At 42.0% G+C, this 115,343-nt stretch carries 119 protein-coding genes and 1 tRNA gene (1 of these 120 only partly in view); 73 read left to right on the plus strand and 47 right to left on the minus strand.

The features are described 5' to 3' along the window. Positions 1-241 precede the first annotated feature (241 nt). Positions 242-1,498, minus strand: coding sequence for a threonine ammonia-lyase IlvA (gene ilvA, locus N5852_RS09215; protein ID WP_262097508.1), 1,257 nt, complete (start codon positions 1,496-1,498; stop codon positions 242-244). Positions 1,499-1,876: 378 nt separating this feature from the next. Between ilvA and N5852_RS09220 the strand changes: the two genes are divergently transcribed. Next, a tRNA-Leu gene (locus tag N5852_RS09220) sits at positions 1,877-1,963 on the plus strand. A gap of 99 nt (positions 1,964-2,062) precedes the next feature. Next, positions 2,063-3,445, plus strand: a complete 1,383-nt coding sequence (locus tag N5852_RS09225; protein ID WP_262097509.1) for a tyrosine-type recombinase/integrase — start codon at positions 2,063-2,065, stop codon at positions 3,443-3,445. Here N5852_RS09225 and N5852_RS09230 read toward each other — a convergent pair. The 8 genes from N5852_RS09230 to N5852_RS09265 all read right to left on the minus strand — a co-directional run bounded on the left by N5852_RS09230 (position 3,405) and on the right by N5852_RS09265 (position 8,657). After that, on the minus strand, positions 3,405-3,659 hold the full coding sequence (locus tag N5852_RS09230) for a hypothetical protein (RefSeq protein ID WP_262097510.1): 255 nt from the start codon (positions 3,657-3,659) through the stop codon (positions 3,405-3,407). The two genes, N5852_RS09225 and N5852_RS09230, sit on opposite strands and share 41 nt — an antisense overlap. A 10-nt stretch (positions 3,660-3,669) precedes the next feature. Beyond that, positions 3,670-4,809 carry a DNA polymerase III subunit beta gene (gene dnaN, locus N5852_RS09235; RefSeq protein WP_262097511.1) on the minus strand — a complete coding sequence of 380 codons (1,140 nt, stop codon included), beginning with the start codon at positions 4,807-4,809 and terminating at the stop codon, positions 3,670-3,672. Beyond that, a complete protein-coding gene (locus N5852_RS09240) occupies positions 4,809-5,246 on the minus strand; it encodes a hypothetical protein (RefSeq protein WP_262097512.1) in 438 nt (145 codons plus the stop codon). The genes dnaN and N5852_RS09240 overlap by 1 nt, the downstream gene beginning before the upstream one ends. A gap of 35 nt (positions 5,247-5,281) precedes the next feature. After that, a complete protein-coding gene (locus N5852_RS09245) occupies positions 5,282-5,503 on the minus strand; it encodes a hypothetical protein (protein ID WP_262097513.1) in 222 nt (73 codons plus the stop codon). A gap of 4 nt (positions 5,504-5,507) precedes the next feature. Next, a complete protein-coding gene (locus N5852_RS09250) occupies positions 5,508-6,044 on the minus strand; it encodes a hypothetical protein (protein ID WP_262097514.1) in 537 nt (178 codons plus the stop codon). 165 nt (positions 6,045-6,209) lie between these two features. Next, entirely contained in the window at positions 6,210-7,274 is a 1,065-nt protein-coding gene (locus tag N5852_RS09255; protein WP_262097515.1) for an XRE family transcriptional regulator, read from the minus strand. Next, entirely contained in the window at positions 7,267-7,923 is a 657-nt protein-coding gene (locus N5852_RS09260; protein WP_262097516.1) for a hypothetical protein, read from the minus strand. The genes N5852_RS09255 and N5852_RS09260 overlap by 8 nt, the downstream gene beginning before the upstream one ends. A 98-nt stretch (positions 7,924-8,021) precedes the next feature. Continuing rightward, a complete protein-coding gene (locus N5852_RS09265; protein WP_262097517.1) occupies positions 8,022-8,657 on the minus strand; it encodes a S24 family peptidase in 636 nt (211 codons plus the stop codon). A gap of 96 nt (positions 8,658-8,753) precedes the next feature. Between N5852_RS09265 and N5852_RS09270 the strand changes: the two genes are divergently transcribed. The 9 genes from N5852_RS09270 (at position 8,754) to N5852_RS09310 (ending at position 13,206) form a co-directional block, all read left to right on the plus strand. Continuing rightward, on the plus strand, positions 8,754-9,020 hold the full coding sequence (locus N5852_RS09270; RefSeq protein WP_262097518.1) for a hypothetical protein: 267 nt from the start codon (positions 8,754-8,756) through the stop codon (positions 9,018-9,020). Positions 9,021-9,290: 270 nt separating this feature from the next. Next, positions 9,291-9,779 carry a phage regulatory CII family protein gene (locus tag N5852_RS09275; RefSeq protein ID WP_262097519.1) on the plus strand — a complete coding sequence of 163 codons (489 nt, stop codon included), beginning with the start codon at positions 9,291-9,293 and terminating at the stop codon, positions 9,777-9,779. Next, complete coding sequence (locus N5852_RS09280; protein WP_262097520.1) at positions 9,779-10,264, plus strand: hypothetical protein; 486 nt, start codon at positions 9,779-9,781, stop codon at positions 10,262-10,264. The genes N5852_RS09275 and N5852_RS09280 overlap by 1 nt, the downstream gene beginning before the upstream one ends. After that, the gene (locus tag N5852_RS09285; protein ID WP_262097521.1) at positions 10,257-10,922 is read left to right on the plus strand and encodes a hypothetical protein; all 666 of its coding nucleotides are present in this window, start codon (positions 10,257-10,259) and stop codon (positions 10,920-10,922) included. Before N5852_RS09280 ends, N5852_RS09285 begins: the two co-directional genes overlap by 8 nt. Further along, positions 10,912-11,547: a hypothetical protein gene (locus N5852_RS09290; RefSeq protein ID WP_262097522.1), complete on the plus strand. Its 636-nt coding sequence runs from the start codon at positions 10,912-10,914 to the stop codon at positions 11,545-11,547. Before N5852_RS09285 ends, N5852_RS09290 begins: the two co-directional genes overlap by 11 nt. Then, positions 11,544-11,834: a hypothetical protein gene (locus N5852_RS09295; RefSeq protein ID WP_262097523.1), complete on the plus strand. Its 291-nt coding sequence runs from the start codon at positions 11,544-11,546 to the stop codon at positions 11,832-11,834. The genes N5852_RS09290 and N5852_RS09295 overlap by 4 nt, the downstream gene beginning before the upstream one ends. Continuing rightward, positions 11,831-12,037, plus strand: a complete 207-nt coding sequence (locus N5852_RS09300; protein WP_262097524.1) for a hypothetical protein — start codon at positions 11,831-11,833, stop codon at positions 12,035-12,037. Before N5852_RS09295 ends, N5852_RS09300 begins: the two co-directional genes overlap by 4 nt. Before the next feature lies 1 nt (position 12,038). Further along, positions 12,039-12,899: a DNA cytosine methyltransferase gene (locus tag N5852_RS09305; protein ID WP_262097525.1), complete on the plus strand. Its 861-nt coding sequence runs from the start codon at positions 12,039-12,041 to the stop codon at positions 12,897-12,899. Next, positions 12,877-13,206, plus strand: coding sequence for a dATP/dGTP diphosphohydrolase domain-containing protein (locus N5852_RS09310; RefSeq protein ID WP_262097526.1), 330 nt, complete (start codon positions 12,877-12,879; stop codon positions 13,204-13,206). Before N5852_RS09305 ends, N5852_RS09310 begins: the two co-directional genes overlap by 23 nt. A gap of 8 nt (positions 13,207-13,214) precedes the next feature. On the opposite strand, the gene N5852_RS09315 is transcribed toward N5852_RS09310, so the two are convergent. Next, positions 13,215-14,411: a hypothetical protein gene (locus N5852_RS09315; RefSeq protein WP_262097527.1), complete on the minus strand. Its 1,197-nt coding sequence runs from the start codon at positions 14,409-14,411 to the stop codon at positions 13,215-13,217. A gap of 38 nt (positions 14,412-14,449) precedes the next feature. Here N5852_RS09315 and N5852_RS09320 point away from each other — a divergent pair, with 38 nt between their 5' ends. The 30 genes from N5852_RS09320 (at position 14,450) to N5852_RS09465 (ending at position 42,566) form a co-directional block, all read left to right on the plus strand. Continuing rightward, positions 14,450-15,700: a DUF7146 domain-containing protein gene (locus N5852_RS09320; RefSeq protein WP_262097528.1), complete on the plus strand. Its 1,251-nt coding sequence runs from the start codon at positions 14,450-14,452 to the stop codon at positions 15,698-15,700. Beyond that, a complete protein-coding gene (locus N5852_RS09325; protein ID WP_262097529.1) occupies positions 15,690-17,489 on the plus strand; it encodes a DNA primase family protein in 1,800 nt (599 codons plus the stop codon). The genes N5852_RS09320 and N5852_RS09325 overlap by 11 nt, the downstream gene beginning before the upstream one ends. A 413-nt stretch (positions 17,490-17,902) precedes the next feature. Further along, positions 17,903-18,694, plus strand: a complete 792-nt coding sequence (locus N5852_RS09330; RefSeq protein WP_262097530.1) for a hypothetical protein — start codon at positions 17,903-17,905, stop codon at positions 18,692-18,694. A 111-nt stretch (positions 18,695-18,805) separates the two neighbouring features. Next, positions 18,806-19,375 (plus strand): phage tail protein, encoded by a 570-nt coding sequence (locus N5852_RS09335; RefSeq protein ID WP_262097531.1) that lies wholly within the window; start codon positions 18,806-18,808, stop codon positions 19,373-19,375. 177 nt (positions 19,376-19,552) lie between these two features. Further along, a complete protein-coding gene (locus N5852_RS09340; protein WP_262097532.1) occupies positions 19,553-20,116 on the plus strand; it encodes a hypothetical protein in 564 nt (187 codons plus the stop codon). Next, the gene (locus N5852_RS09345; RefSeq protein WP_262097533.1) at positions 20,088-22,202 is read left to right on the plus strand and encodes a terminase gpA endonuclease subunit; all 2,115 of its coding nucleotides are present in this window, start codon (positions 20,088-20,090) and stop codon (positions 22,200-22,202) included. The genes N5852_RS09340 and N5852_RS09345 overlap by 29 nt, the downstream gene beginning before the upstream one ends. 12 nt (positions 22,203-22,214) lie before the next feature. After that, complete coding sequence (locus tag N5852_RS09350) at positions 22,215-23,795, plus strand: phage portal protein (protein ID WP_262097534.1); 1,581 nt, start codon at positions 22,215-22,217, stop codon at positions 23,793-23,795. Between the two features lie 3 nt (positions 23,796-23,798). Beyond that, positions 23,799-24,053 carry a gpW family head-tail joining protein gene (locus N5852_RS09355; RefSeq protein ID WP_262097535.1) on the plus strand — a complete coding sequence of 85 codons (255 nt, stop codon included), beginning with the start codon at positions 23,799-23,801 and terminating at the stop codon, positions 24,051-24,053. Positions 24,054-24,062: 9 nt separating this feature from the next. Further along, positions 24,063-25,382, plus strand: coding sequence for a S49 family peptidase (locus N5852_RS09360; protein WP_262097536.1), 1,320 nt, complete (start codon positions 24,063-24,065; stop codon positions 25,380-25,382). Further along, complete coding sequence (locus tag N5852_RS09365; protein ID WP_262097537.1) at positions 25,375-25,725, plus strand: hypothetical protein; 351 nt, start codon at positions 25,375-25,377, stop codon at positions 25,723-25,725. The genes N5852_RS09360 and N5852_RS09365 overlap by 8 nt, the downstream gene beginning before the upstream one ends. 11 nt (positions 25,726-25,736) lie before the next feature. Further along, the gene (locus N5852_RS09370) at positions 25,737-26,789 is read left to right on the plus strand and encodes a major capsid protein (protein WP_262097538.1); all 1,053 of its coding nucleotides are present in this window, start codon (positions 25,737-25,739) and stop codon (positions 26,787-26,789) included. A 27-nt stretch (positions 26,790-26,816) separates the two neighbouring features. After that, a complete protein-coding gene (locus N5852_RS09375) occupies positions 26,817-27,032 on the plus strand; it encodes a hypothetical protein (protein WP_262097539.1) in 216 nt (71 codons plus the stop codon). Between the two features lie 23 nt (positions 27,033-27,055). Next, entirely contained in the window at positions 27,056-27,424 is a 369-nt protein-coding gene (locus N5852_RS09380; RefSeq protein WP_262097540.1) for a hypothetical protein, read from the plus strand. Further along, positions 27,421-28,131 (plus strand): hypothetical protein, encoded by a 711-nt coding sequence (locus N5852_RS09385; protein ID WP_262097541.1) that lies wholly within the window; start codon positions 27,421-27,423, stop codon positions 28,129-28,131. Before N5852_RS09380 ends, N5852_RS09385 begins: the two co-directional genes overlap by 4 nt. A gap of 10 nt (positions 28,132-28,141) precedes the next feature. Next, the gene (locus N5852_RS09390) at positions 28,142-28,771 is read left to right on the plus strand and encodes a phage baseplate assembly protein V (protein ID WP_262097542.1); all 630 of its coding nucleotides are present in this window, start codon (positions 28,142-28,144) and stop codon (positions 28,769-28,771) included. A 24-nt stretch (positions 28,772-28,795) separates the two neighbouring features. Continuing rightward, the gene (locus N5852_RS09395) at positions 28,796-28,978 is read left to right on the plus strand and encodes a hypothetical protein (protein WP_262097543.1); all 183 of its coding nucleotides are present in this window, start codon (positions 28,796-28,798) and stop codon (positions 28,976-28,978) included. Between the two features lie 3 nt (positions 28,979-28,981). Further along, entirely contained in the window at positions 28,982-29,362 is a 381-nt protein-coding gene (locus tag N5852_RS09400; RefSeq protein WP_262097544.1) for a GPW/gp25 family protein, read from the plus strand. Then, positions 29,359-30,417, plus strand: coding sequence for a baseplate assembly protein (locus tag N5852_RS09405; RefSeq protein ID WP_262097545.1), 1,059 nt, complete (start codon positions 29,359-29,361; stop codon positions 30,415-30,417). The genes N5852_RS09400 and N5852_RS09405 overlap by 4 nt, the downstream gene beginning before the upstream one ends. Then, entirely contained in the window at positions 30,407-31,066 is a 660-nt protein-coding gene (locus tag N5852_RS09410; RefSeq protein WP_262097546.1) for a phage tail protein I, read from the plus strand. Before N5852_RS09405 ends, N5852_RS09410 begins: the two co-directional genes overlap by 11 nt. Positions 31,067-31,082: 16 nt before the next feature. Beyond that, entirely contained in the window at positions 31,083-32,966 is a 1,884-nt protein-coding gene (locus N5852_RS09415; protein ID WP_262097547.1) for a phage tail-collar fiber domain-containing protein, read from the plus strand. A gap of 12 nt (positions 32,967-32,978) precedes the next feature. Then, the gene (locus N5852_RS09420; RefSeq protein ID WP_262097548.1) at positions 32,979-33,557 is read left to right on the plus strand and encodes a hypothetical protein; all 579 of its coding nucleotides are present in this window, start codon (positions 32,979-32,981) and stop codon (positions 33,555-33,557) included. 78 nt (positions 33,558-33,635) lie between these two features. Continuing rightward, positions 33,636-35,069, plus strand: coding sequence for a phage tail sheath subtilisin-like domain-containing protein (locus tag N5852_RS09425; protein ID WP_262097549.1), 1,434 nt, complete (start codon positions 33,636-33,638; stop codon positions 35,067-35,069). Positions 35,070-35,112: 43 nt separating this feature from the next. Next, positions 35,113-35,619 carry a phage major tail tube protein gene (locus N5852_RS09430; RefSeq protein WP_262097550.1) on the plus strand — a complete coding sequence of 169 codons (507 nt, stop codon included), beginning with the start codon at positions 35,113-35,115 and terminating at the stop codon, positions 35,617-35,619. 52 nt (positions 35,620-35,671) lie between these two features. Next, a complete protein-coding gene (locus tag N5852_RS09435) occupies positions 35,672-36,010 on the plus strand; it encodes a phage tail assembly protein (RefSeq protein ID WP_262097551.1) in 339 nt (112 codons plus the stop codon). A gap of 120 nt (positions 36,011-36,130) precedes the next feature. After that, positions 36,131-39,034 carry a phage tail tape measure protein gene (locus N5852_RS09440; RefSeq protein WP_262097552.1) on the plus strand — a complete coding sequence of 968 codons (2,904 nt, stop codon included), beginning with the start codon at positions 36,131-36,133 and terminating at the stop codon, positions 39,032-39,034. Continuing rightward, positions 39,035-39,460 carry a phage tail protein gene (locus N5852_RS09445; protein ID WP_262097553.1) on the plus strand — a complete coding sequence of 142 codons (426 nt, stop codon included), beginning with the start codon at positions 39,035-39,037 and terminating at the stop codon, positions 39,458-39,460. 18 nt (positions 39,461-39,478) lie between these two features. Then, entirely contained in the window at positions 39,479-39,685 is a 207-nt protein-coding gene (locus N5852_RS09450; RefSeq protein ID WP_182417158.1) for a tail protein X, read from the plus strand. Positions 39,686-39,688: 3 nt separating this feature from the next. Further along, positions 39,689-40,801 carry a phage late control D family protein gene (locus tag N5852_RS09455; RefSeq protein WP_262097554.1) on the plus strand — a complete coding sequence of 371 codons (1,113 nt, stop codon included), beginning with the start codon at positions 39,689-39,691 and terminating at the stop codon, positions 40,799-40,801. Positions 40,802-40,840: 39 nt separating this feature from the next. Next, positions 40,841-41,545 carry a hypothetical protein gene (locus N5852_RS09460; protein WP_262097555.1) on the plus strand — a complete coding sequence of 235 codons (705 nt, stop codon included), beginning with the start codon at positions 40,841-40,843 and terminating at the stop codon, positions 41,543-41,545. 79 nt (positions 41,546-41,624) lie between these two features. Beyond that, the gene (locus N5852_RS09465; protein WP_262097556.1) at positions 41,625-42,566 is read left to right on the plus strand and encodes a glycoside hydrolase family 19 protein; all 942 of its coding nucleotides are present in this window, start codon (positions 41,625-41,627) and stop codon (positions 42,564-42,566) included. 38 nt (positions 42,567-42,604) lie between these two features. Here N5852_RS09465 and N5852_RS09470 read toward each other — a convergent pair whose 3' ends face one another. Then, positions 42,605-42,766, minus strand: coding sequence for a hypothetical protein (locus N5852_RS09470; RefSeq protein WP_262097557.1), 162 nt, complete (start codon positions 42,764-42,766; stop codon positions 42,605-42,607). A 512-nt stretch (positions 42,767-43,278) separates the two neighbouring features. On the opposite strand from N5852_RS09470, the gene N5852_RS09475 reads away from it, so the two are divergent. From N5852_RS09475 to N5852_RS09490, 4 genes are read left to right on the plus strand one after another with little or no spacing between them, the layout of a single operon-like run. Further along, positions 43,279-43,533: a hypothetical protein gene (locus N5852_RS09475; protein ID WP_262097558.1), complete on the plus strand. Its 255-nt coding sequence runs from the start codon at positions 43,279-43,281 to the stop codon at positions 43,531-43,533. Then, positions 43,530-43,679: a hypothetical protein gene (locus tag N5852_RS09480; protein ID WP_262097559.1), complete on the plus strand. Its 150-nt coding sequence runs from the start codon at positions 43,530-43,532 to the stop codon at positions 43,677-43,679. Before N5852_RS09475 ends, N5852_RS09480 begins: the two co-directional genes overlap by 4 nt. Continuing rightward, the gene (locus N5852_RS09485) at positions 43,672-43,974 is read left to right on the plus strand and encodes a hypothetical protein (protein WP_182417163.1); all 303 of its coding nucleotides are present in this window, start codon (positions 43,672-43,674) and stop codon (positions 43,972-43,974) included. The genes N5852_RS09480 and N5852_RS09485 overlap by 8 nt, the downstream gene beginning before the upstream one ends. Positions 43,975-43,976: 2 nt before the next feature. Next, positions 43,977-44,447, plus strand: a complete 471-nt coding sequence (locus tag N5852_RS09490; RefSeq protein WP_262097560.1) for a hypothetical protein — start codon at positions 43,977-43,979, stop codon at positions 44,445-44,447. On the opposite strand, the gene N5852_RS09495 is transcribed toward N5852_RS09490, so the two are convergent. Then, entirely contained in the window at positions 44,441-45,016 is a 576-nt protein-coding gene (locus tag N5852_RS09495; protein ID WP_262097561.1) for a WYL domain-containing protein, read from the minus strand. The genes N5852_RS09490 and N5852_RS09495 overlap by 7 nt on opposite strands. Positions 45,017-45,348: 332 nt before the next feature. On the opposite strand from N5852_RS09495, the gene N5852_RS09500 reads away from it, so the two are divergent. The 3 genes from N5852_RS09500 (at position 45,349) to N5852_RS09510 (ending at position 46,838) form a co-directional block, all read left to right on the plus strand. Next, positions 45,349-45,699, plus strand: coding sequence for a hypothetical protein (locus N5852_RS09500; RefSeq protein ID WP_262097562.1), 351 nt, complete (start codon positions 45,349-45,351; stop codon positions 45,697-45,699). Then, complete coding sequence (locus N5852_RS09505) at positions 45,696-46,424, plus strand: BRO-N domain-containing protein (RefSeq protein WP_262097563.1); 729 nt, start codon at positions 45,696-45,698, stop codon at positions 46,422-46,424. Before N5852_RS09500 ends, N5852_RS09505 begins: the two co-directional genes overlap by 4 nt. A 90-nt stretch (positions 46,425-46,514) precedes the next feature. After that, positions 46,515-46,838 carry a hypothetical protein gene (locus N5852_RS09510; protein ID WP_262097564.1) on the plus strand — a complete coding sequence of 108 codons (324 nt, stop codon included), beginning with the start codon at positions 46,515-46,517 and terminating at the stop codon, positions 46,836-46,838. A gap of 30 nt (positions 46,839-46,868) precedes the next feature. Here the strand turns inward: N5852_RS09510 and N5852_RS09515 are convergent, their stop codons facing one another. Continuing rightward, positions 46,869-47,111 (minus strand): hypothetical protein, encoded by a 243-nt coding sequence (locus N5852_RS09515; protein WP_262097565.1) that lies wholly within the window; start codon positions 47,109-47,111, stop codon positions 46,869-46,871. Continuing rightward, positions 47,112-47,297 (minus strand): hypothetical protein, encoded by a 186-nt coding sequence (locus N5852_RS09520; protein ID WP_262097566.1) that lies wholly within the window; start codon positions 47,295-47,297, stop codon positions 47,112-47,114. Between the two features lie 492 nt (positions 47,298-47,789). On the opposite strand from N5852_RS09520, the gene bla reads away from it, so the two are divergent. After that, positions 47,790-48,662 carry a class A beta-lactamase gene (gene bla / locus N5852_RS09525; RefSeq protein WP_262097567.1) on the plus strand — a complete coding sequence of 291 codons (873 nt, stop codon included), beginning with the start codon at positions 47,790-47,792 and terminating at the stop codon, positions 48,660-48,662. Positions 48,663-48,724: 62 nt separating this feature from the next. Here the strand turns inward: bla and N5852_RS09530 are convergent, their stop codons facing one another. From N5852_RS09530 to N5852_RS09545, 4 genes are all read right to left on the minus strand, one after another. Next, complete coding sequence (locus N5852_RS09530; protein WP_262097568.1) at positions 48,725-49,747, minus strand: hypothetical protein; 1,023 nt, start codon at positions 49,745-49,747, stop codon at positions 48,725-48,727. A 436-nt stretch (positions 49,748-50,183) separates the two neighbouring features. Continuing rightward, the gene (locus tag N5852_RS09535) at positions 50,184-50,687 is read right to left on the minus strand and encodes a hypothetical protein (RefSeq protein ID WP_262097569.1); all 504 of its coding nucleotides are present in this window, start codon (positions 50,685-50,687) and stop codon (positions 50,184-50,186) included. Positions 50,688-50,904: 217 nt separating this feature from the next. Next, on the minus strand, positions 50,905-51,216 hold the full coding sequence (locus N5852_RS09540) for a hypothetical protein (protein WP_262097570.1): 312 nt from the start codon (positions 51,214-51,216) through the stop codon (positions 50,905-50,907). Continuing rightward, on the minus strand, positions 51,213-53,756 hold the full coding sequence (locus N5852_RS09545; protein ID WP_262097571.1) for a mechanosensitive ion channel family protein: 2,544 nt from the start codon (positions 53,754-53,756) through the stop codon (positions 51,213-51,215). The genes N5852_RS09540 and N5852_RS09545 overlap by 4 nt, the downstream gene beginning before the upstream one ends. A 423-nt stretch (positions 53,757-54,179) precedes the next feature. Between N5852_RS09545 and N5852_RS09550 the strand changes: the two genes are divergently transcribed. From N5852_RS09550 to N5852_RS09570, 5 genes are all read left to right on the plus strand, one after another. Beyond that, positions 54,180-54,713 (plus strand): hypothetical protein, encoded by a 534-nt coding sequence (locus N5852_RS09550; protein ID WP_262097572.1) that lies wholly within the window; start codon positions 54,180-54,182, stop codon positions 54,711-54,713. Between the two features lie 138 nt (positions 54,714-54,851). Beyond that, positions 54,852-55,190: a SecDF P1 head subdomain-containing protein gene (locus N5852_RS09555; RefSeq protein ID WP_262097573.1), complete on the plus strand. Its 339-nt coding sequence runs from the start codon at positions 54,852-54,854 to the stop codon at positions 55,188-55,190. A 1,015-nt stretch (positions 55,191-56,205) separates the two neighbouring features. Then, positions 56,206-58,737 (plus strand): protein translocase subunit SecD, encoded by a 2,532-nt coding sequence (gene secD, locus N5852_RS09560; protein ID WP_262097574.1) that lies wholly within the window; start codon positions 56,206-56,208, stop codon positions 58,735-58,737. Between the two features lie 261 nt (positions 58,738-58,998). Then, a complete protein-coding gene (gene ybaL / locus N5852_RS09565) occupies positions 58,999-60,777 on the plus strand; it encodes a cation:proton antiporter domain-containing protein (RefSeq protein ID WP_262097575.1) in 1,779 nt (592 codons plus the stop codon). 2 nt (positions 60,778-60,779) lie between these two features. Further along, positions 60,780-61,766 carry a lysylphosphatidylglycerol synthase transmembrane domain-containing protein gene (locus tag N5852_RS09570; RefSeq protein WP_410004208.1) on the plus strand — a complete coding sequence of 329 codons (987 nt, stop codon included), beginning with the start codon at positions 60,780-60,782 and terminating at the stop codon, positions 61,764-61,766. 164 nt (positions 61,767-61,930) lie between these two features. Here the strand turns inward: N5852_RS09570 and N5852_RS09575 are convergent, their stop codons facing one another. The 7 genes from N5852_RS09575 to N5852_RS09605 form a co-directional block, all read right to left on the minus strand. Further along, a complete protein-coding gene (locus tag N5852_RS09575) occupies positions 61,931-62,962 on the minus strand; it encodes a dihydroneopterin aldolase (protein WP_262097577.1) in 1,032 nt (343 codons plus the stop codon). A gap of 112 nt (positions 62,963-63,074) precedes the next feature. Beyond that, positions 63,075-64,493 carry an MFS transporter gene (locus N5852_RS09580; RefSeq protein WP_262097578.1) on the minus strand — a complete coding sequence of 473 codons (1,419 nt, stop codon included), beginning with the start codon at positions 64,491-64,493 and terminating at the stop codon, positions 63,075-63,077. Between the two features lie 312 nt (positions 64,494-64,805). Then, a complete protein-coding gene (locus N5852_RS09585) occupies positions 64,806-65,318 on the minus strand; it encodes a MerR family transcriptional regulator (RefSeq protein WP_262097579.1) in 513 nt (170 codons plus the stop codon). Positions 65,319-65,590: 272 nt separating this feature from the next. Beyond that, positions 65,591-65,899, minus strand: a complete 309-nt coding sequence (locus tag N5852_RS09590; protein WP_262097580.1) for an integration host factor subunit alpha — start codon at positions 65,897-65,899, stop codon at positions 65,591-65,593. A gap of 104 nt (positions 65,900-66,003) precedes the next feature. Further along, complete coding sequence (locus N5852_RS09595; protein WP_262097581.1) at positions 66,004-66,975, minus strand: beta-ketoacyl-ACP synthase III; 972 nt, start codon at positions 66,973-66,975, stop codon at positions 66,004-66,006. 57 nt (positions 66,976-67,032) lie between these two features. After that, complete coding sequence (plsX, locus tag N5852_RS09600; RefSeq protein WP_262097582.1) at positions 67,033-68,088, minus strand: phosphate acyltransferase PlsX; 1,056 nt, start codon at positions 68,086-68,088, stop codon at positions 67,033-67,035. A gap of 124 nt (positions 68,089-68,212) precedes the next feature. Beyond that, the gene (locus N5852_RS09605) at positions 68,213-68,782 is read right to left on the minus strand and encodes a DUF177 domain-containing protein (RefSeq protein ID WP_262097583.1); all 570 of its coding nucleotides are present in this window, start codon (positions 68,780-68,782) and stop codon (positions 68,213-68,215) included. A gap of 445 nt (positions 68,783-69,227) precedes the next feature. Between N5852_RS09605 and N5852_RS09610 the strand changes: the two genes are divergently transcribed. Further along, on the plus strand, positions 69,228-69,737 hold the full coding sequence (locus N5852_RS09610; protein ID WP_410004209.1) for an outer membrane protein assembly factor BamE: 510 nt from the start codon (positions 69,228-69,230) through the stop codon (positions 69,735-69,737). A 196-nt stretch (positions 69,738-69,933) separates the two neighbouring features. On the opposite strand, the gene N5852_RS09615 is transcribed toward N5852_RS09610, so the two are convergent. Beyond that, positions 69,934-70,248, minus strand: a complete 315-nt coding sequence (locus N5852_RS09615; protein WP_262097584.1) for a branched-chain amino acid transport AzlD family protein — start codon at positions 70,246-70,248, stop codon at positions 69,934-69,936. Beyond that, positions 70,238-71,002 carry an AzlC family ABC transporter permease gene (locus tag N5852_RS09620; protein ID WP_262097585.1) on the minus strand — a complete coding sequence of 255 codons (765 nt, stop codon included), beginning with the start codon at positions 71,000-71,002 and terminating at the stop codon, positions 70,238-70,240. Before N5852_RS09620 ends, N5852_RS09615 begins: the two co-directional genes overlap by 11 nt. A gap of 299 nt (positions 71,003-71,301) precedes the next feature. On the opposite strand from N5852_RS09620, the gene N5852_RS09625 reads away from it, so the two are divergent. Together N5852_RS09625 and mfd are read left to right on the plus strand one after the other, a co-directional pair. Beyond that, complete coding sequence (locus N5852_RS09625) at positions 71,302-71,595, plus strand: FAD assembly factor SdhE (protein WP_262097586.1); 294 nt, start codon at positions 71,302-71,304, stop codon at positions 71,593-71,595. Positions 71,596-71,851: 256 nt separating this feature from the next. Continuing rightward, complete coding sequence (gene mfd, locus N5852_RS09630; protein WP_262097587.1) at positions 71,852-75,346, plus strand: transcription-repair coupling factor; 3,495 nt, start codon at positions 71,852-71,854, stop codon at positions 75,344-75,346. A 69-nt stretch (positions 75,347-75,415) separates the two neighbouring features. Here the strand turns inward: mfd and N5852_RS09635 are convergent, their stop codons facing one another. Continuing rightward, positions 75,416-76,696 (minus strand): MFS transporter, encoded by a 1,281-nt coding sequence (locus N5852_RS09635; protein ID WP_262097588.1) that lies wholly within the window; start codon positions 76,694-76,696, stop codon positions 75,416-75,418. A 182-nt stretch (positions 76,697-76,878) separates the two neighbouring features. Continuing rightward, positions 76,879-77,475 carry an invasion associated locus B family protein gene (locus N5852_RS09640; protein WP_262097589.1) on the minus strand — a complete coding sequence of 199 codons (597 nt, stop codon included), beginning with the start codon at positions 77,473-77,475 and terminating at the stop codon, positions 76,879-76,881. A 759-nt stretch (positions 77,476-78,234) separates the two neighbouring features. Between N5852_RS09640 and mgtE the strand changes: the two genes are divergently transcribed. Further along, positions 78,235-79,647 carry a magnesium transporter gene (mgtE, locus tag N5852_RS09645; RefSeq protein ID WP_262097590.1) on the plus strand — a complete coding sequence of 471 codons (1,413 nt, stop codon included), beginning with the start codon at positions 78,235-78,237 and terminating at the stop codon, positions 79,645-79,647. A gap of 49 nt (positions 79,648-79,696) precedes the next feature. Continuing rightward, complete coding sequence (locus N5852_RS09650) at positions 79,697-80,086, plus strand: MerR family transcriptional regulator (RefSeq protein ID WP_262097591.1); 390 nt, start codon at positions 79,697-79,699, stop codon at positions 80,084-80,086. 31 nt (positions 80,087-80,117) lie between these two features. Here the strand turns inward: N5852_RS09650 and N5852_RS09655 are convergent, their stop codons facing one another. Beyond that, positions 80,118-81,116 (minus strand): heparan-alpha-glucosaminide N-acetyltransferase, encoded by a 999-nt coding sequence (locus tag N5852_RS09655; RefSeq protein ID WP_262097592.1) that lies wholly within the window; start codon positions 81,114-81,116, stop codon positions 80,118-80,120. 576 nt (positions 81,117-81,692) lie between these two features. On the opposite strand from N5852_RS09655, the gene N5852_RS09660 reads away from it, so the two are divergent. Next, positions 81,693-82,289, plus strand: coding sequence for a superoxide dismutase (locus N5852_RS09660; protein WP_262097593.1), 597 nt, complete (start codon positions 81,693-81,695; stop codon positions 82,287-82,289). 162 nt (positions 82,290-82,451) lie between these two features. Here N5852_RS09660 and N5852_RS09665 read toward each other — a convergent pair whose 3' ends face one another. The 6 genes from N5852_RS09665 to N5852_RS09690 all read right to left on the minus strand — a co-directional run bounded on the left by N5852_RS09665 (position 82,452) and on the right by N5852_RS09690 (position 90,945). Next, the gene (locus tag N5852_RS09665; protein ID WP_262097594.1) at positions 82,452-83,135 is read right to left on the minus strand and encodes an alpha/beta hydrolase; all 684 of its coding nucleotides are present in this window, start codon (positions 83,133-83,135) and stop codon (positions 82,452-82,454) included. A 312-nt stretch (positions 83,136-83,447) separates the two neighbouring features. Continuing rightward, complete coding sequence (locus tag N5852_RS09670) at positions 83,448-86,171, minus strand: valine--tRNA ligase (protein WP_262097595.1); 2,724 nt, start codon at positions 86,169-86,171, stop codon at positions 83,448-83,450. Positions 86,172-86,262: 91 nt separating this feature from the next. Further along, on the minus strand, positions 86,263-87,102 hold the full coding sequence (gene pssA / locus N5852_RS09675) for a CDP-diacylglycerol--serine O-phosphatidyltransferase (RefSeq protein ID WP_262097596.1): 840 nt from the start codon (positions 87,100-87,102) through the stop codon (positions 86,263-86,265). A gap of 4 nt (positions 87,103-87,106) precedes the next feature. Next, positions 87,107-87,805 (minus strand): phosphatidylserine decarboxylase, encoded by a 699-nt coding sequence (locus N5852_RS09680; protein ID WP_262097597.1) that lies wholly within the window; start codon positions 87,803-87,805, stop codon positions 87,107-87,109. 294 nt (positions 87,806-88,099) lie between these two features. After that, positions 88,100-90,007: an ABCB family ABC transporter ATP-binding protein/permease gene (locus N5852_RS09685; protein ID WP_262097598.1), complete on the minus strand. Its 1,908-nt coding sequence runs from the start codon at positions 90,005-90,007 to the stop codon at positions 88,100-88,102. Between the two features lie 38 nt (positions 90,008-90,045). Then, a complete protein-coding gene (locus N5852_RS09690) occupies positions 90,046-90,945 on the minus strand; it encodes a LysM peptidoglycan-binding domain-containing protein (protein WP_262097599.1) in 900 nt (299 codons plus the stop codon). Positions 90,946-91,373: 428 nt separating this feature from the next. On the opposite strand from N5852_RS09690, the gene N5852_RS09695 reads away from it, so the two are divergent. Both N5852_RS09695 and N5852_RS09700 read left to right on the plus strand, forming a co-directional pair. Continuing rightward, complete coding sequence (locus tag N5852_RS09695) at positions 91,374-91,934, plus strand: LOG family protein (protein ID WP_262097600.1); 561 nt, start codon at positions 91,374-91,376, stop codon at positions 91,932-91,934. A 73-nt stretch (positions 91,935-92,007) separates the two neighbouring features. Continuing rightward, positions 92,008-92,685: a DUF421 domain-containing protein gene (locus N5852_RS09700; protein WP_262097601.1), complete on the plus strand. Its 678-nt coding sequence runs from the start codon at positions 92,008-92,010 to the stop codon at positions 92,683-92,685. Between the two features lie 178 nt (positions 92,686-92,863). Here the strand turns inward: N5852_RS09700 and fabF are convergent, their stop codons facing one another. The 6 genes from fabF to N5852_RS09730 all read right to left on the minus strand — a co-directional run bounded on the left by fabF (position 92,864) and on the right by N5852_RS09730 (position 101,223). Next, entirely contained in the window at positions 92,864-94,126 is a 1,263-nt protein-coding gene (fabF, locus tag N5852_RS09705; protein ID WP_262099738.1) for a beta-ketoacyl-ACP synthase II, read from the minus strand. A 204-nt stretch (positions 94,127-94,330) separates the two neighbouring features. Next, positions 94,331-94,567 carry an acyl carrier protein gene (locus N5852_RS09710; RefSeq protein ID WP_182417206.1) on the minus strand — a complete coding sequence of 79 codons (237 nt, stop codon included), beginning with the start codon at positions 94,565-94,567 and terminating at the stop codon, positions 94,331-94,333. 480 nt (positions 94,568-95,047) lie between these two features. After that, positions 95,048-95,785, minus strand: coding sequence for a 3-oxoacyl-[acyl-carrier-protein] reductase (gene fabG, locus N5852_RS09715; protein ID WP_262097602.1), 738 nt, complete (start codon positions 95,783-95,785; stop codon positions 95,048-95,050). A gap of 115 nt (positions 95,786-95,900) precedes the next feature. Next, the gene (gene fabD, locus N5852_RS09720; RefSeq protein WP_262097603.1) at positions 95,901-96,845 is read right to left on the minus strand and encodes an ACP S-malonyltransferase; all 945 of its coding nucleotides are present in this window, start codon (positions 96,843-96,845) and stop codon (positions 95,901-95,903) included. Between the two features lie 98 nt (positions 96,846-96,943). Then, entirely contained in the window at positions 96,944-99,616 is a 2,673-nt protein-coding gene (gene alaS / locus N5852_RS09725; RefSeq protein ID WP_262097604.1) for an alanine--tRNA ligase, read from the minus strand. A 272-nt stretch (positions 99,617-99,888) separates the two neighbouring features. Then, positions 99,889-101,223, minus strand: a complete 1,335-nt coding sequence (locus N5852_RS09730) for a dihydroorotase (protein ID WP_262097605.1) — start codon at positions 101,221-101,223, stop codon at positions 99,889-99,891. 65 nt (positions 101,224-101,288) lie between these two features. Here N5852_RS09730 and N5852_RS09735 point away from each other — a divergent pair, with 65 nt between their 5' ends. From N5852_RS09735 to N5852_RS09745, 3 genes are all read left to right on the plus strand, one after another. After that, positions 101,289-102,185 carry a CAF17-like 4Fe-4S cluster assembly/insertion protein YgfZ gene (locus N5852_RS09735; protein ID WP_262097606.1) on the plus strand — a complete coding sequence of 299 codons (897 nt, stop codon included), beginning with the start codon at positions 101,289-101,291 and terminating at the stop codon, positions 102,183-102,185. A 180-nt stretch (positions 102,186-102,365) separates the two neighbouring features. After that, on the plus strand, positions 102,366-102,995 hold the full coding sequence (locus N5852_RS09740; protein WP_262097607.1) for an HD domain-containing protein: 630 nt from the start codon (positions 102,366-102,368) through the stop codon (positions 102,993-102,995). A gap of 146 nt (positions 102,996-103,141) precedes the next feature. Further along, positions 103,142-103,642 carry a tyrosine phosphatase family protein gene (locus N5852_RS09745; RefSeq protein WP_410004260.1) on the plus strand — a complete coding sequence of 167 codons (501 nt, stop codon included), beginning with the start codon at positions 103,142-103,144 and terminating at the stop codon, positions 103,640-103,642. A gap of 116 nt (positions 103,643-103,758) precedes the next feature. On the opposite strand, the gene N5852_RS09750 is transcribed toward N5852_RS09745, so the two are convergent. Next, positions 103,759-104,064 carry a MafI2 family immunity protein gene (locus N5852_RS09750; protein WP_262097609.1) on the minus strand — a complete coding sequence of 102 codons (306 nt, stop codon included), beginning with the start codon at positions 104,062-104,064 and terminating at the stop codon, positions 103,759-103,761. A 33-nt stretch (positions 104,065-104,097) separates the two neighbouring features. Next, positions 104,098-104,352, minus strand: coding sequence for a polymorphic toxin type 50 domain-containing protein (locus tag N5852_RS09755; RefSeq protein ID WP_262097610.1), 255 nt, complete (start codon positions 104,350-104,352; stop codon positions 104,098-104,100). Positions 104,353-104,477: 125 nt separating this feature from the next. Between N5852_RS09755 and N5852_RS09760 the strand changes: the two genes are divergently transcribed. Then, a complete protein-coding gene (locus N5852_RS09760; protein ID WP_262097611.1) occupies positions 104,478-104,972 on the plus strand; it encodes an SMI1/KNR4 family protein in 495 nt (164 codons plus the stop codon). Positions 104,973-105,247: 275 nt separating this feature from the next. Here the strand turns inward: N5852_RS09760 and N5852_RS09765 are convergent, their stop codons facing one another. After that, on the minus strand, positions 105,248-106,189 hold the full coding sequence (locus N5852_RS09765) for a bifunctional helix-turn-helix transcriptional regulator/GNAT family N-acetyltransferase (protein WP_262097612.1): 942 nt from the start codon (positions 106,187-106,189) through the stop codon (positions 105,248-105,250). Positions 106,190-106,539: 350 nt separating this feature from the next. Here N5852_RS09765 and N5852_RS09770 point away from each other — a divergent pair, with 350 nt between their 5' ends. Both N5852_RS09770 and N5852_RS09775 read left to right on the plus strand, forming a co-directional pair. Beyond that, entirely contained in the window at positions 106,540-106,986 is a 447-nt protein-coding gene (locus N5852_RS09770) for a MarR family winged helix-turn-helix transcriptional regulator (RefSeq protein ID WP_262097613.1), read from the plus strand. Between the two features lie 191 nt (positions 106,987-107,177). After that, positions 107,178-107,618 carry a hypothetical protein gene (locus N5852_RS09775; RefSeq protein WP_262097614.1) on the plus strand — a complete coding sequence of 147 codons (441 nt, stop codon included), beginning with the start codon at positions 107,178-107,180 and terminating at the stop codon, positions 107,616-107,618. Positions 107,619-107,653: 35 nt separating this feature from the next. Here the strand turns inward: N5852_RS09775 and thrC are convergent, their stop codons facing one another. Then, a complete protein-coding gene (gene thrC, locus N5852_RS09780; protein WP_262097615.1) occupies positions 107,654-109,051 on the minus strand; it encodes a threonine synthase in 1,398 nt (465 codons plus the stop codon). A 361-nt stretch (positions 109,052-109,412) separates the two neighbouring features. Between thrC and N5852_RS09785 the strand changes: the two genes are divergently transcribed. After that, on the plus strand, positions 109,413-109,985 hold the full coding sequence (locus tag N5852_RS09785) for a hypothetical protein (RefSeq protein ID WP_262097616.1): 573 nt from the start codon (positions 109,413-109,415) through the stop codon (positions 109,983-109,985). A gap of 291 nt (positions 109,986-110,276) precedes the next feature. Then, on the plus strand, positions 110,277-110,882 hold the full coding sequence (locus N5852_RS09790; protein ID WP_315973216.1) for a L,D-transpeptidase family protein: 606 nt from the start codon (positions 110,277-110,279) through the stop codon (positions 110,880-110,882). Here N5852_RS09790 and N5852_RS09795 read toward each other — a convergent pair. After that, positions 110,869-111,216 (minus strand): hypothetical protein, encoded by a 348-nt coding sequence (locus N5852_RS09795; RefSeq protein WP_262097617.1) that lies wholly within the window; start codon positions 111,214-111,216, stop codon positions 110,869-110,871. The two genes, N5852_RS09790 and N5852_RS09795, sit on opposite strands and share 14 nt — an antisense overlap. A 128-nt stretch (positions 111,217-111,344) precedes the next feature. On the opposite strand from N5852_RS09795, the gene N5852_RS09800 reads away from it, so the two are divergent. The 3 genes from N5852_RS09800 to eno form a co-directional block, all read left to right on the plus strand. Further along, complete coding sequence (locus tag N5852_RS09800) at positions 111,345-112,973, plus strand: CTP synthase (RefSeq protein WP_262097618.1); 1,629 nt, start codon at positions 111,345-111,347, stop codon at positions 112,971-112,973. A 270-nt stretch (positions 112,974-113,243) separates the two neighbouring features. After that, positions 113,244-114,086: a 3-deoxy-8-phosphooctulonate synthase gene (kdsA, locus tag N5852_RS09805; protein ID WP_182417222.1), complete on the plus strand. Its 843-nt coding sequence runs from the start codon at positions 113,244-113,246 to the stop codon at positions 114,084-114,086. Positions 114,087-114,156: 70 nt separating this feature from the next. After that, positions 114,157-115,343, plus strand: the 5' portion of a protein-coding gene (gene eno / locus N5852_RS09810; RefSeq protein WP_262097619.1) for a phosphopyruvate hydratase. 88 nt of this gene lie beyond the right edge of the window; 1,187 of the gene's 1,275 nt are visible here — the first part of the coding sequence; the start codon lies at positions 114,157-114,159; its stop codon lies off the right edge, out of view.

Consider the following 115,343-nt stretch of genomic DNA (forward strand, 5'->3'; position numbering starts at 1 on the left):
TATATTGAACTAAAATTTTGCAGCCAATTGCTATATTTGCAAATTAGCCATTCATCTTATTTCAACGACATTTCATCCAAAACAATCAAATACTCACAAAATTTCCTATAACCACGATAATCGATTAAGGGAAACACACAACCAGATTCTCATGATAGCTTCACAATAAAATTGTGATAATTTATTATAGTGCGAGTTGATACTAATTCATTTAATCTTGGATAACCAAAGGCTGTCTAAATCAAATAACAAAATCAAATAAAACCGGATCAAGCGTTACATCATTATAGGCCCAACCAGATTCATCAAATTTTTTATTAAGCAAAACAAAATTTTCTTTATGCTTAGTTTCGATAGCAATCAAAACCGAACCAAAATTACGCGCCGATTTCTTCAAATACTCAAAACGCGCCACATCATCTTCAGGTCCCAATAAATCAAGAAAGGCACGCAATGCACCAGGGCGTTGCGGAAAGCGGAAAATATAGTATTTCTTTAGGCCTTCAAACCGCAATGCGCGCTCTTTAACGTCTGGCAAACGCTCAAAGTCAAAATTCCCCCCTGATACAACCACAACAATACGCTTACCGCGAATTTCATTGGCTCCCATATCCTTTAGTGCGTCAATAGCCAAAGCACCTGCTGGTTCAACCACAATACCTTCTATATTAAGCATTTCAATCATAGTAGCGCATAGGCGATTCTCTGGAATACGGATAACATCGCGCGGCGCAAAGCGCTTTAAAATATCAAAATTCATACCACCGATAAGCGCAACAGCGGCACCGTCAACAAATGTATCCATTTTATCAAGCTTAACACGCTCGCCGGCCTGCAAAGTCTTAAACAAGCTCGAAGCACCTTCAGGTTCAGCAAAACGCATAGCCGTGCTCCACCCAATATCTTTTACAAAGGTTGAAACACCGCTAGCCAGCCCACCACCACCAACGGGAACTATAATCAAATCAGGCGCTGTCTCATGGGGCCACTGCTGGGAAAGTTCATAACCAACTGTCGCCTGCCCAGCTATAATGCGCATATCGTCGAAAGGTGGCGCCATCACACCACCGCCATTGGCCACAAAATCTTGCGCGGCAGCATAGCACTGATCAAAAGTATCACCTATGAGCCGAATCTCAACAAATTCACGACCAAAGACGCGTGTTTTATCTATTTTTTGCTGTGGTGTTGTCACTGGCATAAAAATAACAGCTTTGCGGCTAAAATACTGGCAAACAAACGCCAGCCCTTGCGCATGATTACCAGCAGATGCGCAAACAAACGCCTGATCAGGCGCAACTTTATCCAGCATAGAAGAAACAAAATTAAAAGCACCGCGAATCTTATAGGAACGCACTGGCGTCAAATCTTCACGCTTTAAATAAATCTCTGCGCCATAACGCTCCGACAAAAATTCATTTTTTTGCAATGGAGTTTCGGGAAACAATCCACGTAATGATTGAGCTGCGCGCTTAACATCTTCCAAAAAAGCGGTCATATTATTGTCCTTATTATTTTAACAGCAAGAAAACCTGACTATTACCCCCTACTATAACAAAAGCCAGTTGGAAACCTTTTGTCGTAATTGTGATGAGATATGCACCGGCGAATATAGATTTACAATCAAAATTGACTAAAACCATATTTATCTTGACCAAAAATCGCATTTCATCACGATATCAAACAATATTCTAGATTTTTTAAAAAAATCCATGCTCATTCAATTTTAACAAAAAGAAACAGACACAAATCAACCAATTGTTTTTAATGTGTTTTTTTTACCATTTTAATAAGTTATCCCAGATTTGAAAAAAAAATTGTAAAATTTGAAATTTTTGCTTCACATTGTCGAATTGTTTGCATATAAGAACCTTGCGCGGACGTGGCGGAATTGGTAGACGCAAGGGACTTAAAATCCCTCGATCCAACGATCGTGCGGGTTCGATTCCCGCCGTCCGCACCACACAAAAATCATAACATTTTGATTTTATTGTTGTTTTAATTTTTTAAATTTTCCTATCTTGATATTTACTCTAATTTGCCACACATTATGACATACTAAATGTCACACAATATGTTTGAAAAGAGTATGACCGTGGGGGCAAAGGCTACAAATCAAGATCGTTATCTCATGCTGCGCAATGGCAATTATGTCTATAAAAGACGGGTGCCAAAAACTATTATTGATCTAGATAAACGCAGCCCAATAATCCAAACGGCGCTCCATACCAGCGACCTTATTATTGCCCGCGCTAAGCGAGACATTCATGAAAAAGCTGACAATGCTTTATGGGCAGCCTTAATGCTTGGCACCGATAACCTGCAAGCAATGGAACAATATAACGTGGCCGTAAGGCAGGCTGAAGCTTTTGGCTTCGCCTATAAAACTGCAGGTGATCTTGCCAAGGCATCATTGGAAGAAATTATTAGTCGTTTTTCAGCTTTAACTGAAAAGCCCATGCCTACACAAATAGCGCAAAGTTTGCTTGGCAAATACGCCGCGCCGCAAAATTCGCTGCAAGCAGCTGAAAATTTATATTTTTCAGATATCGTCCCCCATACATTAACTGGCAAAAGCCAAGGGCAGCGCGAGCGTTGGCTGAATGAGCGCCGCGCCACCCTGCGCTTATTTCGCGATACAATTGGTGATAAAGAAATCAGCCAGGTCACACGCGACGATGCTTTATTATTTTATAGAAAGCTTTCAGAATCAGTCGTGCCTAAAGATGGCAAACCATCGCACTCTGCATCATGGGGCAACCGGCAAATTGGCAATGCCCGCGTTTTTCTAAGCTCATATTTTTCTCATCTTGGCCAACAAGACTATAATAACCCCTTGGCTAACCTATCCTTTAAAGAAGTAAAAAAATCACGCCCACCTTTTTCTATCAATTGGATCAAAAGCAAGATTTACCAACCAAGTGCTTTGGCAAAGCTAAATGACGAAGCGCGTCACGTGGTTTTTATTTTAGCAGATACTGGTGCGCGCCTTGGCGAGATTTGCAATCTTGGCTCGCAAAATATCCACCTTGATGGTGAAGTACCCTTTATTGAAATAGCACCGCGAATAGACCCCGCAGATCCACGCGAGATAAAAACAAGCTCCAGCGTTAGGCGCGTTCCGCTTATTGGCGTGGCATTAGAGGCTATAAAGCTACATCGTAACGGCTTTACCCGCTATCGCGACAAGGAAACAACCTTATCCAACACTCTTAATAAGTTTTTTAGAGAAAATTGCCTATTTGAAAATGAGAATCAAGTGATCTACTCATTTAGGCATGCGTTTGAAGATAGAATGAAAGAGGCCGATGTCGATCATGAATTGCGTATGGCATTGATGGGGCATGCTAATAGCCGCCCGCGCTATGGCTCTGGCGGTGGTTTATCGTGGCAGTGGGAACAGCTCAATCGGATTGCCTTGCCGTTTGATCCTTCGATTCTTTAATCTTGGGTTGTTTTGTCTTTAACTTTTTAGCCCGCGCATAAACAGCTGCAAGACGCTTTTCACGATTTTTTAAAATTTCAATTTCGGCCTCTAAGCGTTCATAAATCGGCAAGCACTCATCAAAATCTGGCGCATGCTCCACCATAAGGTTGGCAAGATAATCCAAATAGGATTCGAGCAAGGCAACAGTAATAGGTGGAATGCGCGCGGCCATAACTTACCCCCTATATCCGCATTGGCATAAGCACAAATTTTGCTTTGCTACCTGCTGTTTCATTCATGGGTGTGATTAAGGCCGGCCCGCTATTCGATGTTAAACCAAAAGTAAGCGCATCGCAGCCGCAAGCCGCCAATTGATCAAGCGCATAACGCGCATTAAAGCCAATTGCTATTTCTTCAGCTGAGCTGTTTTCCAGCAAATCCACGCTGTCAGTTGCATCGCCCATTTCACTATCACTGGCGCCTAGCTTCAATTCGCCATTACCAAAAATAAACGTAACGCCGCGCCCGCGTGTACTTAAAACCGCCATAACGCGCTCCAATGCCTTAGAAAGACTTGCCACCGGCACATGGTAAAAATGGGTAGAGGCTTGTGGAATTACCCTTTGATAATCAGGAAAAGTTCCGTCAATAAGCTTTGAAACCACGCAAATATCGCCTTGGCTCATAGCAATGCGCACATCGGATAATTGCAACTTGATATCCTCATCAAGTACAAACAAGCCTTTGACGATTGACCAAAATGTGCGCGGCACAATGACACTTGTCGCGCTCAACGAAGCAGGGAAATTATCCCGCCCATCAAACACAGCAAGCTTTAATTGTGCAAGCCGATGGCCGTCCGTTGCGGCAGCCACTAACTTGTCACCATCCATATGCAGGTTAATGCCATTTAAATAATAGCGGGTTTCCTCAGTTGAAACGGCAAACGCAACCTTATTTAAAATGCTATCCAACACTTGCGGTGAAATATTAAAATCTGTTGCGCCATCATCAATGCCCATAATCGGCATGTCGGCTTTATTCAAGCTTTGCAGCTTAAACTTTGCCCGCCCTGCTCTAACCTCTGCGCTCCCTTCCAAAAAGGCAAATTCAATTTGGGCAGAAACGTCAAGCTTGCGCACCGCATCATGCAATAAAATACCGGGCAAAGCAGAACCATGCTGCCCAAAATTTTGACATTGCGTGGTGACTGTTATTTGCAAATCTAAATTAGTGGCGGTGAGCTTGGGGCGGCTTTCATCCACCTCAAGCACTATATGCCCTAAAATTGGCAATGTGTTGCGCCGCTCCACCGCTTTAACAACGGCATTAAGGGCAGGCAATAATGCGCTGCGGCTAATGCTAAAACCACTATCAGTCATTACTTGTAACCTTTAATTTCTGGAATTACAGCAAAATACGGATAGGCTTCACAGCCAAGGTGATCATCACCCACTACCCAATAGCCCTCCCAGTTTTCCCATCGCGCAATTTGAAAATTAAATTGCCCCAACTTGCCGCAAACAAGAAATGGTTTGACATAATCTCGATTGAAATCAAATTCACTGATAGGCTGCCAAACTATCGCGCCCTGCCCTTGCTTTGGCGCTTCTTTTATAAAGCCGCATTGCTCGGTAAAAATATCAAGGGCAAGGTTAAGCGCTTTTAGCCATTCGTCATGGTCAAAAACATTGGCAAAACCTGCCTTTAGGCTTTCAACACCTGCTTTAATAGCTTTTTGTCGTGCTTCATCTTGGGTCATTGTAAAAACCTTGTTAAAAGACAATAGAACTCCACTGCAAACGCCGGCGCGTTGCATGATGGTCTCTTAAAAAATGTAGGTTGGGTTATGGCTTAGTTGGCCAAAGGTGCTTTGGCTTTTCTACCTTCTTCTTCCGCTTCAATAATGCGGATAAAAGTAGCAATTGTCTCGTCTTTGCTCATATTAAGGGTATTGCAAACCGCCTTGAAGGTCATTGCTAAGACTTGTTGTGCCAATTCGTCATTATCTATTGGTAAAATATCAACAATCTTGGCAATAGTTTCAATGGCTTGCGGTGCGATGGGTTTTTGCATGAGCCTACACCTTTTGACAAAGAGGAATGGCCCGCAAATGCGCTTCCACTTGGCGGATAATGGCGGCGCGGCTTGCTTGGCCAATATTAACCGCCGCTAAATATTGCGCTAACATAGCAATGCAGCGCTCACGCAAGGGGTACCATGGGTGCAGCTTAAACGCCGCAACACAAGCGCAATAATTGCGCCAAAGATTGCCTATCTTGTCATTATTGATAATATTATCAAATTGTGGTGGGGTGGCTTCACTTGCCGCAATGATAAGCGGCACTTGCGGCAAGTTTTGCTTGGGTTTACACACTGCTTTAACTGCAAAGCTTTGGGCAAGGCTTGCGGCTTTTTCACCATAGGTAGCAATTTCATCATCAGCAAAGCCAGCATTTTTTAAATCAGCAACATCAACATTGCCCTTTGCCGCCGCAATATCTTGCATAGCAAGCATCATAGCATGGCAACGTGTGGGAATTGGGTGAATAGCAGCCCCCTGCTGCCATATTGTATTTGGGGGAGAAATAAATGGATTAGTATTGACATCGGTCATTGTATTTACTCCATAAAACCAGATCAGCTAAAGCTTCTTCGTGGTAACTATGAGATATAATACCGGTAGTAATACCGAATGTCAATAAAATACGGTATTACTACCGAAAATATAAAGAGAATCAAAAAAACAAATAAAAAACCCCGCACTTGGCGGGGTAACTAATTATTTTACAACAACAAGGTTCGCTGCGTGTTTCGGTGGTGGAGCATGGGTTTCAGTTAAACCAAAAACCAAGTTTTCAAACTCTTCTAAAGGAATATGAAGTTCTTTTGCAATTTTCCCTTTATCAATGCCCGATTTCCACAGATCTTGGAAAATCATATTCCAGACCGAAGACTGCTCTTTAGCTATGCTATTCGGCTCACTAAACTTAAACCGTTGGTTAATCTGAATACAATAAGTCCGATACTGCCAGTCGGTAATTAGATCAAGCTTATGCATTCGATAGCACAATGCAGCCAGTGAGACACCCCATCTTAATTTTTCTGATATTAATCTATCAATACTTTTAATATGAGATAAATGCGCGCGAACATCTGCCTCAGGCATAAGAAACTCGCTAGCAAAATCATTAGCTTCTTTTTCCGCATTACTTTGATGAGGTCCTCCATGGCGATGTAATACAAGATGCCCCAACTCATGAGCCGCGTCAAATCTACTGCGCTCTGCTGTTTTAAACGTATTTAAAAAAATATACGGCTGTGCGCTACGCCAAACAGAAAACGCGTCAATATTCTTTGTGCTCTCATTTAAAGAAAATATCTTCGTACCTTTTGCCTCCAAAAGATTCAATAAATGCTTAATCGGGCGTTCGCCAATACCCCAATATTGCCGCAACGATCGCGCCGCCGCTTTCGGTGAATTTAATTCACTTAAGTCAGGAATATCAACTTTTGGCAAATCATATCGTTCATCCATCCAATCGGCTAACTCATATGCAAGCTCACCTGCAGTTAGCGCTGCATCACGTTCCTTTGCAGTCATTGAAGAAAGACTTCTAAAACTAACCGCATCAACAGTAATTGCATCTGCTATATCTTGTTCAAAAAAAGAACGCGGAAACCCTAAAGCATTAACAATTTTTATTATTGTTGTCTCGTCAGGCTCGTGCTTACCGTTACATATTCTTGAAATTGTTATGGATGATAAATCAGATTTTTCAGCTAACTCCTTAGCAGTCATACGCAAGCGTTTACGCGCTTGCTCAAGTCTTTTAATGTTAAACATTTTCTACTTTACGCAAAATGGTTGGCTCGATCTCAAATGGATCAACAGTTACTTCCGGCGTATTAATTGATAAATCTTCATTTTGCATTAAAAAAATCCGAAAAATAAATTTGCCAAATGTACCGTTTTCAATTGAACGAGGTAAAGACAGCTCTGCCCGCACTAAACCATCACCGTGATAGGACACACAAAGGTACCATATCGATTTATTCAATTTTTTAGAATTGACTTTAGGTATATTAACACCGTCGTCCCAAAAAGGAAAAAGTGAACCTTGAGCATCATCAATTAAAGCTGCACTACCATTACCCTTACTCGAAATAGGTTTTGGATCTTTTGCCAAACTCGCAGCAATATCTACAGTTTGATAAATAATACGTGTACGACTTTCTGGATGCTCAATAGATGGAATATTTTTATAATCGCTTAAACGCCAACCTTTTTTTAAAAATAAAAAACGAAGATATCTAGTCCCCATAATGTAGGAAATTTGCCCTTTTGCATTATTCGGATCGACACCATCAAAACAGCTTAATCTTTCTGCAAGGGTATTTCTAATAACTTCCCTAAATTCATCAACCGTTACGCCAAAGTCTTTAAGACCATTTAATACTTCAACTTCATCTTTATAAATAATTGCTTTGTTCATACTGTTCACCCGTGTTAATTTTTTCGACCTCATTTGTGGCATAAAAAATTAACACGGTCAATATATACGCTCTAGATTTTGTCTAGAAACACATATATTCACATATCAATCACAGATCTTCGAACACGACCGATCACTCGAATAGCACCTTCAAGCTTTGGAGCTGGAATATCTTTATAAGATGCTGGTTGAAAGCTAGGGCTTTCATTAGGCCTATAACGCTTATAGGTAGCTTTACCAGTCTCATCAGCTATTACATAGCATGCATTTGCCACCAATGCGCGATCACGCATATTTACAAAGATGATTGAGTCGGGCGGGCTTATCTTATTCATGGATGCACCATCAACACGCAGCGCTATCCATTCACCCGCAGGTAAATTATAAGTGGTAACTGTTGGATATTCACCCAGCTGCTCCACTGTTGGCTGATCGCCCAACTCCCCAGCACTTACCCAAGAAATTAATGGAACATCAGAGCGCACTACTTCAGCCGCATCGCCTTCTTCAGGGCCAACACCTTCCGCTAACCAAGCAACATTTGTTTTTAACACTGGCGCGAGAGCAGCAAGTGTTTTTAAAGTAACATCGCCATTTTTATCACCTGATCTAAGTTTTCGGCGGATATTACGAATAGCGGAATCCGATAGTCCTGCTTCAACTGAAGCACGGCTTTCTTTCATTCCAACAGCTTCAAGCCGTTTATCGATGCGGTTTAATACTTGCTCTATCATAGTGTTTTTTATACCGAATTTTAAAAACAAAAAATATCGGTTCTTAATCCGAAAGTTTGTCTTGACTTTTCCGGTTTTACTACCGATAATTATTGAATGACTGATATTGATGATCTTTTAAAAATCATAGACGCGTATCAACTAGCTACTGGCTTAACAGACAGCAGTGTAAGTACCTATGTTTTCAATGATGGAAAAAAGATCACACGGTTAAGGGGCGGCAAAGACATTAACGTCAGCCGTTTTAATGCAGCATTTAATTGGTTTTCACAAAACTGGCCAGACGGGGTTGTTTGGCCGACGGGTATTTTGCGCCCTACTGCAAATAGCGGGTTGCAAAATGCCAATATTGAAAAGGTTTAAGGATTTGGAGCACCACGAAGATTTTGCGCTTTTAATACCCCCAACTTTTCCGAAAAGCGCGAAATTTGAAGCCTGCAAATTGCGTAACAGCATTTTTGTAAACAGTGGTTTTAAAATTTGTTTCATCAAATGTGCCTTTCGCCTTTGGTGCGGTTTTAAGTGTCTTTGGCAGAGCTATTAAAACCATAAAAAATCTATTCCCACTATGGGAAAATTTTGCGGAATTTCCCGCCACGGGAAAGCTTTGCTTAAATTAAGGGGTTGTTTAAAATGGCAATGATTAACGAGGCTTGGTTTCACCGCTTAAAGGCGGCGCAGCGCGATTTAATCAAGACATGCGGCGGCATTGAGCGCTGCGTTGAGATTACCTCGCTTTCTAAAAGTCAGGTTGGCCGTTGGAATAATGCCACCGATCCCGATTTAATGCCCACCAATGCAATTTATATGCTGGAAAATGAGTGTGGCTTGCCGCTTGTTACCACTGCCCTTGCTGCGCTTAATGGCTACCGCCTTATTGCCCCTGATGAAGAGGGTAAAAGCATGGGTTCAGTCTTAGCCAAGTTTTCAGACCTTGTGGCAGCATCGGGCGATGTGATGGCAACAGGTAGCCGCGCCTTTGCTGATGGCAAGCTAACCCCTGCCGAGGCTGCCGACATTGACCGCGCATGCAGCGCCATGGAAATTAAAATGCTGGAGCTGCGCCAACAATTATCGCGCGCTAAGGTTTCCACCCTGCATGTGGTTGGAGGAGATTACTAATGAGCAGCACCGCCCCTTTAAAAGCCTTTTGGACAAAAAAGCGCTTGGCAGAAGCCGCTTTTATGTGGAAGCGCGGCAAAAGCGGCGGCGAAATTGCACATGCCTTGGGCTGTAAGCCACAGCGCGTCCATGAAGCGATTTATAACCATTATCCGCAGCATTTCCCGCGCCGTGTCAAATCGCAAATATTGCTTAATTTGCAAAAGCAGCGTGAAGGCACATGGGAGCAGCCCAATAAACCCAATTTAGGCGTCAACTTTAAGCAATTACAGCAAATACCCTTTATTGTGGTGCCAATGAGTTATGAGCGCGCTTTGCTTGAAGACCGTTGTTTGTTTTTTGCAGCAAGCCCGATGAGTGAAGCAGGGCCATTAATGCCTGTTTGTGGTTGTAAACGCGCTAGCAAACGTGGCCGCCCCTACTGCGCCCACCATTTACGCGCGAGCATCAGAGATTTGGATGATGAAGGAATAGAAAATGCATAAGAATATGCCGGTAAAAAAATTCCTCACCCCTGCTTTGGAGCGTCAGCAAGCTATTACTAACGAGCGCCGTGCCTTTTACACGCAGCAGGACTATTACCCAGCTCCGCCAGAAGCAATATTTGCTTTGCTTAATGCAGAATGTGAAACATTGCGCCCATTGGCAAGCATTTGGGACCCGTCCGCCGGTGATGGATCCATGGCTGCAATTTTGCGACGACATGGATATGACGTTTATGCATCGGATTTGGTTGACCGTGGTTGTGGCGCAAAAATAGCCGATTTTTATTCATTCCAAGCACCTCTATCCTCTCGCATAATAACAAAACCACCCGTCAGGGAATGCACCCGTGATTTAGGTTTTGTTCGCCATGCCTTAAAGGGTTTACAAGTAGATTATATGGCTTTGTTGTTACCCTTTAACTTGCCATACACATTGGAATGCGGTGACTGGGGAGGCTTCCCGCCTTACAAGATTTACATGATGCGGTGGAACATCAGCTTTAGAGGTAAAGATTGCCCAACCAGTTATTATGCTTGGTTTATTTGGCGTTCTGGATTTAACCGAGGCACATGGCTAAGCGATTTACGCAAACCACGTATCCTAAATGGCATAACTTTCCAGCATTTAAGCCGGAACCGGAAGCAAAATGATGAATAGTAAATCAGCAAAAGGCTTATTCCGCGCCACTGGTAAAATTCCAAAAACAGAACTTACCCGCGAGCGCAATGATTTTTACCCAACGCCGCCAGAGCCAATTTTAGCTTTGCTAAAGGCTGAGCACACAACATTGATAAAATATAATAAAATTTGGGAACCTGCCGCAGGTGATGGTGCAATGGCTAAAATCATCCGTGAGCATGGTTTTAACGTACGCATATCAGACCTAATTGACCGTGGCTGCGGTGCAAAAATTGCCAATTTTTACTCGTTCAAGCAACCTATGGCTCCTGCAATCATTACTAACCCACCTTTTAGTGAATGCAACAAAGACCCCGGCTTTGTGCGCCACGCATTAGAGGTTTTAAAGGTGGATTATATGGCTTTGCTTTTGCCGTTTATTTGGCCAGGGTCTGCTCGCGAACGTGGCAAATTATGGGCGGATTATCCGCCATACAAAATCTACATGATGCGGTGGCGCATTGATTTTACCGGCCAAGGCAACTCCCCCGTTTATAATGCTTGGTTTGTTTGGCAAGCAGGCTTTAAAGACGCGCCGATGTTCCATGTTTTAGATAGGCCGCACAATGGAAAACAAGCCGTTTTAAATTTGGAGGCAAGATGATTAATAAGCCAAGCAATATAATTGCATCCAAAAGACAATTGATTGATTGGGGTGTGTTTGGCCTAATGATGGAGCGGCGGCGCGTTTTTGTAAACCTTAGCCAACAACAGCTTGCGCAAAAAATTGGCTTGCCAGTGCCGAGTATTATTGCAGCGGAAAAAGGCACGCCCTTATGCACCAACAGCTTTTTAAAACTATGCGCTTGGTATGGCATAGAGCCAAAGATGTTTCATGCTGCGGCCGTGCAAACAAAACGCGCGAAATTGATGCAGAGCGAGGCCGTATGATGCCGCCTTTTGGATTTGAAAATTGTGTTGATGTAAAGCGGCTGCGTTTTATGCCACTGGTGGAGCAAAAGCAGGGCATTTTGCTGCTGCAACAAATGGGCTTTAACAAGCGCAAAATCATGCAAATGACATGGCTATATAGCGAAGAATATGATGCCGCGCTAAAAACCCCGCCTTTTGCCCTTAGCTATAGGGATTTTTAAGATGATAGCCAACACCGTAGTTAAGCAAAAAACAAAGCTCAAAATTCTAGACTTGTTTTCCGGAATTGGCGGCTTTTCATTGGGGCTAGAGCGAACAGGTGGTTTTGAGACTGTTGCTTTTTGTGAGATCGAAAAGCACGCCCAAAAAGTTCTTAAACGCCATTGGCCACATATTCCAATTTATGACGATGTAACAACGCTTAATTACAACAGGTTGCAAAATGACGGCATTCGACAAATCGATGTTATTACTGGCGGATTCCCATGCCAAGACATCAGCATCGCAGGAAAGCAAGCCGGCCTTGAAACCGAACGTTCAGGACTGTGGAGCCATATCCCCCGATTGGCTAACGAGATACGACCACAATACATCATCGTGGAGAACGTTGCAGATTTGCTTAGAGGCCCTACTCGCCAACCAGGGCGATGGTTTGGCCGAGTTCTCGGAGACTTGGCCGAGATCGGGTACAATGCGGAATGGCATTGCATACCGGCTTCAGCCGTTGGAGCGCCACATAAAAGAGATCGTGTGTGGATCATTGCATATCAACAAGGACAGACTAATCCTGCCAACTTTAGGGAAAAACGAGTACAAGGGAGCAAGCAGGAAACGCTATCGGGGTTCGCAGCATTTCAAAGGTTCCAAAATGTCCGAAGGATTGAGGACTTGCGAGAGCGACCCGATTTACCTCCACCCTTGTTTCGCGGAAGCTGTGATGGGTTACCCTATTGGATGGACAGAATTGCCGAATGCGGAAATGCCGTAGTTCCGCAAATACCAGAACTTATTGGGGCAGTAATTATCAACCACCACCAAAGCAATTTATCAGGTATGCAAAATGATCAAAGCAACAAAGCATGATAGTGGTAAACCACGCCTTGACCTATTGCCAGTAGAGCCTTTGCTGCAAATAGCTAAGGTTTTAGCCTTTGGTGCGCAAAAATACGGCGACCATAATTGGCGCAGCCAAACAGATGGCGGTATGGTTTGGGGGCGGCTTTACGCTGCCACCCTGCGGCATCTATTTGCCTTTTGGAATGGTGAGGATTTGGACGCGGAGTCCGGCTTGCCCCACCTTGCCCACGCCGCCTGCAATATCATCTTTTTGCTAGAATTTATGAACAATGGCGGCGGCATTGATGACCGTGTGAAAAAGGGGGCCGTTTGATGGAAGAGTTAGATATTTTTTTTGGTTCTTTTAACATATTCACTAAACGATTCCACCCCCTTGTCTTTAAAAAAAGCAACGGTTTCTGTGGAAGTAAACCATTTATCACTATAAATGCAGTTATCAAAGGTGTGCCAACGATATTCAGGCTTATCTATGCCACGAAATGCATCATTAGATTTTTCACCACCATCAAACTTACAGCTTACAAAATGCGAAGAATGCTTCTCACATGGCCTTATTTCGGTATATCCCAAACCCGTCTTAGCGTCATAAACGTAAACCAATTCAGGAATCATATTAAGTCTTTGCAGCGAGTCAATTATGCACTCGTCAAATATACATTGTTGTGTTTCAAACATGGACTCTTTTCCATTAAAATCAATGGAACAAAACTCCACGCCTACATAATTAATGTGCAAAAAATTAGACCAACAACTGTAAAGTGGAGCAGCACTCCATATAGTCAGCCCATCAAAATTAATAAGTTCGTTGTGATGAAAAGCATAGCTGTTTATTGCATCCAAAGCATTAACAATAGCAGTATCATTATCAATATTTATTCCTTTTGGATTGGCTGCACTTGTCATTTGAATAAACATTTGAAGTACATTTTTTGCTTCAAGTGCAAAACTATTATCCAAAGCAACGATATACGACAAGCAAGAAACACCCGCATTTTTCTCAGCTGCGGTAGCATCTCTACCCAAAAGCTTCGTGCCGTCGACAAACAGCTTTGCAAGATTGTTTTTTTGCATTTCTACAAAATTATTACTTGCCAAACCAAATTGTTTATTAGCAAGCATAATTTGGTCGGCTGCTATATTAGCTTGTTCGCTTTGTGTTTTTTCTTGCATAGAATGCAAAATTCCACGCCAAACAACCACACCCAAAGTAAACAAAGCTGTAACACCAAAAGATATTCGACTAAAACGATCGAAACTCAGCGTGGTAGAAAAAAGAAAAGAGTAAGCAACAGAACAAATGATAATCATAACGACACATGCAATTATTGCACTGGCAGCTATCAAAACCGGACTTTGGGAGGCAAAGCCGTAAACCCGATTAGCAATTTTTTTAATTGGTTTGTAAAGTTCTATAACTACATCGCATATTATTGCCCACGCAGTTTTAAGTTTGGGCTTTATGTACGCCCATTTAGCTTTAACCGCGCCCCACACGCTATTCCATTTATCACTGCTCATGCTTTTCCCTCGCGTTTCACACAAGGGAGATTGTTAGCATGAGTGGTTCAATAATCAATCTTTTTATTGATGAAGCAGGTGGAATAAAAATTGCCGATTGTGTGGCGGATCTTGGCTTGCCAACAATTTCCCGCAATGGCGAATATGCTGGCCCATGCCCGCAATGTGGTGGCAAGGATCGCTTTTCTTACAATATCCGCAAAGATGTTTGGAATTGCCGTGGCTGTGCTAAAGGTGGGCATGGTGCTTTATCACTTGCGGCCCATGTTTTGGGGTTGGATTTGCATATACGCGCAGATTTAATCAAAGCGTCTGAAACGGTGCTTGGCCGCACTGCACCGCAAAATGAAGTTAGCGATGAAGAGCATTTAAAAGCCAAATGGCTTTTTGAGCAAAGGCAAAAAAAGGCATCGGCGTCACGGGCGAAAGCTGATGCGGCAGCCAAATTTTACCGCGAAAAAGAGCAAAGGCTTGCGCGAGAAAAGTGGCAAGCGGGGCGATTGCTGCAAGACAGCCCATTTAATGCCTATTTAGCAAAGCGCTGCGGTGGGGCGATTTCTAGCTTTCCACTACGCTTACTATCAAACGAGCCTTATTATTTTAACGATGGTGGCAGCTCTAAGATCATTTATGAAGGGCCAGCCATGGTTGCGCCTTTTATCAATAGTGATAGGCTAATTATTGGCTGCCATTTAACTTGGCTTGATTTGAATAATCCGCCCAAATATCGCCCAATAATCACCGCGCCGCAATCAGGTGAAGTTTTGCCTACAAAAAAAATGCGCGGCAGCAAAAAAGGCGGGCTCATTCCACTAAGTGGTTTTGTGTTTAACCGTGATGGCTATTTCAAGCCGCGTTTTGAATGCAAGCGCATGGTGGTGGGTGAAGGCATTGAGACTGTGCTTGCTTTACGCCTTGCGGAAGGCTTGCGCAATGACACAATCTATGCGGCTGCAGGCGACCTTGGCAATTTATGCGGCCCTGCCGATCCTGCAAGCCGCTTTGCCCACCCAAGCCAAACCATGACCGACAGTAAAGGGCGTGTGCGGCGTGTTTTTGTAGCAGGTGACAAGCCACTAATGAGTGATGCGGCAAGTTGCATTTTTGTGCCTGATTGGATTAACGAACTAGTTTTAATTGCCGATGGCGATAGCGAGCGGGTAATGACTGCCGCTGCGATTGTTCGCGCCAAGCTGCGCTTTAGCAAGCCTAACCGCCGCATCATTGTGGTGTGGCCGCCACGGGGGTGCGATGTGGCAGATATGATGGCGGTTGAAGATGAGCGATAAGATAAACAAAAACAATAATATACCAGAATCTGTCAAAGCTATGCTTGATGCGGCCAATGCGCAAGAGGCGGCTGCCCTTGGGCAAAGCACGCAAAACCCGCACCCTTTAGGCAGGGATAATGCCGCAAGCCTTGAGAGCAACCCACAAGAATTATTATCCGATTGCATGGGTGAGCCTGAGACGGATATTGGCAATGGGCGGCGTTTTTTGCACCGCTATGGCGATACGGTTTTGCATGTTGCGCGTATTGGTTGGCATGGTTTTGACGGCAAACGCTGGAAAGAAGATGATGATGGCTCGGTTGTTCGGCCATTAGCGCAAAACACAGCGGAACTTATCGACAATGAAGCGCATCTATTAACCGCAACGGAAGATGAGCAAAAGATATTAGACGAAGGCCGCGCCGCCAAGATTGAGCAAAAGAAAATGGGCTATCCCAAAAAAGACTGGGATAGTGACAAGCTTGGCCGCTATATGGAATTGGACGATATTTTAGAAAAGGCGGAAGACACCAAAAAGCTAGTTAATGGCCGCAAATCATCACGCCACCGCCATGCCAAAAGCTCGGCTGGTACCAGTAAATTAAACAATATGCTGACAGAAGCCCTGCCCCATGTGGCTAAGGTCGTCACCGACATGAATGCCGACCTTTATGCCTTTAACACGAGTAGCGGCACGTTGCGTTTTTATCGTGAAGACATTGGCACTGACAATGAGCCAAAGCATTATTGGAATTATCGCCTTGATCCGCACCGCCCTGAAGATCTTATTTCAAAACTTGCGCCAACCAAGTTTGAGAAAGACTGTGAAGCGCCTAATTTTCATAAGTTTTTAACTACGGTTTTGCCTGATGCTGACATTCGGCTCTTTTTACAGCGCTTTATGGGCTATTGTCTGCTTGGGTCAACGGCAGAGCAATGTTTGTTGTTTTTCTATGGTGTTGGGCGCAATGGTAAATCCACCTTTTTAGATGCTTTATCGCATGTGATTGGTGATTATGCGGTGACGTTGTCTATCGACTCCTTTGCTGGCGACACAAGACGCGGCGGCGCGGAAGCAACGCCTGATCTTGCACGGTTACCCGGTGCGCGTTTGGTTGCGGCAAGTGAGCCTGAAATGGGCGTTAAACTAAAAGACGCTTTGATCAAGACCTTAACCGGCGGCGAAGTTATCCCTGTGCGGCGCTTGCATGAAGATTTTTTTGAAGTGCATCCGCAATTTAAGATTATCCTTTCAGGTAACCATAAGCCACGCATTGACGACACATCTGACGGTATTTGGCGGCGTGTATTTTTGGTGCCGTGGGAGGTTCAAATCCCCAAAGAAGATGTTGACCGCGCTTTGCCTGATAAATTGCGCCATGAAGCATCGGGCATTTTTGCATGGATGGTAAGTGGGGCCTTGGACTATTTAAACTATGGCCTTAACCCGCCTGAAAAGGTGCTGCTTGCCACCAATGAATATCGCGAGGAAAGCGACCCGATTGGGGCATTTATCCGCGCGGCCTGCATTGTCACTGGCAAGGAAGAGGACACATCATCCCCCGGTGACCTTTATATTGGCTATTGCAATTTTGCTAGTAAAGAAGGTGCTGCGGAATTTAAGCAAAACACCTTTTCGCGCCGCTTTCCTGATTATACACGCCTTAGCTTTGCCGCGCCCGATGGTCAAATGCGGCAATTTTGGAAAGCAAAAAGCGGCACCACGGTTTACAAGGGCATCCGCGTTAAAGACAGTTTTGTAACGCCTGATAATGGGCGCGAGAGTTTTGCAGAGGTAAGAGGTTAGATGATGTGTATTTATTCAAAACCCTGTCCCCTTTTTTACGTTTCGCCATTTGCCGCTGTCTTGCCCTTTATCGGCATTTTGGCTTGGCATAGCCGTTCGATTTTTAAAGTTCGGGTGGCTAGGGGCGCAAATTGCCATAATGCAAGGCTTGCACCCCCAAAAAGGGTTTGGGAAATCAAAGGCTTATGACGCTAGGGGCGCAAGGGGCGATAAATTCCGCGTCACACATGAATAAAGATCATTGTTTTAAAAGTTTTATTTTTTTTCATGTAGTGGCGGTGATTTTGCTGCCCTTGCGCCCCTTTCTACCCTGTTCTTATGTTTTTTCATTTAAAAACAATCGAATAGACAAATATAAAATTGGCAGCAAAATTTAAATCTGGGTAGCAACAGCAATTTAAGGGACGATAGACATGAAAACGCTTAATTTACAAAAATTATTGCATTGGGCATTTGTTGATGAATTGGTAAAAGGCGGTGGTGAAGATGGCTTAAATAGCCCTCTATCAGCTTGGGGCGCGTTTGATGCTATTGCGCAGCTTGGCGTTAGGATTGATCGTGACCGCGCTGCTTGCGATTTACCCATGCAGTTAGAGCAAGGTGAGCCACACCCCGATGCAGTGTTGGTGGCAGAGGCCGTGCGCGGCGTTGCTGGCATTGCCTATAAGATTGCACCTTTGGACGAGTTGTTAAGCGATTGGCCAGAGGCTGAGCGTTGGCTTGCAACACCGTTTCATGAGGAAGTGGTTAAACGCTTGCAAAGCCGCACGCAAAAGCAAATTGCCCAATCGGTTATTGCGCACATTGTAACCCATGCGGTCTTATGCAAAACGCCATGCTTTAACGCTCCCGTGCCAAAGGTTGATTTTGTCAAACAAAACGGCAAGCCCTTATGGTTTATGAAGCAAATAGTGCTTAACGAGCTTGGCCGCGAGGTTGAATTGGAAATGGACGGTTATAATAAAAAATCTGGCCGCCCATTTGCCAGTGCATACCGCAAATATGTTTTATGCGATAATCCGCAAGGTGATATCATGGCACGCATTGAATATCAGTTTTGGGTAACGGCTTTAAACCACATTTTTTTAACATTAAACGGCACTATGCAAGATCACCGTTTAAGCCCGTTTTCGGTTAAATTAACGCCTTGGCTGCAAAAAAATTTAACTTATAAAAACAAAATGATAGATGCTATTTCAGCATGATTTTAAAAATAAATTTTGACATGCGGCAGTCACTTGACGTATAAAAGAAGAGTTAAAAAAGGTTTATTACCCCGTGCAGCAATGTAGCGGGGTTTTTTATTGGGTATTAGTATGGCTGGTGTCTTATCCATTGGGTGGTCTAATGAAGATGCCATAAAGAAATTTGCTGGTGCAGTTCATGCGGTTGGTGACAAATTGCCAATAGCTGCAATGCGTGCCGTAAATCATACTGGGCAAAAAGCCAAGACAAAAGTTGTAAGGGCATTATCCCTGCAAACGGGGCTAAAACGCAAAATAATTGTTAAAGCAGTTAAGCCCTATAAGGCTAACCCCACCCACATGATGTATGAAATGCACGCCAAGGGTGGCGATATTGCTTTAAAATATTTTGCGCCAAGAGAGACAAGAGCAGGTGTATCAGCCAATCCCTTTGGCAAACGACAAGTCTTTGCAGGTAAGTTTATTAAAGGTGGGCGTTTCCCTAATCGATCAAACCCTATTGCTGGCGGTCATGTCTTTGCTCGCCGAGGTAGCGAGCGATTGCCAATTGATAAGATCAAATCGGGCGTCATCATCCCAGATGAAATGATTAAGGGTGAAACGAAAGAAGCTTTTGAGAGTAGTGTGCGCCAAGAGCTCGCACCACGTCTCTACCATGAGCTCAAGCGCTTGATGCCATAGGACTACTGGTCGCACAAGCATTGCATAAACACATGCCTGCTAAAATAAATTTTAGGTACCTTACGGAAAATATCTTTTTGGCTACGGGCGCGATGCTCCTGAAATTTCACTAGTAGATGGGTTTGAAAGCGGTGCACGGATGCACGAATAAAAACGTGCATTGCACGGATGGGTAAAATGGAAGAATGGCTTTCAATTTCAGATGCCGCACGGCGCTTAACCGATGCTGGCGATAGTGTAACGCGCTCTAGCCTTTCTCGCTATTTAGACCAACATGCTGAGGCGTTAGCCACAAAAATTGACGGCAAGAAACGTTTAGTTGAATATGGCGAGCTTTTAAATCATCGCCGTGAGAATATTCGCATTATCGCGCAGCCTGCTGCAAAACAAGCCAAGCAATTAATGGGAACTCAAGCTGATGGCGCAGCGCGCAAAGTACAAGCAGAGGCCACTATTCGTGAATTGGACTTGGCAGAGCGGTTAAAACTTATAACGCGTACAACGGAGGTTGATCGTGCTGGCCGCGATGCCGTTGCCCTTATGCGATCAAGCTTTGAGCGCTTGCTAGAACCGCAGGCTGCTGATCTATCATTAAAATATGGCTGGGATGAACGCTCCGTGCGGCTTGCGCTTAAATCCTTTGCAAATGCTGGCATTGATATTTTTAACACAATTATGCTTGAGCATTTAGATGCATTACGGGGTGAAAGGAATGGAGATAGCCCAACAATTAAGCCCTAGCTTGTTTTTAAATGATTTGTATTTGCGTAATGGCAGGGAAGTTTTATTTTCTGCCCTTGAAGCTGCAAGCCGAAAGGTTGAAGACCTATCCATATCGGAATATTCTGACCGCTATCGCATGGTGAGTGCTGAATCTGGCTCGCCGTGGCCGGGTAAATTTAAAACAGCACGTGTGCCTTATTTGCGCGAGCCACAAGATTGCTTGCATCCAGACCACCCTGCACGGCGCGTAACCGCTCGAATGGCTGCGCAGCTTGGCAAATCAACGGTGATTGAAAACTGGTTTTGCTATATTGTTGACAGAGCCCCCGGCTCAATGATGATTGTTTTGCCAACATTGGATGAAAGCACCAAGTTTAACCGTGTTAAATTGGGGCCGACCATTGATGCAACACCGCAAATTGCCCATAAGGTGTTGCCAGTTAATAGCCGCGATGAGCAAGGCTCAACAACAGCGTTTAAACGCTATGCTGGTGGCTTTTGCCAAATCGTCAATGCGGGTTCTTCCAAGGGCTTGCAGATGGTGTCTATTAAATATTTAGCGATGGACGAGGTTACCGGCTATCCTTTAGATGTTGATGGACGTGGTAGCCCACGCGATCAAGCAAGAGCGCGCCAAAAGATGTACGGCGATATGGCAAAGGAATGGGAAGGTTCAACACCCGGCATTGTTGGCGAGTGTGCCATTTCTGATGATTTTGAAAAAGGCGACCAACGCTTTTACTATGTGCCTTGTCCGCATTGCCAATGCTATCAAGCCTTAGAATTTGACCAATTGCAAGCGCCAGATGATAAAACACCGGCGCATTTTCTATGCAGCAACTGCAATGAGAAGATATTGGATGGACATAAGGGTGACCTCTTGGCCAATGGCCGTTGGATAGCAAGTCGCGTTACTGAAGGGCAAAAGCCAATACCACGCCTTATCACAGCGAAAGATATTGAAAAATATAGCTGCCCACCGTGTGAAGGGCGCTGCAGACGCTGGCAACCAAGCTATCACCTTTGGGCAGCCTATGCACCGCGTGAAAAATTTAACGATATTTGGGCAAGATGGGAAGCAGCTCAAGAAAACACGCAAAAAATGCGGGTGTTTTACCAACAGGACTTAGCCCTGCCTTATGATCCTGGTGGTGCGGCTGTTGAGTGGGAAAAGATTGTTGAAGCTGCACAGCGCAGTGATATTCCCTCTCGCGTCATACCTTTAAATGCAGGACTGCTTGTGTCAGCTGCCGATATTCAAGGCTATGGCATTAAATGGGCAGTTTATGCGATTGGCCCGCGTGGGCAAAGATGGCTGATTGATCGCGAGGTATTTGAAGGGTCACCGGAGCAATCCGATGATCCGTGGATAGAATTAAGTGACGCACAAGCTCGTCAATACCCTACGGCGGGCGGTTTGATGAAAGGCATAGATTTATCGGGCATTGACTCAGGCTTTGCGACTGACCGCGTTTATCGTTATTGCGCAAGCCGTGCCAATGTTTATGCCCTAGATGGACGCGCTCCCAAAGGTCTGCCTTGGCTTGGCACACCAGTGAAACGTGATGTGAGAGATCATAATCGGCGGCTCATTGCTAAAGTTCAGCTTTATCCCGTTGGCAATTATGATGTTAAAACGGAAGTTGTCGCATCGCTTGCCAATTTTATGCAAGGGCAGGATAGCAAGGGTTCATGGCCACGCAATGTGCTGCATTTGCCGCCAGACCTATGTGATGAAGGCTTTGCGCAGGAAATTACCGCCGAGCGTTTGGTGGATCCTGATGAAGAAGCCCGCGCATCGGTCAATCGCCGCTCACGTAAATTGATAAGTTCACGAGCGCCGAGAGAATGGAAAAAGGTCGTCGGGCGCAAAAATGACTGGTTTGACACGACTGTTTACGGCTTTGCCCTTGGTTGGCATTTGGAACATAAATTGCGCCTTACGCAAGAACGCTGGGCAGATTTGCTATTGCAAGTGCATGGCCAGCCTGCAGAGCCTGATTTATTCAATAAACCGATTGATGGGCCATTTGCCAAACAAGGTATGAAGAAAAAGAAACAACGCAGTTCTTGGGCTGAAAAATCTGCAGCTTTAAACAAATAGTTAGTGGGTAAAATGCAACAAGAAAAGCCAAGAATCCGCGTTAAAGCAGGCTCACAAAAGCTTGACTTAGAAAAAAGAAACACGCCAAAAGCTGGCTATTTGCGCGGTGAACCCGGCTTTGCCCAGTCAATTGGTTTATTTAAAGGCACACCCGCCTTGCGTGATCGCGCTGATGATATTTCAGTTGCTTGGTATGCAGCCAATGCACGCGCTAATGATGCGACAATGAATAGCGGCTGGATTGCTGGTGTTGTTGAACAAATCGTTACATCAATGATTGGTTCTGGCTTGCGCTTAAATGCTAAGCCAGACCTTACATTTTTAAAATGGAACGAAAAAGAAGCGTCCGACTGGGCAAGACTTGTTGAAACCAGATGGGAAATATGGGCTTCGCAACCCTATGAATGTGACCTTGCTGGCCGCTATACCATGGCGCAGTTGGAAGCTGCCGCTATCAGGCAGTGGATCGCCACGGGTGAAATATTAGCGCAGGTCAAGGAAGTAAACCGTGAAGGCGCGCAAAGCCTCACCAAAGTACGACTTATGCCAAGCCATTGGCTATCGCAAAAAAATAATGCCAGTCAAGACTTACAAGATGGTGTTTACACTGACAAAGACGGCCTGCCCATTGCCTATGCATTTAAGATAAAAGATGGTTATGGCAATGAGCGTGAGGAACGTCGTGAAGCGCGTGATCAATATGGCCGCCCGCGCATTATCCATATTTTTGATGGTTCTGCAGGGCAGTTACGCGGTATTACACCATTGGCGCCAGCCTTAAAGATTGTCCGCCAATATGACCAATTGGCTGATGCTACCTTAACAGCTGCCATGATCCATGCAATTTTTGCCGCAACAATTGAAAGTGATTATCCCACCAATGAAGTCATGCAGGCACTGCAAGGCGAAAGTGAAATTATAGAGGGCGGCGAAGATGCTTTAGACGTGTTGCTTGATAAAAAAATGGCGTGGTATCAAAATGTTAATATTGACCTAGGCCGCCACGGCAAGATTGCTCATCTTTTAACTGGTGAAAAATTAAAGCTGCATGCAAGTGAACATCCGAACTCAACCTATGAAGCTTTTTCAAATTTTTTATTGCGTGAAGTTGCAGCTTGCCTTGGTGTTATGCCGTCCGATTTAACCGGTGACTTTCGTGGTGACACCTATTCATCGGTGCGCATGGGTATCGCCAAAAAATGGCCGTTAATGGAATATCGCCGCCGCCATTTACCAGGGCGTTTTGCACAAACGGTTTATAGCGCATGGCTAGAGGAAGAAATTGACGCAGGGCGCATACCATTGCCGGGCGGCATTGATACATTTGTTAAAAACCGCACCGCTTTAACACGCAGCGATTGGCGCGGCCCACCAAAGCCGCAAGCAGATGATTATAAGGCCGCCCGTGCCCATGAGACTTGGTACAAAATGGGCGTTATCAGCCAAGAAATGATTTGTAATGATCTTGGGGTGGACCATGAAGATGTGCATGAGCAACTGGCACGCGAAAAAGCAAGCCGTATCAATAAGGGCTTAAGTGAGCCTTTAGCAGAAAACACAGCGCCAAGCTTAGCTGACGAAATAGAGGATTAAAATATGGCATCACTTTTTGATGGCATTGATATGTCTGACCCCTGCGCAGTTTGGCCAAAAATGCAAAATGCGCTTGACCGCTTACTGGTTGGTGAAAAAGTCGTACGCAGCCGCTTTGGTGAAGATGAAGTTCAATTTACAGCGATTAATATCGCTTCCCTCAAAGCACGGATCGCTGAGCTAAAAGCAGAGTGCATGGCAAAGCAAACACGCCGCCCACGTCGTCATGCCATTAGCACCGGTTGGCGCTCTTATTAGGATTGTTTGATGACACAATTTTTGCATATTGCTGAGCGCATTTTAAATCGACCGCTCTTACTTACACCAGATAAAGCGCAAGTTATTTTATCAGTAATAACAAATCGATCAGGCCTACCTGTAGCAAGCAGATTTGAAGGAGAGCCAATTGCGCGTGACGAGGAAGGGCGCGTCATTGGTAAACCCTATAGCATTACGCAAAACAATATAGCTATTATTTCCATTTTAGGCTCACTGGTTAATCGCGGTGCATGGATTGGTGCTCAATCTGGACTTATTTCTTATGAAGGATTAGCGCACCAAATTAAAACCGCTATGAATGATGACAAGGTGCAATCTGTTGTGCTTGATATTCAATCGCCCGGTGGTGAAGCAGTCGGCTGTTTTGAGCTTGCCGCGCAAATAAGATTATTGGCGGCAAAAAAGAAAGTTATTGCTGTGGTGAACGCAATGGCGTGTTCTGCCGCATACGCACTTGCCTCGGCAGCAACTGAAATTGTTACAACTGAAACGGGTATCTGTGGCTCAATTGGTGTTGTGTTACTCCATACCGATTTTAGCCGCCAGCTTGATTTAAACGGCATAACGCCAACAATTATTCATGCTGGTGCTCATAAGGCAGATGGTAATTCGCTAGAGCCGTTAACTGATACGGTAAAAACTGATCTGCAAGCTGAAGTTAATATGCTTTATGGGCTGTTTTTGAAATGTGTAGCCAAAGGCCGTGGCAGTCGCCTTACCATTGCGGCAGCTAAAAGAACTGAAGCGCGCACCTTTATTGGCGAAGCCGCTGTTGAAGCTGGCCTTGCTGATCGCCTTGGCACGTTTGATAGCGTTATCGATGAATTGTCACGCGCAAAAGCATTAGTCCCAGCCAAAACCAAACAAATCCGAACAGGGAGTAAATTAATGGACGACCAAAACAACGCTGCGCTGAGCGGCGAGGTGCCGCAAGCTGATAATCAAATGTCGCTTGAGGCGCATAATCAAGCGCTCGCAAAAGCTCGTCAAGAAGGCGAAGCAATGGGCGAGAAAAAAGCCATGAGCCGCATTGAAGCAATTACCTCAGCCGATGGCATTAAAGGCAATGCAAAGCGTCTTGTTGCGGCCCTTGAGCTTGCTTGCCAATCACCAACCATGGAAGCAAGCTCGGTCGTCAATTTTGTCGCAAGCAATATTGGCTCGGAACCATCATCTGCATCACTGGCTAATCGCCTTGCGGCTGATAGCAGCGCGAATGATAAAATATTCAATGCTGTAGCGTCACCTGACACTTCTGCGCCACTCACTGCGATTGCACAGCAAATAAATGGAGGCAAACATGCCTGATGCAAATATTAAAGTTGCAAGTTTTAAGCCTGATAATTTGATTGAAGGCAATGAGCAAACCCAGCCTATTACCTTAGCTGTGGGTGAATATAAACGCGGTGAAGTTTTGGGCCGCGTTGGCAATATTTATGGCAAGCTATCAACTGCAAATAGTGTTGCCGCAGCGATCATGCCCTTCACGGTCAATGTCACCGCGCAGACTACCATGGCGGTCTATGTTGGCGGCTCATTTAATCAAGCCGCCCTCTTTTTGGACGGCAAAGAACTTGAAGATGTCAAGACGGCTTTGCGCGATTGCGGCATTTTCATTCGTCAATGGGGCGCTGCCCCTGATATTGCTTAAGGAGCACATATATGGATCCGCTTTTTAATACGGCTGACCTTTGCGGTGTGGTAGCAACTGTGCGGGTAGCACCGAGTTTCTTCCTTGACCGTTATTTTCGCAGCGCGCCTAAATTCTCAACCCAAGAAAACATCATCTTTGATGAAATATTGGAAGGCTTGCCAGTGATGGCGCCATTTGTGTCGCCACTCGTTGCCGCTAAGCCGCAACAGCGCACCGGCTATGGGGTAAAGTCTTTTCGCCCTGCTTATGTGAAGCCAAAACATCAAATCAAGCCAGGCGATTTTGTGAGCCGCCTACCCGGTGAAGCTTTGACCGGCGAATTATCGATGGAGGAGCGCCGCAACCGTGAAATTGTCCGCCTTATCGCTGAGCAAAAACGCCAGATCTTTGCGCGTTGGGAATGGATGGCAGCACAAGCAATTATCAATGGCAAGGTTGAAGTATCTGGCGAAGACTATCCAGCTCAAATTGTTGACTTTGGCCGTGACCAAAATAATGAAATTATCATTTCAGCAGACGCCCAAAAATGGGCAAATGAAAATGCTGACATTGATGGCTTGTTAGAAGATTGGTCGCTGCAGCTTTTGACCAAAAGTGGATATGCGGGCACCGATCTCATCATGTCTCCAGAAGTGTGGAAATCCTTCCGCAAAAATAAGGGCGTTTTGCGCAATGCTGATTTGCGCCGTGGCATTACCTCCATGCCTGATTTGCAACCAAAGATTGCACAAGATAGCATTCGCTATGTAGGGCAATATGGCGAATTTAGTCTTTATGTCTATGCTGGTCGGTTCCGCGACCAAGATGGCAAGGAGACCCGTGCTTTGCAAGCTGGCGAAGTGGTTTTAACTGCTGCTCCAAATGACGACGGCCAAGGCGGCGCGCACGGCGTTAAAGTCTTTGGTGCAATCCAAGATGTTCAAGCTGGGCTTGTCGCGACTGATATTTTCCCAAAATCGTGGATACAGCCTGATCCATCGGCTGAATATATCATGTCGCAGTCGGCTCCCTTGATGGTACCGGGCCGTCCCAATGCAACGCTGAAAGCAACGGTGTTGTGATTTTCGCTTTAACAAAGGTAATTTAATATGGATTATAAAGCTAAAGTGCAAATACTGTCTTCCAAAGGCACGATTGCGGTAGGTGATATCTTGCCGACACTGCCTGCTAAAGAGCTTGCAATGCTTAAAGCATCTAAACTGGTTGTAGCAACTGTTGTCGATAAAGATGAAGCAGGACAGCAAACATCACAGGACCAAACAACGCAGCAAGGTGGCAGCGGTGATACGAATAGCCTCGTCTAAAACAATATTATAAGGCTACATGAATGCTGCAAGACATCAAAAACCAGACATTGACAATCAATGATGCTTTGTGGGGCGAGCAGCTATTGCTATGCTGCATGAAGCAAGGTGTTGTTGATAGTGAGCGTCAAGAAGCAACCATCAAAGGAATTTTGCGGGTGAGCGATGAAAACTCGCAAAAAGCAGACGGTGGCAAATCAAATAGTTGGCATGTTGGTTTTAACGGCACATCAACAACCCTTTTTATTAATCGCGCCGCATGGCCAGACATAATCATCAAAAAGGGTGACAAGATCAGAGCCTTTGAACGCCATGGCAGCCCTTGGTTTATTGTTATCAGTGTTAATGATCGCGATCATCGCCGTTTAAAGGTTGAATTGGGTGAAGTATGAGCCTTGCAAGACTTGCACTTCGCCTTAGCGCGATTGAAGCATTAAAAGACAAAACATCTGTTAAACAAAATGTCGTTGATAGCCAAATCGGTGCGATTGATATTGCAGCGGATGGAAGCCTACGTACCGACCAAGATGCTCCCTTTATTGCAGTTTATACTGAAGGCAGCAAGGTGCGTGATGATGATGGTCGTCAACTGCGGCAAAATGGCGATACCGATATTGTTTTTGAATTTGGTATTTCCAGCGCCATGAGCGAAACCAACGATAAGGGTGAAAGTCAAATCGTTGGTTTCGGCATTCCTGTCACCGATGGGGCAATGGAATTTGTCCTTGATTGTATTGGTCATGATATCGCAATGGCCTTGCATGATGAGCGCAATCCATGGGCTGAAATTTGGCGTTCATTCTGCACTGGTATAGTCGAAATTGAACGCAAACGGGTGGGCAGTGAAAATAACAGCCTAACCCTAGCCGCCCATCAATTGCGAGTGCGTGTTTCATTATTGCCGGACCAGCCTTTTGGCACGGTATTAAGTGAAGCAACGCCTTGGCGAAAAATGCTAAAATTAATGAAAGAGCAAAACCATCCTGCTTTTGCCTTTTTTAATAGCCAGTTAAATCCTAATATTGTCGATGGTGACAATCCGCAACGCCGTTATGGTTTGACCTTTGAAGAGACAAAGGCGCTTTTTAATTTAAAATAAAGAGGGTTAAATGGCATCTGGAATAGCGGCAAAGCTTCAGCAGATGGAAAACCGCATTGCTGAAATGGAAAGACGTGCCCGCAATCGTAAGCGCACAGGTACCATAAGCGAAGTTGATACAAAAAAAGGCTTAGCACGGGTGGAGTTGACTGGCGGTGATAAACCATTCTTAACCGACTGGGTACCGTGGAAAGAAATTGCAGCCGGCACCACATCAACCCATATTCCTCCGGTTAAAGGCCAGCAAGTCGATGTTTTATCGGAAAGCGGTGATTTGACCGATGGCGTTATAGAATTTGCCATCCACTCCAATAAAAATCCACGCCCGCATGATGGCCCTCAAGCGGTTATTCAGCATGGGGAAAGCCGTATCACCCTTGATGAAGGCACTATCAATATAGAAACAACGTCAAATGTCACGGTGAAATGCGGCTCTGAAATAACCTTAGACACTGATCTTGTGCATATAACCAATGATTTAAAAGTTGACGGCAGCTTTAATGTTGCAGGCAATACCACAGCTTCAGGTGAAGTTCATTTCAAAGGTCCATCTGTGCGCCATAATGATAAAAACATTGGCGACACACACAAGCACCTTGGTGTGCAAAAAGGTGGATCAACAACTGATGCTCCCGAATAATTCAAATTAAAAAATGAGATTGATATGAAAGTAATTGTAAAACAATCTGGCTTTTATGGTGGTGATTGGTTTGATGCAAGTGAGCAAGCCATTGATATGCAAGATGGCATTGCAAAGCAATATTTGCCGCCATTTGGTGATACATTACAACACCCAAAGAATGAAAAAGTAACGCCACAAGCAACTAAAACACAACCCAAAGAGTAAATTATGGTTGGGCTTGGCTTTGGCCGCAATAGCGTTGAAACCTTGGATGGTTTTGACCACGTTCGGCAATCACTAGCAATTTTATTTTCAACCCCATTAAATAACCGTGTGATGCGCCGTGACTTTGGTTGTGAACTGCAAGATTTAATTGATCGCCCACTTTCAGATCAAATCATATTGGCCGCCTATAGTGCGATCGTCACAGCATGTGCTCTTTGGGAGCCGCGCTATCAAATAAGCAATTGTTCCATCACAACTAGCAATGAGGCTGGGCAAGTCGCAATTCTACTTAAAGGTGATTATTACCCACGTGGTCATTTGGGTGATTTTAGCATTGTACATAAAAATATGCCCATTGATATCCCGTTTGGAATTATAAGATGAGCCGATTTATAGCCCCTAACCTTGCCGATCTTGGTGATGTGCCGCAAACCGTGCCAATCGACTTTGAAGAGATTAAGCAAAGCCGCGATGACTATCTTAAAGCTGCGTTAAAAGCATCTGGCATTGACTATGATGTCACCAATCTTGAAACTGACCCATTAGTTATTGCCTATAGTGAAGGCGGTGGCTATCAGGAAATGAAGTTTCGCCAAAGGGTGAATGAAGCAATCCGTGGGCTTTCACTTGCAACAGCGCTTGGTGGCGATCTTGATCACATTGGCGCAACCTATGCAGGTGGTATTAGCCGTCTTGAATATAGCAACACAAAAGACAATCCGCCACTTGATGCCATTTGGAATGAAGACAAACAAAAATGGGTTGAAAGTGATGGGTCGTTTCGCGCTCGCATCATGCTGGCTTATGAAGCATTTTCAACTGCAGGACCTGAAGGGGCATATATTTTCCATGCGCTTGAGCTTGATGGCGTGCGCGACATTGCAGATGCTGCAGTTTATTCTGAGGAAGATGGTGCCACGTATTCAGTCGGGTTATTTGCCGACGCTTATAGCGCAAATTGGCGGAATACGCCTTTCAAAAACCGTGAAGAAAATGCACCAGTACTTGCCCCCGAAGCTTTAATTGTGATTATGCCAACGCTTGAATATGGCGAGGTTAACCAAGCCTTACTGGATCGCGCATTTCAAGCGGTTACATCAAAAGATGTGCGACCAATTGGCGATAATGTACGGATTGAGCCTGCAAAGAAGATAAGTTACGACATTGAAGTTGTTTTATCTTATGCGCCCGGTGCCGATGTCGAAACCTTGCGAGAAGCAGCATTACACCGTTTGGCGGACTACGCCAAAGCGCGTCGCCGCATAGGCCTTGCTATCCAACGTGAAGTTATTGGTGGGCGTGCGGCTATTGATAATGGTGTAACCGTTGAAGTCATCAGCCCACCGCACGATATTTTGCCCGGATCCAAGGGTTATGGTGAAGTCAATAACATCGTTGTGCGAACACTACAAACACGAGGTTCTTGGCGTGACGATTGATGAAAAAATCAGGGCTATGCAGCCTATTGCAAGTGCCATATTGCCGCCGAACGCAAAAGCGATAGAGCGTGCAATATTAACGGCAGAACTTGCCCGTATTGCAAGCGTCTCGCCTGAAATTATTCTTACCATTTGGAATCCTTGGTCTTGTCCAGTAGAACTACTACCGTTTTTAGCGCAGGCCGTGTCGGTTGATGTTTGGTCCAATAAATGGTCAGAAAACCAAAAACGGCGAGTAATAGCAGCCTCCCCCAAAATACACCGCTTAAAAGGCACGCGGGGTGCTGTTGAAACAGCCCTATCAGCTTTCGATTTAGATGCAAGACTTATTGAGTGGTGGGAAGAAGATGGACGCTATGGCACGTTTAGAGTGGAAATTGGCTATTACAATGGCAGCCCTATTTTTGACGCCGATTTGCAAAAGGCGGCAATTGAGTCAGTGATTGCCGCCAAGCCTAAAACGCGCGTTTTTACATCGCGAGCAGTTATCAAGGCCAAGGCTGAGCTTTATCTTAGTGCGGTTAGTAAAGGCAGTTTTTTAGCCATTGCCCACCCATTTCAATTTTCAGGCGCAACTGTACTAAGTGACATTTTTATCGGCGCTACATCTGCTTTGCTGTTTACGGCAACAGCTCACCCTAAAATATAGGTTCAAGGGATAGATTATGGCACAACAAACATTTGCTTTAATGACAACTAAAGGACGCGCTAAAGAAGCTGCGGCCTTGGCAAGTGGCACAAGCATCAATATTAGCCACATTGCAATTGGCTCTGGTGAAACCGTGCCATCAGGCGGTGAAACCAAGCTTTACCGAGAAGTGTTACGCAAAGCAATTAGTGGTAATGGATTGGTAGCAGGCAGTGAAAATACTGCCTATTTTGATATATTTTTAAACGCAAGCGAGGGACCGTTTACCATTCGTGAAGCAGGTCTTTTAGATGATGAAGGCGATTTAATCGCCATTGCTTATTATGACCCGCCGATCAACAAGCCAGTACCTACTTCAGGCCAAACCGTTGAAGGCATTATTCGTATTGAAGTCGCATTTTCCAACATTGCCAACATCACTATTAAAGTTGACCCTTCCTTAAATGTCCCTTTGCAACGCTTAACAACCACGCCTTGGGTCCCAGTTAAAGCGATCGATCTTGCTACGCCCCCAACCAAAACGAATATTGGTGACAGCTATATTATTGGCAATAATTCAACTGGAGTTTGGGCAGCGCAAGAGGGAAATTTAACCGAATTTACTCAAGGCGGGTGGGCTATCATTGCAACGCCTGATGGCCATGGCGTTGGCCTACCTGACGGGCGTGTTTTTACGAAAGTAAATGGCCAATATGTTGAGGTTTTAGCAAGCCAAAATTATGTTGCTAACTATCGTATACCATCAAAACAGTTGCTAAATCCACCATTTGTGGCGGTGATAGCGATTGATATCTCAGCCCCACCCGCTCGGCTTGCTATTGGTGACACTTATCTTGTCCCAGCAAATTCAACCGGTTTATGGGCTGGTAAGGTCGGGCAATTGGCTGAATGGGATGGCAAAAGCTGGTCGTTCACTGTTACACCCAATGGTCATAGCATTGGCCTACCTGATGGGCGCGTTTTCAACAAGGTTGATGGCACCTATATTGAAAAAATCGCACTTGATAGCCAAAGCGGTAAATGGAACTTTGCAGAGGCTGGCGGTACCGCAAACGAATTAACCGCAACGCTTAATCCGGTACCAGCAACTTTACCAGCGGGTACGAGCATAAACCTTTTAATCAAGACTAACAACACGGAGGCACCCACTTTAAACCTAAATGGCTTGGGTGCAAAAAACATTATCCGTGCAGACAATACCCCTTGCGAAGCTAATGATTTGATCGCCGGCTCCATTGTTGAGTTATTATTTGACGGCAATAGTTTCCAAATATCTGGTTTATACAAAAGCCGGTTAAGCGCGCATAAAACGGTCGTTTTTTCAAATGTGGGGGTTACCAATTTTGTCGTTCCCGAAGGCGTCTATCTTGTAACCGTTGAAATTTGGGGCGGTGGCGGTGGTGGAGGTGCATCCATTGGTTCTGGTTCTGCAGGTTCTGGTGGCGGCGGCGGTGGTTATGTTCGCTCTGCAGTGCCGGTTCTACCTAACCAAGTTATTCCCGTTACCGTTGGAGTGGGCGGCACGGGTGGAATTACAGACCCCGCTGCAAATCTTTATAATGGCAAAAGCGGCAGCGCTTCCAGTTTTGGACTTTTTGCGACTGCGAATGGCGGTGGCGGCGGGTTCTTAGGCAATAACGAAATTGTAGGGCGAGCAGGAGCTGGCGGTTCTGGTTTTGGAAACGGCATGAAAGCCAATGGAGGCGGTGGCGGTTTTGGTTGGGTTGGAGCCGCGTTAGCTGGCGGAACGGGTGCAGCAGCCTACGGAGTAAGCATTACCAGCCCAACAATGCGCGCACCGGGATCAAATGGGAGTTATCCCGGCGGTGGTGGTGGCGGCGGCTCTGAGGGACATATAGGCGGCGCAGGGGCAAATGGGTTGGTTGTAATCCAATTTTAAGAGGTGGTTTTAATGAAATTTTACGCGGAAATTGATGAGACAACTGTAAAAGCAGTTCTATCTACGGATAAGAATATTTTTGAATACTACCATCCCGATTTTGCAAAAAATCTTGTTTTATGCAATGCAGAAGTCCAAGCCGGTTGGAGTTATGACGGTAAGAGTTTTAAAGCCCCGATTATACAAACACCAGAGCTTGAGGTTGTTCAAAAAACGCTGAAACAATTGGTTGATGAAAACGCTGAAAAAGCCCGGCTAAAATATATTACGCCAGGCGTTGGTCAATCTATGACCTATCAAGAAAAGGTCAACCAAGCTGCAAATTATGCCAAGGCTTATGCGGCGCATTTAAAAGATCCAGATAGCATCAAAGCCCCCAATGAAAATGAATATTTGCTGTTAAAATCTAGCCTTGGCATTGATGGTGACACCTTGGCGGAAGTCGCTGAAAACATCACTTGGGCTTATGCGCTTTGGGAACAAGTTGGTGCGGCTATTGAAACTATACGCCTACAAACAAAGGCCAGTATTGATACCGCAACAACGGTAGAACAAGCGCAAGCAATCTTTGATGCTGTGAAGTGGCCTTAAGCCAAAACCATCTAAACAAATTATTGCAATCCACACCGCCATTTGGCGGTTTTTTTGTTTTATCTAAGGAGAACTGAAGTGGCAGCTGTATCTTTTCACCACGGCACCCGCGTTTTTGAATCGGCTGAAACACCCTTGCTGGTGCGCCTTGCGCAAACGGCTGTCATTGGCATTATTGGCACTGCGCCCGATGCTGACCCGCAAGCCTTTCCATTAAATAAACCAGTGCAGATATTAAAGCCACAAGATGCGGCTCTACTTGGCAAAACTGGCACATTAGCAAAGGCACTCGATTCCGTTTATGACACTGTTATTTGTCCAATCATTATTGTGCGCATCCAAGACGCGGAAACAGCGCCAGCCTTATGGGCAAACGCAATCGGCGACCAAATTTCTTTTACCGGCGTTCATGCCTTTCGTCGCAGCCGCGCCCTTGGGTTATACCAACCCAAATTGCTTATTGCCCCAAGCCTTACCCAAAGCGCGGCAAGTGACGGCATTGCATCAATCAATGTAACTATTGCAGGAACCGGCTATAAGGCCAACAGTACCGTTGTTAGCATTACAGGTACTGGCAAAGGCGCTGAAGCTGAAGCAATTATTGATGATAGTGGAGCAATTAGTGCCATCATTATTAAAAAACCGGGATTTGGTTTTACTGGCACACCTATTGTGACAATTAGCGGTGATGGTAGCGGCGCAACAGCAACCGCCAACATTGGCGCAACCATGAACCCTGTTGTTGCAGAACTCATGGGCGTTGCGGACAAAATGCGCGCTGTCGCTTATGTTGATGCGCCAGATACTACCGACCAAGCAGCCGTGCAATATCGCGGCCTAATCAATTCAGGACGCATTATTGTGTGTGATCCCAAAGTGCTAAAGTTTGATACCGACAAGCAGTATAATGTGCCAGAGCCTTCATCTGCAATCTTTGCTGCATTGCAAGCAAAAATGGATCTTGAGCAAGGCTTCTGGTGGGCAGGCTCTAATATGCCGATTGCGGGTATTGTTGGCATCAACCGCCCGATTGAATATGGTGCCCAATCCAATTACCTTAACGAAAACCGTATTAACACCATTGTCAATATTGACAATGAAGGCTTTCGTGCATGGGGCGTTTGGACGTGCGACAGTGATTTAATGTGGCAATTTATACCCGTGCGCCGCACTGCCGATGCCATAAATGAAGGTGTTGAAAAGGCCTATTTGAAATTTGTCGATAAGCCGTTTTCTGTGGCCAATCTTAAATTCATGGTGGAAGGAGCACGTAGCTTTTTTCGCACAATGGAGCTTGAAGGTGCAATCTTGCCCGGTTGGGATGTTTGGCTTTTAGAAAGCAACACCGACGGTGAAATGGCGCAAGGCATTATTAAACTTGGCGTCCAGTTCGAGCCACCTGCCCCAATGGTTGATATTCGCATCACGGCGCATCGTAATATTGCCAGCTATACATTGTTGCTGAACAAGGTAGCGCAAGAAATCAATTCTGGCTCGCTCGCCGCGAATTAACTTCCCTAATATCATCAATCAGTTAGTATAAAGGTTTAATGTAATGTCTGATTTGCCGCGTTATATTTTGCGCAATTGCGCTATTTTTGTGGATCAGGTCTCCCAGATTGGTCAAGCAAAATCCGTTAATTTACCCGTACCTACCGAAAAAATGGAAGAGCTGCGCAATGCGGGCATGGTCATGCCAATTGATGTGCCCATGGGCTATGAAAAGGCAGAGGCTTCTTTCAAGCTTACCAGCTTTGATCCGCAGGTTATGTCTCTATTTGGCTTAAAAGTCGGTGCAGAGCGTGAATTTATGATTACAGGTGCTTTGGCCCATGAAACGGGTGACGTGGTTAGCGCTGTTGGTTATATTCGCGGTCGCTTAATGAAACATGATGCTGGCGACTGGTCGCCCGGTGAAATGAGCGAGAATGACTATGCCATTTCAGTTCGGTATTATCGCTTGGAAGTTGCTGGTCGCGTTATCATCGAAATGGATCCTTTTAATGTTTCAGTTGGTGGAGTTTCGCAGACAAGTGGCATTCGCCAAGCATTATTAGCGTAAAATAATCGCCTCCCGATTAAAACATGTATCACGCAAATATAAGAGGTTTATAATGGCTGAAAAATTAGCCCCAGTTACAATCACGCTTGAAGACAGCGTAACCTATAACAACAAGAATTATGACAGCATTACTTTTAGCCGTAAAATGATTGGTGAAGATATGCTAGCCAGCGATGCCGTGCAAGGCAAACAGCGCAAGGAATTTGCCACCATCGCCTCTATGGCAAGCGTGCCACTACCAGTGATCACTGGACTTTCTATTGATGACTTAACCAATGTGCTGGAGGCTGCAGTTCCCTTTATGGGAAAGCTAGCACAGCAAAGGGTGGAGAAAGCGCAGCAAGCACAGGAAGCGAAAATGGCGCAAATAGCGGAAAATTCATTGACGTAATTGCCCTTTGCGCCCACCAGCTATGCACACCTGTTAGTGAATTTTTAGCCATGGATATAGACCGCATTTTTGCATTTGCAGAGGCAGCGGTAAAACTTACCCCTAAAAGTGGAAAATAAAATGAGCAGCTATACATCAAGCTTGATTATTAAATTAATTGATCAAGCCTCAGCTCCTGCTCGCGTTATTGGTGCCACATTGGGGCGGCTACAAGCATCGCAGCAAAGAACAAGCGCAGCACTTGCTGCCTCACAAGGGGCAATGCTAGGTGCGGCGGCGGCAGGCTTTGGGCTTTACCAAGCTCTATCCAAACCCACTCAAGCTGCCATTGCTTTTGAAGGTGCATTGGAAGATATTGCGCAAAAGGTCGATGTGCCGATTTCGCAATTGCAAGAGCTCGGCAAGGAAGTGCGAGCAGTGGCACGCGCTACCACCCTATCGGCGCAAGAAGCTGCATCTGGTATTGACGTTTTGGCTGGCATGGGTGCTAGCCGCGAAGACGCCATGAAGCTGATGGATCCTATCGGTAAAGCGGCCACCGCCTATAATGCCGAAGTTTCAGATCTTGCACAAGCTGGCTATGCTGCGTTAAGCAATTTAAAAGTACCAGCTGATCAATTTGGCAAAGCATTGGATGCCATGGCACAAGCCGGTAAAGCCGGCGCGTTTGAACTTAAAGACATGGCGCAATATTTCCCAACCCTTGGTGCTGGCTATCAGGCTTTGGGGCAAACGGGCGTACCAGCTGTGGCCGACCTATCAGCAGCCCTCCAAATTGTGCGCAAAGGCACGGGCGATAGTGCGAGTGCAGCCACCAATCTAGCCAACATCATGCAAAAGATGCAAGCGCCGCAAACGGTTAAAGCCTTCAGAAAAATGGGCGTTAACCTAGAAAAGGAATTAAAGGTTGCAGCAAAAAAAGGCATGACGCCAATTGAAGCTATTGCCGAGATTACAAATCGCACTTTAAAAGGCGATATGTCAAAGCTAGGTTATCTTTTTTCTGATGCACAGGTGCAGCAAGGTTTACGGCCACTTTTACAAAATATTGATGAATATCGCAAAATTCGTAAAGAAGCGATGGAAGCGCAAGGCGTTGTTGAAGAAGATTATCAAAGGCGGCTAAAAACCGGTGCGGCTGCGGCCAAGCGCTTTGGCCTTGCCTTTGAAAGTATTAGCATCACTATTGGCAATATTTTATTGCCTGTTTTAGCTGATCTTGCCGATAAATTAGTGCCCATTATCAATTCAATAGCTGATTTTGCTGAAGCTAATCCTGAATTAACTCGCAATGTTATTTTAGCAACATCGGCTTTTGTTGCCTTTCGTGTTGCGGCAACGGCTGCCCGCTTTGCGCTTTTATGGACCAAAGGTGGATTACTTTCAGCGGCAATAAGCGGCATGAGTGGTCTTGGCCAAGCAACCCTTGGTGCATCAAAAGGCTTTAGCCTGTTGCGTGGTGGTGCAACTATCGGCTCGCTTTTTGGTACAATTTTTAGCGGAGGCATTTTTGCAAGCCTCATTTCTGCGCTTGGCTCGGTTGTGGGCATGATTGGTGGCGTATTAGCCAGCATCGGTGCGGCCATTGCTGGCATAACCGCGCCAGTATGGGGCATTATTGCCGCAATTGTTGCGCTCGTTATCGGTCTTGCACTCACTGTCTATAATTATTGGGTGCCAATATCGCGCTTTATTGTTGGTTTTGCCTCCGTTATTGGGGAAGCACTCGGCGGCATTATTAATGCGATTACTGGCTTTATCAGCGCTGCGGCAAGTTTTGCAACTACTAAAATATTCGACTTTATGGAATGGCTTGGTATTGATCCTGAAAAGGTTATAAGTGCTATTGCTGACGTTTGGAATGTTGTAACTGATTTTACCTCTGGTATTATTGATTGGTTTAAAGGCTTACCTGAAGCAATTGGCAACTGGTTTTCTGATATATTCACCATGAATGAATATAGCGACAGTGAAGCTGCTGGCTTTGAGGAAATGGGGCGCAGTATTGCACAAAGGATATTGAACGGCCTTAAAAATCTACCATCAACTATTTTAAGCCTCATCGCGTCTATTCCGTCAAGATTATTATCATTGGCTGGTGCCTATTTTCGACTAGCTATGGATTGGGGTGGCAAGCTATTGCAAGGTTTTCTTTATGTGTTGCCGATGGCGATAAATATTTGGAAAAGCTTGCCCTCCCGTATTCTGTCCATTGCAGGCAATCTCATGTCAGTTGGCCTATCTTTAGGATTAAAGATGATAAGTGGCTACTGGCAAGGGGTGACCACTATCGCTGGAATGCTGACTGGATTGCCCTCGCTTATACTTTCAGCCGTTGGTGACCTTGCATCTATTGGTATGCAATGGGGGCAGACGATTGCAACCGCATATTGGAATGCGCTAACATCTTTGGTTGGTAAAATGGCAAGCTTACCGCCCATGCTTGCCAACGCAGTTTTAACAAACGCTGCGGCCTTTGTGGAGGCAGGCAAGCAATTAATGTACGCGCTGATGGATGGCATCAAGCAAGTGATGAGTGAAATTGTCAGCTATATCCAATCAAGCATATCAAATGCTGCTTCTAACGCGGCAGGTTCGCTGCGCGGCATGTTGCCTGAATGGATGGGCGGCACGCCAAGCACCCCTGCAACAGCTGCCATTGATGGTGCAAGAGCTGCAGGCGGACCAGTGGCGCGCGGTGGTACTTATCTTGTCGGTGAGCAAGGGCCTGAACTGTTTTCACCTGGCACCAGTGGTCTTATCCACCCAGCAAGCGATACTGCGGCACATTTAAGCAGCATCGCCAATATGCGCAGTCCCAGTCTTTCGATGCCAACCGCAAATAATGGCAATCCTGGTGGCGCAGGCAGCAAACAAACAAGCGTCAATCTTGGCGGCGTTACAATCAATGTCCAAGCAAGCCCCAATATGGACGTTAATGCTCTCACCGATACGATTATGCGTAAATTATCGGCTGAAGTTGATGCCTTGGGGCGCAGCGCCTTTTCTGATGGAGTGTATTAAATGCCGATACCAATGTGCTTAGGGCCCTATATGTTCCACTCCACCCGCTTTGGCTATAACCGCTTAGGGCGCAGTTTAAGCACCACTTGGGCAGAGTTAAGCGTGGTTGGTGGGCTTAATGTGGCGCAGTGGATGGGCGGCCAAACTGACAAGGTTCGGCTTGAAGGTGTGCTTTTCCCTGAAGAGTTTGGCGGCCTCATTGTTATGGAAGCTTTGCGTATGGCAGCAAAAGGCGGTCTTATCTTTCCTCTTATAGCCATGACGGGGCAGTATTTTGGCAATTACCGTATTGAAGGAGTGGAGGAAGATCAATCCTATCACACCCGATACGGCCTTGCGCGGAAGAATGTTTATTCAATCGCCCTCACGCTGCATATTGGCCCGCCATCGGCGGGCGTATCAATTGTTGAGACTTTATTTGGATAAAGCAAGTTTGGATATTTTATGGCGCATTATAAAACCATTCAAGGTGAAATGCTTGACCGCATTTGCCGCAAAATCTATGGCGATGAAAGCGGCTATGTTGAAGCCGTATTAGAAGCCAATCCGGGCCTTGCCAAAAAAGGCGAGCCCCTGCCCTTTGGCACGCTCATTATGTTGCCAGAAGTTGAAAAGAATAACGAGCTGAACCTTGTCTATTTATGGGATTAAACGATGAGTGAAGCAAAAACACCCCATGCCGTCATCAAGGTGAATGGCAAAACCATTGCCGATGGCTTCAATGGCCGTCTAATCTCCGTTCAAATATCAGACAAGCGCGGCATTACATCCGACACTATTACGCTTGAACTGCGCGATGGTGATCCATTCTTGGCAATACCAGAAAAAAGCGACATTATCGAAGCTTGGCTTGGTTATCTTGAAACAGGGGTCGCTTATTTTGGCAAATATACCATTGATGATCCTGAAATTAAAATGAAGCCCTATACCTTGTCAATCAATGGCAAGGGCGCCGATATGCGTGATGGGTTAAAAGCGCAAAAAGGCCGCCATTTTGATAATAAAAGCATTCATGAAATCGTAAGTGAAATTGCCGGCGAGCACGGTCTTTCACCAATGGTGGATCCAGAAGTTGGCTCCTATGTTTATAAATGGGTTGGCCAGCAAGATGAAAGTGACATTCACTTTATTGAGCGGCTTGCCAAGCGTCATGGCGCGATTTTCACTGTAAAAGATGGCAAAATGATCTTTGCCAAAAAAGGCAGCGAAAAATCGGCAAGTGGCAAAAAACTCATGGCTTTTACAGCCACGCCGCAAAATACCATTGAGGGTAGTGCCCGCGTTGTTTTTTCCCATCGCTCCAAATTCAAATCGGTTAAAGCCCATAAGCAAAACCGCGAAACAGCGGAGCGTGATTTGTTTTCTGAGGAAAGCGATGTGGACGGCACAGCAGATTATGAGATAGCCGAACCCTTTGGCGATGAGGAAGAGGCAAAAATTGCCGCAAAAGCTAAGGGTGAGGAGTTAAAGTCAAAAACCATAACCACATCTTGCCAAATTGTTGGTGATCCGCGTGTACGGGCAGGATCGCCTTTTACTTACCAAGATATGCGCCCGCAAATTGATGGCATTGCCTTTAATATTGAAACTGCAACGCACGCCATTTCAAAATCTGGCTATACAACAAGCATTGATGCCGATTTAAACCCGCAAAAAGATAATGAAGCCAAAAAGCAAAAAAAGAAAAAAGCAAGAAAGGCTAAAAAAGGCAAAGGCGAAACACCAATGCGCGACCTTGATTGGAGTGACCTTGATAATAAGGTGTAATAATTGTAATGAGCGTTTAGGTTATTAGAAAGATAAAAAATGTACTTCATCGCCTTACTTTTATATATTGCCTGTCCTGTAACGCTTGTTGCTGGGATTATTATGCTAATTTTTAAGAACAAACGCAAAGTCGGCATTATAATAGTGGTAAGTAGTTGTATTATCTGGGCTGCCTGTGCCTTTTATCTAAAGGATAGCAGTCGTGGGATAGTCTTCCCAACCGGTTTTGTAAGTTATGACGATTACCTTGCCGCTAGGAAAGAAAATATAACGGACCCTGAGAAGTGGAAAGAATTGAAAAAACTCCAAGAGTTTAAAACTACTCTATATATTGACCCTCGTAGTTTGGAAATGCTGACGGACAAAAAGTTTAGAAATCAAGAATTGCAAGAGAAATTAGATTATCTTGAAGCACTAACCAAAACCGTGCAGGGAAAAGCATGTTTAGACAGTGCACAGTGTGTGGGCCATAAGTTCTTACGAAATGCTGAAATCGCTTGTAGCAAATCTATAGAACAGTTAGCCACTTACGGAGTTGAATGGACGAGCGATACTACTACCCCCAAATTTACGCGTTTTAATTGGAAGAATAGTCGCCTGCACATAATTTCGTATATAGGTGACTCTGTGAAATTTCAAACTTTCGCTGGATCTTGGCAATATCAGACTTATCAATGCGATTATGATTTTTTAGTTGATCATGTCATTGATGTTAAGGCAACGACAGGACGCCTCTCTGATTAACTTGTCATAGCCGATCTAAATTATTCAAAGGGCAGCTTTTAGCTGCCTTTTTTATTGCCCATTTTAAAAAGGATATCTCATGAAGCTGACAGCAAAAATGCTGCGTCAGATTGCTGGCGCACACGCAAAAGAACATAATATCCAATCTGTAATTGATGCTTATAATCGCTACGGCGCGCGCTATGGCCTTGATTTACCGCATCGCTTGGCACAATTTCTTGCCCAAATCCTGCATGAATCGGATGGGCTGTTTTACAACCAAGAAATATGGGGGCCAACCAAGGCGCAACACCGTTATGATATCCGCACCGACCTTGGCAATACTAAAGAGCGCGATGGCGATGGCAAAAAATACAAAGGCTGGGGCTTAATTCAAATTACCGGCAAGGCCAACATCACAGCCTTTTATAATTGGTGCCTTAATGAAAAAATGTCGCCGCCTAATTTTATTGAGCAGCCAGAACAAATCGCTAAAGCCCCTTGGTCTGCCCTTTGCGCCTTTTGGTATTGGAATACCAACCGCATCAATCGCTATGCTGATCGCGGCGATATTGAAATGGTGACGAAATGCGTTAATGGCGGGCTTAATGGCTATGCCGACCGCTTGCAATGGTATGATAAGGCAAGCCTTGCCCTACTTGGCTTTGATACAATTAAAGACTTTCAAAAAAATGCTAATATCATGGTGGACGGCATTTCAGGCCCACGCACGAGAGCAGAAATGCATAAAGCCTTAGTAAAGCTATCAGACAAAGCAGCTTTGCCAAAAATCATCACTGATGCTCCAGTGGTGGAGGTAAAAATTCCAAAGCAATTGGATAAGCCATTGCACAAAACCGCTCCATTTTGGGAGCGTATCACGTCCATTGCTGGCCTAGCAGGCATTAGTGGCGCCAGTTGGCTTGGCGATTGGCGGGTTATCACCGCTCTTGCGGCAGCGTTGATTTTTGTTTCAGTCTTTGGGCTTATTTTCCAAGACCGCATTACTAAGGCTATCCGCACCTTAAAGGCACAAATGTAAAAAGCGCCCCAAAAGGGGCGCTTTCCAATTTTATATAATTAGCCACCAATAAATAGCTTTATGAAAGCTGCTATCACAAGAGCACTATATTTAGTGAACTGCAATATTGCATCTACCATTTGTGGTGATGCATTCACGCTCAAACAAGCAGACTGTTTTTTAAAGCCATTATTTATTGAAAGGCATATTGATAACTTCATAAAATCTCCTTAAAGATTTTAAAACTAATGAAGCCTATTAGGTTAGCATTCAAATAATCGCCTACAGAAGTTTAGGTCAACTTGAGCCTACAGCGATTTTTTATAACTTAAAGCCTCTAAACTAAACGTTAGATAATGAGGCTGGTATGGCTGTAGCGTATTGACACCACTGTAAATTCTCTTTACAATGTAACCGTAGAAAATAACATACTCCATTAGCTTGGGGTTTACACTTAAGCAGAGCTTTTGGTTCCCGCCGAGGCTCTGCAAATCATGTGCTAAGCACATTCAAGTTATCAACCATCTAAAATGCAAAATCAACACTAAATATAGCGTTGCAGATATTTTTTTGAATTAAAATAGCCTATAAAAATGGCACATATTTAAATGTAAGTCATTGTTTTAATTTATGTAATATATCCCCATTGTTCTCATATTGCTCACAAAAATTTAATAAAAATTTCTAAAGCATTCACTATATGTAGTAGCAAACATATAAAGATACGAATCACATGAACCCATTTTATAAAATTGGCATTATAGCCCTTGTCGTCACAGCCGCTTTTTTAAGCGGCTTTTTTTATGGCCGCGAGTTTGAGCGGGCAACCACCTTGAAAAACGCCGCCAATGCCTATCAATCCGCAAGCGAGATCCAAAATGAAGTTAATCACCTTTCTGATTATGCCCTTTGCATTGCTCTTGGTGGGCTGCCAAACAAGTGCCAAGTTTTCCTGCGCGGGTTGGACAAAGCCACCCTTAATCAATGAGCCTGCCCAATTGGTCAAAACCGAGCCGCAACTCACCAAATGGCTCATTGCAACCAACCGCTTTGGGGCAAAACAAAAGTGCTGGAAATAATGCAACGCTTCCACCCACCACTAAAAATAACGCCAAGGACCATAATAATGAATGACTTTAAGGATCAACTTGGCTTTATCTTTGCAATTCTTGGCGGGCTGTTGGTGTCCATGCTGACATCCACACGCCATTCTTTTTGGCTTGCCCTCACCCGTATTTCTGCTGGCTTGTTTTGCGCCTTTTTCTTTACTGAGCCGATGATGCACTGGATGGAATTAAATCCCGCCACCTATCGCAATAGTGTTGCAGGGCTATTAGCCATGGCGGGCTATGCGGCTGTGCGCTTTATCAGCGACCTTAATAAAGAAGACCTTTTTCGAATATTACAAATTTTACGAGGTGGAAAATGAAAATGCCACATATTGAATTAAGCAAAAATTGGTATGGTGCAATTATCGTGCTAGCTTTCATCGCCTTGCTTTTTATAAAACCTATCACTCGCTTTATTGATGATGCCACCTCGCCGCAGCCGTGGTTTACCGCAGGCTTTGATGTACCAAATTTTGAAATCGGGCAAGATCCTGAAATTGCCTATCATTTGCGGGTAAACCGCCCAGTACGTGGGCAATGGTTTACCAGTATTTACGCCCAGGAAGACCAAGGCCAGCTTAGCTTAAGTTGCTCTGGCGGTGGCTATGCCTATTACCAAATTGATGCAAACGGCACCACGTTAATGCCATTGAGCCGTTTTATCGGCAGCCCCTGCAATTTACGCGCGGGAAGTTACCGTATTTGCACCAATTATGATTTGGAAGATGAGGGCGACAACACCCGCACCTTCGGCCCCTTTTGTGATGTATTTAAGGTAAACAAAGCTCAATAATATTGTGTTTTTAATAAGTATTTTCCGAGTTCTTTGATTTCACGATTAGTGTCTAGATTGCGTGCAGATATGATATTATCACTTCTAAATGTTCGATCTTCTTTGCGTGAATGACAAAAGGCTGAAATATAATAAACTTTCTGTTGTGGCTGATAGCATATTTCTTTTGGGGTAATGATGCGCTCACTTACCACACCTTCAAAATCACGATATTCAATTTGAAAATTTGCGTCAACAAGGACGGGACGACAGTTTTCATTAAACCAATTTTGAAACTTGCTATTTGTTTTGTTTTCAAGCCGTCTTATGGTGCGTTCCATTTCAGCAATACGGTCTTGGTTCGGCTGCTCAACTACCTCAATTTTAGCTTCAACTGGCTTTGCTTCAATCGCAGCTATTGCAGGCTGTGGTAAAACTGCAATATCTTCTTCAAGTGGGGGAATAACAGAGCTACGGAACAAATGGGCAATTTGCTTATCTTTTATATCCAACTGGCCACGCAATTTTTTTGCCTTGCGCCAATGATAAATCCAACCAACTAAAAATATAACGGCAAGTAAATACCCCATAACATACCCCACCCTTTAAAGAATTTAAAATTTAGCACAGATTTTCTGTTTATCAAATACGGCTTGACATTTATTCGCTTATACGGCAGATTCTTCCATGGTGCTGAACACACCACTCACAGCGGAAGTGCAACCGATATTGCAATTTCCTTATACGATTATCGCAATGGCAACGCTTTTCAGCGCTTTGCTTGCTGTGGTCGGGTGTCCATAGTTATACAAAACCAGCAATGGGAAGGCTATGGGCGGACTGTGAGCCGTGTTCAACCACCCGACTTTATTTTGCTCCCTTGAACAGGAGCACTTTGAACTTACGCTCACAGGAGGCCGTCATGGCTATTACTTCTATTCCCCAATTAACGGATGAATCCGTCTTAGCCCAAAAACTAGCCTATGAAATTTATCATAAAAAGCGGCTTTTAGTAGAAGCCATCATTGAAAATCTAATTAATCTTTTAGATCAAATTGACGGCGATGCTGATTTTGAACCTGATGAAAGTGATTTTGAAGAAGACGGCGATTTTGAACCCAAATATGGTTGGTCTTCCTATTTTAATCAGGATTGCAAAAGCTTTCACAAGAGCGAACCTTATCGGCTGGTCAATGATAAGCATCCAGCAACCGCTATGCGCAGCCTTTTCGAGATTCCCGCCATGGATAGATACAAGGGGATTTACATATGAACCCCTTAACCACCTTTGATTTTGAAGACCATGTAGTGCGCTCAATGCTAATTAACGACGAACCTTGGTTTATTGGCAAAGATATTTGCGCTTGCTTGGATATTAGCAAATATCGTGATGCATTGGCCACATTAGATAATGACGAAAAAGGGGTGTCCAGTAAAACTGGACACCCTTCGCTTAACCAAGAAATGATTATTATTAACGAGGCGGGATTATACCGCCTTGTCTTTCGTTCACGCAAAGCGGAGGCAGAACGTTTCAAGCGGTGCCTTGCCCATGAGGTTTTGCCTTCTATCCGCAAAACAGGTCAATATCGCGCTGCATCAATTGACCTTGATAATATAGACGAAAAATTGCGACTGGTGGCAGAATCTCGCCGCATCTTTGGCCGCAAAGCCGCACAAATATTATGGGATGATATTGGTCTGCCACCTGTCGCGCAAGAAGATGATAAGCCAGCAATCAACCACAATAACCAACTATTAGATTATTTACGCGAATTTATCGACCAATGCTTAATTGAAGACCCAACAGGCCGCATCAGTGCCGATGAAGCTTATAAAACCTATTGCGCATGGGCTGCCAAAGCCCATGCCCCTTATTTTACTAAAATGCACTTTTCGCGGCTGATGGTGAAAGGCATTTATATCCGCCGCGTCAAATCCGGCACAAGCTACTATTGTGGATATAGGATAGTTAGCAACATTCAAAAATCATTATAACATATATATTTATTTAATAATCAAATATAGTTTGAAAATTTCATAAAATAAATTACAATACTATGAGCAATAAAAAAAAGGAAAAATGTAATGGATTTTACAGATGGCGATGTAATTGTAAAAATTAATGAAATCAAAATTAAAGAAATTTACCCTGCTGCGTACGCTATATTTCCATTTTTAGATAACTTATTTGTAGAATTAATCAACAGCTATAGTGCCAAAGCCAAAAATGGCGATTTTACAATTGAATTTGCCAGTAAAAATGATTTTTTTAAACCAAATGGGCAATTCTGGCTAGCCCAATATATTGATGAATGGAATCTATCTCAGGCAAAAATTATAAGTATTGAACGTTCTCAGGGAATTGAGAGTATTAATTATAAAATAAAATGTAAGGTAGTAAAAAATTAATACTAATTAATTTGCCTTATCTTTATTCAATTAACGGTTCATATGGGTATAACCAAATTGCGCATAGCCTTTTGTGCCACAAGCTTTGCATTTAAGCTTTGGAATAATTGCGGTAAGCAACATATTTTTATGATATTTTCGCTTTATAAAGTGTTGGTCGATTGAGCCTATATGTGCACATTTGATGCAATAGCCGCAAAGTTGATGCCATGGCCTAATGTCTTCAACGGTATCATCACCATAATATCCGCCTAATGTTTTGGGTTTTCTCATTTAGTCTATTGGAACCTCTGGCTTCCAACCGCGAACAAAACCCGATGACATGGCATTGGCCGACATCTTCACTTGATAAATAAGCTGCTCACGCTCCAGTAGTAATTGGTTAAGCAAGGCCTTAACATCCCCACCCCATGCTTCAATCAATAGGTCAAGTTCATCCTTTTGCTGTGCTGTATTCATAACCGAATCCTTTTATTTTGTTCACGTATTGTTCTTTTTTTCCTTAAAAGAGTCAATCCTTATTTAGTGTTTTACAAATCTTATTGATTCGTCCACTTCATTAAAATATATGGTGCGCAACGTCACACAAAAAGAAACACCAAAAAAATAACATTTTGACTAAAAATCACAAAAAACAAAATAAAAACAATAATTCAAATTGACAATTGGCTCCCGCCGTCCGCACCACAAGTTTCAGCATTGAAATAAAAAATGATGGCGCCGATTAAAATTGTTTTTAGCCACAACTTGCATTTATAATCCGATTTTTTGAAATTTTACTCTAAGATTCAACGCATAAACTGGCCTTTTAAGCTTTAGCAGATCACCAAGCTTATCTTTATTTTCTCACATTTGCGCTTTTTTTCAAATTATTTAATCACATTTTATATTAAAAATCATAGACCTAGTAATTTAGGCTAATTTCAATTTGAGACTATTTGAAAGATCATCATGAATCTGTGGCATCGCTTATCATCATGTTTATTATTCATCCTTATTTTGAACTCTCCTGCCCTTGCTATTGATAACAAGGCATTAATAAAGATTGTTCAAGATGAAGAACATAGATTAAATGCGCAAATTGGTGTTGCCATTTTAGATACTCAAACAAACCAAATAGCAAGCTATAAAGGAAATGAACTTTTTCCTCTCAATAGCACACACAAGACACTTATATGCGCAGCGTTGCTAAAGGGTTTTGATAATAGACAAATAGATATTACGGAAAAAGTACAATATAGTAAAACGGACATAATCGAATATTCGCCGATCACTAAAAACCAAACCAAATCCATGAATTGGCTAGACTTATGTAGTGCAGCCGTAAGCTATAGTGATAATACGGCTGCCAATTTAATACACAAAAAGGTTGGTGGCCCCCATGCCATGAATCATTTTTTCAAGCAGTTGAAAGACCACACCACGCGCCTTGATCGCTTTGAGCCAGAATTAAATAGTGCAATTAATGGCGATTTAAGAGATACAACCAGCCCAAATGCAATTGCTCACACTCTTAAAGAGCTTTTGCTTTCAAATTTTTTAAGCCCTTCATCTCGCAAGCAACTGATACAATGGATGATAGACGACAAAGTGGCTGACGCATTATTACGCTCTAAACTACCAAATGGTTGGAAGATTGCCGACAAAACTGGAGCTGGCGGTTTCGGCTCACGAGGAATTATTGCAGCGGTTTGGCCAAAGACAGATAAACCGATAATAATAGCAATCTACATAAAAAACACTAAAGCAAATATGGAGGAAAGAAATTCTAGTATAGCTAATATAGGAAAACATATATTTGATAGCTATCAAAAGAATAATTAGATCTTTGTTATTATGTAAGGTCAAAGCGCCGCATTTATTGAAGCGCTTTGACAAAAGAAAGATTAAACTGCCATTTCTTTTCTGCTTCGCAAACCAATCATTCCTGCAAAAGCCGCAATTATTGCGCCCAATATACTTCCAATAAACGCCATCCAACTTCCACTAGCAATTGCATCACTAGCTTTATCAGCCTTAGCCTGAGCTTCGTCAGCAAGCTGTTTCATGTAAGTTTGCGTTTCGGCAATTGTTTGACGCATAGTGTTAATTTGATTTTGAATAATTTCACTGCGGTTATTATAAAGGTTTATAGCATTATTAGCCGCAGTTTGCGCCTCAGCTGGCGTCATACCATTATTTTCTAATGCTGTAATAACATCTTGCTTATTAATATTAGCTGTTAATCCCTTTGCGCGATTTTCAATGCTACTCATCAAATTATCAATAATCTTTTGGTAATCTGAAGGATTATATCGAATAGCATTAACAGCATTTCTAACATCTTGACGCGTAGCATCTAAAGCCGAACGAAGATTTTCAGGCTGCAATTGTGGTATATTTGTATTTTTTAAAATTTGGTCAAGTTTTTGACGAATATCGTTGCTATTTACATCACTATTTTGATCCCCAATTAAATCATGTAATGATGAGCCAAACGACTGAGCAATATTATCCGAAAGCGATACAGTATTACCAGCAACACTGCCGATTGCCGAAGACGTATTTGAAACTGCGGTTGCCCCTATCCGCGCAGCTCCTGCTAGGCTCATAGTAGTAATAATTGCACCAACCAATAAAACTGCACACCAAGTTAAAAATCCATGGATTGCGCCGTTTGCACCAGCAAGACGACCGGCAATAAAACCACCAATAATAAGGGCGATAATAAGCCCGATAACTGAAGATATTCCAACCGCCATGCCGATACCAGCAAATGGATTGTGACCATAAGGATTTAATGTTTGAAACCCTAAAGCAGTACTTAAAAACGAAAATAGGATTAATATTGCTAATGTCGAAACGACACCTGCAAAAATGGCAGACCAAGATGTTGTCTTTTTATGTTCTAAATAAGGGGAGCTACTCATTGTCAAGCCTTTCAAATGGCATTGATGTGCAAAGAAAAATATTGCAAATAATTAAAACTTTTTACCTGTCGCAACTGTCAAGCGGTCAACAGCTTATGCATCAAATATCTGGCTTTCTAAATGCAATATTGGAGATAGGAGTTTTGCTACAAAACAAATCTCAGGCAAATTTTTCATAAATTTTTAAATTTATCGCCAAAATTTAGCCGTATTGAATTAAGTATGGCGATATTTAAAATAAGAAAGGCTTAATGCTAATTTTATTATTGCTTATAAAAATTAAACGAAATAAGTTTGCTCGTTCAACAACCATTCAACATTAATATGAATTTTAACGCCTTTAAAATAAATATTTATCAATGGAGTTTATTAGAGAATTGAAAAAATTTAGCAGTATAGGAGTGAGAAAGGACCGATTATTGAAAATTAAGCAAGATCAATTGATAGAGCACTCAAAATCCGGAGGAGAGCTATCTGCGTATATGGAACCATACCAGTCACATTGTTCTGGCTTTCTATTTTTATTGTCATACCAAGTCATATCAAATGTAATTGAAATAAACTCACTCTTTTTTTCTGAAGATGGCAAGCCAAATTTTTTAATAAATTCTTCCCTTATTTGATTAAATTTTCCTTTTTTACCATCATAAAACGTTTTCCGATATGTAATCATCAACGGCTTATCATCCCAGCTAGCGGAGCTAAGATATGCGTAAATATTGTGCTTTTTATCATAGATTGTGGTTAAAAAAGTTACATATTCACCTGAATCTGCTTTGATTCTTGCAGCATCTTCATATAAGCGCAAGATTTTCGTTCTTCGCTCAAGCTCTGCTATTGTCATATCAGTTGTTAAACCGATAATACTTAAAGGCTGGGCACTGTAAGCAACATTAAAGGGCGAAATCATAGCTAATATTAGTATTAAAATATAACGCATCTGGACTCCCCCACACAATTATTACTACGAATAAACTTAAATCAGATTTAACTATAAATTTTCTGTATAATAATAGCATAATAAAAATAAGACTAAGCTAATCTCCGCTTTAATAATACATCGACCTACCTTGGGGTCAGGACCTATTAATTTGAACTGGTCATTGCTCCCCTCACACAACATTATCATTCAGCATAAAAATTTTCTATTGCTTAACTTAATGGAAGCTAATACGATTTCCCGATATTTCGATGGCTTCGCTGCCATTAAGCGCATAGCGATCACCATTGGCCAGAGTAATAAAACATCCCTTTAAACAAAAAGAAATCTGCTTTTGTGGATCGACCGAATAATCGCGGCGCGCTGCCCCTTCCGCAACAATAATAATTGCAGCTTTGTCACCGCTATTTTGCACCGTTGCCGCCATGCTGTTTGTTGGCGACAAAGCTGAGGTGCAAAAACTCACTAAAGCCGCAAAAACAACACAATGCATCAAATTTTTATTCATTTTTTTTAATGAGCAATTCATTTTGACTTTCCGTCTTTTAAACCTGATGACAATTGATTGTTATTTGCTTTTTCATCCTCTGTTTCGTCGATATCAGTTGAGGAAACGTCATGATATTGCGGAAAATTACGTTGCTCCCAAGCCTGAACCGCTTTTGACCAATCCGCATAAAATGCATTAAATACACCCATACGAATAGTATTTTTAATTGCGGTGGTTGACGTAATATCAGGGACGTAAACAGAAAGGGTAAAAACAAGCCCTAAATCATCAAAAGATACAAACTCTACCGATGGCTCTGGCTTTCTCATGATTGTTTCAACAGAATTGGCAATAGCTAATAGTTTTTCGGGCACTTCTTCTGGTTTAAACGCAAGTGGAATCGTAAAGGTTAAATCGATACGGCCAATTTTATTTCGCAAAGTCCAATTACCAACATTGCCATTAATAAGAGTGGAATTAGGAACAATAATAGTATTTCTTTGTCCAGTTTCAATTTCAGTTGCACGAACATTAATGCGACGCACAGTACCTTGCACGGTGCCGGCTTCTACATAATCCCCCACTTTAAATGGCCGCTCGGCAAGCAAAATCAAACCCGATACAAAGTTTTGGACAATATTTTGCAAGCCAAAACCAATACCAAGTGATAGGCCACCCGCAATCAGTGCAAGGCTAGAAAGATTAAGACCCGCGGCCGACATACCTATCATGCCCGCAAGCGCAACAGCCCCATAACCCGCAATCGTTTTAACTGAATTTCGAATACCTGCATCAACATGGCCACGAGCCAAAATTATATTATCAAAGCAACGAATAAACCAACGGAAAAGAGCATAAAAACCGACAAAAAAGCCTATACCAATTGCGATACCGGTTATAGAAACATAAACATTTCCAATTTGGAAGCCGGTTAATATTTGATTGAGGGTGCCAAAAATTTCATCACCGGACAACCCAAATTGCATCAAAATAGGCGGCAAACACAAAATTAAGACCATAACAGCCGTTAATACACCGGCTAGCAGACCAAGCTGATCAAGAGCAGCAGGACCAGCCTTGAAATACTTACCTATTGTTTGGCCTATTCGCGTTTGTGCAAATGCCCCTTCACCAGTTAGTGAGCGACTGACACTTAAACCCAAATATATCAAAATTAAAAAGGCAAAACCAACAACAATTTGTTGGATAATAAAACGCCCCATACCTACATATCCGAAGATTGCACATAAAATGGGTGTCACACCACCAATAATTATAAGATAACGTATAAGACGTGGAAATGGTACAAAACTACATGCAGGTTCTTTTTTACCAGGCTTAACAAAGGCAATCAAAACGATTAAGATGCCGATAACAACAACGCCAAAAAAATCCTTGGCAATTGATAAAGACAAACCAGCCGAAACAACTTGATATGCATCATCAAAAAACCAATTAATGCCAAACACTAACGCAATGGTACAAAGAATAATATTTAACTTACGCGCAGCTATTGGTGTAATATCCACCAAAGCTAAATCCTTAGCACTTGGACGAAACAATGCGCGTGCGATTGAAGCTATCAAAACAACGAGAAAGCAAAGGCGGTCAAAAGCATCGAACATCACCTCAATATCAGTTGGAAACTTATAGTTATAAGTAAAAATATAGGCAAAAGTCTCAAAGAAAAATATTTCTGCAATCGAAGCTGTTAAACAGGTTAAAAGTGCAATTAAAACAAGCCTTAAATAACTAATACCACTTTCATCATCATAAACAGTTTTCTTTACCTTATGCGACAAATGGCGGCCAATAAATATAATCAAGGCGCCTACGAAACATGCACCAAGTAAAGCAAGCCCCAAATATAATAATCTATTATTCACAACCCAATGAGCATAATTGGATAGAATTTGGGAAACGGCATATCCACTATCTTTACGAGCGCTATTCACTTGCGAAAAAAAAGCTTCATTAAAAACAACACGCCGCGTTAACGAACTGCTAAAAAGCTCACGCCGTTTTTCAACTATACTAATTATTAGCTGGTTTGCCGATATATAGGTTGCCTCAAGATCGGTTACCTGCTTATTAATTTGAGATTTCTGGTCCAGCATTCGCTTGCGATCATCAACTTTTTCTTTTGGCTCTTCACCGCTAGCTGGTGCCGCCCCAAGCTGATCCAATTTCAAATTAACATCAATTAAGGGTTGTCGTAAAAGTAAAGCTTGTTGCACTGTATCAGTAGCAAGGCTTTGTAATTTAGCCCTTATATCAATCAACGCAGCATCGTCATTTTGCTTATCTTGAAAATTGTTTTTTAATTGGGTTAAATTATCTTGCAATGCCTGTAGTGCAACCTGCTGTTTTTTCAAAAGATCATCAACATTGATAATATCAGTAACAGGCACTTCGGTGGTTGTAATTGCGGGTACATTTTGCACCACAAAACCAGACGCATTGTCATTTTGAGCCTGAGCTGAAAAAACTCCTAAAGCCCCAAAAAGCGAGATATATGCAAGCAAAACGAGCAAATTTTTAAAAGCCGATTGCAATAGTTTTTTAAGATAAATCAACACGTGTAAACCGCAAAATGAGGTTAAAATTACGAACTAAGAGTTCAAATGAATTAACTTCTATAAGAGCTTTAAATATATAGAGGAACTACGTTTTTTTCCAAGCTGAAAATTGAGTATATATGATGAACAATATGTTATAATTGCGAACCTTCCCCTAACAATTAAAAAGATCATGGTGGCCTGTCATAAGTGATAAGCCTTGATGTTAGACGACACATTTTAAAATTGTACTTTTTGCTAACTATATTATAAATAACAATGGTCTTTTTGGGTTTGGATACAACAATTAATTATAAATTTCACAAATATTGCAATATTTTTGCAACTATAATAATCTTTCTCATCACCTTAAGCGTAATCAATAATAATGATGCGCGTGCATATTGCTCCTTCGACAGTAATTTAGGAGAGGATAATCATCCGATGAGATTTAATCCCGGAATTTTTATTACAAATTCAACAGAAATATCTCAAAAAAATAAGAATAATTACTCATTTTCACTTCAAATCCGTGATGAAGATTTATTAAAAGGCTATATTCAAGAGCTTTATGAAAAAATACGTACTGCCAATGAAAATTTTGACTTTAGAATTTCAGATCTTTGCATCACCGGTAATTCCATTACCCTTACTGAAAACAATCAAACGAATAAAAATGCACTAGTGGGGTTTCTTAACAATTATGCATTTTCTTCGCCAACATTGGCACCTAATTCATCGATAATTATTAATCGTAATACCGATAAACCAGTACTTGATATTGATCAAAAAGATATGACACTGTCTATTCGTTTCAAAGAAGATGCAATAAAACAGCAAAATTCCGTAATGGTAAAGGCAGTAATGCATATTTTAGAAAATAGATTTGCCGCTCTTAATCTTGAGCCCTTTAATCTTGGGCAAAGCCAATTTACGCTTTTAGATGCCAAAACAATAAAAGTGGAAATAATAACATAGATACCTTTACCCCAACTAAAAGCCTATTTTAAACAATCATTTACGTTAAGCATTTTCATAGAAGCTGAAAACGATAAAGCTCAAAAATCCGATAAAGGCAATCCAATATTCCATCATTACTGGTATGACGATCAAATATTGACGGCAGACAAAAATGCAGCACTCCAGAACATTAAGATTGTAGATGTCCAAGCGGTAGAAGATAATAACAAACCACTTGTTAGTGTTAAAATATCCCCACAAGACGCGCGGGCATTGGCTGAACTAACAATGGACAATGTCGGCAAAAGATTACTTATTATTTTTAACGGTGGCATCCTTACCGCGCCAACACTACGGTCATTTATAGTATCGGGACAATTTGTGATTACCGGACCATTTACAATGGAGGACGCGCAAAATATTGTAGCATTGTTAAAATATGGCTACCTACCAGCAGAACCGATAATTGTTAAAGAAACAATATCGCCACTTTAAACCTTTTACAAATTGTATAATGGTTTTATTAAAACTAATGATAAAAACCTTATATGCAATAAAATTACATTTTCGCTTTACAGATAGAGTTTTAGCTGCCACAAAAGCGCTACACCAAGCTTCTTTGAGGGGATATTAAAAGCGCGGACAGTTTAAGTGAAGAAAAATATTTAAAATAATGTATTTAAATGCTTTTTATAAAAAAGCGTCAGATTTCAACAAAATGTATAGATTATAGAAATTAAAGAGAAATTTTAACTGCCTATGTCAGCAAATACCACCAAATCCCAAATCAAACCAACTGGAATAGCATCTGTTCCATTGTGGATTATTGGTGGTTTTTTTCTATACATCCTTGCCTCTGTGGATTTGAGCGTTGTTAACAACAAGGTGAGCCTATCAGCAAAATCAATGGCTGATATTTCCAATCTTGAAAAACGAATTCCGCGGCACAATGTTGTCAATATTTTACAACGGCCATTAATTTTGGCAAAAAGTTACCATTCATCGCCAAAATTTGACCATCATGATGATAACAAAAAGTTTATCCTAACATATTTTAGTAATTATGGTTGGAGCGTTAAAAGCCCGATAGCTTTTGGGAAAAACTTAAATATTGGATTTATTAAATATATCTTTGCAGCGACACAACGCGCGCCCCCAATATTAGCCTAGCCTTATCAGGGCCTTTGTATAAGTGTGCAACACAGCATTGCGGTTAAACCAGCACTTATAACGACAGCACCTCTATTAAACCATATATCGAAAGCTATTAATATCACATAATCATTAATCCTAGATTTCAAAACAAGGACGAAAAGCTAATAATGCTTTTTCACAGTCAAATTTGGTCCTAAATCAAATTTGAATTTTAATCTTTGATGATTGAGGGAATAATGGTGATTATAAACTGATTGCAAGCTTGAAAAAATTGCATTCAATAGCTTTTTAAGTTAGTTGTGGCACAAATTATCTTTTAGCTAATCTTTTGCCTTTTACATTCTGGATAGAATTAATGCGTACACCTCCTTGGCTTATTTATCTCTACAGCTTCATTTTGCTGGTAGGCGTTGTAATTGCCCTGCCCAATATGTTTTCAGAAAAAACATGGGAAGAAAAAGTTCCTTGGCTTCCCGATACCCGCGTAACGCTTGGTCTTGACCTTAAGGGCGGCTCTTATCTTGTGCTACAAGTCGATGAAGCTGCCATGAAACAAGAGCGACTTCGTAATTTGTTAGTAAGCGTGCGCCGTAGCCTAGCTCCTGAGGGTATTAAAACTCAAGACATTCGCTTGCAAAATGGCGGCATTGTAATTGCAATTGATGATGCCGCCAAAAGAGAAAAGTCCATCACGCTCATTCAAGAATTGATGAATCCTATTTCTGCAGGTGCTTTTGCCGTTCCAGTAAATGATCTTGAGATTACTGAAAATGGCAACCAAATACGGGTTGCCATTACCGAAGAAGCAATGAATTATCATATTTCCAACGCAGTTGAGCAAAGCCTTGAGATTGTGCGCAAACGTGTTGATGAAGTTGGCGTTGCTGAGCCGTCAATTCAACGCGTTGGGCTAAACCGCATCATGGTGCAATTGCCAGGTTTGCAAGATCCAAGCCATTTACGCAATTTGCTTGGCTCAACGGCTAAGATGACGTTCCACCTCGTAGACACCAGAGCGGATAGAAATAATCTTCCTGCAGGCGTCAGAATGTTACCTGACAAAAATAACCCCACGATTCTTTACCCAGTTCAAGATGCCGTAGCTCTTGATGGCGCGGTATTAACCGATGCCCGTTCTGGATTTGATGAACATGGTGATCCGATGATTTCCTTCAGATTAAATTCTGAAGGTGCAAAAAAATTCGCTGAAATTACCACAGAACATACCGGTACACCTTTTGCAATTGTTCTTGATGGTCAAGTTTTAACAGCGCCAACCATTAGACAACCAATCATTACAGGCTCTGGTGTTATTACTGGTAACTTTACGCCAGGTGAAACGGCAACAATATCGGCACTTTTACGTGCTGGCGCTTTACCTGCCCCCCTTACTGTTGAAGAAGAGCGTACCGTTGGCCCCGACCTTGGTGCCGATGCAATTAAAATGGGTATTTATACCGGTGTCGGCGGCTTTATATTAGTTGCGATATTCATCATTTTGCTTTACGGTTATTGGGGTCTGATTGCCAATGTCGCACTCGCGCTTCACACAGTGTTGACCTTCTCTGCTTTAAGCTTGCTTGGAGCAACACTAACACTCCCAGGCATTGCTGGTATTATTCTTGGTATCGGTATAGCGGTGGACGCGAATATCTTGATCAATGAACGTATCCGCGAAGAAAGCCGCAAGGGCGTTGGTGCGCTAGCCGCACTTGATCGCGGCTTTAAACACGCTTTCCATACTATTGTCGATGCCAATATCACTTCTATTTTTGCGATGGTACTCTTGGCATGGCAGGGGTCAGGCCCCGTTCGTGGTTTTGCGATTACCATGATTTTAGGTATTATCATTTCAATGTTTACCGACATCACCATTGTGCGTATCATGATGAGTGCTGTTGTACGTCGGTTTAAAATTAAGGATTTGCGTATCACACCGTTCCTAAGTTTTATTCCACAACACACCAACTTCCACTTCATGAATGCACGGTTTTGGGGTATTGGTATTTCTATCGTGCTATCAATTGCCTCCATTTTCCTATTCTTCAAACCAGGTTTAAATTACGGTATTGACTTTACCGGTGGTAGTCAGGTGGAAATGCAACGTAGCAATGGAACAGTGGATTTAATGCTATTGCGCCCACACCTTGAAGAGTTAAAATTGGGTGAAGTTACCATGCAAACGGTGGGCACTGAAAATAACAGCGTATTAATTCGTCTTCAGCAACAAGAAGGCGGACCTGATGTTCAAAATGCCGCACTCGACAAAGTGAGACAAGCAACGATCGCCGTTTATCCAGATGCAACCGATCAAGGTAGTGCTGTTGTTGGGCCTAAAGTATCAGGCGAATTGGCAAAAAGCGGATTAATCGCAGTTATTTGTGCAGCGCTCGCTATGACCATTTATATTTGGTTCCGCTTTGAGTGGTTCTTCGCGGTTGGTGCCATTATTACCCTTATTTTGGATACGACCAAAATGGTCGGTGTTTTTGCACTATTTCAATTCGACTTTAACCTAACGGCCATTGCTGCATTACTTACTATTGTTGGCTACTCGATCAATGATAAAGTGGTGGTTTACGACCGTATGCGCGAAAACCTACGACTTTATAAGAAAACATCTTTACGTGAAGTTATCGATATGTCGATCAACCAAGTATTAGTTCGTTGTATCTTTACCTCCATGACCACCATTCTTTCTATGTTGCCAATGGCAATATGGGGTGGCAGTGCGGTTCATAACTTTGCTGTGCCGATGGTTATTGGTATTGTTATTGCAACATCATCATCAATGTTTATTGCGGCGCCAATCCTTCTCTTCCTTGGTAATTGGTGGGAAAGAAAAGGCCACAATACACGCGGCGAAGATGTAGCTGCCACTGCCTAATAAAACCAAAGCCGGATGTGTATATACATCCGGCTTTTTTCTTTGTTTTTATTTGCGATTTCTGCTTTAATCCAACTCTAGCAATACCTATATAAACCTTGCTTATTGACGTTGGACTATGAGTAACAGCTGGAAAGACGCTGTTCGGAGCTACTAAGCTCATTTCATTTGTGTATAAACCAAAAATATCTGTTTTTTAATGATTACCATCTTTTATAAAGATAGAACCGATCAAAATTAGCTGCTGGAAAAAAATGTAAGATGGCTCATGCGACTCCTTTAATTACCACGCTTGTTTCAGGTCTTTGTCTTGCATTTATTTTTGGCGCTATTGCCAATCGCTTACGTATATCCCCTCTTGTTGGCTATCTTCTTGCTGGCGTTATTGCTGGGCCGCATACACCGGGTTTTCATGCTGATGTTTCCCTTGCTAATGAGCTTGCCGAAATCGGTGTTATCCTATTAATGTTCGGTGTCGGCCTGCATTTTTCAATGAAAGATCTTTTATCCGTTAAAGCTATAGCGCTGCCAGGGGCTATTGCCCAAATGGCGGTTGCCACCTTACTTGGCATGGGGCTTGGTTTTGCCATGGGATGGAGCCTTGGCGCCAGCATTGTTTTTGGGCTTGCTCTATCGACCGCAAGTACTGTTGTTTTATTACGCGCCATGCAACAACGGCGCTTAATAGAGACCGAACGTGGACGTATTGCTGTTGGCTGGCTCATTGTAGAAGATCTTGCCATGGTACTTGCCCTTGTCTTGTTGCCTGCCCTTGCTGGCGTCCTTGGCGGCGAAGTTCAAACCAGCTCTGATCCATTAATTGCTTGGCTTAACCCTAATATTTGGGGCATTATCGGTATCACGCTTGCCAAGGTTGGATTATTCATTCTTCTTATGATGGTGGTTGGGCGCAGAGTTATTCCGTGGGCGCTCAAAATTAGTGCCCAAACTGGGTCGCGCGAATTGTTCAGACTGGCAGTGCTTGCCATTGCGCTTGGCGTTGCTTTTGGCGCCGCGCAATTATTTGGTGTATCGCTGGCACTTGGTGCTTTTTTCGCCGGAATGATTATGAGCGAATCTGAACTTAGCCATCGCGCGGCAGAAGAAACCTTGCCCTTGCGCGATGCGTTCGCCGTATTGTTTTTCGTCTCTGTCGGAATGCTATTTGACCCATTAAAGCTGCTCGATGATTTTATTCCACTTTTTGCCACCTTATTCATCATTATCATAGGCAAGTCGGCGGCGGCTTATTTTATCGTCCGTCTCTTTCGTCGCTCCAATGGCACTGCGCTTACTATTTCGGCAAGCCTTGCACAAATTGGCGAATTTTCATTCATTCTTGCTGCACTTGGTAAAAGCTTAGGATTAATAGATGAAAATGTCCGCGATCTTATTTTAGGCGGTGCAATCATTTCTATTCTGGTTAATCCATTAATTTTTATCATAGCGGAAAAAATCAAAAATCGCCTTGATAAATCATCACCAGCAAATAGTGAAGTTACCGAAATAGCAGAAAAAATGGACGTTGATGAACCGCTAAAAAGCAATAAAAGCGACCATTTGATCCTTATTGGCTATGGTGATGTAGGGCAACGGGTTGCAAATGACAATCAAACTAAAAACAAACAAGTTGTAATCATTGAAGATGCTATTCGCTTAGCCGAAAAAGCCCGCAGCAATATGTTTGAAACCTTTATCGGTAATGGTGTAGATAAAGAAGTGCTTGATTCTGCCAATATTGAAGCAGCTAAAGAACTTATCCTTGCTATGCATAATACGTTTGAAGCTGGGCAAATTATTACTAATGCCCAATCACTCAATAAAGATCTATTTATTATTGCCCATGCATTATCTGATGCTGAAGCACAATATTTAAAAGATTTAGGGGCCAATATTGTTGTGACAGATGCGGAAGAAATTGCTAATGGGATTATCACACATCTATTAAAGGATGTTACAGATGATTCATCAATGGTGACAGACGTTTCTGGTGATGAAAATAGGATATATGAAATGAATGTAGAAAGACCAAAGGCGTGAAGATGAAGCAATTCAAAAAATATCTTTGGCCGCTTATTGGCATTATCGTAATGCTTGTTTCATTTCGTATTCTATATGTAAAACTTAAAGGAATGGAATGGGCCCAAGTTTTTGATCGCCTTGGTAGCCTAGATTTGCGCCATTGGCTATTGGCTATTTTCTTTGCTATTGCGTCTTATGCCGCCCTTGCAGGTTATGACCGCATTGCTCTTAAACACCTTGGCAAAAAAAATATTTCTTGGCTTTTTATAACCATATGTTCCTTCACCACCTATGCTTTATCTCATAATATTGGCGCATCGGTTTTTTCAGGCGCGGTGGTACGTTATCGTGCCTATAGCAAAAAGGGACTTAGTGGTTCGGAAATTGCTGTATTAGTTGGTTTTTGCTCCTTCACATTTGCGCTTGGAACTATTGTGCTTTCAGGCTTGGTGCTGGTATTACGGCCAGAGCTTATTCAATTGTTTCATGATGATATACCAAACTGGGTTGCGCTAACCATTGGCTTTGCTATGCTTGGCCTTGTTGGGCTTTATATTCTAGGCAGCGTCTTACAATTTAAGCCATTAAAAATTGGCAAAAAATTTCAACTGACCTATCCACGCTTTAACATCGTTATACAACAACTTATTATCGGACCACTCGAATTATTAGGTGCAGCAGGCATTATATATGCAGTACTACCAGATGCGGGTAATCCGGGTTTTATCACGGTGCTTGGTGTATTTCTCGCGTCATTCTCGGTTACTTTATTATCAACAGCACCTGCTGGTGGCTTAGGCGTACTTGAAACCATATTCATCGCCGGTATGCCAAATATGGTTGACTCAGATGTTATTGCTGCCCTTATTGTCTTTCGCTTGCTCTATCTTATTATACCGCTATTTTTGTCACTCATATTTATAGGTGTTTTTGAATTTAGCCAATTAGGCAAGAAGTTCGATAGTGACGATCAAAATAACGCAAAAGACACACATCCAAATAGTTAAATTTTGAAATTACCGAAAAAAGCCAATCATTTCGATTGGCTTTTTTAGTTTTAGACTTGAGATAAGAGCGTTTTTTGAAAAGTGTGAAGCGGTTTTCGGACAGAAAACGCGGTATAAACAATTTATTAGAGCGCCAATCTGATCCAATCAGATCGAAATGTGCTCTAATGAGACTTTTTTACGCGCTCAATTTCGATACCTACCGATTCTGGTTCAAGCTCTAATTTTTCAACCCGTACGATAACCCGTTGCACACGTGGGTAACTAAGGATAAAGGCGGCAATACGTTCAGCTAAGGTTTCTACCAGATCCACATGCCCAAGCTGAGCTAAACGCCGAATGCCGTCAATAATAAGATCGTAAGAAAAAATATGCCGCATATCTTCAGGGTTGACTGATAAGCGTAAAACATCCGCCTTAACCGAGAAGCGTACCTTTTGCAAACGATTGCGCTCGTGATTATAAGCACCGATCGCCATCGGCAAAATAAAATTATTAACCAAAATACGATCAGTACCTAAACCAACACTGTCATTATAAACGATGTCTTCCTTCTCGCGCGGGATGAGAGAACGGATGAGATCGCCTTGCTGTTTATCAAAGGTGCCATTACTTAAAAATTGTGCCGTATTGAAGCAGAGAATATCAGGGGCAAAAGGCAAAAGCCTAGGTATATCCGGCGCCTCTATACCACCAGTTAGACAAGCAGATAAACCGTTTTTATGGGCTTGTTCAATAAAAACTCCCATTTCAACAATTGAAAACTGCCCGTTTAGCTTATCCATGCGAGTATTAGGAGCTAACATAACGCCATATATACCACTTGAAGCTAAGCGTGGCAGTAAAGTTAATAAATCAGTTAACTTTTCAAAATCACCAATTTGAACAATGAGCTGCTTTTCGCGAGCCAACTTTTCAATCTGATTGAAAGTATCATTTAAGGTTGAAAATGGAAGTTCCAACTTTATGAAATCAAAAAAGCGTAAGACTTCCTTTTGTGAAACACTATCCCTAGCAAAATCATTTATATAATCGTCTAACGTCATTGATAGCAAAAACGCAAGGCTTTCCGGCCTATCCGCTAAGGCCATATCTGCGACCAATTGTTCGGCCATATCATAAGGAAAACTGGCAATATCACATGCAAGATCATTGATATTGTTAAAACTATTAAAATTGACGAGCATTTTAGTCATGCATTTTCCTTAAACTTTAGCTGATAGCTTTTTAAAATAATTTTAAAGATTTAAAAAGCTATTTTTTAAGGCCGTAGATTTATTGCAACAAGCAACGGTTGCAATAGCTTTACTAATTCGTTGTATTATCATTTTTAATGCTGCGGCTAATACGCCAAGCATAGGGCATTCCAAGCAGCATTAAAATAATTAGAACCACAAATAAAGCCTGCGCCGCAGTAATCGTTCCAACTATACCACCAGGATTAGTAAGGCCGGCGAAATTAACAATTGTACCACTAATTGCGGCACTTAATGCGGTTGAAAAAAGTTGCACAGAAGTCAGAGAAGCACTTGCTAAATCGGCATCATTTTCTTTTGCACTTTGTAAAACGCGGGTTAAAAGATGCGGCCAAATAGAACCGGCTCCAACACCTACAATAAAAAGCGCAAAGGATACAAGGATAAGGTAGCCAGTTGAAGTCTGCATAGTGGGAACCAACCAACAAAGCGCAAGCATGCCAATAATACACAAAAATGGGGTTGATTTAATCAGTACGGGTAAACGCCTTGCTCTAACCGTTGCACTAGGCAAAGTCCCTGCGGTCCAGCCAATACTCATTAAAGCCGCTATATAGCCAGCAGGTAACGGACTTAAACCATGTAAAACTTGCAAAAATAAGGGTAAATATAATTCTGCGCCATTAACCGCAATTGAAAGCGCTAGCATCAATATATAAATCGCAAAGAGTTGTGAAGATGGTGAAAAAGCTCCTTCTGGCAATAAACGATATTTTGCTCGTTGATCAATAATTGCTAAAATAAAAAATGCCGCAAGACCAAGGATAAGCCCAGCAAATTTTGCAAAATTGCTTTCCATCGCGCTACCTGCCGAAATAACCAAAACAAGACCAGTTAGTAGCAATAATTGTAAAATTGGAATGGGATTCGCACTGTGATTTTGCGAGCGTTGCGGTAAAACCGCATAAGCTAAAAAAGTAAAAAGAAAAGCAAGAATACTTACCAACCAAAATGCCCAACGCCAACTCTCATATTGCGCAAAAATACCACCAATGGCTGGCCCAAGTAAGGTAGATACGCCCCAAACACCTGAAATCAGTCCCATAGCCAAAGGCCATAAGGGGCGCTCAAAGACAATGCGCACCATGCTATAAGTTAGCGATAATAATATACCACCGCCAAAACCTTGTATGATACGAAAGCCAAGAAAAATTGGCATAGTTGGTGAAAAGCCACAGCCCAAAGTACCAATGGCGAAAATAAGGGCAGCTAGAATATAAGCAGTTCTTGGCCCAATTTTTGCCAATAATTTTGAAACTAAGGCTGCGCCGATCAGCGAGGCTGTAACAAAAAGTGTTGCTGCCCAAGAATAATAACGCTCACCACCAATATCTTTGACCAATGAAGGCAAGATTGTTACGACGATATAAACATTTATGGCATGAAGAGCGACACCGCCAACAAGAGTGATTGAACGAACACCGTTTTTTCCACCTAAAAGCTGTCCCCAGCCCGGTTGCACTTGCCCCATATTTCACCTTTTAATTGCTAACGTCTTTTTTAAAAAATAAAGCCAACGGCGATGTTATATTGTGGGCAAAAACCAAGCTATACTCAATTCCGCCAACAATTATCAATATCATGATGACTTTTATCCAACATGACATATTTAACTAATCAGAATAATTTATAAAATTGAAATAAAAGTTGGGAAATCGCCCAATACTCAATCTGAAAAAGGAATAAATAAAATGACCGCAATAGCGGCAAGCTTTCTTAATTCTTAGCTGTAAAATTTTTTAGATCTGAACCTATTCTATTTGCCCGACTTAGTACGACGAACTCATTGGCTACGAGCGCGATCGAGAAGCCGCTTGCACTCAATCAGCTCAAACAGAGCTTCTTGCAATAGGGTTGAGCTATCCTTGGATAGTTTTGGTTTACGAACGCCTAATGCTTCGTCATCTTTAACAAGACCAAAGAACTTGCGGCCGGTTTTGTTATCAGGAATAATATCATCGGGAAATAAATCCTCCGACTGTTCTTGCTGCTTTTTACGGGCAATTTCTTCAGCAGCATCAATATTACCCTGCCCAATAGCAGCAACAAAGGCAACCCCGTTATCTTTTAATAGCTTCTGCACGCCTTTAATTGTGTAGCCCTCATCATAAAGAAGCCGTTTAATGCCGGTAATTAAATCAACATCATTGGGTCGGTAAAAACGTCGCCCCCCTGCTCTTTTCATTGGCTTCACTTGCGGGAAGCGCGTCTCCCAAAATCGCAAAACATGCTGCGGAATCCCAAGCATATCAGCAACTTCGCTAATTGTACGAAATGCTTCAGGACTTTTTTCCATGACATATGCTCCTGCGTGAAAAAATTCATTCTCATTTTGGGGATGAGAAATGTAAATACGACCAATAAGTTACTTTATTAATGACTGATTTGCTTATAAAAATCAATAAAGCTGAAATGACTTATGAAACTATCCGAATAAAAGCAAGTTTGCCATTTCAATCAGATAAAAAAATAAAAAGCCTTTTAAATGAAAATGACCGGACAAGCCGATCATTTTGTTACTACAAATATAAAATGCTTCGCAGAGCAAAGAATGCTTCGTTATTCAACTTATTTGCTAGCAGCATGACCATCTATAACGCGCTTTTTAAGCACATTAGATGCCTTAAAAGTCATAACACGGCGTGGACAAATTGGCACTTCTTCACCGGTTTTAGGATTACGGCCAATACGCTCATTCTTATCACGCACCTGAAACGTTGCAAATGAAGACAATTTTACTGTCTCCCCCTTTACAATCGCGTTACAGACCTCATCAATGATCATTTCAACCAAAGCTGCAGACTCTGTCCGTGATAATCCGACTTCCCTGCAGACTGCATCAGCTAAATCTGCACGTGTTACGGTTTTACCTGCCATAACTCGTAATCCTTTAAATTTTAATTACATACTTAATTTGTTTATACTTTTTCTATTCAAACGGTCAAGACTCTTTTGCAAGCAAACGCTGAATAAATGCATTTTTACCAGCGTAATAAGATCGCACCCCAAGTAAAGCCGCCGCCCATTGCTTCAAGCAATACGAGATCACCTTTTTTAATCCGCCCATCCTTAACGGCAGCCTCAAGCGCCAGTGGAACTGAAGCTGCAGATGTATTGCCATGCTGATTAACAGTGATAACCACTTTACTATCAGGAATATTCATTTTTTTGGCTGAAGCGTCAATAATTCTTTTATTAGCTTGATGGGGAACGAACCAATCAAGATCATCAACACTAACCTTAGCAATGGCAAAACAATCTTCAATCACATCAGTAATCATACCTACCGCATGTTTAAAGACTTCACGCCCTTGCATCCGCAAATGGCCAGTGGTTTGCGTTGTCGATGGACCGCCATCAACAAAAAGCTTTTCCATATGCGAACCATCAGAACGCAATTTGGCAGCTAAAATGCCACGATCACCGGTCGTGCCTTTTTCATCTAACGCTTCAACAATAACAGCTCCAGCACCATCACCGAATAGAACACATGTCGTGCGGTCCTGCCAGTCTAGAATGCGCGAGAAAGTTTCAGCACCAATAACTAAAACACGTTTTGCCATTTGCGCGCGCACATAATTATCAGCCGTTGCAAGAGCAAAGACGAAACCAGAACATACCGCCTGCATATCAAAAGCAAAACCATGTTTCATCCCGAGCGCATGCTGGATTTCAGTCGCGGATGAGGGAAAAGTATGATTAGGTGTTGCCGTTGCCAAAATGATAAGATCAATATCATCAATGGTTAAATTGGCATTTGCTAGGGCAGCTTGCGCCGCTTTTACACCTAAAGAAACAGTTGTTTCATCAGGATCGGCAATATATCTTTGCTCAATACCAGTACGTTGGACAATCCAAGCATCTGAGGTTTCAACAATATTTTCAAGCTCGGAGTTTTTCACAACCCGGCGCGGCAAAGCAGCACCAATACCGCAAATCACAGATCGTATCATTCTATAAACCTCAATTACCCGCTTTTCGCGGTTTTATAATCTCTTTATTCAAAACAATCATTCGCCGTTCTCCTCGTCCGACAATGATAGTTTGCTCTTATGCTCGCGAAAATATGCAAGATCAACTGCAATTTTTTCAAGAAGGTCATTACGTACCATTTCGTGCCCAACACGTAAAGCAGAAGCGAAGCCTTCTGCATCGGTTCCGCCATGGCTTTTTATAACAACACCATTAAGACCAAGCAAAACACCGCCATTTACCCGACCTGGATCCAGCTTTTCACGCAAGGTTTTAAAAGCGCTTTTTGAAAAAAGATAGCCAATTTTTGTCCAAATTGAGCGCTGCATAGCCTGTTTTAAAATTTCAGCAATCTGCCTCGCGGTTCCCTCAGCAGCTTTCAATGCAATATTGCCGGTAAAACCCTCAGTCACCACAACATCGACAGTACCTTTGCCTATATCATTCCCCTCGACAAATCCCTTATATTCCAGCCCTTCAAGCTCAACTTGCTTTAAGATTTGACCCGCTTTTTTAATGTCATCAAGTCCTTTAACCTCTTCCACACCAACATTTAGCAAGCCAACAGTCGGACGTTTGATTCCATAAAGTGCACGGCACATACCAGCGCCCATAACCGCAAGATCAATCAGCTGATTCGCATCTGCTCCAATCGTAGCACCAATATCAAGTACAATGCCTTCACCGCGTAAATTGGGCCAAATACCTGCAATACCAGGGCGCTCAGCCTCTGCCAACATGCGTAAAGAAAAATAAGACATTGCCATTAAAGCACCGGTATTACCAGCGGAAACACAGGCATCTGCCTCACCTTTTTTAACCGCCTCAACAGCAAACCACATGGAAGACTTATTTCGACCATTGCGCAAAGCTTGACTTGGCTTTTCTTCCATTCCTGTAGCCGTTTCAGTCGCAATAAAGGTTGAAACAGCTTTTAACTGCGGATATTTAGCCAATACAGGTTCAACCTGATCTGCCAAACCATAAAAAATAAGTTCCATATCGGGATAGTGTTTGATCGCGATCGCGGCACCGGCTATTGTCACTTCTGGGCCGATATCACCCCCCATCGCATCGACAGCAATTTTGATCACAAGTATTATTCCTGATTAATTGGTAAAGTTATTTGTAAATATTATTAAGGTAAAGTAAGCCTAAATAAGTGGCAAAAATAGCGCTTTTATAACCACAAACAACAATTAATTTAACATTTTTCAATTATGATTGCTTTAAACCACTTAAAACGGCAAAAGGTGACGGTTCTTTTTCGTCATCAACATCACTACTCCCAAATTCAGCGCTTTCAAACTCAACGCCCGCAGCGCGGGGATAAGAATCAATAGACAACTCAAAAAATTCTTCAACAATGGCACCTACATCAATCTCGGTGCCTTTAAAACTATCCGGACTATCAGGCCCATCTGGATCTAGAAACAATTCATGGGCGTTATTATGTACAACTTCAGATAGGCGACTACCTTCGGGCACCAGAATGAGTTCAATATCTTCATTAATAACACTTTCTACCGGCTGTGCACTAACAATACACTCCTGTGTTATTTCTGCATGCAATTTACCGCTAAGTTTAACACCCTGACGTTTCCACGGATTAACGTGAATTTTTGCCTCAAAAATTGCAATATTAAGCAAATTATGGTTTTTAGCCAATGCTTGGCGTTCTTTTTCATCAGTTTTTAAAGTTAAGTCAACGCCCTTAGGTGGCAATGAGCGGACATTGACGGGAAATGTCAAAGCAAATTCCATAAGAGAGTTCGCATTATTTGACATGATAAATCCTTTCAACTGTTCATTAGATCACCGCGTTTTGCAGATTTTTTAAAAGCTTATAGCGATTTTCAGCCTAAATCCAACTTAAAAATAAATGTAGTATAAAACTTAGCACAAAACATTAAAACAAATACCTAAATTAATGCTCTTTTTGCAACCAAAAGTTGGCGATAAATAGGTGATATTCATGCAAATTAAATACAAAAATTTAGATTTTAATGATTTTTCATATAAATTCGCCTTGCTGATGCCAATATCTGTCTATTAAAGTAAAAACGATTATTTATTTGAAATGGTCAAAATTATCAAAGAATTTATGGTTTTTGTCTGGATAGATGAGAATTTTGCGTATATCTGAGGTTGCAAATAGATTAAAGCTAGTTTACCTCATAAGCAGCTTTAAATAACCTAACAGGGCCAGCCCTAAACCATGCCATAAAAGGAGATGTCCTTGTCGCGCATAAATTTTGCCCGAAAGCGTTTTAAAAACGGAATAACCATTGCATTGCTTGCTGGTGTTGCTTTTGCGACAACCGCCTGCAATTCAACTGATCTTCTAAAAACAAGCCAAACCTTTGTTGAAGGTTATGTGGTTGATCAAGACGCTCTTGATTCTATTCCAGTTGGTTCAAGCCGTGATCAAGTATTGCTTGCTCTTGGCACGCCTTCAACAACCGCAATTTTTGACAATGAAGTCTTTTATTATATTTCGCAAACACGCTACCGCGGTGCGCAATTTATGAAAGCCAAAATTGTCGATCGCAAAATTTTGGCAATTTATTTTGACAATAAAGGCATCGTCAAGAAAATTGCAAATTATGGCTTGCAAGATGGACGGTTGTTTGACTTCGCGTCAAATACCACCCCAACCGGTGGTCGCGATCAGTCATTCCTTAACCAGTTGATCGTTGGTTCATCGGCAGCACCAGCTGGCCTTCCAACAACAGGTCGTTAAGCAAAGATTATAGATGCATGCACTTTAGCAACTTAACGTGCATGCATATTTACTTATTAAACCAATATTGATTAAGGCGATATTGGCCTTGATGATGTATTGCACTATGCAATTCAAATCACCTTATAACTTGCAACTATAGCAAGAGCGCATGAAAAAAGCCTAAGCACTTTATAATCCTATCAGTGCAAAAAATTCAAATATTTTGAAATAATAAATAGCCCAAAATACTAGCAATGATAGCCACGAATAGGCTTCGGGTCACAAATCCAGCGACAACTGATGCCAATGTTGCAAGCAAGGCAACAGACACACCAAAAGACGTCACTTCATCCTTGCCCATAACCTCTACTGCAATAATAGCGGTTAAAATAGCGGTTGGCACAAATGATAGCCAATTGCGTATGATAATCGGAAATGGGCGATGCGCCAAAACCAAAATTGGAAAAACACGAATAATAAATGTAACCAATGCTGCCGCTGCAATAGCTGCAAATATGTTATGCGTCATTGTTTTTAACCTTGGTCTTTTTGGTGCGCCACATTAAAAGAATGGTAGCAATTGTTGCAGCGACCATCGTTGCAATAAGAGTAGAAAGGTTCTCTAATATTTTATCCGACGAAAAAATATCATGGGTCAAAACAATAACTGCAATGGCAATCGCCATAACGATTAGGTCAAGAATACGCGTACGGCTAGCAAACCAACCGAGTAATAGCAAGCCAACAAACATCCCAACTAAGCTAAAAGAAAAACTATCGCGTAACCAAAGCGGTAAAAGCGAAGCAAAAAAACTTCCAACTAAATTAGCAAAAATCCAGCTTAACCATGCGGTTACATTAAGACCAAGAAGCCAATAAAATGGCAAACTATTATTATTTTTTATCGCATATTGCGAGGCAACACCAAAGGTCTCATCGGTAATTAATGCACCAGCAACAAGCTTTTCCCACCAAGAAGACTTGGAAAAAAATTGAGACATATAAGTATTAATCAGCAAATAACGTAAATTTATAAACCCCACCGCCAATGCAATTGCAATTACCCCCGCTCCGGCAGCGGCAAATTGATAAAATAAAAATTGCGCCGATCCCGCATAGATAAAAACACTCATCATAGCGATTTCAAATGTAGAAAAACCAGTCACATTTCCAACAGCACCACAAGCAAAGCCAATAGCCCAATAACCAAGCAATGTTGGAATACAGGCGAGTACTCCTGCATAGACTTGCGCCATTCTTTTTATTTCATTTTCTTTTTGCATCGTGATTCTTACTAATCTTGATTCTTAATATTTAACAAAACGCTTTAAAATGGAAATTTGGTTTATAAATATGCATAAAACTATGAAATAAGCATTATTTTTGACCTTCGTCATTTTATATAAAATACTTCATAGTTAAGGTGACTTCTTGTGATCGGCTGCTTCTGCATCTTCTAATCGGTTTAAGCTTTTTTAGGAAGCGTAAATACCTTAGAAGCATTCTTAGATGTGTAAAAGTGCTTCACAGCATAAAGAAACTCATTTATAGATCAAAAAACCATTAATAAGGAGAACTGCCTATGACTGGCTCCAAAGCCGTCACCATCGATCTTGATGCTAGAAGACGCAAAATAATTTTTCGCGCTTGGCATCGTGGGATTCGTGAAATGGATCTTATCCTTGGTCAATATGTCGATGCCCATGTGGCACAAATGACAGATCTCGGCCTTGATGAACTAGAACATATTATGTCATTTGAAGATCGCGATCTTCTGACATGGGCAACGGGAGAAATTCCTGTGCCTGCAGATGTTGATTCTCCTTTATTTCGAGACATATTAGATTATCGCACTAGGATGGAATTTTCTGCCTAACCATTGATATTCTCAAAAATACAAGCATTTGCAACTTGGTAGATGATAAAACCACCTACCAAAATACATTACGATTTAAAGCCGCCTGACTTAAAGGCGATAAAGATGACGGTTTAACCCATATGACCTGTTTTAGGTTTGAGTTGTTAAACAATTATTTTGGTCTTTTCTATTGATTAAAGTTCAAGATTGCAAAACTGACATTAATAATTGCTAATTTGTAACCAATCCCTCTACCTATCTAAATGATTGAGACATGGCTGTATTTTCAAAATTTTTACTTTCGCAAATTTCCGCCCCTCATGTCATCATTGACGACGTGCTGGAAGGTTATCAACCTTTTGCACTTGCAAAATTAGTGGAGGAATCTGGCGGGCCTATTTTGTTCATTGGTCGTGATGGCCAGAAGCTCGATGATATTGAAAGCGCAATCAAGTTCATCAATCCAGATTTACCAATTTTGCAATTCCCAGCTTGGGATTGCCTGCCCTATGATCGTGTTTCTCCAAGTCAAGTCATTTCAGCGCGTCGCCTTGCCGCCCTTGGTGCGATGGCAGCATTGCGCGAAAAGCCTCATCAGGCACTTATTTTAACGACTGCCAATGCAATTTTACAAAGACTTCCGCCACGCCAAGCCTTACAAGATGAGCTTATTCACGCGCGGCCTGGTCAAAACTTTGCTATGGATAAATTGCTTGAACATCTTAGCAAAAATGGGTTTGAGCGGGTTACGACTGTACGCGATATTGGCGAATATGCGGTACGCGGTGGCATTGTAGATCTTTTTGCGCCAGGCGATAGCGAACCGGTGCGACTTGATTTTTTTGGCGATACGCTTGAAACTATTCGCGCATTTGATCCTGCAAGCCAACGCACAACAACGACGCGTAAAAGCTTTTCCTTACAACCAATGAGCGAAATTACACTTTCTAAAGAGCGGATAAGCCATTTTAGAAAAGCCTATATCCAGCGTTTTGGTGCACCACAGCCAGGTGACGCTCTTTATGAGTCAATCTCTGAAGGTCGTCGTTTCGCTGGCATGGAACATTGGTTGCCATTATTCTTTGACGAGATGGAAACGATTTTTGATCATTGTGGCGCAATGCCGGTTATCTTTGATCATTTGGCAGCAGAAGCCATGGATGAGCGCCATGCGCTCATTTGCGAATACTACGAATCGCGCCGTGAAGGTGAACTTATCAAAGGCACGGCACAGGCAACTCCTTATCATCCGCTAGCACCTGATTTACTTTATCTTTCTCCTGTAAAGCTATTTGCCGCACAAAAGCAAAGTGGTCAACGCATCGACTTTACGCCTTTTTCGATGCCTGATGTTGGAACTGCTCGTCTTATTCACGCTAAAACAAGCAGCGTGCGTGACTTTGCACCTGAACGCAATGATGATAATATCAATCTTTTCAGCGCAGTTGTTGATTATCTTGCAGCATTACGGGCAGAGGGTAAAAAAATATTACTTGCTGGTTGGAGCGAAGGATCGCTTGACCGGCTTTGTCAGATATTAGATGAACATGGCTTGAAAAAAGTCGAAAAAGCCTCATCTCTTGCAATTGTTAAAGCAACACCGCGTGATCGTATTACTGCTGGCATTGTAACCATTGAGCATGGTTTTGTTGCTGAAGACTTAATCGTCATTGCCGAACAAGATATTCTTGGCGACCGACTTATCCGCCAAGCCAAAAGACGCAAGAAAAATGCCAATTTTATTAGCGAATCAACCTCGCTTAATAGCGGCGATATCGTTGTGCATGTCGATCATGGTATTGGACGATTTATTGGCCTTAAAACCATTACAGCAGCAGGCGCCCCCCATGATTGTCTTGAACTTCACTATGCTGGCGATGATCGATTATTTCTACCTGTTGAAAATATTGAACTATTATCGCGCTTTGGTGGTGAAGCGAGCGAGGCAATGCTTGATAAATTGGGCGGTGTTGCCTGGCAAGCGCGCAAAGCCAAGCTTAAAAAGCGCCTACTTGAAATGGCAGGTCAACTCATTAAAATTGCAGCTGAACGGCAAATGCGCCATGCGCCCGCGCTTATTCCACCTGCAGGGCTTTATGACGAATTTATTGCTCGCTTTCCTTATGATGAAACCGAAGACCAGCAAAATGCCATTGATGCAGTGGTTGATGATTTGGGTCTTGGCCGCCCTATGGACCGCCTTATTTGCGGAGATGTTGGCTTTGGCAAAACTGAAGTTGCTATTCGTGCGGCCTTTGTTGCCGCTCTTAATGGCTATCAAGTTGCCGTTGTCGTGCCAACCACCCTTCTCTCACGCCAACATTACAAAACCTTTGTGCAACGCTTCCAAGGCCTGCCAATTAATATTGGTCACGCATCGCGCCTTGTCACATCCAAAGAATTAGCCGCGACTAAAAAGGGCCTTGCCGAAGGAACGGTCGATATTGTTGTCGGTACTCATGCTTTGCTTGGCAAGACTATAGATTTTGCTAATTTAGGCATGCTTATTATTGATGAAGAGCAGCATTTTGGTGTTAAGCACAAGGAGCGGTTAAAAGAGCTAAAAAGCGATATTCATGTTTTAACTCTTTCTGCAACGCCTATTCCACGCACATTGCAACTTGCTTTAACTGGCGTTCGTGAATTATCACTTATTGCAACGCCGCCAGTGGATCGTATGGCTGTGCGCACCTTTATCTCGCCTTTTGATCCTTTGATTTTGCGTGAAACCTTATTGCGTGAGCATTATCGCGGTGGGCAAAGTTTTTATGTTTGCCCTAGAATTTCAGACCTTGATGAAGTGCGCGATTTTTTAAGCAACCATGTGCCTGAATTAAAGGTAGCAACCGCTCATGGTCAAATGGCACCAGGTCAGCTAGATGATATAATGAATGCCTTTTATGATGGGCAATATGATGTATTGCTTTCAACCTCTATTGTTGAATCTGGACTGGATATTCCAACAGCCAATACACTCATCGTTCACCGCGCCGACATGTTTGGCCTTGCTGCGCTTTATCAATTACGCGGTCGTGTTGGTCGCTCCAAACAACGTGCTTATGCCTTGTTTACTTTGCCAGCTTCGCGCATGCTCACGCCACAAGCAGAGCGGCGTTTAAAAGTATTGCAATCCCTTGATACTCTAGGTGCAGGTTTCCAACTTGCAAGCCACGACATGGATATTCGTGGGGCGGGCAATCTTCTTGGTGATGAGCAATCAGGCCATATTAAAGAGGTTGGCTTTGAGCTTTATCAACAAATGTTGGAAGAAGCTGTTGCTGAAATGAAGGGAACCGGCGAAGTAGAAGACAGCCAGTGGTCACCGCAAATTGCTATTGGTACGGCAGTGATGATTCCAGAAAATTATGTACCTGATGTACAGCTACGCCTTGGGCTATATCGCCGTCTTTCAGACCTTGAAAACGCGCAAGAAATTGATGCTTTTGGTGCGGAACTTATTGATCGCTTTGGCGCAATGCCATTAGAAGTTCAGCATTTATTAAAGATTGTTTACATTAAAGCTCTTTGCCGCAAGGCCAATGTTGAAAAAGTGGATGCGGGCCCCAAGGGCGTGGTTATTCAATTCCGCAATGGCACATTTGCTAATGGTGTGGGCTTGGTTAAATATATTGCCGAGCAGGGATCTATGGCAAAAATCCGCCCAGATCAAAGCATTGTCTTTATTAGAGATTGGCAAAGTGCTGAAAAGCGGCTTAATGGCACTGCGCTCGTCATGACACAGCTTTCTAAACTTGCTGAAAGTGAATAGTTAAAATGCGCTGGTTTTAATCAATCAACCAGCGCATCTTTTTTATTGCCATTAAAGTATAAGTTATTTTTAGCGTTTTGATATTTTATGTTCTGTGAAAAGCACTGTTGCCACAATACATATAATATTGGTGATGATAAGATAATAAGCAGGTGACAAGGGATTTTCACTATATTGCAAAATAAGAGTGAAGATCGGCTGCGCTGTTCCTCCAAAAATGGCAATTCCCAAAGCATAAGTCATAGAAAAACCACTTGCCCTTATATATTGCGGAAAACTCTCACAAAGCAATACAACCAACCCAGCACCGCTTATATTTTGCAAAGCGGTGAAGACGATAATCACGCCATAGAATACAAAAACATTGCTATAAAGATTTGCAATATAAAGCCCCGGAAACAGTAAAAACAGTAGAATAAGGCGCGGAATGATGATTGTCTTTTTGCGACCAAACCTGTCGGCACATAAACCACCAATTAAACCAAAGGAAACCATAGCTATGCCCATGACAATCGTCGATACCATAGCATAATCGGCCGTCAATTTAAGCTCGGTTAAAGCATAAGTGGTCATATAATTTAAAAAATATTGAGTAATGGTTGCGCCTGAAAGGACAAGTATGCCTAAAATAATCATTCGCCGATATTTAACCCAAGCACTAATGATAAGTTCTTGAGATGACACTGAAGCTATAGATTTGGGGGCATGATAGGTTTCTTTTAAATGCCGCCGCATCAATAGACCAAGTGGTAAAATAATCAAACCGATAGCAAAGGGAATGCGCCACCCCCAGCTTGCTAATTGTTGAGGGGTGAGATATTTAGCAAGAAAAAAGCCAAACAAACCAGCAATGATTGCTGCACAGCCTTGCGCCACAATTTGCCAACTGGTAAAAAACGCCCGCCTATTAGCTGGTGCTGCCTCCATCATGAAAGTGATTGACGGTCCTGCTTCGCCGCCCCAAGCAAGCCCTTGAATCAAGCGGATAAAAACCAATAAAATGGGTGCAAAAATTCCAATTTTAGCATAATCTGGTAATATAACCATGCCACCAGTACCAATGGCCATAAGCACCATGGTTAGCAACATAGCGGCTTTTCGTCCGGCTCTATCTGCATATTGACCAATAAAAATAGCTCCCAAAGGACGGGCAATAAAACCAACAGAAAAGGTTAATACTGTACTGAACAAGCTCCAAAAACCGTTTTTAAATGGAAAAAACGCTTCAGAGATGATGACTGTAAATGTTGCATAAAGAATAAAATCAAAATATTCGATAGCATTGCCAAGAACAACGGCAGCGACATCACGCTTTGGAATTGAGTGTTGTTGATCCTGTGTTTGCTGCATAAAAAATCCATATGTATATTTTGATGCGATCTTATTCGCTAAATTTAAAATGGCTCCCTAAAGCAATTTTGCAAATATGTGAAGTATGTTTTACTATCATTGAGCGAAATGCTTGGCTAAAAAAAATCCCATTCATGATATACATGAATGAGATTTTGCGTTTTTAAACCAGCTTTTCAGAACTATTTCTTGCCTGATTGCAGTCTTTCAAGCGCTTTGGTTAAACCCTTAAGTGAAAACTGCACATCGGCAGCTTGACCGTTCATAACCATGAAGCGAGCTTTACCCTCATTGCCTTTTTTAAATGTGGCAAGGGTCTTTTCATCCAAAAGCACCTGCGCCCAGCAACCTTGTTGGTTGCAATAACGGAAAGGCAACTGCATAACATTTTGTTTTTCAACAGTGAATAGAATACCTTCGAGTAAGAACACATTAAGCGGCACTACGGTGGTCAACATAAGCACTGGTTTGTCACCTGGCTTTTCACCATTCACTTGCGCAATGGCCATGATTAAAACATTGGCAATATTTTCACCTTGTTTTGCTTGGCGTATTTGTAAAACTTCACAATTTTTTGTAAATTGATCGCTAACCTTAACGTCAGTACACCGATAAACCCAATCGCCAAATTGCTCAGGCGGACTACTCGGAGCCCCGCTATTACCTCCTGCTGCAGGCGGATTGCGAACTAGACCTTGATTTGCATCTTGTGCAACAGCAGGTACAGCAAACATCGCCACACAAATTGCACTAATAGCGCTGAGGAAATTAAACTTCATTTACTTGCTCCAATTAGATGACTGGCCACTTTTTTCTATTCCTGACAATATCATTAATAAACCCAGCCAAATATTTTTAAACTTATATATTTTAACATAGCTAACAGATTTTGAAACATTCGCCATAAGCCATTTTTATGTATTCTACATATATTAATAGCGCTTAAAATAATAGAGCAAACATCATCAAACATTGTTGCATCACTTAAAACTTATCTGTCAAATAAGTATGCTTAGAAAATGACAAATCATAACTTTTTACCATTTGACCAAAATGTTATGGCCAAACATAAAATCCATATAATATCTTAAATACAAATCCCTTTTTGCCTTTTTTAGTTTTTACTTCAAGAAATAATATCCCTTTTTATAAGTGCGATACAAATCCTTGATAATCATGTTTTTTAAGCGAAGGGAGGCAGTTTCACTTAAATTTTAAGCATTATCATTGATATATTAAACTAATTAAGGTGAAATCATAATATTTCAAGGATATTCCTAAGAGTTTAAACAAGTTACTATATTATTCACTTCACCAACCCCAATTTCCCTTTTATGCTTTTTAAATTGGCTTACGCTATAAGGACCTTTATACAATCATCAATCCATCATGAAAAATATCAAATTTAGCAATATAACGCAGTTCAATGACTGGCTTTTTGAAAAAATAGTTTAATTCCAAAATTAATGCATATTTTGTCATCAATATGTTTTAACAATAAAATTACTTTAAAACCGCGAACACAAGAATCAATATCCATGAGCGAAGCAAATCCAAATAGAGCAGACAATCGCGAATTCCCAGCGGTTGATATTTACGATGAAGACGGCGTTATTTCAGGACAATTTTTGGAAGCTGTAGAAAATGCTGTTTTAGAAAATAATGCACTTTTTTTGGACGAAAATGTCGCCTCGCTTCACCCCTCTGAACTTGGTCATCTTATTGATGCGTTAGAGCCAGCGCAACGCCCCGAGCTTATCATACAGCTTGGTGAAAGCTTTGACTTTACCGCGCTTACCGAGGTTGATGATGCGGTACGCCTTGAAATTATGGAAGCACTACCGACTGAGCAAATTGTCGAAGGTGTGCAAGATATTGATTCCGATGATGCGGTGTATCTGCTTGAAGATCTTGATGATGAAGACCGGCAAGAAATTCTTGCTAAACTCCCTTTTACAGAACAAGTGAGCCTTCGTCGTTCGCTTGATTTTCCTGAGGAAAGTGCGGGCCGGCGCATGCAAACGGAATTTGTTGCAGTGCCGCCATTTTGGACCATTGGCCAAGTTATTGACTATATGCGTGAAGAGCAGAATTTGCCGGATCATTTTTCGCAAATATTTGTGATCGACGCAACATTTAAGCTTATGGGTAGCCTTGATCTTGACCGCCTCTTGCGCACCCAAAGGCCCGTGCGTGTTGATGATGTGATGCATGAAGCACGCCATGTCATTCCAGCGACGATGGATCAGGAAGAAGCCGCGCAGATTTTTGGCCAATATGACTTGCTATCGGCTGCAGTAGTTGACGAAAATGAGCGCTTGCTTGGTGTTTTAACCATTGATGATGTGGTCGATGTTATCCAGCAGGAAGCTGAAGAAGATTTGATGCGCATGGGCGGTGTTGGTGATGAAGAACTCTCAGACAGCGTTTTATCTACCGCTAAATCGCGCTTACCTTGGCTATCAGTCAATTTGCTTACAGCTCTCGCATCAGCCTCTATTATTAGTATTTTTGATGGTACCATTAAAGAAATGGTGGCACTTGCTGCCCTTATGCCGATTGTTGCCTCTATGGGCGGCAATGCTGCCACCCAAACTATGACGGTAACGGTACGCGCCGTTGCGACGAAAGACATTGATATCTATAACGCTGCCCGTGTTATTCGCCGCGAATTGACGATAGGACTGTTAAACGGCACGCTTTTTGCTTTACTAATTGGCACTGCCGCTGGTTTGCATTACTGGTCAGTAGACCTTGGCTGTATTATTGCGGCTGCAATGGTGATCAATATGCTTGCTGCGGCATTAGGCGGTATTTTAACTCCGCTATTGTTAAACCGCTTTGGCGCAGATCCTGCCATTGCCTCATCGGTATTTGTCACCATGATTACCGACGTTGTTGGTTTTTTTTCGTTCCTCGGACTTGCAACTTGGTGGTTTGGTCTTTGGTAAAGCCGCAAGCCCAATAAAGCAAAAGAGATTATTACGGGGTTAGAATGATATGATACGCGAGTTTTACACGATTAAAGATCTTACCAAGGAATTTAACATTACCCCAAGGACACTGCGTTATTATGAGGATGAAGGCCTTATCCAACCGATAAGGCAAGGCCGCATGCGCCTTTATTCTCAATTAGATCATAATAGAATTACCGCAATTTTACGTGCGAGACGACTTAATTTTTCGTTGGAAGAAATTCAACAATTATTGCACATAAACGACCACCCCTCGCAAGATGGCCAAACATTGCGGCACATTCTTGACCATATCAATACTCAACGCCAAAAGCTAAAACAAATGCGCCAAGATATTAATGATCAATTAGATGAACTTGAGCGCCTTGAAGATCGCTCATTTGAACGTTTGGCCGAACTTGGCGTAATGCGGTAATGAACTATTTTAGTCTTTTTTAAATACGCAATTAATTTGCATTCTGCGCAGGTTTTTCCAATACATCATCGCCAAAGAGGCAAGTTTTACGAATAGCTTGAATGCGATCATCATCTATGCCGATAAGCCCATGTACCAAATCTTCCAAAAGCCCCTGCTTATCAAGCTCATCATAAGCGCAGCTACAAAATTTTACTGCTTGTTCTTGCGGCCCGTCAAAATCCTTAAGACAAGCAGTTTCTTGCGCACTTCTTATCTCAGCAATTGTTGGCTCGCGTAACGGAATAATACTCGAATATGCGAAAAATGCCGCCATTAAAATAGGTTGATGAATAAGATAGATAAGAAGCGTATGGCGGCCAAACCATTGTAACAACCGGTTTAAAAAATTTGGTTTGATACCAGCCTGCAAAAGCGACAAAACATTTAACTTATCCGTTAATTGCGCAAGGGTTAAGCCTAGCAAGCCAGCGGAAAACCATGGGAAAAATGGTACATAATCAAATGTTGATGGTGGCGCCGGATTTAATCCTAGCCATAAAAATGCATTTCCATAGACAGGCGGTAAAAAATGTGGCGCATAAAAAACGGCTACTGCAACAATTACATTAATTAGCCAAGACATACGCAAAAACAACAAGCCAATAAAGCTGGTTAAGGCAATTTCATGTAGAATACCAAAATAAATAAAATTATCAGGCATAATATAAAAGGTAGCTAAGCTGACTAGACCTGCCGCCAGAATAATAACAATAAATCGCCGCGTAAATGCGTGCCATTTTATTGCGTTACCATGAGCAAGATAGAGGCTAAAGCCACTTAAAAACAAAAAGCTACTGGCCACAATACGCGCAAGATCAACTAACCAGCCATTAGCTATTGCATCAGCGGAAATATAACCAAAATAAGCAAGATCCCAGCTAAAATGGAACACCACCATGCCGATTAACGCAATAGCGCGCAATATATCAAGCTTTTCTAGCCGTAATCGTTTTTGTGGGGTATTATTGACCGCGCTTGTTTTTACCATAAAATCTACAACCCCATGAATTTAAATATGCAATTAAATGGCAGCTATAAACTAAATAAATACACTATTTCAAGCTGCCCAAAACTAGATTTCTTTCGCTTAAAGCGCAATAATATTGGCTATTAAATACTCTCATTCATCATAAATTTGAAAGGATATATATTTTTTCCAACCAAAAGCATAATTATCACCTTTTATTGAACAACCGAGTACGATAAAAATTATATTGATATTTTTGATATTCGTTTTCCCCGAAATTTACCAAAATTAGATTCATAGGGTCAAAATACGTTGCTTTTAAAGCCATTTTTTTAAAATAAATGATTAGCAAGAAAAAAGAATCCCATTCATTTTTTTTAATCCCGCACAAAGTCATCTTATTTCTTTAGCTTTACCCTCTTTTCATACGACCAAAGCATAAATTGGGCTTGTCTTTTTTTTGTCATCAGACCACATTAACCTCTAAGAATCGGAAAAATTATTGCTTGCAATGAACCTTGATAAATGGTCGATTGCCAGCAAATGGATTAAAAATTCCGTTTTTGAGTTGAAAATTCATTTAAGGAGATAGATGAAATGGCTTTTGAATTACCCGAGCTTCCATATGCCTATGATGCATTAGAGCCATATATGTCACGTGAGACTTTAGAATATCACCATGACAAGCATCATCTTGCTTATGTCACGGCAGGTAACAATCTTATTAAGGATTCTGGCCTTGAAGGTAAGAGCCTTGAAGAAGTGGTTAAGGGCAGCTATGGCAAAAACCAACCATTATTCAATAATGCTGGCCAGCATTATAACCATACATTGTTTTGGCAATGGATGAAAAAAGACGGCGGTGGCAACAAACTACCAGAAAAGCTCGCCAAAGCAATTGAAAGCGATTTGGGTGGTTTTGATAAATTCCGCGCCGATTTTATTGCTGCAGGCGTTGGCCAATTCGGCTCTGGTTGGGCATGGGTTGCAGTTAAAGATGGCAAGCTTGAAATCATGAAAACACCTAATGGTGAAAACCCACTCGTGCATGGTGCAACGCCAATTCTAGGTGTCGATGTTTGGGAGCATTCTTATTATATCGATTATCGTAACGCCCGTCCTAAATATCTTGAAGCATTTATCGACAATCTTATCAATTGGGATTTTGTGCTTGAACTTTATGAAAAAGCTTAAGACTACAGATTGATTTAATTAGATATTTGATAAAAAAATCCGGATTATTATTGTAATAATCTGGATTTTTGCTATTACAATATTATTAATGCAGCTTGTACGACTGCAACAAATTATAAATTAGACCGATTAATACTATCAATATCATCTTTTTAAATAAAATTAAAAGGTTTCTGCCGCTTCCATAATTATCTTAGCAACTTCATTTGCCTTAGATATAAGTGAAGCATGGCTAGCATCCAGCTCAATAATCATTTTAGCTTTTAATCTATTTGCCATATTTTTTTGATTGACAGGTGAGATCATGCGATCATTGCTTGAAATCTGATACCATGACGGTTTTTTCTTCCAAGCAGGATGCTCTATCGTATCATTAAAGCTATTTGCTAAGGGTGCCTTTTGTGCATGAGCCATGGCTATGGTGTCAGTCTTTCTTAAATCCTGACAAAAGCTGCGATTATACTCCTCTACTTTTAACCACAAATAACCATCACTATCCCCTTCAATTGCTGAAATAGCCTCAGGTGGATTTTGTCCAGTTAAACTGCCAGCACTCTCACCTTTGTCGGGTGCAAAAGCTGCAATATAAACAAGCCCAACAACTTTTTCATTATTGCCTGCTTCGGTGATAACTGCTCCGCCATAGGAGTGACCAACCAACAAAACGGGCCCCTCAACTTGATTGATCATTTTATTGGTGCGTTCAATATCATCAGCTAACGAGGTTAAGGGTATTTCAATTGCTTTTACTTCAAAATCTTTATCAACAAGCAAAGGGATTACATGCTGCCAATGAAGAGAGTTTCCCCAAAAACCATGTACAAGGATAATTGTTGGCTTTGCCATAAACTTAAACTTTCATTTTATTCTATATGTATTACCAAAATGATTTATCCCTCGCCAGCCAGTAGCGCTACATAAATAATCTGATAATAGATAACATAAATGTTAGTATATTTTATATATTTTGCGCTAAATATCTTAATCGCGAATGAGCATTAACGGTAACTCAATATAATAATTAAGCGTTTCAAAACTGATCAAAGCGAAGGCATAGACATTTTTTGAAGCAATAAGACCCAAGCCTATCAAATAATTAAAGCTCTCAAAAAAGCGTTTTCAGTGCAAGATTGAAAACGCTTTTATTAAATTTTATAGTTATCCTAAGCGGGCAAGAGCTTTTTCAAGCTTCTCGCGTTCTTGCGAGCATTCTTCCAAACGAGCACGTTCAGCTTCCACCACATCAGGACGCGCATTGACAACAAATTTTTCATTATTGAGTTTTGAAGATAGTTTGCCAATCTCAATATCAATTTTGCCAATGCTTTTATTAAGGCGTGCGCGCTCTGCGTCAAAATCAATCAAGCTACCAAGCGGAAGCGAGAAAGTAACACCACTAATGACGGTTTGCGCTGCTTGCTCTGGTGCAACATTGGCAAGGGTAATGCTTTCCAAACGGGCAAGACGCTTTAATGCAACCTCATGACGCTCTAGGCGATCTTTAGTTAGCTGATCAGATTCAAGCACCACCAAGGGTGCCATAGCGCCGGCTGAAACATTCATTTCTACCCGAAGCGAGCGAATACCTGATACAACGTCGATCAACCAATTAATATCATCAGCAGCTTGCTTGTCCTGATAATTAATATTTGGCCACTTTGTCACAACCAACATTGCATCACGACTTTGATTTTCACCTGCGGTATGAGCCCATAATTCTTCCGTGATAAATGGCATAAATGGGTGCAACAACTTATAAATTTCATCCAAGCACCAAGCAACGCAAGCTCGTGTTTCTTGCTTTTGCACTTCATCATCGCCGAGAAATACTGGCTTAATAAGTTCCAAATACCAGTCACAGAAGAAATTCCATACAAAACGATATAAGCTTGCTGCCGCATCATTGAAGCGATAGCTTTCGATACCGCTCGTCACTTCGCCAACAGTGCGGCTCAACTCTGTCAATATCCAGCGATTAAGCGGTAGGCTAACATTTTCTGGCTTGAAATTTTGGTCATGAGCTGCACCATTCATTTCAGCAAAACGAGTTGCATTCCACAATTTGGTAGCAAAATTGCGATAACCGGCGATACGGGTCGGGTCAAGCTTAACATCGCGCCCCTGTGCTGCCATAATAGCCAAGGTAAAGCGTAAAGCATCTGCACCATATTCATCCATCAGTTCCAAAGGATCAATGACATTGCCTTTGGATTTAGACATTTTGGCACCATCTTTATCACGCACCAAAGCATGCATATAAATGGTATCAAAAGGTACATCTTCCATGAAATGAATACCCATCATCATCATGCGAGCAACCCAGAAGAACAAAATGTCAAACCCTGTAACCACAACGCTGGTTGGATAATAGGTTGCAAGTTCAGCTGTCTTTTCCGGCCAACCCATGGTTGAAAACGGCCAAAGTGCAGAAGAAAACCATGTATCAAGCACATCTTCATCGCGCTTTAATTCGACCACTTCACCATAATGCTTGAGGGCCGCTTCACGGGCTTCTTCTTCACTTTTTTCAACAAAAATAGTACCATCTGGTCCATACCATGCAGGAATTTGATGCCCCCACCATAACTGACGAGAAATACACCAAGGTTCGATGTTCTCCATCCAATGATAATAGGTCTTGTCCCAATTGGCAGGAACAATAGTTGTGCGCCCCTTGCGAACGGCTTCAATTGCAGGCTTTGCAAGTTCTCCTGCATTTACATACCATTGGTCGGTTAATAGCGGTTCAATCGGCACGCCGCCACGGTCCCCATGGGGAACCTTGTGAAGATGGGCTTCAATCTTAGCAAGATATCCGGCTTCTTCCATCATTTCAACAATGAGCTTACGCGCTGCAAAACGATCCATGCCGTCAAGCTGGTCTAAAAGCCGATTAAGCGTATCATCTTGCTGCAAGCCTTCCATAAAATCATCATTACCACGTAACGTGATTTTAGCGTCTGGCGTCATGATGTTAATAGCACGTAAATTATTACGCTTACCAACTTCAAAGTCGTTAAAATCATGGGCAGGGGTAATTTTTACCGCGCCTGACCCTGCTTCAGGATCCGCATAATCATCTCCAACGATTTCGATTTTACGACCAACAAAAGGCAAAATCGCATATGTACCAATTAAAGCCTTATAACGCGGATCTTCAGGATTAACTGCAATACCACTATCGCCAAGCATGGATTCTGGACGCGTCGTTGCAACCACAATAAAGCTTGTTTCATCTTCTAAATTAAAGACCTTGCCTTCAAGTGGATAACGAAAATGCCATAAATTGCCATTAACCTCGCGTTGCTCCACCTCAAGATCTGAAATAGCGGTATTAAGCTTTGGATCCCAATTTACAAGGCGTTTATCCTTGTAAATAAGACCCTGGCGATGAAGAGTTACGAACACTTCTAAGACGGCTTTTGAAAGCCCTTCATCCATTGTAAAGCGTTCACGCGACCAATCACAAGACGCACCAAGACGGCGCAATTGATTGGCAATCATGCCCCCAGACTCGTGTCGCCATTGCCAAATGCGCTCAACAAATTTTGTCCGCCCTAACTCTCTACGGCCTGGTTCCTTACGCTCAGCCAATTGGCGCTCCACCACCATCTGGGTTGCAATGCCAGCATGATCCATACCTGGTTGCCAAAGCACATTTTTGCCGCGCATTCTTTCAAAACGAACCAAGATATCTTGAATAGTATTATTGAGCGCATGGCCCATATGCAGCGAGCCCGTGACGTTTGGCGGTGGAATGACTACAGCAAAAGCTTCAGCACCCGGTTTTGAACCTGCGCCTGCTTTAAATGTACCCTTGTCTTCCCACTCTTTGGCAATACGTGGCTCGATGGCTTTTGAATCATAATTTTTTTCAAGCATTTTTTATCCGATTCGATTCTTGTCGTTGAGCAGTGGCAAATTAGCCTGCAATTTGCTCATTGTATTTTCAATTAATTTAGAAGCGCATATCTTATGACTGCGCGATATCTTTGTCAAAATTACGCAGTTTTTCTTTTTGTTCTTGGCGGTGATAAGTGAAAACACTGATCGGCAAAAAGATAAGATATAAAAAGGCCGATATGGTAAGTGTAAGCCATGTATAGCTTACCAATAAAACAACATAGGCAACGATAACCAGCATAAGCGGCACAACAATATCACGGCGCACACCTTTGCCGATAGATTTGCCATTATAAACCGGTAATTTTGATACCATTAAAAAAGCAATAGCTAAGGTATAAATGCTAAAAATAATCCCTGTGACATGATTAACTGGCAAATCAAAAGCCCCAAGATAAATGGGCAAAACCAACAAGCAGCCACCTGCAGGGGCTGGAATGCCTACAAAATAGTGCTTTTGCCAATCTGGCGTATCGTGACGCTCCAATGCGACATTGAAGCGGGCAAGGCGTAAACAACAAGCAACACAATAAACAACCGCAGCCATCCAGCCAAAATTACGCGCTTGATCTAGGATATAGATATAGCAGATAATTGCTGGCGCAACGCCAAAATTTATCGCATCAGCCAACGAATCCATCTGTTCACCAAAAGGCGAAGAGCCGTTCATCAAGCGCGCTATACGACCATCAATGCCATCAAGAACCGCAGCAATAAGCATCATAAAAATTGCACTTTCAAAACGGTGCTCAATCGCCATACGAATGCTGCTTAAACCCGCAACAATGGCTAAAACGGTAATGACATTTGGAACAAGATAGCGCATAGCAATCGGCGCTCGGCGCTTATGCTGCTCGCTATCACTATTATTATCTGGTTCAAAAGGTGGAAATGGCGATGCGCTTTTCATGTCGTCAATCCATTCTAAAATCTGTTAGGCTTTCGCCTTCATCAAACATTGCCAAAACAGTTTCACCAGCCACTGCAGTTTGACCAACCCCAACGCGAATATTAGCACTTTTAGGCAAATAAACATCAAGACGTGATCCAAAACGAATAAGGCCAAAACGCTTACCCGCTTCAACCTCTGCGCCATCATGAACCCACCACACAATACGCCGTGCTACCAGACCTGCCACTTGCACAACGCCGATATCGCCATGTTTGGTTTCAAGCACAACACAATTGCGTTCATTGGTTTCGCTCGCCTTATCAAGTTCGGCATTAGCAAATTTGCCGGGATGGTAAACCATGGATTTAATTTTGCCATCAATTGGAATACGGTTTACGTGGCAGGAAAACACATTCATAAACACCGAAATACGAATAACTGGCTCATCACCAAGATTAAGCTCTTTAGGCGCTATCATTTCTCCAACAAAAGAAATTTTGCCATCTGCTGGGCTAATAACTAATCCCTCGGCAACTGGCGTAAAACGCTCTGGATCGCGAAAGAAATAAATACACCAAATTGTCAGTACCAAACCTGCCCAAAAAAGTGGAGCCCATGCCCAGCCAAGGAGCAGTGAAACCACAAAAAACACCGCAATAAATGGATAGCCTTCTTTATGAATAGGCACGAAATTATTGCCTATGGAGCGCATGATACTCATTGATAATCCTGTCTTCTCTAAAATCCGGCAAATTAAACAGCTTAAAAACCAGATCTAATATTGTAATTATCTTTCAATTAGCAGACTATGAAAGCATGCGCAAAAAGATAAATGATTTATGTTGGTTTTGTGCGTCCTACTTAGGATAAAATGCACTTTTTTTTAATAATGAACAGTATTTTTTACCTAAATGAAACACGTTAATACAAAAAGACCAATTCAGTTAAGTGAATTGGCCTTTTGACGATATTAAATTACAAAAACATTCCAAAACGCGATAGCGATAATATCAACCTATAAGGCAGGATCACCGCGATCAATCACACCGAGATCATCATTCTCACGCATTTCACGCAATTTTTGCTCAACCTCAGTTGCCTCACGCTGACGCTTCCACATAGATGCATAAAGGCCATTTTCATTAAGCAGTTCCTGATGTCTACCACGCTCGACAATTTTACCACTTTTTAATACCAATATTTCATCAGCATCAATAATTGTCGATAGGCGGTGGGCAATAACGAGGGTTGTACGATTCTTACTCACCAGTTCGAGGGCTTGCTGAATATCCTGCTCCGTTGCCGTATCAAGCGCAGATGTCGCCTCGTCTAAAATAAGAATCGGCGGTGCTTTTAAGATAGTACGGGCAATAGCAATGCGCTGCTTTTCACCACCTGATAATTTTAAACCGCGCTCACCGACCATAGCATTGTAGCCCTGTGGTAAGTTTTCAATAAAATTAGAAATTTGCGCAAGTTCTGCAGCCCGCTTCACTTCTTCAAAACTGGCGTCGGGCCGACCATAGCGAATATTATAGGCAATAGTGTCATTAAAAAGGACTGTATCTTGCGGCACCATACCAATAGCATGGCGAAGGCTTTGCTGTGTTACATCGCGCACATCTTGCCCATCAATTGAAACTGAACCAGATTGAACATCATAAAACCTAAATAAAAGCCGCGAAATAGTTGATTTACCAGCACCCGACGGCCCAACAATTGCGACTGTTTTACCACTTGGCACTTCAAAGCTAATGCCTTTTAAAATTGCTCTATCTTCATCATAAGCAAATTTGACCTCATCAAAACGAATTGTCCCCCCTTCAATCTTCAAAGGTTTTGCATCTGCTTTGTCGGTAATTTCCTGCGGAACATCTAAAAGATCAAACATTTGCTCAATATCGGTTAAGCCTTGGCGCACTTCTCGATAAATAAACCCAATGAAATTCATTGGAATGGAGAGCTGGATCATAAGCGTATTAATAAAAACAAAGTCACCAACGCTTTGAGTACCATTGGCAATTTCACGCACTGAAAGCACCATCATCATCATCAAGCCAACACCAAAAATCACTGCTTGGCCAAAATTGAGCCAACCTAGTGATATCCACGTCTTAACGGCTGCAGTTTCATAGCGCTCCATAGATGCGTCGAAGCGCTTAGCTTCCATATCCTCATTACCAAAATATTTTACCGTTTCAAAATTTAACAATGAATCAATCGCACGAGTATTGGCTTCAGTATCTGAATCATTCATTTGTCGTCGAATTGCAATGCGCCAATCACTGGCTTTGATGGTAAACCATGTATAGGCAACCACCGTTACAACCACGACAACGACATATTCAAAACCGCAAGAAATCCATAGAACAAAGGCTGTTAGGGCAAATTCGAGCAAAGTTGGTGCTGTATTTAAAATGGTAAAGCGAACAATTGCCTCAATACCTTTAGTGCCACGCTCAATAACCCTAGATAATCCACCCGTGCGTCGCTCCAAATGAAAGCGTAGTGATAATTGATGCATATGAATAAAGGTTTGATAGGCAAGCTTGCGTACCGCATGCTGGCCAACAGCAGCAAAAAGCGCATCACGTAATTGGTTTAAACCAGCTTGAATGATACGGGCCACATTATAGGCAGCAACCAGCATTAATGGCGTCACTAGCGCTGGCATTAACCAGCCTGGCGCTTTGAAGCTACCTCCCAAGGCTTCAGTGGCATATTTGAAAAAATAAGGCACCAAAATAAGCACAAGTTTTGAAGCGACAAGATAAAACAACGCCCATAAAACGCGACGCTTTAACTTTGGCTGATCTGTTGGCCACATATAAGGCCATAAATTATAAAGCGTTTTAAAGGTTGCACCAGAATCAGCCGAAACTGTTTTACTGCCGTTATTATTTTCGGCCGAACTATCACTCATTTTTTTAAATCTTTTTCTAATACTTGTGCAACAATGATTTATTGCTTTGGTGGCAATGCCAATCTTTGCCCTGCTTGAACATTGTGAGGATTTTCCAACACGTGTCGGTTCAATTGATAAATTTTATCAGCAAAATTATAATCACCATAGAGGCGTTGGGCTATTTGTGAAAGTGTCTCACCTGGGCGAACGACCACCGTTTCAACTGGCTTATTGGCAACATAATATTGTTCATTGGTTTTATTTAGGTTTGAAATTGTAAAAGGCAAAGTAACATTTGCGAATATCTGCCCCTTTTCATCTAATAATTGCGCTTTTAAAGCATAATCACCTTCAGCAAGTCTGTTGGTACGCTCAATACAAAAACGCCCCGTTTCTTTGATAAACTCAGAACCTAATATAAGATCAAGATTATGGATTGCAACCCGGCGATTTGCTGGTGCATTACCACATACAATAAAGTGCCCATTTTCATAGGCAATATATTCAACCGTAAATCCAAGCTTCTCCGAAGCACCATCATCGCCAGAAACGTTATTTAACGGATAGACGATTCGTTGGGTGCCATTTGGTTCATCAATAATTGCGGTTATCGGTGCACTACCATCATTATTGACACTTACAACGAGTGTTTGGACAGATGTTGCAGACTGACCATTTTTATCAGTAGAACGCAAAACATAACGGTATTCCCCTACTCGCGGCCTTTTTATGAGACCAATTTCGAAATTGCCATTTTCATCTGCGCGTATTTGGCCTAATAGTTTTGCTCCGCATACAAGATCAATTTCGCTAAAGGGATCAGCTTTACCAGTAATAATAATTTTACCTTGCGCATCAATTGAAAAAGTGGTGAAAACTGGTGCTGTAACCGAAGCTGGAAATGCAATAGCCGATTGAGCAACGGCAAAACGCACTGGCTCTGCAGATACTGACAACAAACCGCCTAATAGCATTATTATAAAAGCTCTAGCGAATAATTTAACATTTATTCTTTGCAAAACTCTGCCTTGATATTTATCATTGTAATGTCTTAATTTGGGCATCCTCGAAAATAGCATAAATATACCTTCAAGACATATGCTTCAAGAAAAATGCTCGAATTAATTGCGGATTGTCTTAATTTGTTGATAAAAACAAAAAAGCTAATGAATAACAGGCTATTTTGACGCATTTGAAAATTTTAGAATATATCGTTATTATTAACGTAAAGCATTATATTTTAAAATAAATTAAAAAATATTTGTCCCTCATTTAATTCTACAACACATAAGGTCAGCTTTTAAATTTCTGTGGTTAATTCTAGTGTTAAAAAGGCAGTGTATAGAATAAAGAAATATCGCTTAATCCAAAAAGAGGAAAAAACATGCAAAAAATTGACTATATTTGTGTTTATTGCGGGTCTAGCGCTGGCGAAAACCCTATCTATGTCAAGGCTGCTGAATTGTTTGGCGAGGCCTTAGCTAAAGCTAATATTGGGCTTGTTTATGGCGGTGGTAGTCGTGGTATAATGGGCGCAGTCGCCCAAAGTGTCAAAGCACATGGCGGCAATGTCATTGGAATCATCCCAGAATTTTTATTAAGCAAAGAGGCACCAGATGCCGCAATCATAGACCTTGATGAGTTAATCATTGTTGATACTATGCATCGGCGCAAAACATTAATGTTTGAAAAAGCGGATGCTTTTGTCACCTTTCCAGGCGGTATAGGTACTTTAGAAGAAATTATTGAAATGATGACATGGGCACAATTGGGCCATCATAGTAAGCCAATGGTTTTTGCCAATATTAATGACTACTGGAAACCTTTAGCAGAGCTTTTACGTCACATGGCCGACGAAGGGTTCTTTCATAGCGCCAGTAAAGTTAAACCGCTTTTTATAAATAATGTTGATGATATTCTTCCATCAATAAATAATATTTCTTAAATTGCCGCCTTTTAAATTAATGGCGCGGCTCTAAATAATATTTGTGAATTAGAAAGTTAAAAAGAGACGCGTCATGCACGATTACTTGGCAAATTATTCCGATGTTACTTTGAAATTAATTGTCGGGCTTGCGGTATTTCTGTTGGTATTGCGCACAACCGGGCGTGGCAGCCTTAGCCAAATGACACCGATTGACCTTGTAAGCAACTTTGTTATGGGTGGCATTATAGGTGGCGTCATTTACAATCCAGCAACTGGGATTCTGCATTTTTTAGGAGTTTTGTTTATTTGGGAAGCATTGGTGATTTTAGTTAATTATTCTCGTAAACATTTCCCGTTTATTCGCGATATTGTTGCAGGTGGTGATTTACCACTTGTTATTGATGGCAAATACCAAATTAAAAACTTCAAACGCATCGGCTTAGATGTAAATGATTTTGTCACTATGCTGCGCATTAAAGGCGCAGCGCCCCATGAAGTTGCTTTTGCCAATTTTGAATCGAATGGCTCATTATCGGTTATCAAAAAAGAAGAAGATCGCGTATCCGTTATTTTAATTAAAAATGGTGAAATTATCAAAGATAATCTTGAGCTTGCTCACAAAACTGAACAATGGGTCCAAGACCAAGTTAAAAAACAAAAAGTCGAGCTTGAAAATATTTATCTGGCTGAATGGTTTGAAGAAAAAACGCCCACAGGTAGGGAAAGGAACGGTTTATTTATTGTTCCTATACCCAAAGATAGCGACTGAACTCCTCAAAGAATTGTAATTTAATAAACTGAGATGACTTTTATCTCATTAAGCCAGCAAATATTTAGGTTAAATCACAAAATACGAACAACTACATTAATGAGAAAGTTAAAAACCTATCAAACAATAAAAAAGGTGCCCGAAAGGACACCTTTAAAATGCAAAAAGTTTGAAAAAACTAATCTTTAAAACGTCGGATAACCAATGACGCATTGGTACCACCAAAACCAAAAGAGTTGGTCAGAACGGTATCAATTTTACGTTCTCTTGCCTTGTGCGGAACAAGATCAATTTTGGTTTCAACCGATGGGTTATCAAGATTTAATGTTGGCGGTGCAATATTATCACGAATAGCCAAAGTACAGAAAATAGCTTCAGCAGCACCAGCAGCACCTAGCAAGTGGCCAATAGACGATTTGGTTGATGACATTGACACTTTATCAGCAGCATCGCCCATAACGCGCTCAACAGCTGCAAGCTCAATCGTATCGGCCATAGTGGAAGTACCATGGGCGTTGATATAATCAATATCGGATGGCTCAATACCGGCACGTTTAATAGCAGAGCGCATGCAGCGTTCTGCCCCCTCGCCTGTTTCGCTTGGTGCTGTAATATGATGAGCATCACCGCTCAAACCATAACCTACTACTTCAGCATAAATCTTGGCACCACGTTTTTTGGCGTGTTCTAGTTCTTCAAGAACGAGAACAGCGGACCCCTCACCCATTACAAAACCATCGCGATCCTTGTCATAAGGGCGTGATGCGCGGGTTGGATCATTATTATAGCTGGTTGAAAGAGCCTTACAAGCGGCAAAACCAGCAAGCGATATGCGATTAACGGGCGATTCTGTGCCACCAGCCACCATCACATCAGCGTCACCAAGCGCAATCAAACGGGCAGCATCACCAATAGCATGAGAGCCGGTTGAACAAGCAGTCACGACTGAATGATTTGGCCCACGCAATTTATGCTTAATAGAAACATAACCGGACGCAAGATTAATGATACGCCCTGGAATAAAAAATGGTGAAATACGTCTAGGACCACGATCGCGAAGTGTATAACCCGCTTCGACAATACCTTCAACGCCGCCGATACCAGCACCAATCATAACACCGGTAGCAATTTGGTCCTCATCGCTTTCTGGATGCCAATTAGCATCTTCTAGCGCTTCAGTTGCAGCTGATACAGCATAGACAATAAATGGATCAACCTTACGCTGTTCCTTTTGTTCCATAAATAAATCAGGATTATATGTACCGTTTGTGCCATCACCTAAAGGAATTCGGCATGCAATCTGACATGGCAGATCATCAACCTCGAACTCGCTGACACGACGGGCGCCACTATCCCCATTTAACAATCTCGTCCAACTATGCTCTACATTGCCGGCAAGCGGAGAAACCAGCCCTAGGCCGGTAATGACAACACGCCTCATCATCACATCCTGATCTAACATCATTTAATCATACTCTATTCAATTTAAAACCTTAAATATTTAGAGTATTGAGTTTTTTGATTTTGTTATCATTGTTCTTTTAATAAGAACAAATTAACACACTGCAAATGGAAGAAAAGCACCTTTTTAAAAGGCGCTTTTTTCTAGAATTATCAAAACGGCAAAACGCCATTTTTGACGAAATTACGCCAAAGCCTTGTCGATGAACTTAACTGCATCGCCAACGGTTAGGATGGTTTCTGCTGCATCATCAGGAATTTCAACGCCGAATTCTTCTTCAAATGCCATAACAAGCTCGACTGTATCAAGGCTGTCTGCACCGAGATCATCAATGAAGCTTGCGCCTTCTGTTACCTTGTCAGCTTCTACTCCAAGATGTTCTTCAACAATCTTTTTTACGCGTTCTGCTGTATCACTCATGTCGGAACCTCGACCTCAGTTGTCCCAGCCTTGAATGGCTTGGGGTATTCAAATAAAGCTAATAGGTGCAAATCAGCATTTTGCTATCGCTTGCACCCTGTGGATATCCCTATTGGGATAAACAGCAGATAACTGCTGCTAGAAATAATCAAAACCATTTACCGAATTAAAAAGCAAATTATTTTGATCGAAAAAGATAGATCACTAAAAAAAATGATCGACCTCTGATTATCTAAATAGATGCGATAGACCAATTAATAAAAAAATTCAATCGCCATCATCAATAGTTTAAAGCATTTACCATGCAAATAGCACATATAAACGCCCATTTTTTATTTTTTTCACAATTATTTCTAGAAAGCCAACCATTTTTCTCTCTAGAAACATTATAAATAACATTATGAAAAAGTGATTCAATGGTACTTTTGCAACGATTTTTTGTAACTATCGCGGCAGAACATCCCTTATTAAAATCACTTATTAGATCATTGCCATACCACCATTAACATGAATGGTTTGTCCCGTCACATAGCTTGCTTCATCACTAGCAAGATAAACTGCAGCCTTTGCCACTTCTTGAGCTGATCCCATGCGCTTCATAGGAATAGCGCTCATGATTGCATCTTTTTGCTTATCATTAAGCTTATCGGTCATGGCTGATTCAATAAAACCAGGCGCAATACAGTTGACAGTTACATTACGGCTAGCAATTTCTTGCGCCAATGACTTCGAAAAACCAATAATACCAGCCTTGGTGGCACAATAATTGGCTTGTCCAGGATTACCAGTAACCCCCACCACTGATGTAATATTGATAATACGGCCAAAACGACGGCGCATCATTGGATGGGTTAATTCTTTGGTCAAGTTAAACACTGCCGTAAGATTAACTGCAAGAACTGCATCCCAATCTTCATCACTCATGCGAACAAAGAGCCCATCACGGGTAATACCAGCATTATTGACAAGAATATCAACGCCGCCCATTTCTTCTTCAACCCGCGCACCAAGTGCTTTTACTGCTTCACGGTCGGATAAATTGGCAGGAAAGACAAAAACGCGCTCACCAAGCTCCGCTGCCAATTCGTCCAATTTTTCTTTGCGTGTGCCATGGAGACCAACAATGGCGCCCTGCGCATGTAAATTACGCGCAATAGCTTCACCAATACCGCCAGTTGCGCCGGTTACAAGCGCTTTGCGCCCATTAAGTTCAAACATATCTGATCCTCACTGATCATTTTCAAGTCTCTATCATCATGAATTTAGAAATCATAATGACAATATCAAGAAGCCATTACTTTAGTATGGCTTCTATCAAAAAGAAAATTTAAAATTAAACACCTAATTCTTTAAGTGCTTCTTCGATTTCTGCATCCGTATTTACCGGACGGCCAGTAATATCTTTATTAATGCGTCGGGCAAGCCCAGTTAGCACTTTGCCGGTACCCACTTCATAAAGAGTATCAACATCATTATTGCCAAACCACTCAATAGTTTCACGCCAGCGTACTTGGCCTGTAACTTGGGCGACCAATAAATCGGCAATTAGCTTTTCATCGCGCACAGGCTCTGCCGTAACATTGGCAACCAAAGCAATAACCGGTTGGTGTTTTTTAACTTCAGCCAAAGCTTCAGCCATAGCATCGCCAGCAGGTTGCATAAGCACTGAATGGAAAGGGGCAGATACGGGCAACATAAGCGCACGTTTTGCGCCTTTTTCACTTGCCAAGCTTGCGGCCTTTTCAACGGCTGCCAAAACACCCGAAATTACTAATTGCCCACCGCCATTATCATTTGCTATTTGGCATGCACCAAGACTTGACGCTTCAGCACAAATTGCATTTACATCACTAGCTTCAAGTCCGATAATTGCCGCCATACCACCCTGACCAACCGGAACCGCCTTTTGCATAGCATTACCACGAATACGCAAAAGCCGCGCCGTATCAGCTAAAGAAAACATGCCAGCGGCACAAAGGGCTGAATATTCGCCCAAAGAGTGACCTGCAACATATTGCACTTTTTGAGGCAAATTTAATCCAAGCGACTGCATCACTTTAATGATAGCCATAGAAACAGCCATTAAAGCAGGTTGAGCATTAGCCGTTAAAGTTAAAACATCTTCGGGGCCTTCAAACATGGTGCTTGATAGCTTTTCGCCCAAAGCTTCATCAACTTCTTCAAAAACTTGTCTAGCAACGGAAAACTGTTCTGCTAATGCCTTACCCATGCCTACAGACTGGCTGCCTTGCCCTGGAAATGTAAATGCAATTGCCATAAGGATTTGCCTCTTTATTAATATTATACTTATGCTTTGCTACTCATGTAGCAAGCAATATGATTAGCTCTCCCATGTTTTGGGGGAGCTAAATCCAATTAAACTGTTTTAGCGATGAGCTCTTTAACTGCAGCAATGGCATCATCTGCCTTATCAGCATCTGGACCACCAGCCTGCGCCATATCAGGACGACCACCGCCACCTTTACCGCCAAGCACTTCTGTTGCCACGCGCACAAGATCAACTGCACTTAGTTTATCGGTTAAATCATCGGTGACACCAATAACGATACTTGCCTTACCATCTTCGCCTTTGCCGATAAACACCACAACGCCAGAACCAACTTGCCCCTTACCACTATCCGCAAGCGGCTTTAAATCACGCGGTGAAACGCCAGTGACAACACGCCCCATAAAACCAATGCCATTAACCTTTTCAAGCGGTTCATCACCACCATTATTAGAGCCACCGCCAAGCGCCAATTGGCGACGCGCATCACTTAATTCTTTTTCAAGTTTGCGGCGCTCTTCGCTCAGCAAGCGAACGCGCTCAACCACATCATTAACACCAGTTTTCATCAATCCTGCAAGATCATGCAAACGCTCATCTTGATTTTTAAGATATTGACGAGCACCATCAGCAGTCAGTGCTTCAAGACGGCGAACACCGGCAGCAACAGCACTTTCCGACAAAATACGAATAAGACCTATATCGCCGGTGCGGCGTACATGCGTACCGCCACAAAGCTCAATCGACCAAGGGCGATTACGAACGCCATTGCCAGTTTCAGCTTCACCCATAGAGACAACACGTACCTCTTCACCATATTTTTCACCAAACAGTGCCATCGCACCTTCAGCAATAGCATCATCAACCGCCATAAGCCGTGTTGTGACTGCGGCATTTTGCAAAACAATACGATTAGCAATATCTTCAATCTCATCAAGTTCTTCACGTGAGATTGGCTTTGGATGAGAAAAGTCAAAACGCAAACGATCTGGCGATACTAGCGAGCCTTTTTGCGCAACATGGGTACCAAGAACCTGACGCAAAGCTTCATGCAATAAGTGTGTTGCCGAATGGTTAGCGCGAATTTTACTGCGGCGTTGATGATCTACGGTTAATTCAGCCGCTTCACCAACTTTAATTGTACCGCTGCGCACTTTACCAATATGAACAAAGACGCCCTCACCTTTTTTCTGGGTGTCGGTGACATCAAAGATAAAATCATCACCTATAATTGTACCGCTATCACCAACCTGACCACCTGATTCGCCATAGAATGAGGTTTGATTGACGACCAACTGACATTCATCGCCGCTAGCGACACTATCAACCATGACACCATCTTTAACCAAAGCAGTAATAACGGCTTCAAGCTTTTCAGTATCATAACCCAAAAACTCGGTTGACCCGACCTTATCGCGCACCGCAAACCAAACAGTTTCAGTTGCAGCTTCTCCAGAACCAGACCAATGGGCACGGGCTTCTGCCTTTTGACGCGCCATTGCTGTATCAAAACCATCAGTATCAACCGAGATATCACGGCGGCGCAGTGCATCTTGGGTTAAATCGAGCGGGAAACCATAAGTATCATATAGCTTAAACGCAACTTCGCCATCAAGCTTACCGCCAGCAGTTAAATCAGCACTTGCTTCATTTAACAAGCCAAGACCACGTTCCAAGGTTTTACGAAAACGCGTTTCTTCTAGTTTCAAGGTTTCTGATATTAAAGATTCTGCCCGCAACAATTCAGGATAGGCCTGCCCCATTTCACGCGTTAGCACTGGTAACAGTTTAAACAATAGTGGATCTTTAGAACCTAATAATTGCGCATGGCGCATAGCGCGGCGCATAATGCGGCGAAGAACATAACCACGCCCTTCATTTGATGGTAAAACACCATCAGCAATCAAAAATGCGGATGAGCGCAAATGATCGGCAATAACGCGGTGACTTGCGGTAAATTCGCCTGCAGCTTTAACGCCGGTAGCTTCTTCAGAGGCTCTAATTAATGTGCGGAAAAGATCGATATCATAATTGTCATGCACGCCTTGCAATACGGCAGCAACGCGCTCAAGCCCCATGCCTGTATCAATAGATGGGCGCGGCAAATCCTTGCGTTCATCAAGGCTTACTTGCTCATACTGCATAAACACAAGATTCCAAATCTCGATAAAGCGGTCACCATCTTCATCTGCACTACCGGGAGGGCCGCCCCAGATCTTATCGCCATGATCGTAGAAAATTTCCGAACAAGGACCGCAAGGCCCTGTATCGCCCATTGCCCAAAAATTGTCATTGGTGGCAATGCGAATAATCCGATCATCGGTAAGGCCAGCAATTTTCTTCCAAAAATTAGCAGCATCCTCATCGGTGTGATAAACGGTTACCAATAATTTATCTTTTGCCAAACCAAATTCCTTGGTTAGCAAATTCCATGCAAAGCTAATGGCTTCTTCTTTGAAATAATCACCAAAGGAAAAATTGCCTAGCATTTCAAAAAATGTATGATGGCGAGCAGTGTAACCAACATTATCAAGATCATTATGTTTACCACCAGCGCGAACACATTTTTGTGCTGTTGTCGCACGATTATAAGGGCGAGTTTCAAGACCGGTAAAAACATTTTTAAACTGCACCATACCGGCATTGGTAAACATCAATGTTGGATCATTACGCGGCACCAATGGGCTAGATGAAACTATCTCATGCCCATTGCGATGAAAAAAATCCAAAAATGTTGATCTTATCTCATTAACGCTATTCATAAATCCACCTTGCTGTTACGCACTTTCCCATCATAATCGGGCACATATAATTGTTCGGTTTATAACAATAATGCCATAATATAAAAGAGCTAAGTTATATTTTTTATATTTTTCAACCAAATGACAGCGAAAAAGCATAAAAAATACGCCTTTCCTTTGGTAAAACACATAAAATCACACGTCATTTAACCCAAAAACTACAGCTAACGATCAAAAGGCAGCCATAAGCTGCCTTTTTTAATAAATTTCCCACCACTTGAGCTATCAAGCCCCTAAAGCTTGGGAAGAGCTTCAACAAAGCGCACAGGCTGCCCAAGAGACGGCGCCACAATTTCGCCCTCCCACATAACACGATTACCACGAATAACCGTACCGACTGGCCAACCAGTTACCTGCTCACCATCATAAGGTGTCCAGCCCGCGCGTGAACCAACTTGTTCATTACGAATGGTTTCTTTGCGTTTTAAATCCACAATTGTTAAATCACAATCATAACCAACGGCAATGCGCCCCTTTTGGGAAATGCCAAAAATACGCGCTGGCCCATGTGACGTCATATCAACGAGACGCTCTAGCGACAAACGCCCCTTATTCACATGATCAAGCATCAATGGCATAATGGTTTGCACGCCGGTCATACCCGATGGTGACTGTGGATAAGGTTTATTCTTTTCTTCCAACAAATGCGGCGCATGATCAGAACCAATCACGTCAATAATGCTTTGTTGCAAGCCATACCATAATTTTTCACGATGGCGCTTTTCACGCACTGGTGGGTTCATCTGAATAAGCGTACCAAGCCTTGCATAATCATCCGCCGATAAAGTCAAATGGTGCGGCGTTACCTCAAGGGTTGCAACATCTTTATGGTCTTGCAAAAAATCAATCTCTTCTGCGGTTGATATATGCAGCACATGAATACGCGCGCCAGTCTCATGGGCAATACGCACCAAACGCTGCGTGCATTGTAATGCTGCAATCTCATCACGCCAAATAGGATGAGAAGATGGATCACCCTCAACACGCAAATCCTTACGCGCATTAAGCCGGGCTTCATCTTCTGAATGGAAGGCCGCACGGCGGCGCGTATTTTTTAAAATAGAACGCACCCCCTCATCATCATCGACCAAGAGATCACCGGTAGAAGACCCCATAAAAACCTTAATGCCAGCTGCACCGGGCAAACGTTCTAATTCTGCTACCTCATGGGCGTTTTCGCGCGTACCACCTACCCAAAAAGCGAAATCACAATGCATGCGATTTGTTGCCCTTTTTACCTTATCAGCAAGGGCAGCTTCAGTAGTGGTTAACGGCTTGGTATTTGGCATCTCAAAAACAGCTGTCACACCGCCAAGCACTGCCGAGCGAGATCCTGTCTCCAAGTCCTCCTTATGCTCAAGCCCTGGCTCGCGAAAATGCACCTGACTATCAATGACACCAGGTAAAATATGCAAGCCTGTACAATCAATCACTTCATCAGCACTATTTTCCGACAAGGAACCTATTTGCGCTATCTTGCTACCGATGACACCAATATCACGAATGGCAATGCCATCATGGTTTACAACAGTTGCATTTTTGAAAATTTTATCAAATGTGCGGGACATCACGTTTGCTCCTTGCAGGTTGGCCTTACCCGAATTACGTATTTAACAAAGGAAAGGCAAGGATTATGACAGAGAATCATCCACTAGCAACAGTTTGTGATCGTATATTGATAAAAATTGATGGCGAGGATAGCCAGCATTTCTTGCATAACCTCATCACCACCGATGTTGAAAAGCTTGAAAATGATACAATGCTGCCAGGTGCTTTATTAACACCACAAGGAAAAATTGCCTTTGATTTTTTAATTGGCAAAAAAGGCGAATCGTTTTTCATTGACATTAATAAAGAAATTGCACCGCAATTTATCAAACGCTTATCAATGTATAAATTACGCTCAAAAGTCAATTTAACCCAAGAAAATCAATATATTGTTGAAATATTTAACCAAGAAAACAATGATACTTTAGTTAAAGAATTAAAAAAACAAAATAATTTACTGTTTTTTAACGATAAAAGATTCTTGTTAAACCAAAACATAATCCGCAACTATAAACTTAACAATAATCAGCAATGCCTTGATAAGAATATAGAAAATTATATATCCTTAAGAATAGCAAATGCTGTGGCGGAAAGCAGCAAGGATTATCAACTTAATGATGCCTTCCCCCATGATGTAAACCTTGACCAGCTTAGCGGAGTTTCCTTTAAAAAGGGTTGTTATATTGGACAAGAAGTGGTGTCTCGCATGCATCATCGCAAAACAGCGCGGCGGCGTATCTTAATTGCCAAAAGTAGCTTCCCCCTCCCCCAATCAGGTACAAGCATTGAAGCCGACAGCAAACCAGTTGGTACAATCGGAAGCGTTAATGGTGTTGATGGCTTGGCTATGGTGCGCATTGACCGCGTTAAACAAGCAATAGATCAAGCGATTCCCCTAATCGCCAACGGCATTGAAATTACCCTTGAAATTCCATCGATGGTGAATTTTACTTTTCCAGAAAATCTTGACAAAGGTGACTAAAAAATAAATTGACTAAAATGATAAGTTGACCAACAAAACAAAGAAAGCGAATTAAATATTAAATTATTAGGTGTAAAACTTTTGATTGGATTGAAATTTGTTCACTATTTGTTTTAATTTAAGCCCTATGCTAAATGTACTATTCTAAGCTCTTATCATGCAAATCAAAGGTTAGACTCTATGGCCAAAGCCGATAATATTGATGGACAACCACGCGCGTGGCAAAGAATGCTTTCCGGCAGACGGTTAGATCTCCTTGATCCATCGCCCCTTGATGTTGAAATTATTGACATTGCGCACGGCCTTGCTCGCGTTGCCCGTTGGAATGGTCAAACACGCGGCGAATATGCTTATTCAGTTGCGCAGCATTCAATGTTGGTTGAACAGATTTTTGTAAGGCTTTTTCCTGATTCTACTCCGACCGAACGTATATTAGCACTACTACATGATGCGCCAGAATATGTTATTGGTGATATGATATCACCATTTAAAGCGGTACTTGGCGGCCAATATGAACTCGTGGAAGCTCGCTTGGAAAAGGCCATTAATATTCGTTTTTCCTTACCCGTAAAGCCGCTAAAAAAGCTAAAGAAAAACATAAAAAAAGCAGATCGTATTGCTGCTTTTTTTGAAGCAACAAAACTTGCCGGTTTTTCATTGGCTGAGGCCGAGCGCTATTTTAGCAAACCACAAAATGTCAGTCCGGATGGTTTAGACCTTATTCCACGCGCAACCCAGCATGTCGAAGGTGGTTTTCTTTCACGCTTCAATGAGCTTGAACAATTACGAGCAAAGCCACCCTTGCCTTAAGCAAAAGCATCAATAAAATTAAACTTACCTGGTCATAATTTTAATAAGCTGAAAGAAGCTATTGCATGAATGATAATAATCCAAATAGCTTAGATTTTAACTTAACCAACGCACTTATTATCACTCCGCTATCACGGCTCAAATCTATGATAAAGCAGCATAAGCCAAGCCATATGATTACGCTGCTTAGCCCTAATGCTGTTATATTGCGCGATAAAACAATTGCACCAGAAAACCATCACATATTTTTCTTCAATGATATTAATGAGCCGCGCCCTAATTTAATTGTACCGCAAATGAAAGATGTCATAGCGATCATTGATGCGGCTAGAAATTGGCATTTATCTCAAAGCACATATCCAGACACAGCTTTATCTCCCCTTCTTATCCATTGCCAAATGGGTATATCGCGCTCAACTGCCGCCGCTTATATTATCGCTTGCGCACGGGATGAGAGCATAGACGAAGAACGCCTTGCAATTAGCTTGCGACAATTATCACCATCTGCAACCCCCAATGCAAGATTGATTGCATTAGCTGATGAATATCTAAACCGCAAAGGCAAAATGGTTAGCGCAATCAAGCGCATTGGTCGCGGTGCAGATGCAAGTGAGGGCGCCCCCTTTATATTGCCGATTAAGATTTAATTCCATCCATCTTTTAATAGAACGTTTTTGATAGTCCCGTACTAATAAAATTATCGGCTGCGTTTAATAACAAGTGCATAATCTTATAAAAAATTTCTTAAAAACGCTCCTATGTTTTAGTACTCTCTCCTCTTAAATATTATAGTTCCAATTATTTCGATGTCCTTGTATTTTCTATTGTCAAATATTACATTTTCAGAAATTTTATCAACATATTTATTTATTCTTATATCATCCGCTAAATAAGAAGAAATTTCCACTCCGGAATCCAAATCATAATCAGAAACTATTCTATCTATATAAATATTATATTTTAACTCCCTTTTATTCGGGAAAAATACAACAGATATTATTCTTATATTATTATAAATCTCATCAAAAGTTGCTTCAACACATAATCGAAAAATTTTATCTGATAACATTTATTTATCTTTCTAATTTTATATTAGTTTTAATCATCTAGAAGGTGTCGGAACAATATGAGCTCCCTTTTTGCCAAAATCAACAATTGGCATGCCTCCAGTAATCATTCCCATTATTATATATTTACCTGATTTTATACCGTCTACTAATTCTTGTGGCTTAACATTAGGGGCAATAGTACTACGGAAAGAAGTATAACTGTTGTAGCGAGGTACATGTTTCCCCTGCCCTCCATCATGAATTTTATTTGGTATATTGTTAGGATCAAATAATGGTTTTGATAACAATCCTAACGAACCTACCCCAGTATTGGGATTAAGGGACTGTGTGCTAAAACTGGGATCTGAAATAACGCAGACAGCCCATCAACAATATGATAAAGTAAGATATATAAATCCCACTACAATTCCTAATGGCATTAATAGGAATGCGTTTGAGGCGGAAAAAACATACTAGAAAGAAAGAGCATAACGCTTTGTCTAAAATGAATAAATATAATATTGAAACTGAAATTGAAAATATAAATAATTTAAAAGATGTAAATCCATTTACTCCGCCCAAACCAACAGATAATTTAATAAATATCTATGAAAATAAATTAGGATTTATATTTAATGACGATTATAAACAGTTTATAAAATTGGTTGGCTATAGCACCTATAATGGCCGAGATATTTTAGATATTACAGGAGATGCTGAGGATGGCAGAGATCTATTAGCGCATATAAATTATGCACGAGAGATCGGCATTCCATATGACTGGTTACCATTTAGCGAAGATAATGGAGACTATTTTTGCTTACTACCAAACGGTAAGGTGAAATTTGTATCACATAACGGTACAAGCGAAGAGGTATGGGATAATTTAGCCTCATGGATTCATGAGGTATGGATTAATGGTAAATAACCAACCAAGAGGCAGGCTTTGCCCTTTCCACCCTTAGTCATGGACAGGGGGGCAAGGGCGCACAATTGTGTGGGTTTGATGCACTCAAGGCCGCCGCTCAAGTTAAACGTGATTATAGCTAAAACAAGACTTTTGAACCGCTAAGCATTAAAGATCAACGTTGGGGAGCGCCCAACTATTGCCAATTAAGATTTAATTCCATCTATCTTATTAATAGAACCTTCAATATTGCTATTTTTAGCTAATCGGAATTTATATTTTATAAATCTGTTTATTTAATTAACCGTGTTTAAAGCCTTAAGCATATAAATACCACATGAATTGTGGCCTGTATCTCCAACTCGCTTATCTAACAATTTAAAGTCGAAAGATTCATATAAAATCAGTGCTGCACCTAGCTCGTCTAAGGTTTCTAAATAGCAAAATGAATATCCATATTCAGTGGCTTTATCGATAGCTAAACTTATTAATCGTCTGCCTACGCCTAAACCTGTTAAGCTGCTATCAATATAAAGCTTTTGCAATTCACAATATTCTTTTCCTGCTCCAAGCAAGGGGGCTATTCCTACCCCACCCTTAATTGTTCCATCCATTTCTATTACCCAATAACCTGAGCCTTTAATTGTATAAACGTCACTCAGATGGTTAAGGCATGGATCATTTAGACTGACACCTTCTAAATGGTCTATTTTATTATCTATAAAACTTTGTCGTATAACAGCTGCTAAACCATCATTATCTTTTGGTTCAATAGGCCTTATTTTTAGTCCTATGTCCCTTTGTTTACGTGCATTTTTCAAAGTTTTTAAAAAATTTTTAATGGTTAGACTTAATTTTTGTAGTTCTCCTGCAGAAGAAAGAGTAAGCGCATCAGATATAAATTGATTAGCGTATCTATTAATCTCAAATAAAACATTTTTTCCTTTTTCTGTAAGTGTAAAAGTCATTGATCTTGCATCAGAAGGATTTATTTTTCTTAAAAGTAAGCGATCTTTTTCTAACGTTTTTAACGTTCTACTGATACTAGATTTTTCAACACATAAAGTTTTGGCTAGTTCTGTGACACTCAATCCAAGCTGTGAGCTATTTAATTCTATTAAGATGTGACTTTGGAGAGGAGAAATATCAGTTCCAATTGTTTTACGGCTCAACATACCCAATTCACGAACCATCTCTCGTAAAGATGTTCTGAACAACTCAGTTTCTTGTGTTTGCATGATTTCAACCTGATTATACTAAATTTAGTTAACAGTGTTAACTAAATTTAGTATAATCAGGTTTGAGTTTAACACAAGTCCGAATTTTATTTTTATGGTGACTAACTATCTTTATCTGATTTAGGTGAATTTTCACCTAGGAGTTAATTTTTATTAAGCGGAATATAAAAAAATGAAGTTTTTAAGAACATGAGTTTAATTGGTATGGGCAGTAAACTTAGGTTATAAGGTTTATTATAAATCAATCTTCAAATTATTTTCTCAATTAATTTGCTAATTTCAAGTTGTTGGGAAAATTAATTGGCCAACCTTAAGTTGACAATATATTGTCATTATGACAATATGTTACCATGATTAAAAATATAAATCCAATGAGTAGTTTTGCGATAAGCCTGTTTCGCGTCCACCAAGCCTTGATGGATTGTGGCGAGGCAATTGCAAACAAGCATGATATGAGTGCGGCAAGATGGAAATTTCTTGGCGCGCTAGCATTAGCACAAGCACCATCAACTGTTCCGCAAATTGCACAAGATATGGGACTTACCAGACAAGCGGTGCAACGCTTGGCTGATGAGATGAATGAGCTTTTATATGTAGAAGTTCATATAAACCCAATTCATAAACGATCGAAACTTTATAGCCTAACCAGACTTGGTGAAGAATTATATAACCGCATCAATGATGATTGGTTAAAGATAGCAGAGCAATTACAAGCAAAATTCAGCCCACAAGAAGTGAGCCAAAGCATTAATAATTTGGATAAGTTTTGCAAGGCGTTTGAGGATTTACCAAAATGAAATAACCGATTAGGGCTAATCGCAAGCACTATTAATAAAAGTCTGATGTTGGCACGAATTAACAACTTAGCTAACACGATAAATATAATATTAAAATTCCGCTGAGTTAAAAATGACAGTCGTTTTATAAGCGTGCGAATAATATCGCATTGCTGCTTATTAAGCTCGCCCTCAATATAGGATATTTAAAAATGAAGAAAATTGCCCTCTGCCATAGATTGGCGGCAATGATGAGTTGCGCCTTATTGCTAACGTTTTGGCTTTCCACCATTTTCTCAGAAGTTTTTGGCAGCATAGCCTGCATTATTGCCGTAAAATACTTAATCAGCTATGCTATTTTTCTGCTTATTATATGCTTTATGATGACAGCAATAACCGGTATGAAACTTTCGCGAAAATCAAATAATCCAATCATAAAAAAGAAGAAATTACGCATGCCATTTATAGCATTAAATGGCCTACTTATTTTAATACCATCTGCATTTTTTCTAAAAAATGCGGCCTTACATCAACAATTCAATACAGTTTTTTGGTTTGTACAAAGCATTGAGCTTATCTTCGGCGCCATCAATATTATCTTAGTATTCCAAAATATCAGCTTTGGCATAAAGTTAAAGAAACAGCGCAGCTAAATAAAAAGCCCGGCTTTTTACCGGGCTTTTATAATTTACGCTAAAACACGCGATGTCTTTTTAATATAAGCTTTCAAAGCATTTTCATCATTTGAAAGCACCTCAAAATGTTCCTCGCGCTCCATCAAATCATCAAGCCAAACGGGCAATTGTGGTGTGACTGATGCTGCAGCCTCCACTGCTTCAGGGAACTTAGCGGGATGCGCCGTTGACAAAATCACCATTGGAACATTGGCATCAGCAAACTGGCGCGATACTTTAACTGCGGTTGCAGTATGGGGATCGGCAACATAATTATTGCTTTGGTAAATATCATGAATAAGAGTTGCTGTTTCCGGCATAGTACTGCTACCAGCGGCAAAAAGCGCTGATATAGCCTGCATTTGCTTTTCTTCCAAAGTAAATGCACCCGATTGCTTTAGTGAATCCATTTGTTGTCTGATCGCCGACGCATCGCGGCCATTGCTTTCAAACAATAGACGTTCAAAATTTGACGATACCTGAATATCCATGGATGGCGATGTGGTATGGATAATACCCTTTGTCTCATAAACACCAGTTTTTAATGTGCGCGCTAAAATATCATTATCATTGGTAGCAATGACCAATTTAGCAATTGGCAAGCCCATACGCGAGGCAACAAAACCCGCAAAAATATCGCCAAAATTACCTGTCGGCACGGCAAAAGAGACCGCGCGATCTGGCGCACCAAGGGAAACAGCCGCCGAGAAATAATAAACAACCTGCGCCATAATGCGCGCCCAATTAATGGAATTAACACCAGAAATGGCTAATTCATCGCGGAAATTATGATCATTAAACAAAGCTTTTACCAAAGCCTGACAATCATCAAAATTGCCTTCAATCGCAAGAGCATGAACATTTCCAGCTTTGCTGGAAGTCATTTGACGCTGTTGAACTGGAGATACACGCCCTTTTGGAAAAAGAATAAAAATATCGGTACTTTCACGATTGGCAAAAGCTTCAATCGCTGCGCCGCCAGTATCGCCTGACGTTGCACCAATAATAGTGGCACGCTTGCCATTTTCGCCTAATATATGATCCATCAACCGCGCAAGTAATTGCATTGCAACATCTTTAAATGCCAATGTTGGACCGTGAAATAATTCTAAGATAAATTCATTGCTTGCTGTTTGCACTAAAGGGCAAGTTGCAGGGTGATGAAATGTTGCATAAGCTTCATCAACCATCATATCAAAAATATTGCGCTCAATCTCACCTTCAACAAAAGGCCACAAAACCGCTTTGGCAATTGCTGCATAGGATTTTCCGCGTAAAGCACGAATGGCACCTGGTGAAAATTGCGGATATGTCTCAGGCACATAAAGACCGCCATCATATGCAAGCCCTGCCATAACCGCATCTTTAAATCCAAGAATGGGAGCCTCTCCCCGTGTGCTTATATATTTCATATTATTTTAAAGCTCCTGATATAACTTTCAACGAAGATATCAATTAGCTTGGTTTTATAGCCAAGCCCAGTCAACTAAAACACGGTTTAGCACAAATTTACATTGTGCTTCCACACCCAATTATAAAAAAATACTATTGAAAATAATTTTTCATAAATATCAAGCGCAACAAGCGACCAAATTGCAACCATTAGACAAAAAAAGAGTAAGACATCGCCAATATGCGATTATTTGCTGTTATTTCGACCGAAGAATCGATAAAAACCTTGAAAAATACCGCAAATTGCATAAAAACTTCATTACGGCGTTTTGGCAATGCTCTAAAAGCCACCAAGCAATAGTTTTTTGGAAAGATAATTTTATGATAAAAGCAGGATTGTCGCGTTTTGTTTCGAGCAGCGCTATTATTTTAGCCGCTTGCACTTTTATAAGTGGTTGTAACTCTAATAAAGTTGCAAGTGAACCAACTATCACTGCAGAGGAATTGCGCGCTTGGTGCCCACCAGTCACCATGGATACTGATACTGCCTTTTATAATACCTATACACGTGGCGGCGATGGAAAAGCAGAGCAAGTAATTTATCAGGCAAATTTTGCCAATGTTACCCGCGCATGCCAATATCCAGCAGGGCATATTTCGATGACTGTTGCGGCAGCAGGCCGCATTGTACCGGGCCCCAAATTTGCGGGCGGTACAGTAACTATGCCTATTTTGGTAAAAGCAATTGAAGGAAACCGCGTCATTTACTCAAAAAAGCATAGCTATTCTGTACCTATTAGCAGTCGCACCGAAGCAACGCAATTTATCTTCAAAGATGATCAAGTTTCGTTCCCAACACCGCAGGGCAAAAATGTTAAGGTATTCATCAGCTTTGACGTAAAAGCTCCTTCACGCGCTGTAGTCGATACTTTTGGCTCTGTTGTGACTGAATAAGCAAATAAATAACCCACTAAATCAAGAAGCAGTCAAATGCATTCCATTTGGCTGCTTTTGTTGTCTAAATGGTAAAAAATTAATCTAAAAATACATTTTTTGAGGTTATCGTAGATACTAGGTTTTATTCTATGTATACGGTAAGTTAATCATAGTAGTTTTACTGTTGCAACAATACCATAGATAATCAAATTATCTATTTATACCAATATGATGATTGCATATTTTTAACGTGCGAATTATGGTTGGCCAATCTCCAATCATTGCCCACACCACTGGACTATATGCGTCATGATAAAGCATCTTTTTTTAACTGGCCTTGCCAGTCTTATCCTTTCATCCTCGGCTTTTGCAGCACCTGCAACTTCAGCATCAACTGGTGATCCCGCATTGTCACAGGTCAAAATACCTCCAGTTAACAGCTATAATATTTCTGAAAAATATCGTGCTCAAACTGTTGATTTTTCTGGCTATAAGCCAGGCACCATTGTTATTGATCCTAAAAACTATTTTCTTTATTATGTTGAATCATCAACAAAAGCACGCCGCTATGGTATTGCTGTTGGCAAGCAAGGTCTAGAATTCCAAGGCTCGGCCAAAATTAAATTTAAGCGCGAATGGCCACGTTGGATACCAACCAAGGATATGGTAAAACGCAATCCAACCCATTATGGTAAATTTGCTAATGGTATGGATGGCGGCCCTGGCAATCCGCTTGGTGCGCGCGCTCTTTATTTATGGCAAGGCAATAAAGATACCTATATCCGCATTCATGGTACGGTGCAGCCTTGGACAATTGGTTCATCTGCATCAAATGGTTGCTTCCGCATGGTCAATGAAGATGTGCTTGATCTTTATGACCGCGTGGAACTTGGTAGCGAAGTTATCGTTCTCTAAATTTATACCAACCAAATATTGCAAGCATTTTGCTTAGAGCATATCTATTTATTGTTAAAACGATAACATGCTCTAAGTTTTCCATTTCGAGGCATTGTGAACTTTTGCTGATTGCGATTTTTTGTTCATTGTTGGCTTTACAAATTACCAAGTTTTGTTTGTTATAAATAAGAATGAATTGAAATAGTTTTTGTTGACGATTTTTTAAAGCGGGGCCTCCCCGCTTTTTTGCTTTTAAGTTCACCTCACGTGGACAGCTAAGCCAGCTGACATTAGCAATATGATTAACTAAACGAGTTTTAAATACGAGACTTCTGTGCTCATTGCACCCCATATATATGCCACAAAAAGCCAGCCTGATAACTTGCATTTTAGACCATTAAAAAAAACGCAGTTTATAAATGTTAAATTGTCTATTTTTTCCTAGCAGAATCATAAAAAAATCATTATCAAAATAATCCCATGGCGCGATATGTTTTCATTACTGGCGGCGTGGTTTCTTCCCTTGGAAAAGGCATAGCCGCAGCAGCATTGGCTGCACTCTTACAAGCACGCGGATACCGTGTACGGATCCGTAAGCTTGACCCTTATCTTAACGTAGATCCAGGCACGATGTCGCCTTACCAACATGGTGAGGTCTTTGTGACGGATGATGGTGCAGAGACCGATCTAGACCTTGGTCACTATGAGCGTTTCACGGGACGCTCCGCCAACAAACATGACAATATTACCACTGGTCGTATTTACCGCAATATTATTGAGCGGGAACGGCGCGGTGATTATCTTGGTGGCACAGTTCAGGTCATCCCGCATGTTACTGACGAGATTAAGAATTTCGTCACATCGGGTAATGATGACTATGATTTCGTATTATGCGAAATTGGTGGTACCGTTGGTGATATTGAGGCAATGCCTTTCCTTGAGGCTATCCGGCAATTGCATAATGAATTGCCACGTCAAAGTGCCGTTTTTGTGCATTTGACGTTAATGCCCTATATTCCAGCTGCTGGCGAACTTAAAACCAAACCAACCCAACACTCGGTTAAAGAGTTGCAGGCACTTGGTATTGCTCCCGATATTCTTTTGGTGCGGGCAGATCGTCCTATTCCAGAAGCTGAACGGCGCAAGCTTTCACTCTTTTGCAATGTTCGTCCAACTGCGGTTATTCAAGCTCTTGATGTTACATCTATTTATGATGTGCCTATTGCCTATCATAAAGAAGGCCTTGATAACGAGGTTCTGGCAGCATTTGGCATTGATCCAGCTCCTAAGCCTCGGCTTGATCGTTGGCAGGAAATTATGGCTCGTACCCATAATCCTGAAGGCGAAGTAACCATTGCCATTGTTGGTAAATATACTGGCCTTAAAGATGCCTATAAGTCGTTGATCGAAGCGTTATCCCATGGTGGTATGGCTAATCGTGTGCGCGTAAACTTGGAATGGATCGAATCGGAAGTATTTGAAAAAGAAGATCCAAGTCCTTACCTTGAAAAAGTGCATGGCATTTTGGTTCCAGGCGCATTTGGTTTGCGTGGCGCTGAAGGTAAAATAGCTGCAACTCGTTTTGCGCGTGAGCGTAAGGTGCCGTTTTTTGGCATTTGCTTTGGCATGCAAATGGCCTGTGTGGAAGCCGCTCGTAATCTTGCTGGCATTGCTGATGCATCATCAACCGAATTTGGCACAACCGCCCACCCTATTGTTGGCCTTATGACCGAATGGGCAAAGGGCGAAGCTTTAGAAAAACGCTCTGCGGCTGGTGATCTTGGTGGTACAATGCGCCTTGGTGCTTATGAAGCACGCTTAAAAGAAGGCACACATATTGCCAGCATTTATGGCAAGCCGCTTATTTCCGAGCGTCATCGTCACCGCTATGAAGTCAATGCTGATTATAAACAACAGCTTGAACAGCATGGCTTGGTATTTTCTGGCATGTCACCTGATGGTCTCTTACCTGAAACGGTGGAATATGCAGATCATCCTTGGTTTATTGGTGTGCAATATCACCCAGAGCTAAAATCGCGGCCATTTGAACCGCATCCGCTTTTTGCGTCTTTCATAGCCGCAGCGATTGAGCAAAGTCGTTTGGTCTAATTTTATTAAAGCCAATTATTTTAGGCTTTAAGATTTTTATCAACTTTAAAAAGCGGCAGAAACTGCCGCTTTTTTTATTGGTTCTATGGCTAACATTTTTAACCTTCACAAACTCATCGCTTCTAGCTTCAAATCTTTTATTAAAGCCTTGGCTATTAGCATCACAGCAAGTGTGGGAAAACCTTTCATTAAAATGAATATAGCCTTTTAAATATTATAGGAACGTATTATGTTAGGCTTGAAAAAATCGAAAAGATTTATGGAGCAGGTATGCAAAACCCTAATTCCACTATTCAAGTTGGAAATGTAACATTTGATAATCACGCACCTTTAAGCCTTATTGCTGGCCCTTGCCAGATGGAAAGCCGAGATCATGCTTTTGACATGGCTGGCGCGTTAAAAGAAATCACCGATCGTTTGGGCATGGGGCTTGTTTATAAATCAAGCTTTGATAAAGCCAACCGCACCTCGCTTAAAGCACAGCGTGGCTTAGGTCTTGAACAAGCACTTGAAATATTTGCTGACCTTAAAAAAGAATTTGGCTTTCCTGTCTTAACCGATATTCACACTGAAGAACAATGCGCGGCAGTTGCCCCTGTTATTGACGTGTTGCAAATTCCCGCATTTTTATGTCGCCAAACCGATTTATTAATTGCAGCGGCTAAAACGGGCCGCGTTATCAATATTAAAAAGGGGCAATTTTTAGCTCCTTGGGACATGAAAAACGTTCTTGCTAAGGTAACTGAAAGCGGCAACCCTAATGTTATGGCTTGTGAGCGCGGTGTTTCCTTTGGTTATAATACGCTTGTTTCCGACATGCGCTCATTACCGATTATGGCAAGCTTTGGAGCGCCAGTTATTTTTGATGCCACCCATTCGGTGCAGCAACCTGGCGGCCTTGGCGGCTCATCTGGTGGACAGCGTGAATTTGTTGAGACTTTGGCACGTGCAGCAATTTCCATTGGCGTTGCCGGCGTCTTTATTGAAACGCATCAAGACCCAGATAATGCACCATCTGATGGGCCTAATATGATTAAATTATCTAATCTTGAAGCCTTATTAGAGCGTTTAATGGCATTTGATGCTTTAGCTAAAAAGTTTCAAAACCAGTAATAACCCATTATTATGACCATAACCGTCATTTTAACTTAAAAGAGCCAATCAATTAAAAAGGATTTTCCTAATGACTGCTATTATTGATATTGTCGGGCGCGAAATTTTAGATAGCCGTGGCAACCCAACAGTTGAAGTTGATGTTTACTTGGAAGATGGCTCTTTTGGCCGCGCAGCGGTTCCATCTGGCGCATCAACTGGCGCTCACGAAGCGGTGGAATTGCGTGATGGCGGCAGCCGTTATCAAGGTAAAGGCGTATTGAAAGCTGTTGCCGCAGTTAATGGCGAATTGCTTGAAGCTTTGGGCGGTATGGACGCTGAAGATCAAATTGCTATTGATGAAACAATGATCGCCTTGGACGGCACACCAAACAAAGCCCGTCTTGGCGCAAACTCCATCCTTGGCGTTTCGCTTGCAACTGCAAAAGCTGCCTCAATGGCTTGTAACTTGCCGCTTTATCGCTATGTTGGCGGCGCACAAGCCCATATTTTGCCAACCCCAATGATGAATATCATCAATGGTGGTATGCATGCAGATAATCCAATTGATTTCCAAGAATTCATGATCATTCCAGTTGGCGCACCAAGCTTGAGTGAAGCTGTGCGTTATGGCGCTGAAATCTTCCACACCTTGAAAAAGCGTTTGAAAGATGCTGGCCATAATACCAATGTTGGTGACGAAGGTGGCTTTGCACCCAATATTATGAGTGCCGAAGCTGCTCTTGAATTTATTGTGGAATCAATCGAGCAAGCTGGTTTTAAACCAGGCACTGATGTTGCCCTTGGTCTTGATTGCGCATCAACCGAATTTTATAAAGATGGCCAATATGTTTATAGCGGCGAAGGTAAAAGCCGCAATGCGCAAGAGCAAGCTGAATATTTGCAAAGCCTTTGCAATGCCTTCCCAATCATTTCGATTGAAGATGGTATGGCAGAAGATGATTGGGACGGCTGGAAATATCTTACCGACCTAATTGGCAAAAAATGTCAGTTGGTTGGGGACGATCTTTTTGTTACCAATTCCGCTCGCTTGCGCGATGGCATAAAAATGGGTGTCGCCAATTCGATTCTTGTTAAAGTTAACCAGATTGGCACATTAAGCGAAACTCTTGATGCCGTTGAAACAGCCCATAAGGCAGGTTATACTGCGGTAATGTCGCATCGTTCTGGTGAAACTGAAGATGCAACAATTGCTGATCTTGCAGTTGCAACCAATTGCGGTCAAATTAAAACAGGTTCGCTTGCGCGTTCTGACCG

This window comes from Bartonella sp. HY328 (assembly GCF_025449335.1).
Classification (GTDB): domain Bacteria; phylum Pseudomonadota; class Alphaproteobacteria; order Rhizobiales; family Rhizobiaceae; genus HY038.

Coding starts and splice junctions, on each gene's coding strand:
- N5852_RS09245 (WP_262097513.1), bottom strand. CDS start 5,503: ATGCAAAAACCCATCGCACCGCAAGCCATTGAAACTATTGCCAAGATT.
- N5852_RS09395 (WP_262097543.1), top strand. CDS start 28,796: ATGAAAGTAATTGTAAAACAATCTGGCTTTTATGGTGGTGATTGGTTT.
- N5852_RS09370 (WP_262097538.1), top strand. CDS start 25,737: ATGGATCCGCTTTTTAATACGGCTGACCTTTGCGGTGTGGTAGCAACT.
- mfd (WP_262097587.1), top strand. CDS start 71,852: ATGGCTGTATTTTCAAAATTTTTACTTTCGCAAATTTCCGCCCCTCAT.
- N5852_RS09775 (WP_262097614.1), top strand. CDS start 107,178: ATGAAGAAAATTGCCCTCTGCCATAGATTGGCGGCAATGATGAGTTGC.
- N5852_RS09335 (WP_262097531.1), top strand. CDS start 18,806: ATGGCTGGTGTCTTATCCATTGGGTGGTCTAATGAAGATGCCATAAAG.
- N5852_RS09740 (WP_262097607.1), top strand. CDS start 102,366: ATGGCCAAAGCCGATAATATTGATGGACAACCACGCGCGTGGCAAAGA.
- N5852_RS09590 (WP_262097580.1), bottom strand. CDS start 65,899: ATGGCAGGTAAAACCGTAACACGTGCAGATTTAGCTGATGCAGTCTGC.
- N5852_RS09580 (WP_262097578.1), bottom strand. CDS start 64,493: ATGGGGCAAGTGCAACCGGGCTGGGGACAGCTTTTAGGTGGAAAAAAC.
- N5852_RS09470 (WP_262097557.1), bottom strand. CDS start 42,766: ATGAAGTTATCAATATGCCTTTCAATAAATAATGGCTTTAAAAAACAG.
- N5852_RS09350 (WP_262097534.1), top strand. CDS start 22,215: ATGCAACAAGAAAAGCCAAGAATCCGCGTTAAAGCAGGCTCACAAAAG.
- N5852_RS09660 (WP_262097593.1), top strand. CDS start 81,693: ATGGCTTTTGAATTACCCGAGCTTCCATATGCCTATGATGCATTAGAG.
- N5852_RS09340 (WP_262097532.1), top strand. CDS start 19,553: ATGGAAGAATGGCTTTCAATTTCAGATGCCGCACGGCGCTTAACCGAT.
- N5852_RS09530 (WP_262097568.1), bottom strand. CDS start 49,747: ATGAGTAGCTCCCCTTATTTAGAACATAAAAAGACAACATCTTGGTCT.
- N5852_RS09230 (WP_262097510.1), bottom strand. CDS start 3,659: ATGGCCGCGCGCATTCCACCTATTACTGTTGCCTTGCTCGAATCCTAT.
- N5852_RS09785 (WP_262097616.1), top strand. CDS start 109,413: ATGATAAAAGCAGGATTGTCGCGTTTTGTTTCGAGCAGCGCTATTATT.
- N5852_RS09695 (WP_262097600.1), top strand. CDS start 91,374: ATGCAAAAAATTGACTATATTTGTGTTTATTGCGGGTCTAGCGCTGGC.
- N5852_RS09305 (WP_262097525.1), top strand. CDS start 12,039: ATGATAGCCAACACCGTAGTTAAGCAAAAAACAAAGCTCAAAATTCTA.
- N5852_RS09540 (WP_262097570.1), bottom strand. CDS start 51,216: ATGAATTGCTCATTAAAAAAAATGAATAAAAATTTGATGCATTGTGTT.
- N5852_RS09550 (WP_262097572.1), top strand. CDS start 54,180: ATGAGATTTAATCCCGGAATTTTTATTACAAATTCAACAGAAATATCT.
- N5852_RS09275 (WP_262097519.1), top strand. CDS start 9,291: ATGGCAATGATTAACGAGGCTTGGTTTCACCGCTTAAAGGCGGCGCAG.
- N5852_RS09440 (WP_262097552.1), top strand. CDS start 36,131: ATGAGCAGCTATACATCAAGCTTGATTATTAAATTAATTGATCAAGCC.
- N5852_RS09635 (WP_262097588.1), bottom strand. CDS start 76,696: ATGCAGCAAACACAGGATCAACAACACTCAATTCCAAAGCGTGATGTC.
- N5852_RS09490 (WP_262097560.1), top strand. CDS start 43,977: ATGCCACATATTGAATTAAGCAAAAATTGGTATGGTGCAATTATCGTG.
- N5852_RS09265 (WP_262097517.1), bottom strand. CDS start 8,657: ATGATAGAGCAAGTATTAAACCGCATCGATAAACGGCTTGAAGCTGTT.
- N5852_RS09730 (WP_262097605.1), bottom strand. CDS start 101,223: ATGTCCCGCACATTTGATAAAATTTTCAAAAATGCAACTGTTGTAAAC.
- mgtE (WP_262097590.1), top strand. CDS start 78,235: ATGAGCGAAGCAAATCCAAATAGAGCAGACAATCGCGAATTCCCAGCG.
- thrC (WP_262097615.1), bottom strand. CDS start 109,051: ATGAAATATATAAGCACACGGGGAGAGGCTCCCATTCTTGGATTTAAA.
- N5852_RS09455 (WP_262097554.1), top strand. CDS start 39,689: ATGAGTGAAGCAAAAACACCCCATGCCGTCATCAAGGTGAATGGCAAA.
- N5852_RS09570 (WP_410004208.1), top strand. CDS start 60,780: ATGAAGCAATTCAAAAAATATCTTTGGCCGCTTATTGGCATTATCGTA.
- N5852_RS09255 (WP_262097515.1), bottom strand. CDS start 7,274: ATGTTTAACATTAAAAGACTTGAGCAAGCGCGTAAACGCTTGCGTATG.
- ybaL (WP_262097575.1), top strand. CDS start 58,999: ATGGCTCATGCGACTCCTTTAATTACCACGCTTGTTTCAGGTCTTTGT.
- N5852_RS09610 (WP_410004209.1), top strand. CDS start 69,228: ATGTCCTTGTCGCGCATAAATTTTGCCCGAAAGCGTTTTAAAAACGGA.
- N5852_RS09680 (WP_262097597.1), bottom strand. CDS start 87,805: ATGAGTATCATGCGCTCCATAGGCAATAATTTCGTGCCTATTCATAAA.
- fabF (WP_262099738.1), bottom strand. CDS start 94,126: ATGAGGCGTGTTGTCATTACCGGCCTAGGGCTGGTTTCTCCGCTTGCC.
- N5852_RS09625 (WP_262097586.1), top strand. CDS start 71,302: ATGACTGGCTCCAAAGCCGTCACCATCGATCTTGATGCTAGAAGACGC.
- N5852_RS09445 (WP_262097553.1), top strand. CDS start 39,035: ATGCCGATACCAATGTGCTTAGGGCCCTATATGTTCCACTCCACCCGC.
- N5852_RS09310 (WP_262097526.1), top strand. CDS start 12,877: ATGATCAAAGCAACAAAGCATGATAGTGGTAAACCACGCCTTGACCTA.
- N5852_RS09295 (WP_262097523.1), top strand. CDS start 11,544: ATGATTAATAAGCCAAGCAATATAATTGCATCCAAAAGACAATTGATT.
- N5852_RS09385 (WP_262097541.1), top strand. CDS start 27,421: ATGAGCCTTGCAAGACTTGCACTTCGCCTTAGCGCGATTGAAGCATTA.
- N5852_RS09390 (WP_262097542.1), top strand. CDS start 28,142: ATGGCATCTGGAATAGCGGCAAAGCTTCAGCAGATGGAAAACCGCATT.
- N5852_RS09640 (WP_262097589.1), bottom strand. CDS start 77,475: ATGAAGTTTAATTTCCTCAGCGCTATTAGTGCAATTTGTGTGGCGATG.
- N5852_RS09510 (WP_262097564.1), top strand. CDS start 46,515: ATGGATTTTACAGATGGCGATGTAATTGTAAAAATTAATGAAATCAAA.
- N5852_RS09620 (WP_262097585.1), bottom strand. CDS start 71,002: ATGCAAAAAGAAAATGAAATAAAAAGAATGGCGCAAGTCTATGCAGGA.
- N5852_RS09465 (WP_262097556.1), top strand. CDS start 41,625: ATGAAGCTGACAGCAAAAATGCTGCGTCAGATTGCTGGCGCACACGCA.
- N5852_RS09710 (WP_182417206.1), bottom strand. CDS start 94,567: ATGAGTGATACAGCAGAACGCGTAAAAAAGATTGTTGAAGAACATCTT.
- N5852_RS09250 (WP_262097514.1), bottom strand. CDS start 6,044: ATGACCGATGTCAATACTAATCCATTTATTTCTCCCCCAAATACAATA.
- N5852_RS09700 (WP_262097601.1), top strand. CDS start 92,008: ATGCACGATTACTTGGCAAATTATTCCGATGTTACTTTGAAATTAATT.
- ilvA (WP_262097508.1), bottom strand. CDS start 1,498: ATGACCGCTTTTTTGGAAGATGTTAAGCGCGCAGCTCAATCATTACGT.
- N5852_RS09615 (WP_262097584.1), bottom strand. CDS start 70,248: ATGACGCATAACATATTTGCAGCTATTGCAGCGGCAGCATTGGTTACA.
- alaS (WP_262097604.1), bottom strand. CDS start 99,616: ATGAATAGCGTTAATGAGATAAGATCAACATTTTTGGATTTTTTTCAT.
- N5852_RS09760 (WP_262097611.1), top strand. CDS start 104,478: ATGGCATTAATAGGAATGCGTTTGAGGCGGAAAAAACATACTAGAAAG.
- kdsA (WP_182417222.1), top strand. CDS start 113,244: ATGCAAAACCCTAATTCCACTATTCAAGTTGGAAATGTAACATTTGAT.
- N5852_RS09480 (WP_262097559.1), top strand. CDS start 43,530: ATGAGCCTGCCCAATTGGTCAAAACCGAGCCGCAACTCACCAAATGGC.
- N5852_RS09345 (WP_262097533.1), top strand. CDS start 20,088: ATGGAGATAGCCCAACAATTAAGCCCTAGCTTGTTTTTAAATGATTTG.
- N5852_RS09500 (WP_262097562.1), top strand. CDS start 45,349: ATGGCTATTACTTCTATTCCCCAATTAACGGATGAATCCGTCTTAGCC.
- N5852_RS09260 (WP_262097516.1), bottom strand. CDS start 7,923: ATGAACAAAGCAATTATTTATAAAGATGAAGTTGAAGTATTAAATGGT.
- N5852_RS09795 (WP_262097617.1), bottom strand. CDS start 111,216: ATGGGGTGCAATGAGCACAGAAGTCTCGTATTTAAAACTCGTTTAGTT.
- N5852_RS09355 (WP_262097535.1), top strand. CDS start 23,799: ATGGCATCACTTTTTGATGGCATTGATATGTCTGACCCCTGCGCAGTT.
- N5852_RS09460 (WP_262097555.1), top strand. CDS start 40,841: ATGTACTTCATCGCCTTACTTTTATATATTGCCTGTCCTGTAACGCTT.
- N5852_RS09420 (WP_262097548.1), top strand. CDS start 32,979: ATGAAATTTTACGCGGAAATTGATGAGACAACTGTAAAAGCAGTTCTA.
- N5852_RS09325 (WP_262097529.1), top strand. CDS start 15,690: ATGAGCGATAAGATAAACAAAAACAATAATATACCAGAATCTGTCAAA.
- N5852_RS09430 (WP_262097550.1), top strand. CDS start 35,113: ATGTCTGATTTGCCGCGTTATATTTTGCGCAATTGCGCTATTTTTGTG.
- N5852_RS09360 (WP_262097536.1), top strand. CDS start 24,063: ATGACACAATTTTTGCATATTGCTGAGCGCATTTTAAATCGACCGCTC.
- N5852_RS09240 (WP_262097512.1), bottom strand. CDS start 5,246: ATGCAACGCGCCGGCGTTTGCAGTGGAGTTCTATTGTCTTTTAACAAG.
- N5852_RS09415 (WP_262097547.1), top strand. CDS start 31,083: ATGGCACAACAAACATTTGCTTTAATGACAACTAAAGGACGCGCTAAA.
- N5852_RS09365 (WP_262097537.1), top strand. CDS start 25,375: ATGCCTGATGCAAATATTAAAGTTGCAAGTTTTAAGCCTGATAATTTG.
- N5852_RS09800 (WP_262097618.1), top strand. CDS start 111,345: ATGGCGCGATATGTTTTCATTACTGGCGGCGTGGTTTCTTCCCTTGGA.
- N5852_RS09380 (WP_262097540.1), top strand. CDS start 27,056: ATGCTGCAAGACATCAAAAACCAGACATTGACAATCAATGATGCTTTG.
- bla (WP_262097567.1), top strand. CDS start 47,790: ATGAATCTGTGGCATCGCTTATCATCATGTTTATTATTCATCCTTATT.
- N5852_RS09270 (WP_262097518.1), top strand. CDS start 8,754: ATGACTGATATTGATGATCTTTTAAAAATCATAGACGCGTATCAACTA.
- N5852_RS09685 (WP_262097598.1), bottom strand. CDS start 90,007: ATGAGTGATAGTTCGGCCGAAAATAATAACGGCAGTAAAACAGTTTCG.
- N5852_RS09450 (WP_182417158.1), top strand. CDS start 39,479: ATGGCGCATTATAAAACCATTCAAGGTGAAATGCTTGACCGCATTTGC.
- N5852_RS09750 (WP_262097609.1), bottom strand. CDS start 104,064: ATGTTATCAGATAAAATTTTTCGATTATGTGTTGAAGCAACTTTTGAT.
- N5852_RS09745 (WP_410004260.1), top strand. CDS start 103,142: ATGATAAAGCAGCATAAGCCAAGCCATATGATTACGCTGCTTAGCCCT.
- N5852_RS09375 (WP_262097539.1), top strand. CDS start 26,817: ATGGATTATAAAGCTAAAGTGCAAATACTGTCTTCCAAAGGCACGATT.
- N5852_RS09515 (WP_262097565.1), bottom strand. CDS start 47,111: ATGAGAAAACCCAAAACATTAGGCGGATATTATGGTGATGATACCGTT.
- N5852_RS09300 (WP_262097524.1), top strand. CDS start 11,831: ATGATGCCGCCTTTTGGATTTGAAAATTGTGTTGATGTAAAGCGGCTG.
- N5852_RS09435 (WP_262097551.1), top strand. CDS start 35,672: ATGGCTGAAAAATTAGCCCCAGTTACAATCACGCTTGAAGACAGCGTA.
- N5852_RS09290 (WP_262097522.1), top strand. CDS start 10,912: ATGATGAATAGTAAATCAGCAAAAGGCTTATTCCGCGCCACTGGTAAA.
- N5852_RS09595 (WP_262097581.1), bottom strand. CDS start 66,975: ATGATACGATCTGTGATTTGCGGTATTGGTGCTGCTTTGCCGCGCCGG.
- N5852_RS09765 (WP_262097612.1), bottom strand. CDS start 106,189: ATGCAAACACAAGAAACTGAGTTGTTCAGAACATCTTTACGAGAGATG.
- N5852_RS09505 (WP_262097563.1), top strand. CDS start 45,696: ATGAACCCCTTAACCACCTTTGATTTTGAAGACCATGTAGTGCGCTCA.
- N5852_RS09400 (WP_262097544.1), top strand. CDS start 28,982: ATGGTTGGGCTTGGCTTTGGCCGCAATAGCGTTGAAACCTTGGATGGT.
- N5852_RS09650 (WP_262097591.1), top strand. CDS start 79,697: ATGATACGCGAGTTTTACACGATTAAAGATCTTACCAAGGAATTTAAC.
- dnaN (WP_262097511.1), bottom strand. CDS start 4,809: ATGACTGATAGTGGTTTTAGCATTAGCCGCAGCGCATTATTGCCTGCC.
- N5852_RS09320 (WP_262097528.1), top strand. CDS start 14,450: ATGAGTGGTTCAATAATCAATCTTTTTATTGATGAAGCAGGTGGAATA.
- N5852_RS09535 (WP_262097569.1), bottom strand. CDS start 50,687: ATGCGTTATATTTTAATACTAATATTAGCTATGATTTCGCCCTTTAAT.
- N5852_RS09575 (WP_262097577.1), bottom strand. CDS start 62,962: ATGACTAAAATGCTCGTCAATTTTAATAGTTTTAACAATATCAATGAT.
- N5852_RS09605 (WP_262097583.1), bottom strand. CDS start 68,782: ATGTCAAATAATGCGAACTCTCTTATGGAATTTGCTTTGACATTTCCC.
- N5852_RS09280 (WP_262097520.1), top strand. CDS start 9,779: ATGAGCAGCACCGCCCCTTTAAAAGCCTTTTGGACAAAAAAGCGCTTG.
- N5852_RS09585 (WP_262097579.1), bottom strand. CDS start 65,318: ATGGAAAAAAGTCCTGAAGCATTTCGTACAATTAGCGAAGTTGCTGAT.
- fabG (WP_262097602.1), bottom strand. CDS start 95,785: ATGTTTGAACTTAATGGGCGCAAAGCGCTTGTAACCGGCGCAACTGGC.
- N5852_RS09405 (WP_262097545.1), top strand. CDS start 29,359: ATGAGCCGATTTATAGCCCCTAACCTTGCCGATCTTGGTGATGTGCCG.
- N5852_RS09790 (WP_315973216.1), top strand. CDS start 110,277: ATGATAAAGCATCTTTTTTTAACTGGCCTTGCCAGTCTTATCCTTTCA.
- N5852_RS09670 (WP_262097595.1), bottom strand. CDS start 86,171: ATGCTTGAAAAAAATTATGATTCAAAAGCCATCGAGCCACGTATTGCC.
- fabD (WP_262097603.1), bottom strand. CDS start 96,845: ATGGCAATTGCATTTACATTTCCAGGGCAAGGCAGCCAGTCTGTAGGC.
- N5852_RS09315 (WP_262097527.1), bottom strand. CDS start 14,411: ATGAGCAGTGATAAATGGAATAGCGTGTGGGGCGCGGTTAAAGCTAAA.
- N5852_RS09475 (WP_262097558.1), top strand. CDS start 43,279: ATGAACCCATTTTATAAAATTGGCATTATAGCCCTTGTCGTCACAGCC.
- N5852_RS09665 (WP_262097594.1), bottom strand. CDS start 83,135: ATGGCAAAGCCAACAATTATCCTTGTACATGGTTTTTGGGGAAACTCT.
- N5852_RS09485 (WP_182417163.1), top strand. CDS start 43,672: ATGAATGACTTTAAGGATCAACTTGGCTTTATCTTTGCAATTCTTGGC.
- N5852_RS09285 (WP_262097521.1), top strand. CDS start 10,257: ATGCATAAGAATATGCCGGTAAAAAAATTCCTCACCCCTGCTTTGGAG.
- N5852_RS09225 (WP_262097509.1), top strand. CDS start 2,063: ATGTCACACAATATGTTTGAAAAGAGTATGACCGTGGGGGCAAAGGCT.
- N5852_RS09770 (WP_262097613.1), top strand. CDS start 106,540: ATGATTAAAAATATAAATCCAATGAGTAGTTTTGCGATAAGCCTGTTT.
- N5852_RS09655 (WP_262097592.1), bottom strand. CDS start 81,116: ATGGTAAAAACAAGCGCGGTCAATAATACCCCACAAAAACGATTACGG.
- secD (WP_262097574.1), top strand. CDS start 56,206: ATGCGTACACCTCCTTGGCTTATTTATCTCTACAGCTTCATTTTGCTG.
- N5852_RS09520 (WP_262097566.1), bottom strand. CDS start 47,297: ATGAATACAGCACAGCAAAAGGATGAACTTGACCTATTGATTGAAGCA.
- N5852_RS09735 (WP_262097606.1), top strand. CDS start 101,289: ATGACAGAGAATCATCCACTAGCAACAGTTTGTGATCGTATATTGATA.
- N5852_RS09330 (WP_262097530.1), top strand. CDS start 17,903: ATGAAAACGCTTAATTTACAAAAATTATTGCATTGGGCATTTGTTGAT.
- pssA (WP_262097596.1), bottom strand. CDS start 87,102: ATGAAAAGCGCATCGCCATTTCCACCTTTTGAACCAGATAATAATAGT.
- N5852_RS09495 (WP_262097561.1), bottom strand. CDS start 45,016: ATGGGGTATTTACTTGCCGTTATATTTTTAGTTGGTTGGATTTATCAT.